The organism is Aeromonas sp. QDB63 (assembly GCF_027707425.1).
Lineage (GTDB): Bacteria > Pseudomonadota > Gammaproteobacteria > Enterobacterales > Aeromonadaceae > Aeromonas > Aeromonas caviae.
The window spans coordinates 55,362-170,704 of record NZ_JAPCIS010000006.1 but is presented as its reverse complement, the minus strand read 5'-3'; the positions used below and the strand labels follow the sequence as shown (position 1 = coordinate 170,704).

General features: G+C 61.5%; 99 protein-coding genes and 1 pseudogene (2 of these 100 cut by a window edge). 50 read left to right on the top strand and 50 right to left on the bottom strand.

Features of this window, described 5'->3' with window-relative positions:
• A protein-coding gene (locus PG879_RS06775; RefSeq protein ID WP_210601676.1) for an alpha-amylase crosses the window boundary here: on the top strand, positions 1-2,091 show its 3' portion. Its footprint begins 33 nt before the window's first position; 2,091 of the gene's 2,124 nt are visible here — the last part of the coding sequence; its start codon lies beyond the left edge, outside the window; the stop codon is at positions 2,089-2,091.
• 63 nt (positions 2,092-2,154) lie between these two features.
• On the opposite strand, the gene PG879_RS06770 is transcribed toward PG879_RS06775, so the two are convergent.
• The gene (locus tag PG879_RS06770) at positions 2,155-2,781 is read right to left on the bottom strand and encodes a glutathione S-transferase (protein WP_010673436.1); all 627 of its coding nucleotides are present in this window, start codon (positions 2,779-2,781) and stop codon (positions 2,155-2,157) included.
• A gap of 158 nt (positions 2,782-2,939) precedes the next feature.
• Here PG879_RS06770 and PG879_RS06765 point away from each other — a divergent pair, with 158 nt between their 5' ends.
• The 5 genes and pseudogenes from PG879_RS06765 to PG879_RS06750 all read left to right on the top strand — a co-directional run bounded on the left by PG879_RS06765 (position 2,940) and on the right by PG879_RS06750 (position 6,754).
• Positions 2,940-3,584: a response regulator transcription factor gene (locus PG879_RS06765; RefSeq protein ID WP_124813397.1), complete on the top strand. Its 645-nt coding sequence runs from the start codon at positions 2,940-2,942 to the stop codon at positions 3,582-3,584.
• 7 nt (positions 3,585-3,591) lie between these two features.
• Positions 3,592-3,695: pseudogene (locus PG879_RS20520) on the top strand (DNA-binding response regulator); the annotation flags it as partial.
• 269 nt (positions 3,696-3,964) lie between these two features.
• The gene (locus PG879_RS06760; RefSeq protein ID WP_039039448.1) at positions 3,965-4,546 is read left to right on the top strand and encodes a TetR/AcrR family transcriptional regulator; all 582 of its coding nucleotides are present in this window, start codon (positions 3,965-3,967) and stop codon (positions 4,544-4,546) included.
• A gap of 72 nt (positions 4,547-4,618) precedes the next feature.
• Positions 4,619-5,476 carry an alpha/beta hydrolase gene (locus tag PG879_RS06755; RefSeq protein WP_210601677.1) on the top strand — a complete coding sequence of 286 codons (858 nt, stop codon included), beginning with the start codon at positions 4,619-4,621 and terminating at the stop codon, positions 5,474-5,476.
• Positions 5,477-5,593: 117 nt separating this feature from the next.
• Complete coding sequence (locus PG879_RS06750; protein ID WP_010673432.1) at positions 5,594-6,754, top strand: patatin-like phospholipase family protein; 1,161 nt, start codon at positions 5,594-5,596, stop codon at positions 6,752-6,754.
• 27 nt (positions 6,755-6,781) lie between these two features.
• On the opposite strand, the gene PG879_RS06745 is transcribed toward PG879_RS06750, so the two are convergent.
• Positions 6,782-8,734, bottom strand: a complete 1,953-nt coding sequence (locus PG879_RS06745) for a monovalent cation:proton antiporter family protein (protein WP_270829929.1) — start codon at positions 8,732-8,734, stop codon at positions 6,782-6,784.
• 193 nt (positions 8,735-8,927) lie between these two features.
• Here PG879_RS06745 and PG879_RS06740 point away from each other — a divergent pair, with 193 nt between their 5' ends.
• Positions 8,928-9,854 carry a GGDEF domain-containing protein gene (locus tag PG879_RS06740; RefSeq protein ID WP_041214696.1) on the top strand — a complete coding sequence of 309 codons (927 nt, stop codon included), beginning with the start codon at positions 8,928-8,930 and terminating at the stop codon, positions 9,852-9,854.
• A 42-nt stretch (positions 9,855-9,896) separates the two neighbouring features.
• Here PG879_RS06740 and tilS read toward each other — a convergent pair whose 3' ends face one another.
• Positions 9,897-11,231, bottom strand: coding sequence for a tRNA lysidine(34) synthetase TilS (tilS, locus tag PG879_RS06735; RefSeq protein ID WP_210601678.1), 1,335 nt, complete (start codon positions 11,229-11,231; stop codon positions 9,897-9,899).
• Positions 11,232-11,360: 129 nt separating this feature from the next.
• Between tilS and PG879_RS06730 the strand changes: the two genes are divergently transcribed.
• The 4 genes from PG879_RS06730 to PG879_RS06715 all read left to right on the top strand — a co-directional run bounded on the left by PG879_RS06730 (position 11,361) and on the right by PG879_RS06715 (position 16,628).
• Entirely contained in the window at positions 11,361-13,391 is a 2,031-nt protein-coding gene (locus PG879_RS06730; RefSeq protein WP_113069827.1) for a M13 family metallopeptidase, read from the top strand.
• A gap of 112 nt (positions 13,392-13,503) precedes the next feature.
• The gene (locus PG879_RS06725; protein WP_010673427.1) at positions 13,504-13,941 is read left to right on the top strand and encodes a PliI family lysozyme inhibitor of I-type lysozyme; all 438 of its coding nucleotides are present in this window, start codon (positions 13,504-13,506) and stop codon (positions 13,939-13,941) included.
• A 350-nt stretch (positions 13,942-14,291) separates the two neighbouring features.
• Positions 14,292-16,019: an ABC-F family ATP-binding cassette domain-containing protein gene (locus tag PG879_RS06720; RefSeq protein ID WP_270829927.1), complete on the top strand. Its 1,728-nt coding sequence runs from the start codon at positions 14,292-14,294 to the stop codon at positions 16,017-16,019.
• 72 nt (positions 16,020-16,091) lie between these two features.
• Complete coding sequence (locus PG879_RS06715) at positions 16,092-16,628, top strand: GNAT family N-acetyltransferase (RefSeq protein ID WP_143237913.1); 537 nt, start codon at positions 16,092-16,094, stop codon at positions 16,626-16,628.
• A gap of 43 nt (positions 16,629-16,671) precedes the next feature.
• Here PG879_RS06715 and yjeH read toward each other — a convergent pair whose 3' ends face one another.
• Together yjeH and PG879_RS06705 are read right to left on the bottom strand one after the other, a co-directional pair.
• Entirely contained in the window at positions 16,672-17,952 is a 1,281-nt protein-coding gene (gene yjeH / locus PG879_RS06710; protein ID WP_143237914.1) for an L-methionine/branched-chain amino acid transporter, read from the bottom strand.
• A 125-nt stretch (positions 17,953-18,077) separates the two neighbouring features.
• Positions 18,078-19,370 carry an HAAAP family serine/threonine permease gene (locus PG879_RS06705; RefSeq protein WP_039039437.1) on the bottom strand — a complete coding sequence of 431 codons (1,293 nt, stop codon included), beginning with the start codon at positions 19,368-19,370 and terminating at the stop codon, positions 18,078-18,080.
• A 496-nt stretch (positions 19,371-19,866) separates the two neighbouring features.
• On the opposite strand from PG879_RS06705, the gene PG879_RS06700 reads away from it, so the two are divergent.
• Both PG879_RS06700 and PG879_RS06695 read left to right on the top strand, forming a co-directional pair.
• Positions 19,867-20,772, top strand: coding sequence for a LysR family transcriptional regulator (locus PG879_RS06700; protein WP_210601716.1), 906 nt, complete (start codon positions 19,867-19,869; stop codon positions 20,770-20,772).
• Positions 20,773-20,878: 106 nt separating this feature from the next.
• The gene (locus PG879_RS06695; protein ID WP_010673420.1) at positions 20,879-22,270 is read left to right on the top strand and encodes an MATE family efflux transporter; all 1,392 of its coding nucleotides are present in this window, start codon (positions 20,879-20,881) and stop codon (positions 22,268-22,270) included.
• A gap of 82 nt (positions 22,271-22,352) precedes the next feature.
• On the opposite strand, the gene accA is transcribed toward PG879_RS06695, so the two are convergent.
• From accA to rpsB, 17 genes are all read right to left on the bottom strand, one after another.
• On the bottom strand, positions 22,353-23,303 hold the full coding sequence (gene accA / locus PG879_RS06690; protein ID WP_134997588.1) for an acetyl-CoA carboxylase carboxyl transferase subunit alpha: 951 nt from the start codon (positions 23,301-23,303) through the stop codon (positions 22,353-22,355).
• A gap of 16 nt (positions 23,304-23,319) precedes the next feature.
• Positions 23,320-26,799, bottom strand: a complete 3,480-nt coding sequence (dnaE, locus tag PG879_RS06685; RefSeq protein WP_042015569.1) for a DNA polymerase III subunit alpha — start codon at positions 26,797-26,799, stop codon at positions 23,320-23,322.
• 53 nt (positions 26,800-26,852) lie between these two features.
• A complete protein-coding gene (gene rnhB, locus PG879_RS06680) occupies positions 26,853-27,443 on the bottom strand; it encodes a ribonuclease HII (protein ID WP_210601680.1) in 591 nt (196 codons plus the stop codon).
• A gap of 78 nt (positions 27,444-27,521) precedes the next feature.
• Positions 27,522-28,661 (bottom strand): lipid-A-disaccharide synthase, encoded by a 1,140-nt coding sequence (gene lpxB, locus PG879_RS06675; protein ID WP_010673416.1) that lies wholly within the window; start codon positions 28,659-28,661, stop codon positions 27,522-27,524.
• Positions 28,654-29,445 carry an acyl-ACP--UDP-N-acetylglucosamine O-acyltransferase gene (gene lpxA, locus PG879_RS06670; RefSeq protein WP_010673415.1) on the bottom strand — a complete coding sequence of 264 codons (792 nt, stop codon included), beginning with the start codon at positions 29,443-29,445 and terminating at the stop codon, positions 28,654-28,656. Before lpxA ends, lpxB begins: the two co-directional genes overlap by 8 nt.
• Before the next feature lie 2 nt (positions 29,446-29,447).
• On the bottom strand, positions 29,448-29,909 hold the full coding sequence (fabZ, locus tag PG879_RS06665; protein ID WP_010673414.1) for a 3-hydroxyacyl-ACP dehydratase FabZ: 462 nt from the start codon (positions 29,907-29,909) through the stop codon (positions 29,448-29,450).
• A gap of 24 nt (positions 29,910-29,933) precedes the next feature.
• A complete protein-coding gene (lpxD, locus tag PG879_RS06660; protein WP_039039449.1) occupies positions 29,934-30,953 on the bottom strand; it encodes a UDP-3-O-(3-hydroxymyristoyl)glucosamine N-acyltransferase in 1,020 nt (339 codons plus the stop codon).
• Positions 30,954-30,956: 3 nt separating this feature from the next.
• On the bottom strand, positions 30,957-31,469 hold the full coding sequence (locus PG879_RS06655; RefSeq protein WP_029313943.1) for an OmpH family outer membrane protein: 513 nt from the start codon (positions 31,467-31,469) through the stop codon (positions 30,957-30,959).
• Between the two features lie 147 nt (positions 31,470-31,616).
• A complete protein-coding gene (bamA, locus tag PG879_RS06650) occupies positions 31,617-34,040 on the bottom strand; it encodes an outer membrane protein assembly factor BamA (protein ID WP_041211294.1) in 2,424 nt (807 codons plus the stop codon).
• Between the two features lie 34 nt (positions 34,041-34,074).
• Positions 34,075-35,427, bottom strand: a complete 1,353-nt coding sequence (rseP, locus tag PG879_RS06645) for a sigma E protease regulator RseP (RefSeq protein ID WP_039039430.1) — start codon at positions 35,425-35,427, stop codon at positions 34,075-34,077.
• A gap of 76 nt (positions 35,428-35,503) precedes the next feature.
• Positions 35,504-36,700, bottom strand: a complete 1,197-nt coding sequence (ispC, locus tag PG879_RS06640) for a 1-deoxy-D-xylulose-5-phosphate reductoisomerase (RefSeq protein WP_182957482.1) — start codon at positions 36,698-36,700, stop codon at positions 35,504-35,506.
• Between the two features lie 67 nt (positions 36,701-36,767).
• A complete protein-coding gene (locus PG879_RS06635) occupies positions 36,768-37,625 on the bottom strand; it encodes a phosphatidate cytidylyltransferase (protein WP_039039428.1) in 858 nt (285 codons plus the stop codon).
• Between the two features lie 27 nt (positions 37,626-37,652).
• A complete protein-coding gene (gene uppS / locus PG879_RS06630) occupies positions 37,653-38,429 on the bottom strand; it encodes a polyprenyl diphosphate synthase (protein ID WP_039039427.1) in 777 nt (258 codons plus the stop codon).
• 72 nt (positions 38,430-38,501) lie between these two features.
• Positions 38,502-39,059, bottom strand: a complete 558-nt coding sequence (gene frr / locus PG879_RS06625) for a ribosome recycling factor (RefSeq protein WP_010673406.1) — start codon at positions 39,057-39,059, stop codon at positions 38,502-38,504.
• Positions 39,060-39,154: 95 nt separating this feature from the next.
• A complete protein-coding gene (gene pyrH, locus PG879_RS06620) occupies positions 39,155-39,889 on the bottom strand; it encodes a UMP kinase (protein ID WP_010673405.1) in 735 nt (244 codons plus the stop codon).
• A gap of 71 nt (positions 39,890-39,960) precedes the next feature.
• A complete protein-coding gene (tsf, locus tag PG879_RS06615; RefSeq protein ID WP_010673404.1) occupies positions 39,961-40,842 on the bottom strand; it encodes a translation elongation factor Ts in 882 nt (293 codons plus the stop codon).
• A 104-nt stretch (positions 40,843-40,946) separates the two neighbouring features.
• Positions 40,947-41,675, bottom strand: a complete 729-nt coding sequence (rpsB, locus tag PG879_RS06610; RefSeq protein ID WP_010673403.1) for a 30S ribosomal protein S2 — start codon at positions 41,673-41,675, stop codon at positions 40,947-40,949.
• 358 nt (positions 41,676-42,033) lie between these two features.
• Here rpsB and map point away from each other — a divergent pair, with 358 nt between their 5' ends.
• From map to PG879_RS06590, 4 genes are all read left to right on the top strand, one after another.
• Entirely contained in the window at positions 42,034-42,822 is a 789-nt protein-coding gene (gene map, locus PG879_RS06605; RefSeq protein ID WP_010673402.1) for a type I methionyl aminopeptidase, read from the top strand.
• A 64-nt stretch (positions 42,823-42,886) separates the two neighbouring features.
• Positions 42,887-45,529, top strand: coding sequence for a bifunctional uridylyltransferase/uridylyl-removing protein GlnD (gene glnD / locus PG879_RS06600; RefSeq protein WP_210601681.1), 2,643 nt, complete (start codon positions 42,887-42,889; stop codon positions 45,527-45,529).
• Positions 45,530-45,707: 178 nt separating this feature from the next.
• Positions 45,708-46,535, top strand: a complete 828-nt coding sequence (dapD, locus tag PG879_RS06595; protein ID WP_010673400.1) for a 2,3,4,5-tetrahydropyridine-2,6-dicarboxylate N-succinyltransferase — start codon at positions 45,708-45,710, stop codon at positions 46,533-46,535.
• Between the two features lie 275 nt (positions 46,536-46,810).
• Entirely contained in the window at positions 46,811-47,194 is a 384-nt protein-coding gene (locus tag PG879_RS06590) for a DUF3461 family protein (RefSeq protein WP_039039426.1), read from the top strand.
• Between the two features lie 163 nt (positions 47,195-47,357).
• Here PG879_RS06590 and ptsG read toward each other — a convergent pair whose 3' ends face one another.
• The 3 genes from ptsG to PG879_RS06575 form a co-directional block, all read right to left on the bottom strand.
• On the bottom strand, positions 47,358-48,791 hold the full coding sequence (ptsG, locus tag PG879_RS06585; RefSeq protein ID WP_010673398.1) for a PTS glucose transporter subunit IIBC: 1,434 nt from the start codon (positions 48,789-48,791) through the stop codon (positions 47,358-47,360).
• Between the two features lie 542 nt (positions 48,792-49,333).
• Positions 49,334-50,308 (bottom strand): MalM family protein, encoded by a 975-nt coding sequence (locus tag PG879_RS06580; protein ID WP_042015533.1) that lies wholly within the window; start codon positions 50,306-50,308, stop codon positions 49,334-49,336.
• Positions 50,309-50,398: 90 nt separating this feature from the next.
• On the bottom strand, positions 50,399-51,721 hold the full coding sequence (locus PG879_RS06575; RefSeq protein WP_119197404.1) for a maltoporin: 1,323 nt from the start codon (positions 51,719-51,721) through the stop codon (positions 50,399-50,401).
• A gap of 315 nt (positions 51,722-52,036) precedes the next feature.
• On the opposite strand from PG879_RS06575, the gene PG879_RS06570 reads away from it, so the two are divergent.
• Positions 52,037-52,177, top strand: coding sequence for a hypothetical protein (locus tag PG879_RS06570; RefSeq protein WP_155488369.1), 141 nt, complete (start codon positions 52,037-52,039; stop codon positions 52,175-52,177).
• 71 nt (positions 52,178-52,248) lie between these two features.
• Here the strand turns inward: PG879_RS06570 and PG879_RS06565 are convergent, their stop codons facing one another.
• From PG879_RS06565 to PG879_RS06555, 3 genes are all read right to left on the bottom strand, one after another.
• Positions 52,249-52,689: a flavodoxin gene (locus tag PG879_RS06565; RefSeq protein WP_041211289.1), complete on the bottom strand. Its 441-nt coding sequence runs from the start codon at positions 52,687-52,689 to the stop codon at positions 52,249-52,251.
• Positions 52,690-52,873: 184 nt separating this feature from the next.
• Complete coding sequence (gene truC, locus PG879_RS06560) at positions 52,874-53,650, bottom strand: tRNA pseudouridine(65) synthase TruC (protein ID WP_324046314.1); 777 nt, start codon at positions 53,648-53,650, stop codon at positions 52,874-52,876.
• Positions 53,650-53,985: a YqcC family protein gene (locus PG879_RS06555; RefSeq protein WP_041211288.1), complete on the bottom strand. Its 336-nt coding sequence runs from the start codon at positions 53,983-53,985 to the stop codon at positions 53,650-53,652. The genes truC and PG879_RS06555 overlap by 1 nt, the downstream gene beginning before the upstream one ends.
• Positions 53,986-54,182: 197 nt before the next feature.
• Between PG879_RS06555 and PG879_RS06550 the strand changes: the two genes are divergently transcribed.
• From PG879_RS06550 to PG879_RS06530, 5 genes are all read left to right on the top strand, one after another.
• Positions 54,183-55,211, top strand: a complete 1,029-nt coding sequence (locus tag PG879_RS06550) for a DUF3549 family protein (RefSeq protein WP_049636270.1) — start codon at positions 54,183-54,185, stop codon at positions 55,209-55,211.
• Positions 55,212-55,279: 68 nt separating this feature from the next.
• Positions 55,280-55,576, top strand: coding sequence for a DUF3301 domain-containing protein (locus PG879_RS06545; RefSeq protein ID WP_039039421.1), 297 nt, complete (start codon positions 55,280-55,282; stop codon positions 55,574-55,576).
• Between the two features lie 59 nt (positions 55,577-55,635).
• Positions 55,636-55,872, top strand: coding sequence for a DUF2789 domain-containing protein (locus tag PG879_RS06540; protein WP_010673389.1), 237 nt, complete (start codon positions 55,636-55,638; stop codon positions 55,870-55,872).
• A 158-nt stretch (positions 55,873-56,030) separates the two neighbouring features.
• Positions 56,031-56,336 carry a DNA-binding protein gene (locus PG879_RS06535; RefSeq protein ID WP_048208177.1) on the top strand — a complete coding sequence of 102 codons (306 nt, stop codon included), beginning with the start codon at positions 56,031-56,033 and terminating at the stop codon, positions 56,334-56,336.
• A 9-nt stretch (positions 56,337-56,345) separates the two neighbouring features.
• Positions 56,346-57,131 carry a Zn-ribbon-containing protein gene (locus PG879_RS06530; protein ID WP_270829924.1) on the top strand — a complete coding sequence of 262 codons (786 nt, stop codon included), beginning with the start codon at positions 56,346-56,348 and terminating at the stop codon, positions 57,129-57,131.
• A gap of 73 nt (positions 57,132-57,204) precedes the next feature.
• Here PG879_RS06530 and syd read toward each other — a convergent pair whose 3' ends face one another.
• Complete coding sequence (gene syd, locus PG879_RS06525; RefSeq protein WP_109113045.1) at positions 57,205-57,753, bottom strand: SecY-interacting protein; 549 nt, start codon at positions 57,751-57,753, stop codon at positions 57,205-57,207.
• 105 nt (positions 57,754-57,858) lie between these two features.
• Here syd and queF point away from each other — a divergent pair, with 105 nt between their 5' ends.
• From queF to PG879_RS06490, 7 genes are all read left to right on the top strand, one after another.
• Complete coding sequence (gene queF, locus PG879_RS06520) at positions 57,859-58,707, top strand: NADPH-dependent 7-cyano-7-deazaguanine reductase QueF (protein ID WP_048208179.1); 849 nt, start codon at positions 57,859-57,861, stop codon at positions 58,705-58,707.
• A gap of 116 nt (positions 58,708-58,823) precedes the next feature.
• Positions 58,824-61,094: a hypothetical protein gene (locus tag PG879_RS06515; RefSeq protein WP_210601683.1), complete on the top strand. Its 2,271-nt coding sequence runs from the start codon at positions 58,824-58,826 to the stop codon at positions 61,092-61,094.
• An 85-nt stretch (positions 61,095-61,179) separates the two neighbouring features.
• Positions 61,180-62,781 carry a GGDEF domain-containing protein gene (locus PG879_RS06510; RefSeq protein ID WP_210601684.1) on the top strand — a complete coding sequence of 534 codons (1,602 nt, stop codon included), beginning with the start codon at positions 61,180-61,182 and terminating at the stop codon, positions 62,779-62,781.
• A gap of 158 nt (positions 62,782-62,939) precedes the next feature.
• Entirely contained in the window at positions 62,940-64,295 is a 1,356-nt protein-coding gene (gene ppnN / locus PG879_RS06505) for a nucleotide 5'-monophosphate nucleosidase PpnN (protein ID WP_010673382.1), read from the top strand.
• Positions 64,296-64,417: 122 nt separating this feature from the next.
• The gene (xni, locus tag PG879_RS06500; RefSeq protein ID WP_042015872.1) at positions 64,418-65,215 is read left to right on the top strand and encodes a flap endonuclease Xni; all 798 of its coding nucleotides are present in this window, start codon (positions 64,418-64,420) and stop codon (positions 65,213-65,215) included.
• Between the two features lie 142 nt (positions 65,216-65,357).
• Complete coding sequence (locus PG879_RS06495) at positions 65,358-66,365, top strand: isocitrate dehydrogenase (protein WP_210601685.1); 1,008 nt, start codon at positions 65,358-65,360, stop codon at positions 66,363-66,365.
• Between the two features lie 120 nt (positions 66,366-66,485).
• Entirely contained in the window at positions 66,486-66,929 is a 444-nt protein-coding gene (locus PG879_RS06490; RefSeq protein ID WP_010673379.1) for a hypothetical protein, read from the top strand.
• 66 nt (positions 66,930-66,995) lie between these two features.
• Here the strand turns inward: PG879_RS06490 and rlmM are convergent, their stop codons facing one another.
• The 6 genes from rlmM to dinB all read right to left on the bottom strand — a co-directional run bounded on the left by rlmM (position 66,996) and on the right by dinB (position 73,623).
• On the bottom strand, positions 66,996-68,090 hold the full coding sequence (rlmM, locus tag PG879_RS06485) for a 23S rRNA (cytidine(2498)-2'-O)-methyltransferase RlmM (RefSeq protein WP_041211280.1): 1,095 nt from the start codon (positions 68,088-68,090) through the stop codon (positions 66,996-66,998).
• Positions 68,083-68,469, bottom strand: coding sequence for a DUF423 domain-containing protein (locus PG879_RS06480; RefSeq protein ID WP_010673377.1), 387 nt, complete (start codon positions 68,467-68,469; stop codon positions 68,083-68,085). Before PG879_RS06480 ends, rlmM begins: the two co-directional genes overlap by 8 nt.
• A gap of 43 nt (positions 68,470-68,512) precedes the next feature.
• Positions 68,513-69,148, bottom strand: a complete 636-nt coding sequence (locus PG879_RS06475; RefSeq protein ID WP_042015876.1) for an alpha/beta fold hydrolase — start codon at positions 69,146-69,148, stop codon at positions 68,513-68,515.
• Positions 69,149-69,160: 12 nt separating this feature from the next.
• The gene (locus PG879_RS06470) at positions 69,161-70,081 is read right to left on the bottom strand and encodes a transcriptional regulator GcvA (protein ID WP_052816326.1); all 921 of its coding nucleotides are present in this window, start codon (positions 70,079-70,081) and stop codon (positions 69,161-69,163) included.
• Positions 70,082-70,367: 286 nt separating this feature from the next.
• Complete coding sequence (locus PG879_RS06465; protein WP_270829923.1) at positions 70,368-72,503, bottom strand: methyl-accepting chemotaxis protein; 2,136 nt, start codon at positions 72,501-72,503, stop codon at positions 70,368-70,370.
• A gap of 67 nt (positions 72,504-72,570) precedes the next feature.
• A complete protein-coding gene (dinB, locus tag PG879_RS06460; protein WP_119197399.1) occupies positions 72,571-73,623 on the bottom strand; it encodes a DNA polymerase IV in 1,053 nt (350 codons plus the stop codon).
• Between the two features lie 218 nt (positions 73,624-73,841).
• Between dinB and PG879_RS06455 the strand changes: the two genes are divergently transcribed.
• Positions 73,842-74,054, top strand: a complete 213-nt coding sequence (locus tag PG879_RS06455) for a hypothetical protein (RefSeq protein ID WP_039040708.1) — start codon at positions 73,842-73,844, stop codon at positions 74,052-74,054.
• An 81-nt stretch (positions 74,055-74,135) separates the two neighbouring features.
• Here PG879_RS06455 and nqrM read toward each other — a convergent pair whose 3' ends face one another.
• From nqrM to PG879_RS06410, 9 genes are all read right to left on the bottom strand, one after another.
• Entirely contained in the window at positions 74,136-74,360 is a 225-nt protein-coding gene (gene nqrM / locus PG879_RS06450; protein WP_010673371.1) for a (Na+)-NQR maturation NqrM, read from the bottom strand.
• 11 nt (positions 74,361-74,371) lie between these two features.
• Positions 74,372-75,409 carry an FAD:protein FMN transferase gene (locus tag PG879_RS06445; protein ID WP_029313924.1) on the bottom strand — a complete coding sequence of 346 codons (1,038 nt, stop codon included), beginning with the start codon at positions 75,407-75,409 and terminating at the stop codon, positions 74,372-74,374.
• A gap of 3 nt (positions 75,410-75,412) precedes the next feature.
• Entirely contained in the window at positions 75,413-76,636 is a 1,224-nt protein-coding gene (gene nqrF, locus PG879_RS06440) for an NADH:ubiquinone reductase (Na(+)-transporting) subunit F (RefSeq protein ID WP_010673369.1), read from the bottom strand.
• A 17-nt stretch (positions 76,637-76,653) separates the two neighbouring features.
• On the bottom strand, positions 76,654-77,250 hold the full coding sequence (gene nqrE, locus PG879_RS06435) for an NADH:ubiquinone reductase (Na(+)-transporting) subunit E (RefSeq protein WP_005303538.1): 597 nt from the start codon (positions 77,248-77,250) through the stop codon (positions 76,654-76,656).
• Positions 77,251-77,253: 3 nt separating this feature from the next.
• Entirely contained in the window at positions 77,254-77,886 is a 633-nt protein-coding gene (locus PG879_RS06430) for an NADH:ubiquinone reductase (Na(+)-transporting) subunit D (RefSeq protein WP_005303545.1), read from the bottom strand.
• Positions 77,879-78,667 carry a Na(+)-translocating NADH-quinone reductase subunit C gene (locus PG879_RS06425; RefSeq protein WP_052816328.1) on the bottom strand — a complete coding sequence of 263 codons (789 nt, stop codon included), beginning with the start codon at positions 78,665-78,667 and terminating at the stop codon, positions 77,879-77,881. Before PG879_RS06425 ends, PG879_RS06430 begins: the two co-directional genes overlap by 8 nt.
• Positions 78,657-79,886, bottom strand: a complete 1,230-nt coding sequence (locus tag PG879_RS06420; protein WP_010673367.1) for an NADH:ubiquinone reductase (Na(+)-transporting) subunit B — start codon at positions 79,884-79,886, stop codon at positions 78,657-78,659. Before PG879_RS06420 ends, PG879_RS06425 begins: the two co-directional genes overlap by 11 nt.
• Before the next feature lie 3 nt (positions 79,887-79,889).
• A complete protein-coding gene (locus PG879_RS06415; RefSeq protein WP_029313920.1) occupies positions 79,890-81,233 on the bottom strand; it encodes a Na(+)-translocating NADH-quinone reductase subunit A in 1,344 nt (447 codons plus the stop codon).
• A 419-nt stretch (positions 81,234-81,652) separates the two neighbouring features.
• Entirely contained in the window at positions 81,653-81,961 is a 309-nt protein-coding gene (locus PG879_RS06410) for a BolA family protein (RefSeq protein ID WP_010673364.1), read from the bottom strand.
• 207 nt (positions 81,962-82,168) lie between these two features.
• Here PG879_RS06410 and PG879_RS06405 point away from each other — a divergent pair, with 207 nt between their 5' ends.
• The 6 genes from PG879_RS06405 (at position 82,169) to PG879_RS06380 (ending at position 87,361) form a co-directional block, all read left to right on the top strand.
• A complete protein-coding gene (locus PG879_RS06405; protein WP_052816330.1) occupies positions 82,169-83,302 on the top strand; it encodes a methyltransferase in 1,134 nt (377 codons plus the stop codon).
• Between the two features lie 24 nt (positions 83,303-83,326).
• Complete coding sequence (locus PG879_RS06400; RefSeq protein WP_010673362.1) at positions 83,327-83,899, top strand: YajG family lipoprotein; 573 nt, start codon at positions 83,327-83,329, stop codon at positions 83,897-83,899.
• A gap of 14 nt (positions 83,900-83,913) precedes the next feature.
• On the top strand, positions 83,914-84,465 hold the full coding sequence (locus tag PG879_RS06395) for a peptidylprolyl isomerase (RefSeq protein ID WP_010673361.1): 552 nt from the start codon (positions 83,914-83,916) through the stop codon (positions 84,463-84,465).
• A 114-nt stretch (positions 84,466-84,579) separates the two neighbouring features.
• On the top strand, positions 84,580-84,909 hold the full coding sequence (locus PG879_RS06390; RefSeq protein WP_119197398.1) for a hypothetical protein: 330 nt from the start codon (positions 84,580-84,582) through the stop codon (positions 84,907-84,909).
• Between the two features lie 85 nt (positions 84,910-84,994).
• The gene (locus PG879_RS06385) at positions 84,995-86,398 is read left to right on the top strand and encodes an AmpG family muropeptide MFS transporter (RefSeq protein ID WP_210601686.1); all 1,404 of its coding nucleotides are present in this window, start codon (positions 84,995-84,997) and stop codon (positions 86,396-86,398) included.
• Between the two features lie 156 nt (positions 86,399-86,554).
• Complete coding sequence (locus tag PG879_RS06380; RefSeq protein ID WP_039040713.1) at positions 86,555-87,361, top strand: nucleoside-specific channel-forming Tsx family protein; 807 nt, start codon at positions 86,555-86,557, stop codon at positions 87,359-87,361.
• 101 nt (positions 87,362-87,462) lie between these two features.
• Here the strand turns inward: PG879_RS06380 and PG879_RS06375 are convergent, their stop codons facing one another.
• A complete protein-coding gene (locus tag PG879_RS06375) occupies positions 87,463-87,945 on the bottom strand; it encodes a YajQ family cyclic di-GMP-binding protein (RefSeq protein ID WP_010673357.1) in 483 nt (160 codons plus the stop codon).
• 358 nt (positions 87,946-88,303) lie between these two features.
• Here PG879_RS06375 and PG879_RS06370 point away from each other — a divergent pair, with 358 nt between their 5' ends.
• The 3 genes from PG879_RS06370 (at position 88,304) to PG879_RS06360 (ending at position 91,667) form a co-directional block, all read left to right on the top strand.
• Positions 88,304-89,251: a ketopantoate reductase family protein gene (locus tag PG879_RS06370; RefSeq protein ID WP_210601687.1), complete on the top strand. Its 948-nt coding sequence runs from the start codon at positions 88,304-88,306 to the stop codon at positions 89,249-89,251.
• A gap of 30 nt (positions 89,252-89,281) precedes the next feature.
• The gene (locus PG879_RS06365; protein WP_128296725.1) at positions 89,282-89,857 is read left to right on the top strand and encodes a DJ-1 family glyoxalase III; all 576 of its coding nucleotides are present in this window, start codon (positions 89,282-89,284) and stop codon (positions 89,855-89,857) included.
• A gap of 319 nt (positions 89,858-90,176) precedes the next feature.
• Positions 90,177-91,667: a SulP family inorganic anion transporter gene (locus PG879_RS06360; RefSeq protein ID WP_134997567.1), complete on the top strand. Its 1,491-nt coding sequence runs from the start codon at positions 90,177-90,179 to the stop codon at positions 91,665-91,667.
• A 145-nt stretch (positions 91,668-91,812) separates the two neighbouring features.
• On the opposite strand, the gene PG879_RS06355 is transcribed toward PG879_RS06360, so the two are convergent.
• Positions 91,813-92,892: an ATP-binding protein gene (locus PG879_RS06355; protein WP_270829922.1), complete on the bottom strand. Its 1,080-nt coding sequence runs from the start codon at positions 92,890-92,892 to the stop codon at positions 91,813-91,815.
• Positions 92,889-93,617 carry a response regulator gene (locus PG879_RS06350; RefSeq protein ID WP_201892295.1) on the bottom strand — a complete coding sequence of 243 codons (729 nt, stop codon included), beginning with the start codon at positions 93,615-93,617 and terminating at the stop codon, positions 92,889-92,891. Before PG879_RS06350 ends, PG879_RS06355 begins: the two co-directional genes overlap by 4 nt.
• A 155-nt stretch (positions 93,618-93,772) precedes the next feature.
• On the opposite strand from PG879_RS06350, the gene PG879_RS06345 reads away from it, so the two are divergent.
• The 7 genes from PG879_RS06345 (at position 93,773) to PG879_RS06315 (ending at position 103,686) form a co-directional block, all read left to right on the top strand.
• Positions 93,773-94,930, top strand: coding sequence for an efflux RND transporter periplasmic adaptor subunit (locus PG879_RS06345; protein ID WP_210601689.1), 1,158 nt, complete (start codon positions 93,773-93,775; stop codon positions 94,928-94,930).
• Positions 94,931-94,944: 14 nt separating this feature from the next.
• On the top strand, positions 94,945-98,070 hold the full coding sequence (locus tag PG879_RS06340) for a multidrug efflux RND transporter permease subunit (RefSeq protein WP_270829919.1): 3,126 nt from the start codon (positions 94,945-94,947) through the stop codon (positions 98,068-98,070).
• A 39-nt stretch (positions 98,071-98,109) separates the two neighbouring features.
• Positions 98,110-98,238, top strand: coding sequence for a hypothetical protein (locus tag PG879_RS06335; protein WP_270829918.1), 129 nt, complete (start codon positions 98,110-98,112; stop codon positions 98,236-98,238).
• A 641-nt stretch (positions 98,239-98,879) separates the two neighbouring features.
• A complete protein-coding gene (locus tag PG879_RS06330; RefSeq protein WP_139739425.1) occupies positions 98,880-100,229 on the top strand; it encodes a putative glycoside hydrolase in 1,350 nt (449 codons plus the stop codon).
• 61 nt (positions 100,230-100,290) lie between these two features.
• Positions 100,291-101,580 carry a carbohydrate porin gene (locus PG879_RS06325; protein ID WP_246875621.1) on the top strand — a complete coding sequence of 430 codons (1,290 nt, stop codon included), beginning with the start codon at positions 100,291-100,293 and terminating at the stop codon, positions 101,578-101,580.
• A gap of 74 nt (positions 101,581-101,654) precedes the next feature.
• The gene (locus PG879_RS06320) at positions 101,655-102,524 is read left to right on the top strand and encodes a MalM family protein (RefSeq protein ID WP_039041337.1); all 870 of its coding nucleotides are present in this window, start codon (positions 101,655-101,657) and stop codon (positions 102,522-102,524) included.
• 139 nt (positions 102,525-102,663) lie between these two features.
• The gene (locus tag PG879_RS06315; RefSeq protein ID WP_041201452.1) at positions 102,664-103,686 is read left to right on the top strand and encodes a LacI family DNA-binding transcriptional regulator; all 1,023 of its coding nucleotides are present in this window, start codon (positions 102,664-102,666) and stop codon (positions 103,684-103,686) included.
• Between the two features lie 345 nt (positions 103,687-104,031).
• On the opposite strand, the gene PG879_RS06310 is transcribed toward PG879_RS06315, so the two are convergent.
• The 3 genes from PG879_RS06310 to PG879_RS06300 form a co-directional block, all read right to left on the bottom strand.
• Positions 104,032-105,363, bottom strand: coding sequence for an ABC transporter substrate-binding protein (locus PG879_RS06310; protein ID WP_210601691.1), 1,332 nt, complete (start codon positions 105,361-105,363; stop codon positions 104,032-104,034).
• A gap of 10 nt (positions 105,364-105,373) precedes the next feature.
• Positions 105,374-107,347: a methyl-accepting chemotaxis protein gene (locus PG879_RS06305; RefSeq protein ID WP_210601692.1), complete on the bottom strand. Its 1,974-nt coding sequence runs from the start codon at positions 107,345-107,347 to the stop codon at positions 105,374-105,376.
• A 93-nt stretch (positions 107,348-107,440) separates the two neighbouring features.
• Positions 107,441-110,161, bottom strand: coding sequence for a glycoside hydrolase family 3 protein (locus tag PG879_RS06300; RefSeq protein WP_246880330.1), 2,721 nt, complete (start codon positions 110,159-110,161; stop codon positions 107,441-107,443).
• 676 nt (positions 110,162-110,837) lie between these two features.
• On the opposite strand from PG879_RS06300, the gene PG879_RS06295 reads away from it, so the two are divergent.
• From PG879_RS06295 to PG879_RS06285, 3 genes are all read left to right on the top strand, one after another.
• Positions 110,838-113,189, top strand: a complete 2,352-nt coding sequence (locus PG879_RS06295; RefSeq protein ID WP_333563500.1) for a glycoside hydrolase family 9 protein — start codon at positions 110,838-110,840, stop codon at positions 113,187-113,189.
• 839 nt (positions 113,190-114,028) lie between these two features.
• Positions 114,029-114,334, top strand: a complete 306-nt coding sequence (locus PG879_RS06290; RefSeq protein WP_210601693.1) for a PTS sugar transporter subunit IIB — start codon at positions 114,029-114,031, stop codon at positions 114,332-114,334.
• Between the two features lie 27 nt (positions 114,335-114,361).
• Positions 114,362-115,343: the 5' portion of a PTS cellobiose transporter subunit IIC gene (locus PG879_RS06285; RefSeq protein WP_010673338.1), read on the top strand. 371 nt of this gene lie beyond the right edge of the window; only the first 982 of its 1,353 coding nucleotides appear in the window; the start codon lies at positions 114,362-114,364; its stop codon lies off the right edge, out of view.

Here is a 115,343-nt window from a genome sequence, read left to right as displayed (position 1 = left end):
TCACCCCTGTGGCTGGCCGTGCTCGCCACACCGCTGTTCATCGGTCAGGCGATGGCGGCCCCCGAGGTCTATCTCCATGTGGATGGCAAACCGGTGGCCGAGGCGCTGACGCTGGACAAGGGCACCGTCACCCTGACCCACAGACTGGACAAGGGGAGCCACCAGATCCGCATCAGCGATGCGGGCAACAGCTGCGGCACCAGCTTCGGGCCAACCGAGGCCAGGCCCCTTCCCTTCGGCACCGCCCAGCCCATGGACAAGTGCAGCAAGGGGACAGACTTCAATCTGAGGGTGATGCTGGCGGGGGACTACGAGTTCACCTTCAACCCCGATACCCCCAGCCTCAAGGTGTTGCGGGCAACCAAAAAGAGCGAGTTCAAACGCCAGCCTCCGGAAGAGCCCTGCATCAGCTGGGATGGCGGCCCGGTCACGACATCACTCAAGGGAGTCTGGCCCGACGGCACCCGGTTGCGGGATGCCTACTCGGGACAGGAAGCCGTGGTCAAAGGCGGCAAAATCATCCTGACACCGAGCAAGGAGAGCGGCGGCCTGCTGCTGCTCGAACCGGTCAAGGCCGCCAAGCCTGCTCCCTTCAGCTGGGATCAGGCGAGCGTCTATTTTCTGCTGACCGACCGCTTCCACAACGGCGATCCCGCCAATGATCACAGCTTCGGTCGTCAGAAGGATGGTCAGGACGAAGTGGCCACCTGGCATGGCGGTGACTTCAAGGGGCTGACCGAGAAGCTCGACTACATCAAGCAACTCGGCATCAACGCCATCTGGATCACCCCCATGGTGGAACAGGTCCACGGCTTCATCGGCGGTGGCGAACAGGGGAACTTCCCCTTCTACGCCTACCACGGCTACTGGGCGCTCGACTTCACCAAAATCGACCCCAACTACGGCGACGAAGAGAGCCTGAAAACTCTGGTGGACGAGGCCCACAAGCGCGGCATGCGGATCATCCTCGACGTGGTGATGAACCACGCAGGCTACGCCACCCTCGCCGACTTGCAGGATCTGGGGCTCACCGATCTCACCCAGAACACCGGCAAGCTGCCGAGTCGCTGGAACGAATGGCGCCCGAGCGGCGGCCTCAACTGGCATGGCTACAACCAGTTCATCGACTACCAGTCATCCCACTGGGACAAGTGGTGGGGCCCTGACTGGGTGCGCGCAGGTCTGCCCGGCTACCCACAACCCGGCACCGACGACGTCACCGGCTCGGTGGCCGGATTGCCGGACTTCCTGACCGAATCCACCAGATCGGTGGGGCTGCCACCGCTGCTCGCTGCCAAAAAAGACACCAGGGCCAAGGCCCTGCCCAACGCCACCGTGACCGATTACCTCATTGCCTGGCACACCGACTGGGTGCGCCGCTTCGGCATCGACGGCTTCCGTGCCGACACCGTCAAGCACCTGGAGCCCGCGGTCTGGGCCAGGCTCAAGCAGGCGGGCACCGACGCGCTCAAGGAGTGGAAGGCCGCCAACCCGGGCAAGGCCCTCGATGACCTTCCCTTCTACATGGTGGGCGAGGTGTGGGATCACGGGGTCGCCAAGGACTTCTGGTACCAGCACGGCTTCGATTCCCTGATCAACTTCGACTACCAGCGTGAATTCGCCCTGCCCCAGGCCCAGTGCATGGCGGGGGCAGAGCCCACCTATGCGAGCTACGCCAGCCGCATCAACCAGGATCCCGAGTTCAACGTGCTGAGCTACATCAGCTCCCACGACACCAAGCTCTTCTTCGGCGACTATCAGGACGTGGCGCTGCAACGGCGGGTGGCCAACAGCTTCATGCTGCTGCCGGGGGGCATCCAGATCTACTATGGCGATGAGTCCGGCCGGGGACTGGCCAAGGATGGCGGCGTGTTCGATCAGAGCGTGCGCTCGGACATGAACTGGCAGGAGCTGGCGAGTGGCGAGAAGGCGGAGCTGGTCAAGCACTGGCAACGGCTCGGCCAGTTCCGTGCCGCCCACCCTGCCATCGCGGCGGGCAGCCACAAGAAGATTTCCGATGTCCCCTATGGCTTCGTGCGGGAGAAAGGAGAAGACAAAGTGGTCGTGGTCTTCGCGGGTCGGCAGAAATAGCGACCTGGCCTGAATAAAAAGGGGAGCCGATGGCTCCCCTTTTTTGTCTTGCAGACGCCCGCATCAATCAGACTGGCGGGCCGCCTTTGGCCACTGCAACCTCGCCCTGAGCAGGGTTTCCTGCCACAGGGGCCAGGCCAGCAAGGCCTGCTGATAGGCGCCAGCCTGACCGGGCAGCGAAATGCCATAGCTTGCCAGTCGATAGGCCATCACCGCATAGAAGGCATCCAGAATGCTCGCCTCGTCGAAATAGAAGGGCCCCCGCGCCTGGGACCAGAGAGTCTGCAACCGGGCCAGCTCGTCGATGACCTCCACCGGCGGTTCACTCTGGGTGGGCGCCCCCAGGAAGAAGGGCAGCAGGGTGCGGATCTGACGAAAACCGGCGTGCAGCTCGGCGCACAGGCTGCGGGCCAGGGCCCGTTCGGCCTTGTCCACCGGATAAAGGTGGCGCTCCGGGCAACACTCGTGGAGATATTCGGCGATGGCCAGAGAGTCGTGAATACGCAGCTCACCGTCGTCGAGCCAGGGCACCAGGCCGGCGGGGGCCGTGCGCTTGAGCCGTTGCAGCTCCTTGGCATCTTCCAGATCGAAGACCTGCTCCTGCCACTTGAGCCCGCTCATGGCCAGCACCAGCGCCGTTCTCATTGCCCAGGTGGAGCCCGTGCCCACCGTCAAAACCAGGGATCCCATCGATTGCCTCCTGCATGGGTTGTTTACTGGCCATCCCGCCGGCCCCGTGGCACGACATCCGATGACCACCTCACATTTGCGTACTGGCGGGTTTGACCCACTTGGGTAGCAGTGCTAGTTTGATTTTTCAAAACAATCAGTTAGCAACAATGTGAGCTATGGACAGCCAATTTACCATCGTCATCGCAGATGACCACCCCCTGTTTCGGGGCGCCCTCTATCAAGCGGTGCACATGGCCATCGACGACGCCAGATTGCTGGAGGCTGACTCCATCGACAGCCTGAGCCACCTGCTCGATGAACATCCCGACGTCGACCTGCTGCTGCTGGATCTCAAGATGCCGGGGGCCAACGGCTTCGAAGGGCTGGCCTATCTGCGCGGACATCACCCGGATCTCCCCATCGTCGTGGTCTCGGCCTCCGAGGATCCCGCCATCATCCAGCAGGTGCTGCGCCTGGGCGCGCTCGGCTTCATTCCCAAGTCCGCCCCCATGAAAGAGCTGGTCAGCGCCCTCAATACGGTGATCGGGGGGGACAACTGGGTGCCCGAGGGGATCTCCCTCCATCCCGAGCCCGGCGAAGGGCCCGATTTCGCCACCAAGCTGGCCAGCCTCACCCCCCAGCAATACAAGGTGCTCATCATGTTGCGGGATGGCAGCCTCAACAAACAGATCGCCTGGGAGCTCAACGTTTCCGAGGCGACCATCAAGGCCCATATCACCGCGATTTTCCGCAAACTCGGGGTCAAGAACCGCACCCAGGCGGTCATCGCCCTCCAGCAGATGGATATCAAGGACAGTTGAGCCCCTTGCCACCATCAGAGCCCATATCACTCCGCCTTCCGCAAACTTGGGGTCAAAAACCCCACCCAGGCGGTCATCGCCCTCCAGCAGATGGATATCAAGGACAGTTGAGCCCCTTGCCACCATCAGAGCCCATGTCACTCCGCCTTCCGCAAACTCGGGGTCAAGCACCGCACCCAGGCAGTCATCGCCCTGCAGCAAATGGGCATCAAGGACGACTGAGCTCGTCCCCGGCTGGCTTGTATCGAGCCAGCCACAACCGCCCCCAGCAGACTCTCTGGCCCCCCGCGGCAGCCGGAAACGGCCTCCCTGCACCATTTGCGGCTCGACAATTAGCACGGTCGTACTTTATGCTGCCAGCCCAGAGAGAGGAGAGCCGGATGAGCAAGGGACGTCTGACCCGCGACACCATTTTGCAGACTGCATTCGAGCAGGCGAGCCAGCAGGGGCTTGAGAGCCTCACCATAGGTTCCCTCGCAACGGCCTGCGAGATGTCAAAAAGCGGTCTGTTCGCCCACTTCCAGTCCCGTGACAACCTGCAGATCGCCGTACTCACCCATTCCGCCGAGGTATTTCGGGAGCGGGTGATCCAACCGGTGCGCCAACAGGGGTACGCCACCCAGCAGGAGAAACTGCTCGCCCTGTTGCAGGCCTGGCTGGCCTGGAACCAGAGTTTTGCCGGCCGCTGCATGTTCCTCGATGCCTGGACCTCCGCCCAGGAGGGTGAGGTCCAGCAGGCGGCACGCGAGCTGGTCCGTTTCTGGCTCGACTACCTGGCACGCCAGGTAGTGCAGGGGCAGGCCAGAGGGGAGTGGCGCAGCGATCTCGACCCCTGGCGCGCCGTCTATCGCCTTTATGGCCTCTATCTCGGGGATCAGGTGTTCCATGCCCTGGGGCTCAGCGAGGATCCGGCCCGCCACTTCTGGCCGGAGGTCACCGCTCTGCTGGCCAGCTGGCGCTGACCCGACGGGCTCTTCTTTTTAAAAAGTCGCAAAAAAGCACGACCGTTCGCACATAAAAGACACAGGATGACCATGAGCAGCAAGATCTACTTCAACACACGCCGCTTCAGCCCGAGCAAGTTGCTGCTGGGCCTCGGCACCCGCCTGCATCACGTGCTCGCGCCCACCCACGCCAAGCGCACCGCCAGCAAGCTGCTGCTCACCCCGCAGCGGGCGACCCGGGACGTCGCAGCCCCGGCTGGCCTGGTCGAGCAGGCCATCCACACCAGTGAAGGGACCCTGATGAGCTACCGGCTCGGGCAGGGGCCGGTCTGGCTGCTGATGCACGGCTGGTCAGGCAGTGCCAGCCAGTTCTATCCGCTGATGAGCCACATCGCCGCCCAGGGCTATACGGCCCTCGCCTACGATCACCCCGCCCACGGCCGGAGCGAAGGGAACAGGGGTCACCTGCCCCGCTTCGTGCGCGCTTTCGACGAGATCCTCGAGCGGGTCGGCCCCGTCCAGGGCGTCATCACCCACAGCATGGGGGGCGCCGTCACCCTCAGCAGCCGTCACCCGGCAATCGATACGCTGCCGCTGCTGCTCATCTCCCCGGTGCTCGACTACGTGCCCCAGCTCTACGGCATGGTGGCGCGCTCCGGCTACTCCATCCGGCTGTTCGATGCGGTGGTCAAGGAGATAGAACACGAATACCAGCACCCGCTCAGCACGGTTGACCCCCTTGGCCGGCTCGCCCGGCGCAGCGGCGCCGCCCTCATCGTTCACGATGAGGAAGACCGCTTCGCTCCCCATGGCGACTCCCTGCGCGCGGCCCAGGATGGCAGAACCCGACTGGTGAGCACCCGGGGGCTCGGCCATGGCCGTATTCTGGCAAGCCCTCCAGCCTTCGCCGCCTTCGATCAACTGAGCCAGACGCCCTTGGCAAACTGAAAATGAAACGGGCCGCAAAAATTGAGCGTGCGGCCCATTTTTATCCGGTATACAACGTCTTATAGTTGAATTGCGCGGTGGCAACCCGCCCTGGCGATCACGATAAGGCGCACCCTCATGGCCAGACCCAATACTGCTCTTCTGCTGACTGGTGGTGGTGCCCGCGCCGCCTATCAGGTCGGCGCACTCAAGGCGGTGGCCGAACTCTACCCCCGCAACATCGGCATCCCCTTCCCCATTTTGTGCGGCACCTCGGCGGGGGCTCTCAACATCACGGCGCTGGCGTGCTACGCCTCCTGTTTCCATCTGGGGGTGCGCAAGCTGGAGTGGGTCTGGCGACGATTCGAGACCCACCACATCTTCGACTTCCACCCCTGCCAACTGCTGTGGCGCACCCTCTATCAGGGCTCGGCCGGCCTCATCACCCCCCAGAGCAACCGAGCCTTTCACCTGTTTGACAACGCCCCCCTGCGCCGTCTGCTGGATCAGCTCATCGACTATCACCGCATCGATGACAACATTCTCTACGGCAGCCTGGAGGCCATCGCCATCACGGCCTCTGACTATGATGACGGCCTCTCCACCACCTTCTTCCAGGGGCGGGCCGAACATCAGCCCTGGGAGCGCGCCAGACGACGTGGCCTGCGTACCCTGCTCACCTCGGATCATCTGCTGGCCTCGTCGGCGCTGCCCTTTGTCTTTCCCGCCACCCCCATCGGCGATCGCGTCTACGGGGATGGCTCCATCCACCAGCTGAGCCCGCTCAGCCCCGCCATCCATCTGGGGGCGGAGCGGATCCTGCTGGTGACCCTGGACTCCCCTCACAGGGAGAACCCGACTCCCCGCCAGGGGCACCTGACCAGCTCCAACATCGCGAGCCATCTGCTCAACACCGTCTTCTCCGACACCCTCAATTCGGATCTGGAGCGGCTCGGGCGCATCAACCAGACCCTTTCCCTTATTCCGGCACGGGAGCGCAGTCGACTGAAACTGCGCCAGGTGGAGACCTGCGTGATCCGCCCCAGCCAGGATCTCGACCTCATCGCCCTCGAATACCTCCCACGGTTGCCGACCCAGCTGCGCCGTCTGCTGCGAGTGCTCGGGGTCAACGGCGAAGAGAGCAGCAGCCTGGCCAGCTTCCTGATGTTTGACCCCGGCTATTGCCAGCGGCTCATCAAGCTGGGATACCAGGACGCGCTGGATCACCGCCAGCGCATCGAGGCCTTCCTCGACCTGCCGGGCAGCGGGAGGCAGCAGCAGTTTCGCGAAGAGGCCTGAGGGGCCTTATCCCATGGCAAGGAGATCCTAGCGTCCCTCCAGCAGGCGCTGCTCGGCCTGTTCCATGGCCACGGCCGTGCCGAAAAGCACCAGGGTATCTCCCGCCGCCAGCACCAGCTCGCGCCTGGGATCCAGGCTGCGCTCCCCGCGATGAATCGCCTTGATGCGCACCTCTCCCAGGGCGAGATCCCGTACCCTGTGTCCCACCGCCCAGGCCTGGTCGTGCAGCAGCACGGGATGCAGCCGCTCGAGCAGTTGATCCGTCTCCAGATTGCCCGCACTCTTGCCGCCCCAGTAGAAACCGTGCAGAAAGCGATACTGGCTGCTGCGCTCGTGCTCCATGCGCCGGATCACCCGGCCGATGGGAATGTCGCAGTTGAGCAGCAGGTGGGAGACCAGCATCAGGGCTCCCTCCTGGGATTCGGGGATCACCTCGAAGGCGCCGGCCTGCTTGTAGTGTTCAAGGAAACTGTCATCCCGGGTACGCACCAGCACCTTGATCTCCCCCGCCAGCTCCCGGATCAGCGTCAGCATGGCATCGACCCGCTTTTGATCGTCGAAGGTGATGATCACCAGCCGCGCCCGCAACAGACCGGCCGCCAGCAGGATGTCGCGCCGGCTGGCATCGCCGAACGCCACCTGCTCCCCCGCGAGCTTCGCCTCACTCACCCGCTCGGGATCGAGATCCAGGGCCAGGAAAGGTATCTCTTCGAGCTTGAGAAAGCGGGCACAGGTTTGGCCGGTGCGTCCGAACCCGGCGATGATGACGTGCTGGTGTTTGCTCAGGCCCGACTGGGCCACCTCGGCGCGAGAGAGCAGGGCACTGTCGGTGAGGGAGTGGGCAAGCCCCAGCGCCCGCAACACCAGCCAGGGGGTGAGGGCGATGGAGATGACACCGATGCCGATGAGCAGAGAGACCAGCTGGTGATCCAGCAAGCCGTGATGACTCGCCAGCGCCAGCAGCACAAAACCGAACTCCCCGACCTGGCTCAACATGATGCCAGCGGCCATGGCGTCGCGCTTGCGCTCCCCCATCAGGCGGCCCGCCAGCAATATGAGCAGCGACTTGCACAGGATTAGCCCCGTCACACAGGCCAGCACCTGCCACCAGGCGCCCGCCACCAGCGCCCAGTCCATGGTCATGCCGATGGTAATGAAGAAGAGCCCCATCAACACGTCGCGAAACGGCTTGATGTCCACTTCGAGCTGATGACGATAGTGGGACTCCCCCAGCATCATGCCCGCCAGAAAGGCACCGAGCGCCATGGAGAGCCCCATCCACTGGGTCAGGGAGGCCGCCAGCAATGCCACCAGCAGGGCACTCAGTACGAAGAGTTCGTCTGAACGTGCGCGCGCCACCTCGAAAAACAGCATGGGCAGCAGCCACTTCCCCACCGCCAGCAGCACGGATAGCGCAAACAACCCCTTGAGGGAGGCCCAGGCGACCTCCGCCAGCAGGGCGCTGCCCTGCACCTCGGGCTGGGCCAGGATGGGGATCATCACCAGCAGGGGCACCACGGCGAGATCCTGGAACAGCAGCACGCTCACCCCGAGCTGGGCTCGCCGGGTATGGAGCTGCTTGAGCTCGCCGAGCTGCTTGATCACCACGGCGGTGGAGGAGAGCGCCAGGGTGCCTGATACCACCAGCGCCTGGGCCAGGCTCAGCCCCCACCACCAGCCGAGCCCGAAAAACAGCAGTGAGGTAAGCAGCACCTGCAGGCTGCCGACCCCCAGCACCAGCTTGCACATGGCGAGCAGACGCGGCAGGGAGAACTCGAGCCCGAGGGAGAACATCAGGAACACGATGCCAAGCTCCCCTATGGTCTGCATCATGGCCTGACCCGTGACGATGGCCACGCCGTGGGGGCCGAGCAGCATGCCGGCAAACAGATAGGCAAGGATCACCGGCTGGCCGAGGCGCCGGAAAATGGCCACCAGCACAACGGCGAAGATCAGCAGGATCAACACATCGGCGTACACCCATCCCTCTCCTTCATCTGCCCGGCGCCCTCTTCCCTGACACAGCAAGCACAGCGCCCGCTCCCCATATGGCACGGCACTCGCTCAGCGGCAGGGATTTCCCCTCCCGTTTCATCCCGTTAAGCCTAGCCAGCCCCCTTGTTTTTCATCGGACATATTTTAGGCACAGGGCTTGCAAGAGCCTGCGCAATGAATGGAGAGGTGTAAGGGCTGTAACGTGGAAAACACATCATCATTGAACGGCTTCGGACATGGCATAGAGCAGTGGGTACAGCAGATGGAGCGGCTTGCGCCGTTGACCGGGCAGGACCGCTATCAGCAGATAGAGCAGTTGCTGGGGCAACGGGATCTTGACGCCCTGCTGGCAATCTTTGCCGAGCGGGTGGCAAACATTGTCCGGATCCACTCGCTCCAGTTCGACTGTGGCCAGCCCCATCCCCTCATCTCGCACCCGCCCCAGGCCAGGCTGACCCTGCATGCCTATCGCTTCGAGCTGCGGGGACGACACGAGCAGTTGCTCGGCCAGTTGCACTACGAGCTGGAGCACCCCCTGAGCGACGGCCAGAGGCGGTTGCTTGAGCAATATCATCAGCTGTTCAGTCTCACCCTGCCCCTCTATCTGCGGCTGGATCGGCTGGAGCAGCAGGTGCGGCTCGACCACCTGACCGGGCTTGGCAATCGCGCCTACTTCGACGAGGCCATCGGCCGGGCGGTGGAGCAACACAGCCGGGAACCCCACGGCCTGGTGCTGGTGCTGCTGGATCTCGACAGATTCAAGCAGGTCAATGACACCTGGGGCCACCCGGTGGGCGACCTGGTGCTAAGCCGCTTCGCCCAGTTGCTGCAGGGGTGCATTCGCGGGACGGATCAGGCGTTTCGCCTCGGCGGGGACGAGTTTGCCCTGCTGCTGCAACCAGCGGACCCCGAGGCCTGGCGCCCGGTCTGGCTGCGGTTGCAACATGTGCTCCACAGCCACAAGGAGCTCAGCGCCTTCTCGGTGGGGTGCAGCCTGGGAGCCGCCAGCTGGCAGTCTGGCATGGATGTGCAGCGCCTCTACGAGACGGCCGATACCCATCTCTACGCCCGCAAGAAAGCCGGGGGCTCCGGCCTGCCCGAATAGGGCATCCCCCTTCCCCTCCCGGCCCCCTGTCACTCTGCGATGTCAATCCGCATCCTGGGGGACGGGGGGCCGCCACTCCCACGCCACCCCCTCTTCTGGCGCCAGAAATCCGTCGCAGACAAAGAGCCCGGCCACCAGTGCCACCTGTTCACCGTAGTAGAGGATGGGAATGCGCCCCCGCTGCCAGGAGGGCACTCCGTACTCTTGCAGCAGCTTCTTGAGCCGCCGGCTGCCCACCCGCCCCACCGGTTTCAGCATGACGCCGGGGGCGACCTGAAAACGCACCGAGAGCGGCTCGTCCCCCCTCGGTGTCCGCAACCCTTCGCCATCCGTTCTCCAGAGCCTGAACTGCCCGAGCCCGTCCGGCAGGGTGAGCGTCTCTTCCATCCCGATGGGCAGCACCTCCTCACGGGGGGCGAGATCCGGCGCCACCAGGTAGAGGCGCCCCTGATAGCGGCGACACGCCAACCCTTGCAGGCTCAGCCTGGGGTTGGCGTCATCGCGCGCCAGCGCCACCTCCTGCCACAGCAGGCCCAGCAGCTCGCGGGAGGGCATCTCTCCCCCCTGACGGCGGATCCAGTGGCGCAGCAGGTTGTTGCGCCGCACGGGGGAGAGGGAGAGGAGTCCGTCAATGCGCAGCCCTTCTCCCTCACCCACCGCCTGCCAGTCCGCCTCGGCCAGCTCGCCGATGAGCGCCTCCTGCTCGGCGCACAAGGCCATGGTGCGCGCCGTCGTCCGGGCCATGGCGGGCCAGCGGTCCTTGAGCAGGGGGATGATCTGCTGGCGCAGGAAGTTGCGGTCATAGCTCGGGTCCTCGTTGCTCTCATCCTCAACCCAGCCATAAGGAAGTGACTGCGCGGCTTGCGCCAGCTCGGCCCGGCTCATGTCGAGCAAGGGGCGCAACAGATGGCCTGCGGCAAAAGGCTGGCTCGCCACCATGCCCGCCAGCCCGCGCAGACCGGCACCCCGCTTGAGCGCCAGCAGCAGGGTCTCCAGCTGATCGTCCTGATGGTGAGCGGTGAGCAGCCACTCCCCTTCCCCCAGGTGGGCGGCGAGTCGCTCATAACGCGCCGCCCGCGCCTGGGCCTCCAGGCTCTCCCCGTTGCCCCGGCAGAGCTGCACCCGCTCCACGATGAGGGGCACCGCCAGTTGCCGGCACACCCCTTCGCAGTGAGCCACCCAGTAGTCGGCATGTGGGCTCAGGCCGTGATGAACGTGCAGGGCGTTCAGGGCGAGGCCGTGGGCGCGTGCAAAACGGGCAGCCAGCACCAGCAAGACGGTGGAGTCGAGCCCGCCGCTGAAAGCCACCAGCAGACCGCGGGAACCTTCCGGCGCGGGCAGGGTCTGACAAAAACGAGAATAAATACGAGAAATCATAGGCTTCCCCAATACGACCAGGCCGATCTTAGCAGAGTCGGGCTTATCAAGCGCTAACCCGGCTGCTAGAGTGAATCGCTCCCTGCGTGGGCAAGGAAGCCATATAACCCGAATTGGAATAAAACCATAATGAACAACAAGAAACACATCCTGGCCACCCTCGTCGGGCTGGCCCTGCTGGCCAGTTGCAGTCAGGCTCCGAGCCAACCGGACAAACACTCCGGCCTTGCGCTGGCCAACATGGACACCAGCGTCAAGCCTGGTGACGACTTCTTCCGCTACGTGAACGGCCACTGGCTCGCCACGGCCAAGATCCCCGATGACAGGCCCGCCGACGGCGCCTTCTACCTGCTGCGGGACAAATCCCTGGCGGACGTGCGGGTGCTGGTGGAGGGGCTGGATGGCAAAGCCGCCGCCGGTACCCCGGCCCAGCAGATCCACGACCTCTACCAGAGCTATCTGGATCAGGCCGCCCGCAACGCCAAGGGCACCACGCCCCTGCTGCCAATGCTGAGCGAGATAGAGCAGATCAGCACGCCGCAGGATCTCGCCCGGGCCTTCGCCCAGAGCGCCCGCACCGGTGGCGGCTCCCCCTTCGGTTTCTGGATTGACGCCGACGCCAAGGCCCCTGACAGCTATGCCGTCTACCTCTACCAGGCCGGCCTCGGCCTGCCGGATCGGGACTACTACCTCAAGCGCGACCCCAACAGCCAGGCGCTGCTGCACAAGTACGAGCAACACATCGCCGCCATGCTGACCCGCTTCGGTGAGACGGATGCCCAGGGCAAGGCGAAACGCATCCTGGCCCTCGAGACCAGGCTCGCCCAGATCCAGTGGGACAACGTGGCCCTGCGAGACAGAGAGAAGAACTACAACAAGGGACCGGTGAGCGAGCTGGGGCGCCTCGCCCCCGCCATCGACTGGGACGCCTACCTGGCCCAGGCCGGCCTTGCGGGGCAGCAGAGCCTGGTCATCGGCCAGCCGAGCTACCTCTCGGCCCTGAACGAGGTGATGCAGCAGACCCCGATCGGCGACTGGCAGGCCTACCTCAAGTGGCAGCTCATCACCGATTACGCCCCCTACCTCGACAGCCAGACCGATGCCCAGAATTTTGCCTTCTTCGGCACCGCTCTTAGCGGCACGCCCAAGCAGCGCGCCCCCTGGGAGCGGGCCCTTGGGGTGCTGGACAGCAATCTTGGGGAGGCGGTGGGCAAGCTCTATGTCGAGCGCTACTTCCCGCCAGCGGCCAAGGCCCGTATGGAGCAGCTGGTGGAGAACCTGCGCACCGCCTACGGCCAGAGCATCCAGGAGCTGGACTGGATGTCCCCGGCCACCAAGACACAGGCCCTCGAGAAGCTCGCCAAGTTCAGACCCAAGATAGGCTACCCGGACAAGTGGAAGGACTACAGCGCCATCACCATTAGCCCCGACGATCTGGTGGGCAACCTGCAGCGGGCCCGCGCCTTCGAATACGCCGACAACCTGGCGCGCCTCGGCAAGCCGGTCGATCGGGACGAGTGGCACATGTCACCCCAGACGGTGAACGCCTACTACAACCCGAGCAACAACGAGATCGTCTTCCCGGCCGCCATTTTGCAGCCCCCCTTCTTCGACATGACGGCGGACGATGCGGTCAACTACGGCGCCATCGGCGGGGTGATCGGCCACGAGATGGGCCACGGTTTTGATGATCAGGGGGCCAAATCCGACGGTGACGGCGTGATGCGCGACTGGTGGACGCCGGCGGATCTCAAGGAGTTTCGCTTCCGCACCAGCCGGCTGGTGGCCCAGTACAACCGCTTCGAGCCCATCAAGGGCCAGTACGTCAACGGCCAGTTTACCCTGGGGGAGAACATCGGCGATCTCGGCGGCCTCACCATCGCCCACAAGGCCTACCTGCTCTCCCTGGATGGCAAGGAGGCCCCGGTGCTGGACGGTTTTACCGGCGAGCAGCGCTTCTTCCTCGGCTGGGCCCAGGTGTGGAAGGGCATGTATCGCCCCGAACTGATGCAGATGCTGCTCGCCTCGGATCCCCACTCGCCGCCGGAATACCGGGTCAACGGCGTGGTACCGAACATCCCCGCCTTCTACGAGGCATTCAAGATCCAGCCCGGCGACAAGCTCTATCTGGACCCGGCCAAACGGGTCAAGATATGGTGATGACAACCCGGGCAGGGGGCGGCCGACCAGCGGCCCCCTGCCCGCTTCCGACGTGGCAGGGAAGCGTCCCCTGCCCGTCACAGACACACAAGCAGCAACAAGGGTCCTCTCCATGAAAGCCTTATTCCTTACTCTCGGCCTGCTCACCCTGCCCCTCGCCAGCCAGGCGGCGGACGGCTTCTTCAAGCAGCTGACGCTCCCCTCCGGCCAGGTGGTGACCGTCAGCGAAGGGCGCGGCGAGCCCGCCTCCACCGGCAGCTACGACGTGCGCCTCTACTCCGGTGCCAACCCGCAGTTTCCGCTGGATCAGTTCATCGACGGCAAGGTGCTGCCGCGCGATGGCAGTATCAAGGAGATTAAGCTGCTGGATCTCAACGGCGACAAGCAGCCTGAAGTCATCGTCGTGGTGGAGAGCGCCGGCAGCGGCAGCTACCTGAGCGCCGACGCCCTCACCATCAATCCCCAGGAGGGGCTGGAGAGCTTCAACCACGTGGAGGGGCTGGCCCCCAGTGACGATGTGATTGAGGCCCTCAAGACCCCCCGCGACTGACCCCCCACGCCCCGTATCACGGGGCGTTTTTTTACCCCGCGCCTCCCGATGCGGTGCCCACGGCCCCCCACAGGGCGGATGGACGACTGTTTTTTTCTGTGCCTATAATCGCCGCACCGTGCCATAACGAAACACAAGGAGGTAAAAAATGGTTATCCAAGCGTGTCCGATGTTCTCGGCTCGCCTGTTCGGCACATTCAAGTGCTCTTGCCTGCATACCATCGCGCTGCGATAGCGGGTTCGAGCAAAGCCGACTCCCTTCCATACCGAGACCTTTCTCGACTCTGCCGTTGTCGCCAGCGCTCCTGATGACAGGGATATCCTATCCCGCGATTTAAGAGAGCAAGAGCATGACAACCCTGATGAGTACCCATTCCCTGCAGATGAGTGCGGGGCACCTTCCCTTATTTGACCATCTCGAACTCGGCATTCGCGCAGGCGACCGACTCGGCCTGATTGGCGCCAACGGCTGCGGCAAGAGCACATTGCTCGCGCTGCTGGCGGGCGAGCGCACGCCCCAGGCCGGCCGGATCGTGCAGGCCGCCGCCTGCCGCTGCGAGTTCGTGGCCCAGCAACTGCCCGCCGGGCTTTCCACCCTCAGCACCCGCGCCGTGCTGCTGGATGCCCTGGGCAACGACCCCGCCGCCGAATGGCAGGTGGACAAGCTGCTGGCCGAACTGCAGCTGGAGGCCCAGGCCACGTTGCCGGTCAGTGCACTGAGCGGTGGCCAGCACAGCCGGCTGCAGATAGGGCGCGCCCTGCTGCGCCAACCCAACCTGCTGCTGCTCGATGAGCCCAGCAACCACCTGGACTTGCCCGCCCTGCTCTGGCTCGAGCAGTTTCTGCTGGGCTGGCGCGGCGCCTTCGTGCTGGTCTCCCACGACGCTCGCCTGCTGGACCGCGTCACGGATCAGACCCTGATCCTGCGAGATGGCCAGTTGCACCGCTTCGCCCTGCCCTGCAGCCAGGCCAGGGCGGCGCTGGCTGCCGAGGATGAGCAGGCCCGCCTGCGCCGGGCGGATGAGCAAAAGGAGATAGACCGCCTGAGCGCCAGCAGCAAGCGCCTCGCCATCTGGGGGCGGGAGCATGACAACGAGAAGCTGGTGCGCCAGGCCAAGTCCATGGAAAAGCGCATCGCCCGCCTGCAGGAGGAGCAGAGCCAGGTGGCGGCGCTGGCCCCCTGGCGGCTCGAGCTGCGCGGAGTGAGCCTGCCTGCCGACACCCTGCTGCGACTGGAGGCCCTCGACGTATCGCCGGCATCGGCACTGCCGCCGCTGCTGCGTGCCGAGGGGCTCTGGCTGCGAGCGGGGGACAGGGTTGCCCTGCTCGGTGCCAACGGCACCGGCAAGTCCTCCCTGCTGCGCCAGTGCTGGCGCGAACTGACTGACCTGAGTCCGCAGGCGGGCTGGTACTGCCACCCCGGCGCCAGCATCGCCTATTACGATCAGTCCCTGCAGCAGCTGGCTGACGACGCCACCCTGAGCGACGCGCTGTACCCCCTGGCCCCTCTGCCTGAGGTGACGCGGCGACAGGCGCTGATCCGGGCGGGCTTCCCCTATGCCCGCCACGGCCAGCAGGTGCACACCCTGAGCGGGGGCGAGCGGGCACGGCTGCTGTTTCTCGCCCTGTCCCTCGGCAGCCACCACATGCTCTGGCTCGACGAACCCACCAACCACCTGGATCTGGCGGGCAAGGAGGAGCTGGCCGAGGCGATTGCCGCCTTCCCGGGGGGCGTGCTGCTGGTCTCCCACGACCGGGAGCTGATCGAGCGCAGTTGCAACCGCTTCTGGCTGATACAGGACGGGCGCATCCAGGAGGCTCACAGTGCCGAGCGGGCCTATGCCGAGCTGCTGGGCGATGCCCCCTTGCCGCAGGCGGGCAGCCCGGCTCGATCAGGTGACCCGCAGACCGCGGCCGCCACGGGGGATGACGAAGAGGCGCTGCTGGCGCGCTGGTATGAGCTCGATGCCCTGCTCGCCGCCGATCTGGCCCGCAAGCCCAGGCACCAGACCCCGCGCCTGCAGCAGCAGTGGCGTGACGAGCTGGCGCGCCTTGCCGAGCGCCTCGGCTTTGCCTGACGCCAGCCCGGATCATCCATCTCTTGTTACGCAACACACGCGGCCAGCCACGGCTGGCCGCAAGGAGTCATCATGACATCAGCACCACCCCACATCAGGCTGGATCCCGTCACCGACACCGACCTGCCTCACATCTATCGCGGCCTCTCCGATCCCCGGGTCGTCGCCTACTACGGCGTCAGCTACGACAGCCTGGCGGCATGCCGGGCACAGATGGATTGGTATGCCGAGCTGACCCGCACCGGCCGTGGCGCCTGGCACCTCATTCGCGACCGGCACACGGGCGAACCGCTGGGGGCCATCGGCTACAACGATGCCGACCCGACTCACCAGCGGGCCGAGCTGGGCTACTGGCTCTATCCCGAACACTGGGGCAAGGGGGTGATGAGCGCGGCGCTGCAACTCTGGCTCCCGCTCACTTACCGCACCACCGACCTGCACCGGCTGCTGGCAGTGGTGGAGGAGCCCAACCGCCCCTCCGCCCGCCTGCTGGAGCGGGCCGGTTTTCACTACGAGGGCACGGCGCGGGAGTGCGAGCGCAAGGGGGATGGCTTCATCTCCCTGCGCCACTACGCCATCTTGCGCAGCGACCTGCCCGCCAGCCTGTGACCCGCAACAACAAGCCCCGCACTGCGGGGCTTTTTTTCGGGAGTTACTTGATGGCGCAGACACCCTCATCGGACGCCGAGCGGCGGCGTCTGCGCCGCCACAGGGAGAAGCCGCCATACCCCAGGCTCAGCACGACGGCATAGAGCACCTGGGTAGCGAGGGCCAGCAGCACCAGGGTGCAGAGCAGCACGCTGAGGCCCGCCAGCCCCTTGCCGGTCCCCGACAACAAGCGCCAGCCCGCCGCCATGCAGAGCAGATAGACCAGCACGAAGTTGCCATTGGCGTAGCGGATCAGCGCATCGAGGGGCAGGCGCAGCCAGAGAATCAGGGTGATGGAGACGAAACAGATGGCGAGCACCCAGGCAAGGGCATGCAGGGGAGCGCCCCGGGCCGAGAGGCGAGAGAGGGAGACCGGCAGTTTGCCCTCCCGCGCCATGCTCCAGATAAGGCGCGCAAAACCTTGCAGGTAGATGTTGATGCTGGCGAAGCAGGAGAGATAGCCCAGCACCGCCACCAGCCACTTGGCGGTGGGGCCGAACAGCAGGGAGAGCAGGGCCGGAATGGCGGTGGCATTGGTCGCCTCGTCCCCGTAGAGGTCATATTTGAGCACCACCAGGGAGTGCACCCAGTAGATGAGCCCCGCCAGAAGCACGCCCCCCAACAGGGCAAGGGGGTAGTCCCGCTCTGGCCGCTTGAACTCCTCCCCCATGTGGGCGAAGGCCTCGAGCCCCACGAAACACCAGAACATCACCGCCAGCGCCGAGCCCATGGCGGGCCACTCGCTCGCCGTTGGCAGAGGCTGGGCGGCATCGCGCCAGCTGAGATCCCCCTTGAACCAGATGAGCAGGGTGAGCCCCAGGATAGCCAGGGCAATGAGCAGTTGCAGATTGCCGGAGGAGCGCGCCCCCCGCAGCCCCAGCAGAAAGACCCCGAGCAGGGTGAGCAGCTGGATGCCCCAGAGGGTCCACTCCCCCATGTCGAACAGGGCGTGCCAGAAACCGGCGGCGATGGTGAGGGCGGCAGGCAGGCCCACCGGCAGCACCGCCAGAAACAGGAAAGCGGAGAAGCGCTCAGCGCCGTTGCCAAAGGCGAGGCCAATCAGATGGGGCGCGCCACCCGCGTGGGGATAACGCCGCCCGAGGCGGGCGAAGGTAAAGGCGATGGGCAGCACCAGGGCAATCAGCAGCAACCAGGCCCACAGCGACGCCCCTCCCGCCAGCGAGGCGGCGGTGGCCGGTACCACGAAGATCCCGGTACCGAGCAGGGAGGTGGCGAGCAGCCCCATCCCCTGCCAGAGCCCGAGATCCTTTTTCAACCCAGACATATCCTGTTGTCCCGTCTAGAAAAACATCCCGCCATGTTAGGCCGCCACCACCGCTTTGTTAAGCATTTGTGCCCATAAAAAAACCGCCCCGGGGGGCGGCTTTCTCACAGGGATGAACGCTGTCATCAGGCAATCAGCTTGTAGATGATGCCGGACATGGCGATGAGGCCGATGAGGGTGACGAAGCCGTTGCTGAGGTTGCCGGCATATTTGCGCATGGCCGGCACCTTGGCGATGGCGTACATCGGCATCAGGAAGAGCAGCATGGCGATGATGGGGCCGCCCAGATCTTCAATCATGCCGAGGATGCTCGGGTTGATGGTGGCCACGGCCCAGGTGGTCAGGATCATGAAGACCGCGGTCACCTTGTTCAGCTGCTTGACGTCGACGTTCTTGCCCTTCTCGCGCAGGGACTTGGCCATCAGGCCGTTCATGCCCTCTTGCGCACCCAGGTAGTGACCCAGGAAGGACTTGCTGATGGCAACCATGGCGATGAGCGGTGCCACGGTGGCGATCACCGGGTTGTCGAAGTGGTTGGCCAGGTAGGAGAGGATGGAGATGTTCTGCTCCTTGGCCGCCGCCAGGTCAGCCGGGGAGAGGCTCAGCACGCAGCTGAACACGAAGAACATCACTGTCATCACCATCATGACGTGGGCGCCCAGCAGGATGTTGCTGCACTTCTTCTCGGCGTTGGCGCCGTAGCGGCCTTTGTTGTCCACCGCGAAGGAGGAGATGATCGGGGAGTGGTTGAAGGAGAACACCATCACCGGGATGGCCAGCCACAGGGTCTTGATGAAGTCACCATTGAAGGCCTCACCCAGCGCCGGGGCTTCGGTGATGATGGCACCGTTCCAGTGCGGGATCAGGTAGACCGCCAGGCCCATCAGGGTGACCACGAACGGGAAGACCAGCACGCTCATCGCCTTGACGATGACCTGGCCGCCCAGGCGAACGATCGCCATCAGACCCAGGATCAGCACCAGGGAGAGGATGGCACGGGGAGGTGCCGTCATGCCCAGCTGGTGCACCATCAGGCTCTCGACGGTGTTGGTGATGGCCACGGAGTACATCAGCAGGATGGGGTAGATGGCGAAGAAGTAGAGCAGGGTGATGAACTTGCCTGCGGTCTTGCCGAAGTGCTCTTCCACCACCTCGGTGATGTCGCCGTCACGGGTGGAGCCGGACAGCACGAAGCGGGTCAGGCCACGGTGGGCGAAGAAGGTCAGCGGCAGGGCCAGGATCAGCATGGCGACCAGCGGCCACAGGCCCCCGACACCGGCATTGATCGGCAGGAAGAGGACACCGGCGCCGATGGCGGTACCGTACAGACCCAGCATCCAGACCACGTCGGCCTTGTTGATGCCACGGGAGGAGGCTTTGCTCAAGCTGCCTTCAACTGCAATGTTCATGTCAGACATAGGGGTGTTCCTGTCATCAAGGAAAGTGGGATCTTAACTTGTCAGTGGGCCTGGGCCCGGTTCCTTTCCCTGGAACTCCAGCTATTCGTCCTGTTTGTTCCTCCGCCCCGGCCATCCGGCCGCCACTCCCTGTGGCAACCTGATTGCAACAAACACGGGCGGGGAGTCGTAATACAGAGGGGATCGTGCTCGCTCGTTAACAACGGGATAACGCTCACCTCATCCGATGAGATGACTCTAGTTAAAAGGCCCTATTAATCACAGCGTTTTTTTGAATTAATCAACCAAAGTTTGACTGGAATCGCCTTTCCGTCGCTTCAGATCACACTTGAATCGCCATGTTGCGATTTTTTTTTAACATATAAACTTTTTGGTGTGATCCACCTCACCCTTGAAACGCGCAACAATTTTATCACAACCCCCTCATTGCCCCCCGATTGTCTCCCGTCGCCCCATGGCGTACCCTTTGTGTCCGCCCCTTTTCTGCGTACCGACCATGATCCTCTCCCGCACCGATCTCGCCGAGCTGGCCGTGTTTGCCGCCGTCGCCCGTCACCGCAGTTTCAGCAAGGCCGCCCTCGAGCTCGGGGTCTCCGCCTCGGCCCTGAGTCATGCCCTCAAAGGGCTGGAGAGTCGCCTGGCCGTCAGGCTGCTCAATCGCAGCACCCGGGCCGTGGTGCCGACCGAAGCGGGCGAACGGCTGCTGGCCCAGGTGCTGCCAACCCTGGGGCAGCTGGAGGCGGCGCTGGCGGAACTGACGCGCCACGCGGGCGAACCCGTGGGCAGGCTCAGGCTCTGTGCCCCCCGAGCAGCCATCCAGGAGGTGCTGGCCCCGGTACTCATCGACTATCTGGTGCGCTACCCGCGCATGCAGGTGGAGGTGGAGGAACTGGAGCTGATGCCCCGCCTCATCGAGGATGGCTACGACGCCGCCCTCTTTTACGGCGACCTGCTGCCCCAGGAGATGATCTCGGTTCCCCTGGGCCCGCAGCAGCGCTATCTGGTGGTGGGCTCCCCCGACTATCTGGCACGGCGTGGCACCCCTCGCCACCCCTCGGATCTGCGCCAGCACGACTGCATCGGTTATCGGCTCACGCCCCATCACCACTATCGCTGGGCCTTTGCCGCCGAGGGGGAACTGCTTGAGATCGAAGTGACGGGCCCGCTCACCACCAGCACGCCCGCGCTCTACCTGGGGGCGGCCGAGGCGGGGCTCGGGCTCGCCTACTGCCATGAAGGGGAGGTGTTCGACGCCCTGGCATCGGGGCGGCTGGTAAGCGTGCTGGATGACTGGAGCCCCAGCTTTGCCGGGTTCAACCTCTTCTATCCGGGCCGGCACCAGCTGGGGCAAGGGCTGCGAGCCCTGATCGACATGCTGAAGGAGTATCACAGGATCCGTTGATTGATGAGCTGCATTCAGCAATGCATCAAATGAAAGCCTGATTATAAATTAAACCATAAGAAACTAGACTGTCTGCTCGATTCCGGCCCTTTTCCCGAGTACAGATATGTCCGCCTACTTCCGTCTGCGTCAACGGGCCATGGCCCGCCGTTTCTGGGGTTATGCCCTCCCCTCCGTCATGGCCATGCTGGTCTCCGGCGCCTACTACCTGGTGGACGGCATCTTCGTCGGCCACTACGTGGGGGCCGCCGGCCTTGCCGGCATCAACCTGGTCTATCCGGTCATCATGGTGCTCATCGGCCTCGCCGCCATGATCGCCATGGGGGCCGCCACCGCCATCTCCTTCCAGCAGGGCGCCAGGAACCTCGCTCTGGCCCGCCAGGCTCTGGTCAGCGCCCTCTGGCTGCTGCTGATCCTGGGCACGGTAGCGCCGCTGCTGCTGCACCACTGGCACACCGATATCCTGCAGGCCCTGGGAATGGCCCCCGGCACCGACACCTGGCAGCAGGCCAGCGACTACCTCACCTGGATTGGCGGTGGCACCCTGCTGCTCGCCAGCAACCTGGCGGTGCCCTACCTGCTTCGCAACGACGGCCGCCCTCGCCTCGCCATGGTACTGGTGAGCGGCGGCGCCCTCCTCAACATCCTGCTCAACTACATCATGGTGGGCCGGCTCGGGCTCGGCCTCACCGGCACGGCCCAGGCCACCCTCCTCTCGGAGGCCATGGTCAGCCTGCTCGGCCTGGGGTACTTCTTCACCCGCCACGCCCGGTTGCGGCTGACCTGGCGCCAGCTGGTGCCCCGCTTCCCGGCCATGCCCGGCCTGCTCTTCACCGGGCTGCCGAGCCTCATCGCCCAGTTCAATCTGGGGCTGCTGTTGCTGCTGCACAACAGCCAGCTGATGGTGCACGGCACGGTCAAGGATCTGGCGGGCTTCACCGTGGCGGGGTACACGGAGGCGGTCTTCATCGTCATCCTGCAGGGACTGGCGTTTGGCATCCAGCCCCTGGTGAGCCAGGCAGCCGGGGCCGGGCGCCATCGCGACCTCCAGTTCCTGATGGCGATGGGGCTCAAGATCACCCTGGTCTATGGCCTGGGGGTCTGGCTGATTGTCCAGCTGCTGCCGCAGCCGGTCGCCATGCTCTACACCGGGGATCAGGACGCAGAGCTGCTCGCCGCCGCCATCAGCAGCCTGACCCTCAACCTCGCTGCCCTGCCCCTGGAGGGGATCGTCATGTTCGGCATCGTGCTGTTGCAGGCCATGGCCCGCACCCGCCAGGCCCTCGTCATCTCCGTGGCCAAGACGGTGCTGCTGCTGCCCCTCATCTTCCTGCTGCCCCTCTGGTGGGGGCGCGACGGGGTCTTGATGGCCCAGCCCGCCACCGTGCTGCTGCTGACGCCCCCCCTGTGCTGGCTGCTGTGGCGGGAGTGGCGGGCCCTGAGCCCTGCCGGAGGGCGTGCTTCCATCCCCATGCAACGGGCGCTGACCGCCCCCTGAGGCCCGCCCCGGCGTCCCCCCACAAACGTCGCCCATAAAAAAAGTCCCCGCATGCGGGGACTTTTTTATTGGAAGCGGCAGATCAGCAGTAGCCGTAACCCAGCAGGCGCTGGTAGCGCTGCTCCAGCAGTTGCTCGCTGTCGAGGGGGCGCAGGGCATCCAGATCCTGCTTGATGCGCGCTTTCAGGAGCTTGGCCATCTTCTCCACGTCGCGGTGGGCACCGCCGAGGGGCTCCTCGACGATGTTGTCGATGAGCTTCAGCTCCTTCAGGCGCTGGGCGGTGATGCCCATGGCATCCGCCGCCACCGAGGCCTTCTCGGCGCTCTTCCAGAGGATGGAGGCGCACCCTTCCGGGGAGATGACGGAGTAGGTGGAGTACTGCAGCATGTTGACCCGATCGCCTACACCGATGGCGAGAGCGCCGCCGGAGCCACCTTCACCGATCACGGTGCAGACCACCGGCACGGTCAGGCCGGCCATGACTTTCAGGTTGCGGGCGATGGCTTCGGACTGGCCACGCTCCTCGGCACCCACGCCGGGGTAGGCACCCGGGGTGTCGATGAAGGTGATGATCGGCATCTTGAAGCGCTCGGCCATCTCCATCAGGCGCAGGGCCTTGCGGTACCCTTCCGGGCGCGGCATGCCGAAGTTGCGCTTGATCTTCTCCTTGGTCTCGCGACCCTTCTGGTGACCGATGATCATCACGGGCTCGCCGTCGAGACGGGCGATGCCGCCGACGATGGCCTTGTCATCGGCATAGGCGCGATCCCCGGCCAGCTCGTCGAAATCGGTGAAGATCTGCTCGATGTAGTCGAGGGTGTAGGGGCGCTGGGGATGACGTGCCATCTGGGATACCTGCCAGGCACCCAGATCGCCGAAGATCTTCTTGGTCAGCTCTTCGTTTTTCTTCTCCAGCCGGCGAATGTCTTCGCTGAGATCCACGGCACTGTTGTGCTCGCTCACATGGCGCAGTTCATCGATCTGTGCCTGCAACTCGGCGATCGGCTGTTCAAAATCCAGAAAAAGACTCATAGGGACAATAGATCCTCTAATCAAAAACCAATTCAACCCGCTCTCGTCCAAGCAGGACTCGCAAGTCATCTATCAGTTGATCGGTGGGCGTCACCCGCCACTCGGTACCGAGCGTCAATCGCACCCGGGAACCGGGGCGACGATAGTTTACCTGAACCGGACAGACTCCGGCACGGGCGGGCTCCAAAATCTCGCACAAACGCGGGAAAAAGCGCTCGTCAATGCGTTGTTCATCGAGGGAGATGCGGATTGCCCTGGCAAAACGCTCCCTCGCATCGTTGATATCCAGCAACTCGCGGGCCGACATTTTAAGGCCACCGGAGAAGTCATCAAAGCTGACCTGTCCAGAAACCACTAAAATACGGTCTTTTTGCATCAATTCTTCGTATTTTTCCAGCGCTTCACTGAAAAGGGTCACATCCAGACGGCCGGATCTGTCGTCCAGGGTGAAGATCCCCATCTTGTTGCCACGCTTGGTCACCATGCTGCGCGCCGCGATCACCAACCCCGCCGCCGTGGTCACCGTATCCCGGGAGGTGGGATGCAGATCGCACAGTCGGCCCGAGGTGTAGCGCCGCAACTCGCTGCTGTACTGGTTGATGGGGTGACCGGTGAGGTAGAGCCCGAGGGTCTCGCGCTCCCCTTCCAGCCACACCTTGTCGGGCCAGTGCGGCACGTTGGCGAACGCCTTCTTGACGTCGTCGATCTCCTCCGTGAGCACGCCGAACATGTCGACCTGCCCCACCGCCTGGGCCTTGGCGTGCTGCTCGGCGGCGCGCATCGCCTCCTCCAGGGTCGCCATCAGGGCGGCGCGGTGGGGGCCGAGCCTGTCCATGGCGCCGGAGAGGATGAGCTTCTCCATCACCCGCTTGTTGAGCTTCTTGATGTCCACCCGGTTGCAGAAATCGAACAGGTCGCGGAACGGACCGTCCCGATCCCGCGCGTCCAGGATCGCCTCGATGGGCCCTTCCCCTACCCCCTTCACCGCGCCGATGCCGTAGACGATGTGGCCGTCCTCGTTGACGCTGAAGCGGTAGCGACCGGTGTTGACGTCCGGCGGGATCACGGTCAGCCCCATGCGCTGACACTCGTCCACCAGGGTCACTATCTTGTCGGTGTTGTCCATGTCCGCGGTCATCACCGCCGCCATGAACTCCGCCGGGAAATGGGTCTTGAGCCAGAGGGTCTGGTAAGAGACCAGCGCATAGGCAGCGGAGTGGGACTTGTTGAAGCCGTAGCCCGCAAACTTCTCCACCAGATCGAAGATCTTCATCGCCAGTTCGCCGTCGACGCCGTTCTTGACCGCCCCCTCCTCGAAGCCCGCCCGCTGCTTGGCCATCTCTTCGGGTTTTTTCTTGCCCATGGCCCGGCGCAGCATGTCCGCGCCACCCAGGGTATACCCCGCCAGGGTCTGGGCGATCTGCATCACCTGCTCCTGATAGAGGATGATGCCGTAGGTGGGCTCGAGTATGGGTTTGAGGCTCTCGTGCTGCCACTTCTCGTCCGGGTAGGAGATGGCCTCCTTGCCGTGCTTGCGCTCGATGAAGTTGTCCACCATGCCCGACTGGAGCGGGCCCGGGCGGAACAGGGCCACCAGCGCGATCATGTCTTCGAAGCAGTCGGGCTGCAGCCGCTTGATGAGGTCCTTCATGCCGCGGGATTCGAGCTGGAACACCGCCGTGGTCTCGAAGCGCTGCAAGAGGGCGAACGACTTCTTGTCATCGATGGGGATGGCGGCGATGTCCACCGGCGGCTTGCCCTCTTTGGCAAGACGGGGGTTTATCATGCCAAGGGCCCAATCGATGATGGTGAGCGTTCGCAGCCCCAGGAAGTCGAACTTCACCAGCCCGGCGTACTCCACGTCGTTCTTGTCGAACTGGGTGACCGGGTGATGCCCCTCGTCGTCGCAATAGAGCGGCGCGAAGTCGGTGATCTTGGTAGGCGCGATCACCACGCCACCGGCGTGCTTGCCGGCGTTGCGCACCACCCCTTCCAGGCGGCGGGCCATGTCGATGAGGTCCTTGACCTCCTCGTCCTGCTCGTAGAGCTCGGGCAGCTTGGGTTCGGCCTCGAACGCCTTGGCGAGGGTCATGCCGGGGTCGGGCGGGATCAGCTTGGAGATGCGATCGACAAAGCCGTAGGCATGGCCCAGTACCCGGCCGACGTCCCGCACCACCGCCTTGGCCGCCATGCTGCCGAAGGTGATGATCTGGGATACCGCCTCCCGGCCGTACATCTCGGAGACGTGATCGATCACCTCGTCGCGCCTGTCCATGCAGAAGTCGACGTCGAAGTCGGGCATGGAGACCCGCTCGGGGTTCAGGAAACGTTCGAACAGCAGGTCAAATTCCAGCGGATCCAGGTCGGTGATCTTGAGGGCGTAGGCCACCAGCGACCCCGCCCCCGAGCCCCGGCCCGGACCGACCGGGATGCCGTTGTCCTTGGACCACTGGATAAACTCCATCACGATGAGGAAGTAACCCGGGAAGCCCATCTGGTTGATCACTTTGAGCTCGATGTCGAGACGCTCGTCATACTCGGGACGACGCTCGGCCCGCACCGCCGGATCCGGGAACAGGAAGGCCAGCCGCTCCTCCAGCCCTTCCTTCGACTTCATGACCAGGAAGTCCTCGGTGGTCATGTCGCCGGTGGGGAAGTTGGGCAGGAAATACTCGCCAAGGCGCACCGTCACGTTGCAGCGCTTGGCGATCTCCACCGTGTTTTCCAGGGCTTCCGGGATGTCGGCAAACAGCTCCGCCATCTCCTCCTGACTGCGCAGGTACTGCTGGGGGCTGTAGCGGCGCGGTCGGCGCTTGTCCATCAGGGTGTAGCCGTCGTGGATGGCGACCCGGATCTCGTGGGCATCGAAGTCATCGGCTGTGAGGAACACCACCTCGTTGGTGGCCACCACCGGCAGTTCGAACTCGGTGGCAATGGCCACCGCCATGTGCAGGTAGACCTCCTCGTCCGGGCGGCCGGTACGCAGCAGCTCCAGGTAGTAGGCATCCGGGAAGTGGGTCTGGTAGAAGGCGAGGCAATGCTCCACCATCTGGCGGTTGCCCTTGAGCAGGAACTTGCCCACATCCCCCTCGCGCCCGCCGGAGAGGACGATCACCCCCTTGGCATGTTCGCCAAGCCAGGCCTTGTCGATGACGGGGCGCCCCTGCACATGACCGCGCTGATAGCCGCGGGAGATGAGCAGGGTGATGTTCTGGTAGCCGTCGTTGTCCATGGCGAGCAGGGTGAGGCGAAACTGCTCGTCCCCAAGCTCGTCGCTCTGCACCCAGAAATCCGCCCCGACCAGGGGCTTGATCCCCTTGCCGTGGGCAGAGCCGTAGAAGCGCACCAGGCCGCACATGTTCATCTGGTCGGTCAGGGCCAGGGCCGGCATGTTGTTGGCGGCGGCAGCGGAGACGATGGGACCGATCTTCTGCAGGCCGTCGACCATGGAGAAGTCGGAGTGCACCCTCAGGTGGATGAAACGGGGATCAGCCATGGTCACGCCCTCTCATTGCGCAAGCAGAAATCGTTCAGACAGATCGGCATCGGTTATTCGATCCCCAGGGCGCGGCGCACCGGCTTGAAGCTCTGACGGTATTCGGGCAGCGGACCCCGTTCGGCCAGAATGGCGAGGTGCTCCGCCGTCGGGTAGCCCTTGTGGCGGGCGAAACCGTACTCGGGATGGCGGCTGTCCAGCTCGGTCATCTCGGCGTCCCGGGTCACCTTGGCGAGGATGGAGGCGGCGCTGATGGCGGCCACCAGGCTGTCACCCTTGACCACGGCGCGGGCCTCCATCGGCAATCTGGGGCAGCGGTTGCCGTCGATGAAGACCAGCTCGGGCGTCACCTTGAGCCCCGCCACGGCGCGCTGCATCGCCAGCATGGTGGCGTGCAGGATGTTGAGCTCGTCGATTTCCGCCGGGCTGGCGCGGCCGATGGCATAGGCCAGCGCCTTCTCCCGGATCTCGCCAAACAGGGCGAGCCGCTTCTTCTCGGAGAGCTTCTTGGAATCGGCGAGGCCAAGGATGGGATTGGCAGGATCCAGGATCACCGCGGCGGTGACCACGTCACCCACCAGGGGGCCGCGACCCACCTCGTCCACCCCGGCAATCAGCTTGTCTTCGGGAATATCGATCGTCATCTCATAGCCTTGAATCAAAACCGGCCCCGCAGGGCCAGTATCAGCACAACATCACGCCTGACACACAGGCAGAGCCCACTAGCGTTCCAGCAGCGCGGCAACCGCTTCCGCTGCCTGCACATCCGCATTGCAGCGGATCTTCTCGTGCAACCGGGTGAAGGTGGTGATGAGCTCGCTGTTGTCATGGTCCAGCAGCTTGCTCACCTCTTCCACCAGGTTGGCCGGGGTGCACTCGTGCTGGATGAGCTCGGGCACAAGCATCTTGTCCGCCAGCAGGTTCGGCAGGGAGACATAATCCGTCTTCACCAGCCACTGGGCCAGCAAATAGCTGAAGGGTTTGAGCTTGTAACCGACCACCATGGGCTTTTTCACCAGCATGGCCTCGAGGGCTGCGGTGCCGGAGGCGAGCATCACCACGTCGGCGGCAATCATGGCCTCGCGGCCCTGGCCGTCCAGCAGCACCATGTCGAGCTCCGGGGCCACCTCGGCCTTGATGGCGAGGAACTGCTCGCGCCGTTTCTGGTTGACCAGAGGCACGATGAAACCGAGATCCGGGTTGTGCACCGTCAGGTGCTTGCACGCCTCGAGGAAGACCGGCGCCATGAAGCCCACTTCCGCCGTGCGACTCCCCGGCAGTACCGCCAGCCAGCGACGGGCGGGATCGATGCCGAGGGCCTCGCGCACCGCCCCTTGATCCGGCACCAGCGGAATGTCGTCCGCCATGGTATGGCCGACGAAACGACAGGGGGCATCGAAACGGTCGTAGAAGGCTTTCTCGAACGGCAGGAAGGCGAGCACCATGTCGGTGGCCGCCTTGATCTTGTGAATGCGGCCCTGACGCCAGGCCCAGACGGAGGGACTGACATAGTGGACCGTCTTGATACCGGCGCGGCGCAGTTTCAGCTCCACCCCGATATTGAAATCCGGTGCATCCACACCGACGAAGATGTCGGGGGGATTGGCGATGAAGTGGCGCAGCAGTTCGCGGCGCACCTGGAGGATGCGGGGCAGACGGCCCAGCACCTCGGTGATGCCCATGACGGAGAGCTCCTCCATCTCGAACAGCGCCTTCACGCCGAGAGCCTGCATCCGCGGCCCGGCGATCCCTTCGAACTGCGCATCCGGGTAGCGGGCTTGCAGTTCGCGCACCAGCCCTGCGGCCAGGATGTCGCCGGAGGTCTCTCCGGCGACGATGCCGATGCGAATGGGATCAGGCACGGATGATCCCGCGCTCGTTGTCCTTGAGGAAATCCACATAGAGCTGGATGGCAGGTTCGCTCTGGGCCATCTCGCTCAGCACGGGCAACACCTCTTCAATGGTCTTGCCGGAGCGGAAGATCTCCTTGTAGGCGCGCTTGACGGCAGAGATCGCCTCGGCGCTGAAGCCACGACGACGCAGGCCTTCGGAGTTGACCCCGAACGGCTTGGCGTAGTTGCCGGCAGCCATCACGTAGGGCGGCACGTCCTTGTTCAGGGCAGCGCAGCCGCCGACGAAGGCGTGGGAGCCGACGCGGCCGAACTGGTGAATGGCAGACAGACCGCCGAAGATCACGAAGTCACCGATGTGCACATGGCCCGCCAGGGTGGCGTTGTTGGCGAAGATGCAGTTGTCACCGATGATGCAGTCGTGGGCCACGTGAACGTTGACCATGAACAGGTTGCCGCTACCCACCTTGGTCAGGCTCTGGTCCTGGGTGGTACCGCGGTGCACGGTGCAGTTCTCGCGAAACACGTTGTTGTCGCCGATCTCGAGGAAGGTGCGCTCGCCGGCGTACTTCTTGTCTTGGCAATCCTCACCGATGGAGGTGTGCTGGAAGATCTTGTTGCCGCGACCGATCTTGGTCGGGCCCTTGATCACCACGTGGGAGCTCACCCAGGTGTTGTCACCGATTTCCACCTCGGCGCCGATGACGGTGAAGGGGCCGATTTCAACCCCTTTGCCGATGACGGCAGACTCATGGACGATGGCGGTGTCGTGGATGATGGCAGTCTGATCGATCACGGTTATACCTCGCGCTTGGCGCACATCAGTTCGGCAGTACAGACCACTTCACCGTCGACGGTGGCGACACCGGTGAACTTGGCGATGCCGCGACGCTCCTTCAGGAACTCCACATCCAACACCAGCTGATCGCCGGGGCCCACCGGGCGCTTGAAGCGGGCATTGTCGATGGAGGCAAAGTAGTAGAGCTCGTTGGGTGACGGCTTGCCCACCATGGTGAAGGCCAGGATACCGGTGGCCTGGGCCATGGCTTCCAGGATCAGCACGCCGGGGAAGACCGGCTTGGCCGGGAAGTGGCCCTGGAAGATCGGCTCGTTGAACGAAACGTTCTTGATGGCGCGCAGGGTCTTGCGCTCATCGCTGATCTCGTAGTTTTCCACCTTGTCCACCATCAGGAACGGATAACGGTGGGGCAGCAGATCCATGATTTCCTGGATGCCCAGGCTCTTCTTTTCAGTAGTCAAAACAGTACCCTATACCAATCGTGATTATTCTTGATCCAGCTTTTTCTCAAGCTTGCTCAACCGCTTGTGCATCTCTTCGATACGCATCACCCGGGCGGCGGTCTTGCGCCACTCTTTATTGGTTTGCAGGGGGATGCCGGAAGAGTAGATACCGGGCTCGGTGATGGGACGCATCACCATGGCCATGCCGGTGACGGTGGCCTGGTCGCAGATCTCCATGTGCCCGTTAAAGACGGAGGCACCACCAATGATACAGTATTTGCCGACCTTGAGACTACCGGCCATCACGGTGGAGCCCGCCACGGCAGTGCCGTAGCCGATCTCGACGTTGTGGGCGATCTGGCACTGGTTGTCGATGATGACGTTGTCAGCGATGCGGGTATCTTCCAGCGCACCGCGGTCGATGGTGGTGCAGGCACCGATCTCGACCCGGTTGCCGATGGTCACGCCGCCGAGCTGGGGGATCTTGATCCACTCGCCGCGCTCGTTGGCATAACCGAAACCATCTGCCCCGATCACGGTGCCGGCCTGTACCAGACAGTCCGTGCCCAGGGTCACGTTATGATAGAGGGTGACGTTGGCCCACAACCGGGAGCGCGCTCCCAGTCGGGTATCCTTGCCAACGAAACAGCCCGGGCCGATACGCACATCGTCACCCAGCACGACGCCGGATTCGATCACCGCATTGGCCCCGATGGCCACTCTCTCGCCCAGTTGCACGTCCGCCGCGATGACGGCGCTCGGATGGATATCCATGGCCGGCTGCGGGGTGGTGTCCAGCAGTTGGGCAACCCGTGCAAAGCCCACGTAGGGGTCCTTGAGCACCAGGGCGTTGGTGGGGCAAAACGGCAGGTCTGCCTCGGTAATGAGCACGGCAGTGGCCTTGCTCTGCTCCAGAAAATGCCGGTATTTCTTGTTGGACAGGAAGGCTATCTCCCCCTCCCCGGCTTTTTCCAGTGTCGCGACCTTGCGAATTTCCCGGGTCCCATCCCCATGGACCTCGGCCCCCAGTTGCTGGGCCAGCTGTGCGAGAGTGAATGCCATCAATTAGTTGCTCTTGCTAACCTGAGAAATAACCTGGCCGGAGATGTCCAGCTTGCTGGCTGCATAAGGGGCGGCGTTGCGCTCCAGCACCAGATCGTAGCCATTGCTCTTGGCGATGGCGTCGATGGCAGCCTGCACCTTGGTCAGGATCTTGTTGCGCTCTTCGGACTGACGGCGACCGTTGTCCTGTTCAAACGCCTGACGCTTCTGGTTGAATTCCATCTGCAGCTTGGCCAGCTTCTCCTGGCTCTGCTTCTTCTGCTCGGCGCTCATGAAGGCTTCGTCCTTCTTGAACTTCTCGACCAGTGCCTGACCGTCGGACTCCAGCTTCTGCAGTTCACGCATGCGCGGCTCGAACTCGCCCTTCAGCTTCTTGGCAACGGCTTCACGCTGGGGCAGCTTTTGGAAGACTTCGCCCATGTCGACCACGGCGATCTTGGTCTCAGCGAAGGCAGAACCCATGCCGGCAGCCATCAGTGCAAAGCTCAAACCAGCTACTTTCAACGCTTTATTCACACTTACTCCTTGGTCCCTCGGTCGAGGGCTACCTGATTTACCTGATTGTGCAAGCGATCCACGAGATCGTCTTGTTACCTGGTGAGGCACGCAAACGCGCGACCCATCATGCTTCCCCCCGCCATGGCGGGGGGGCGTCCGCTCCCCTTAGAAGGTACGGCCGATGTTGAAGGAGAAGACTTCGGTGTCGTCCCCTTCGTATTTCTTGATTGGTCTTGCCAGCACGAACACCAGCGGGCCCATGGGAGAGAGCCACTGCAGCGACAGGCCGGTCGACATCCGGATGTTGCTCGGATCGGAGTAGTCCATCAGATAGTTGCAACCACTGAAGCAACGGTTCTGATACTGGCTGTAGTCGAAGTGGGTATCCCACACGGAACCGGCATCGATGAAGAAGCTGGTCCGCAGCTGGGGCTGATAGGTCTCGGAGGCAAAGGGCGTCGGCACGATCATTTCCAGCGAGGCCACCGCCAGGGCGTTGCCCCCGACCGAGCTGTCGGTGCCCTGGATGACGTCGTTGCCGCCCAGGTTATAGTAGTAGAGCGCCTTCGGACCCACGGTGTTGCTCTTGAAGCCACGCAGGGTGTCGAAGCCGCCGGCGTAGTAGTTCTCGAAGAACGGCAGGACGTGCTCGTAGTCGCCATTGCTGCCGTAGCCGTCGCCGTAGGAGGCGCGGGCCTTGGCCAGCATGACCCACTTGTGGTCGGCATCAAACGGGAAGTAGTGAGCATCTTCGGCGTTGAGCTTGAAGTACTGCAGATCCATGCCGGGCACCGTCACCTTGGCGTTCACCCGCTGGCGATCACCGGAGGTCGGGAACTGACCCTTGTTGAGGGTGGAGCGGGTCCAGCCGGCGGTGACGTCCACGGTGTTGAACACCATGCGGTTGTCGCCATCCAGATTGCCGTTGTAGACCTTCCAGAACTCGTCCACCTGTACATAGGGGTTGGGCTGGGAGAGCTTGTTGTTCTCGTAGCCCAGGCTGAAGTCGAGACGGTTGTTCTCGTTGACCGGGAAGCCGCTGGAGAGACGGAAACCGACGGTGGTGTTCTCGTAGTCCACGATGTTGGCGTCGGCCGCACTGAACTTGTTGTAGTAGAGACGGCCGCCCAGGCTCACCCCGTCCACGGTGAAGTAGGGGTCGTTATAGCTCAGGTCGACGCTCTTGGAGTAGTCGTTGGTGCTGGCGTTGATGCCAATCTTCTTGCCGGTCCCCATGAAGTTGTCCTGCTGCAGACCTGCCTGCAGGCTCAGACCCGACTCGGTGCCGTAGCCGATACCGGCGTTGATGGACCCCGCCGGCTGCTCCTTGACCTTGAAGTCCAGATCGACCTGGTCATCGCTGCCCGGCACCCGCTTGGTGTCCACTTCCGCGGTCTCGAAGAAGCCGAGGCGGTTGAGACGGGTCTTGGACTGCTCGACGTTGTCGGAGGAGAGCCAGGTGCCCTCCATCTGGCGCATCTCGCGACGCAGCACTTCGTCCTTGGTGGTGACGTTGCCGCTGAAGTTGATGTTGCGCACATAGACCCGGGGACCCGGCTCCACGTTGACGATGAGCTCCACTTCCTTGGTCTGGTCGTTGATCTGGGGGAAGGTGACCACTTTCGGATAGGCGTAGCCGTAACGGCCGAGGAACTTGGAGAGCACCTCTTCGGTATGGGTTACCTGGCTGGCGGAGTAGACGCTGCCCGCCTCGATGGGGATGAGGCCCTTCATCTCGCCGCCGCGGTCGATGAGGTCGCCCTTGAGCTGGATGCCGGAAACCTTGTACTGCTCCCCTTCCTTGACGTTGAGGGTGACATAGACCCCCTTCTTGTCCGGGGTCATGGAGACCTGGGTGGACTCCTGGGTGAAGCGGATGTAGCCGCGGTCCATGTAGTAGGAGCGCAGTACTTCGATGTCACCGGCCAGCTTCTGCTTCTGGTAGCGCTGATCGCCGGTGAAGTTCCACCAGGGCACGTCGTCCTTGAGGGAGAGCTGGGCCAGCAGCTTCTCTTCCGGGAAGACGTTGTTGCCGACGATGTTGATCTGCTGGATCTTGGCCGCTTCCCCTTCCACGAAGGTGAACTTGAGGTCGACCCGGTTGCGCGGCAGCGGGGTGACGATGGCCTTGACCTTGGCGGAGTACTTGCCCACACCGTAGTAGAAATCTTCCAGCCCTTTCTCGAGGGAGCTCAGCACGGTGCGATCAAGCGGATCACCCACGCGGATCCCGGAGGATTCCAGGCTCTGGGTCAGTTGCTCTTCCTTGATGTCCTTGTTGCCGGAGAACTCGATGCTGGAGATGGTCGGGCGCTCCTTGACCACCACTTGCAGCACCTGACCGTCGCGATAGACCTTGACGTCCTCGAAGTTGCCGGAGGCATAGAGCTTCTTGATAGCGTTCGCCAGGGATACGGAGTCGACGGAATCACCGACCCGCACCGGCAGATTCAACAGGGCGGCACCCAGGGTCACCCGCTGCAGGCCCTCGACCTGAATGTCTTGCACCACAAAAGAGGCCGGGGCAGCCTGAGCCAGGAAGCTGGCCCCCAGCAGGCAACTCAACACCAATGCTTTTTTAACAGCCATTTTGTTCTTATGTGTCCTTGTTGATGCTCTGGCCTCAGAGGCGAGCGAAATCATTAAACAGCGCAATGCCCATCAGTAACATCAGAATGGCGGCGCCTATCCTGAACCCAACTTCCTGAATTTTTTCCGATACCGGCTTGCCGGTGATCGCCTCGATGAGGAAATAGACCAGATGGCCACCATCGAGCACCGGCAGGGGGAACAGGTTGATGATCCCCAGGTTGACGCTGATGAGCGCCAGGAATCCGAGGAAATAGACCAACCCGTAATCGGCGCTGCTGCCGGCCCCCTTGGCGATGGAGATGGGGCCGCTCAGGTTGTCCAAAGAGACGATGCCACCGATCAGCTTGCCTATCATGTCGAAGGTCAGGGTGATCAGGCTCCAGGTCTTCTGGACCCCATGCCACAGGGCTTGCAAAGGCCCATACTGTAACAGAGTTCGATACTCATCCGGTAATGGAACCAGTTGCGGCGACAAGCCCACAAAACCGACCAGCTGGCCCTTCACTTTCTTCCCGTCCGGGGTCAGGGTCAGGGTCATCTCGCTGCCCCCGCGCTCCACCGTCACCTGCAGCGGCTGCGCCGGTGACTGCTGGACACGCTCGACAAACTGGGCCCATTCGGTGATGGCCTCTCCATCGACCCCCTTGATGCGATCCCCTATCTGAAGGCCGGCCTTCTCACTGGCGCTCGACGGCACCACGGCCTCCACCACGGGCAGCACCTTGCCACCGAGGGGCACTATCCCGAGGCTCCCGATGGGAGACTCCTTGTCGGGGTCAAACTTCCAGCCTGCCAGCTGCAGGGTCTTGTCCACTGCATAGCTGGTGTTGGCCGCCTTGAGCTTGAGCTGGACCGAGTCATCACCAAGGTGGCTGATGAGGGCGTAGGTGACGCTCTCCCAGTCACCGGTCTCCTCGCCGCCGACGCCGACGATCTCCATGCCGGGCAGGATGCCGGCCTCTGCCACGATGGAGGCGGGACGCACCTCGCCCACCACGGGTTTGACGCTCGGCACCCCTATCATGAACATCAGCCAGAAGGCGAACAGGGCGAACACGAAGTTCGCCATGGGGCCGGCCGCGACGATGGCCATCCGGGCCCAGACGCTCTTGTGGTTGAAGGCCTGCGCCTCCTCCCCCGGCTTGAGTTCGTCGACCCGGCCATCCAGCATCTTGACGTAACCGCCAAGGGGGATCAGGGCCAGCACGTATTCGGTGCCATCCTTGCCAAGGCGACGCCAGATGGCCTTGCCAAAGCCGATGGAGAAGCGCTCCACCTTGACGCCGCAACGACGAGCCACCCAGAAGTGGCCAAATTCATGCACCGCCACCAGCAGCCCGAGGGCCACGATGAAGGCGCCGATATTCCACAGAAGCCCGCCCATCAGCCGCGTACCTCGCGGTCATGTCCAGTCCTGCGCTCGAGAGCATGGAGAGGGGCTGGCTGCCACCACAGTCCGTTCATACGGCAAGCTCCTTTATCAGTTGCTGGGCACGGGCTCGGGCCGTACCGTCCAGGGCGATGAGATCCGCCAGAGAGCCGGCGGCACTGCTGCCCAGCTCGGCCATGACGGATTCGTTGACTCTGGCAATATCCATAAATCCGATCCGCTCTGCAAGAAAAGCCGCGACGGCCTCCTCGTTGGCGGCATTGAGGGAGGTGGTCGCCCCCTGCCCCTGCTGGCACGCGCTCATGGCCAGCGCCAGACAGGGATAGCGCTCATAGTCGGGCCGGATAAAGCTGAACTCTCCGACACTGAAGAAATCCAAAGGTTCCACACCGGACTCGATCCGTTCCGGATAAGCCAGAGCGTGGGCAATGGGGGTGCACATGTCCGGGTTGCCGAGCTGGGCCAGTACGGAGCCATCCTTGTACTGCACCATGGAGTGAATGACGGACTGGGGGTGGATCACCACCTGGATCTGCTCGGGGGCCGCATTGAACAGCCAGCGCGCCTCGATGTACTCCAGCCCCTTGTTCATCATGGTGGCGGAGTCCACCGAGATCTTGGCCCCCATGGACCAGTTGGGATGGGCAATGGCTTGCGCCGGGGTGACATGGTGCAGTTCACCCACATCGGCATAGCGGAAAGGTCCACCGGAGCCGGTCAGCAGGATCTTGCTGATCCCCGCCCCGGCCAGATCGCAGAAACCGGGCTGGCGCTGCACGTCGACCGGCAGGCACTGGAAGATGGCGTTGTGTTCGCTGTCGATGGGTAGCAGCTCGGCGCCGTGCTCGCGCACCGCCTCCATGAAGAAGGCGCCTGACATCACCAGCGCCTCCTTGTTGGCCAGCAGAATGCGCTTGCCGGCGCGCACGGCAGCCATGGTGGGTGCCAGACCCGCCGCACCGACAATGGCCGCCATCACGCTGTGGGCATCGGGGTGAGCAGCCACGTCGCACAGGGCTGCCTGACCGGACAACACCCGGGTGGTGCTGCCGTGAGCCTTGAGCCGACCCGCCAGATCGCTGGCGGCGCCTTCGTCCATCATGACGGCGAACCGGGGGGAGAATTCGAGACAGTCGCGCAGCATGGCATCCACGCTGCGGGCAGCGGTCAGCGCCAGCACCTGCCAGCGCCCGGGGTTGTGGCGCAGTACCTTGAGGGTGCTCTGACCGATGGAGCCTGACGCTCCCAGGATCACCAGGTTTTGCATCAAGACTCCTGATTGGGTAACAGACTGATGGAGCGGGACGCTCCCGGGATCATCAGTGCGCGAAACATCAAAACTCCGGACCGAGCAACAGGTAGCTGAGCAGGAAGACGGGCAGCGCCGCCGTCAGGCTGTCGATGCGATCGAGAATGCCCCCATGGCCCGGCAACAGGGTGCCGGAATCCTTGATGCCGGCTTCCCGCTTGAACATGCTCTCGGCCAGATCGCCGAGCACGGAGGCCAGCACCGCCAGCAGGGAACAGAGCAGCACGGTGCCCATCTTGGCAGGCACGAAGCCCATGAACCAGGTCACGCCGATGGCCAGCAGGCTGGCGGTAAACAGCCCACCCAGCATGCCTTCGATGGTTTTACCCGGGCTCACGGCCGGTGCCAGCTTGTGTTTGCCGAACGCCTTGCCGAAAAAATACGCGCCTGAATCTGCCGCCCAGACCAGTCCCATCACGAACAGCAGGATCCAGGCCCCCATCATGGGGTCGTGGTAGAAGTTGTAACCGCGAATGGCCACCAGGGACCAGAAGAAGGGAACCAGGGTCACCAGACCGAACAGGGACTTGAGCCAGATGGATTCACGCCACAGCCTGGCGCTTTGCGGGTAGCGCAGCACCAGCAGCAGCCCCAGCAGCCACCAGCTGACGGCGGTCCAGAGCACGCCCATCACCAGCGGATGCAGTTGGGGGATCCAGAGTTGCTCCACGGGCACCCAGAACAGGCTGGCCCCCAGCAGCAGACAGAACACCAGCGGCAACCACTGTTGCGGCTGGGCAGTGACGAAGGCACTCCACTCACGGCTGGCCAGCAGAAAGACCAGGGCGGCGAGCAGGGCAAAGAATTTCAACGGCAGAAAAAACAGCGCCCCCAACACCAGGGGTACTAACAGTAATGCGGTAATAATTCGTTGTTTTAGCAAAAGAAACCTCTCTCTTGGGAGCGGGGTTTAGCCGGTCTGTTGCGCGGCGATCAATTCCCGGATCTGTTCACCCGTACACCCGAAGCGACGCTCGCGAGCAACGAAGGAGGCAACTGCCCCACTGAACTCGGCCTCGTCAAAATCGGGCCACAGGACCGGGGTAAAATAGAGTTCGGCATAGGCGAGCTGCCAAAGGACAAAGTTGCTGATGCGATGATCCCCGCCGGTGCGGATCAGCAGATCCACGGGGGGCAGATCAGCCATGCAGACATGACGACCCAATGCCGCCTCGTCGACCGCCTCGGCATCCAGTTCACCCGCCGCCACGGCGCGTGCCAGGGTCCGGGCCGCCTGGGCGATGTCCCACTGACCGCCATAGTTGGCGGCGATATTGAGGGTCAATCCCTGATTGTTGGCGGTCAGGGCCTCGGCCTTGGCGATCTTGGCCTGCAGCCGCTCGCTGAAGCGGGCAGTGTCGCCAATCACCCGAAGGCGAATGCCGTTGCTGTGCAACTTGCTCACCTCGCGACCCAGCACCGTCATGAACAACTCCATCAGGGCGTTGACTTCCCCTTCCGGACGGCGCCAGTTCTCGCTGGAAAACGCAAACAGGGTCAGCGCCTCCATCTTGGCACGGGCGGCAAAGGCCACGGCCTCACGCACGGATTTCACGCCCGCCTTGTGCCCGGAAACCCGCATCTTGCCGCGGTTCTGGGCCCAGCGACCATTGCCATCCATGATGATGGCGACGTGACGGGGCAAGGACGAGCTGGCGCTATCGCCTAGCGCTGCCAAAAGCGACATTCATTTCTCCCACAAAGACAAAAGCGCCGTGCAGGGGCACTACACGGCGCTCGTAATATACCTGTCGGAGGCTTAGATTTCCATTAGCTCCTTTTCCTTCACAACCAGGGCGTCATCCACCAGCTTGATGAAGGTATCGGTCAGCTTCTGGATCTCTTCCTGGGCGCGACGGTCGTCGTCTTCGGAGATCTCTTTCTCTTTCAGCAGGGCTTTCAGGTCGGCGTTGGCATCGCGACGGATGTTGCGAATGGCAACCCGGGCACCTTCGGCTTCGGCACGGACGATCTTGGTCAGATCACGGCGACGCTCTTCGGTCAGCGGCGGCAGCGGCACGCGCAGAGTCTGGCCGTTGCTGGACGGGTTCAGGCCCAGATCGGAGGTCAGGATGGCTTTTTCCACCGCCTGGATCATGGAGCGATCGAAGATGGATATGGAGAGAGTACGGGCATCTTCTGCCACCACGTTGGCCAACTGCTTCAGAGGAGTGGCAGCACCGTAATACTCCACCTGGATGCCGTCGAGCAGGCTCGGGTGAGCACGGCCGGTACGGATCTTGGACATCTGGGTCTTGAGCGACTCGACACTCTTGCCCATGCGGTCCTTGGCGTCGTTTTTAATCTCGTTGATCACAGTGGTTTTCCTTTTGGCGAACGAGCCGACAGGCGGCTCGTATCTATCTTGTTGACTGGCGTAATGGACAAGCGAGCCTGGGGCTCACACTTGCCTTACTTGCTGGCCTGGTGGATCAGGGTACCTTCCGGCTCACCCATGATCACGCGGCGCAGCGCGCCCGGTTTGTTCATGTTGAACACCCGGATCGGCAGATCGTGGTCGCGGGCCAGGGTAAAAGCAGCAAGATCCATCACTTTGAGTTCTTTTTCAAGAACTTCATCATAACTCAGTTCCTGATAGAGCACGGCATCCGGGTTCTTGACCGGGTCATCGGTGAACACGCCATCGACCTTGGTGGCTTTCAGCACGACGTCGGCTTCGATCTCGATACCGCGCAGGCAGGCTGCCGAGTCGGTGGTAAAGAAGGGGTTGCCGGTACCGGCAGAGAAGATCACCACCTTGCCGGCGCGCAGCTGGCTGATGGCTTCGGCCCAGCTGTAGGAGTCGCAGACCCCTTGCAGGGAGATGGCCGACATCAGGCGGGCATTCACATAAGCACGATGCAGGGCATCACGCATGGCCAGGCCGTTCATGACGGTCGCCAGCATGCCCATGTGGTCACCCACCACGCGATTCATGCCTGCCTTGGCAAGGCCGGCACCACGGAACAGGTTGCCGCCACCGATGACCAGACCGACCTGAACACCCAGCTCAACCAGCTCTTTGATCTCTTGGGCCATCCGTTCCAGCACCGCCGGATCAATGCCGAAACCCTCGGATCCTTGCAGGGCTTCACCACTCAACTTCAGAAGAACACGTCTGTATGCAGGCTTGGGATTGGTACTCATGTCACTGATTCCTGGTCATATAAAGACCGCGACATAAGTCGCGGTCTGGGGAAACGGAAAAACCGGTTCGATTAGGCCTTCTGAGCGGCCGCGATCTGGGCTGCTACTTCAGCAGCGAAGTCGGTCTCTTGCTTCTCGATGCCTTCGCCCACTTCGAAACGGGTGAAGGAAACAACGTCAGCGCCTTCTTTCTTCAGCAGCTCGGCAACGGTCATGGAAGGATCTTTCACGAACGGTTGACCAGTCAGGGAAACCTCACCGGTGAACTTCTTCATGCGGCCTTCAACCATCTTCTCGGCGATCTCTTTCGGCTTGCCGGAGTTGATGGCGATGTCGATCTGGATTTCGCGCTCTTTGGCAACGACTTCAGCAGACACGTCTTCCGGTTTGACGAATTGCGGGCTGTTGGCAGCAACGTGCATGGCCAGATCTTTGGCCAGCTCGTCGGTACCGCCAACCAGCTTGGTGATAACACCGATGCGGGAGCCGTGAACGTAGGTGCCCAGGTTGTCACCTTCAACCAGCATCACGCGACGCAGGTTCATGTTCTCACCGATCTTGGCGATCAGGTTGGTGATGGTCAGCTCGACGGACTCGCCGTTGCCGAAGTCGGCGGCTTTCAGCGCGTCAACGTCAGCGATTTTCTGGGTAGCAGCGATCTCGACGATCTTCTGACCCATGGCCAGGAAACCGGCATCCTTGGAAACGAAATCAGTCTCGCAGTTCAGCTCGATCATGACGGCAACGTTGCCTTCGGTACGGGCGAAGATCACACCTTCAGCGGCGATACGGCCAGCTTTCTTGGCGGCCTTGGCCTGACCGGATTTACGCATGTTCTCGATAGCCAGCTCGATATCACCGTTGGCTTCTTCCAGCGCTTTTTTGCAATCCATCATGCCAGCGGCGGTGCGCTCGCGCAGTTCTTTTACCAGGGCGGCAGAAATGTTTGCCATGTCCAGTATCCTCGGTCTTGAATTGACAAGAAACAGGGGCCACAAGGGCCCCTGCTAACCAATTACATCAGCTTGGTTAATAAGGGCTTTTCAGTCCTTATCAATTACTCAGCTTCAACGAAGCCATCTTGTTCGGCTTGAACAACGATGTCCTGCTCGCGGGCTTCCAGAACGGTGTCAGCAGCAGCGTTCAGGTACAGCTGTACGGCACGGATAGCGTCGTCGTTACCCGGGATGACATAGTCAACGCCGTCCGGGTTGGAGTTGGTATCAACGATGGAAACTACCGGGATACCCAGGTTGTTGGCTTCTTTGATAGCGATGTGCTCGTGGTCGGCATCGACAACGAACAGAACGTCAGGCAGGCCGCCCATGTTCTTGATACCACCCAGGCTCTTCTCCAGCTTTTCCATTTCGCGAGTACGCATCAGCGCCTCTTTCTTGGTCAGCTTGTCGAAGGTACCGTCTTCGCTCTGGGTTTCCAGATCTTTCAGGCGCTTGATGGACTGACGAACGGTTTTCCAGTTGGTCAGCATGCCGCCCAGCCAGCGGTGGTTAACATAGAACTGGTCGCAACGCTCAGCGGCTTCTTTGACGGCTTCAGACGCGGCACGCTTGGTACCTACGAACAGTACCTTGCCTTTCTTGGCAGCTACGGAGCTGATGAAGTTCATGGCATCGTCAAACATCGGAACGGTTTTTTCCAGGTTGATGATGTGAACTTTGCTGCGGGCGCCGAAGATGTAGGACTTCATTTTCGGGTTCCAGTAACGAGTCTGGTGACCGAAGTGAACGCCGGCTTGCAGCATGTCGCGCATAGAAACTTTAGCCATTTTATACCTCTGTATTGGGGTTAGGCCTCCACACATCCCATATAACCGACCCGTTAAGGCACCCCGGCATATGTGTCGATGTGTGTGTGTTGTTGAGTAAGGGTGATGGCATGAGGACACGAGTTCCCCATTCCGGCGCGCTTTATACCATAACTTTGGTCATGACACCACCAGCCCGGGTGCTAAAAATGAATCCCGGATCATGGTGCGACCGCCTGATGACGTTGCGATGACGATCACACTGGAAGTAAACGGGGGTTGGGGATAAAATTTCGCCCTGATTGCAAACGCATCTATTTTTCATTACCTGGTTGTTGGGCATCGGCAGGATGCGCAATCAGGCCCCAAGAGAGATCCCATGTCCATTAAAATCAAGACACCGGAAGAGATTGAAAAAATGCGTGTCGCCGGCCAGCTGGCCGCCGACGTGCTGGTCATGATCGCCCCCCACGTCAAGGCGGGCGTCACCACAGACGAACTGAATACCCTCTGCCACGACTACATCGTCGACGTGCAGCAGGCCATCCCCGCGCCGCTCAATTACCACGGCTTCCCCAAGTCCATCTGCACCTCAGTGAACGATGTCATCTGCCATGGCATCCCGAACCACAAAAAGCTGCGGGAAGGGGACATCATCAATCTGGATATCACCGTCATCAAGGATGGCTATCACGGCGATACCTCCGCCATGTTCATCGTGGGCCAGACCACCCCCCTGCGCCGCCAGCTCTGCAAGGTGGCCCAGGATAGCCTCTATGCAGCCATCAAGCGGGTGCGCCCGGGCATGTGCATCACCGAGATCGGCGCCGTCATCCAGCCCATCGTCGAGCAGGCCGGCTTCTCCGTGGTACGCGACTACTGCGGCCATGGCATCGGTGCCGAGTTCCACGAAGAGCCGCAGATCCTCCACTACCGCAACGGCGGCAAGCTGGAGCTGAAAGCAGGCATGTGCTTCACCATCGAGCCCATGGTCAACAGCAAGAAGTACCACTGCAAGGTCAATCCGAAGGATGGCTGGACCGTCACCACCAAGGACGGCGGCGACTCCGCCCAGTGGGAGCACACCCTGCTGGTGACCGAGGATGGCTGCGAGGTCCTGACCCTGCGCCCCGACGACACTATCGAGCGTTTTATCCGCCACGTTTGACATTCAACCCCGGCCGCGCGCCGGGGTTGCTCTTTACCCGGCCCGACCGAGAGTGTGACATGCCATGGATGCCAGCCTGCTTTCTCCCCATCTGCTCCCAGACGATCAGCTCACCCGTGACAACTGCAAGGAGTACCTGAGCCGCTTTCTCGCCTGGCTGCACGAGCGCTTCGACGCCGGTGACAACATCATCGAACTAGTGGCCACCCGCTCCGAATACATGGACGCGCTGCTGACCAGGCTCTGGCACAAGTTCGGCTTCGACAGGACCGAGCTCACCCTGATCGCGGTAGGCGGCTATGGCCGCGGCGAACTCCATCCCCACTCCGATATCGACCTGCTGATCCTCTACGAAGGAGATGAACTGGACGAGGTGCTGGGGCTTCGCATCGGCGAGTTCATCACCCTCTTGTGGGATCTCAAGCTGGAAGTAGGGCAGTCGGTGCGCAACGTGGCCGAGTGCATCGAGCAGGGCCGCAACGACATCACGGTTGCCACCAACCTCATCGAGGCCCGTTACATCACGGGTCGCCTGGCGGGATTCGAGCAGTTGCAGGCGGCCACCCAGCCCCAGCACTTCTGGCCGAGCGAAGCCTTCTTTCGTGCCAAACGCGAAGAGCAGGCCCTGCGCCACCAGCAGTTTCTCGGCACCGCCTACAAGCTGGAGCCGGATCTCAAGAACAATCCCGGGGGGCTTCGCGACATCCAGACCCTGGCCTGGGTCGCCCGCCGCCACTTCGGCGCCACCACCCTGTTCGAGATGACCAGCCACGGTTTTCTCAACCGGGCCGAGTACCGGGAATTGCTCGACTGCCAGAACTTCCTGTGGAAGGTGCGCTTCGCCCTGCACATGGCCATCAACAAGGGGGATAACCGCCTCTTGTTCGACCGCCAGCGTACCGTGGCCCAGATGCTGGGGTTCGAGGGGGAAGGAAACGGCCCGGTCGAGCAGATGATGAAGCGCTTCTACCAGACGGTGCGGCGGGTGGCCGAGCTCAACGAGATGCTGCTGCAACTGTTTGACGAGGCCATTCTCGGCAACACCGCCATGGACGTGCGCCGCATCAGCGACGAATTCCAGCTGCGCGGCCACCTCATCGATGCGGTGGACTCCGAGCTGTTCGGCCGGGATCCTGCCGCCATCCTGCGACTCTTCTACCAGATAGCCCAGCACCCGGAGATCGCCGGCATCCACTCCGCCACCTTGCGCCAGTTGCGCGAGGCCAGACGCACCCTCAACTGCTGGCTGCAAGATCTACCCGAGTGCCGCCGTCTCTTCATGGCGCTCCTGCGCCACCCCAACGGCATCGGCCAGCCGCTCACCCTGATGCACAAGTACGGGATCCTCGCGGCCTACCTGCCCCAGTGGAACCTCATCGTCGGCCAGATGCAGTTCGACATGTTCCACGCCTACACGGTGGACGAGCACACCCATCGGCTGCTGCAGAACATCCATCGCTTCCCGAATCCAGCCAGCCGCCAGACTCACCCGCTCTGCCACGAGGTGTTCACCCAGTTGCGCAAGCCCGAGCTGCTCAGCATCGCCGCCCTCTTCCACGACATCGCCAAGGGCAGGCGTGGCGATCATTCCGAACTCGGGGCCGTGGATGCGCTGGAATTTTGCCAGTTGCACGGGCTGGATCGCTACGAGAGCCGACTGGTCGCCTGGCTGGTGCGCCACCATCTGCTGATGTCGGTCACCGCCCAGCGCCGCGACATCTACGACCCGGACGTGGTCACCGACTTCGCCCAGAAGGTGCGGGATGAATTGCACCTCGACCTGCTCTATTGCCTGACCGTGGCCGACATCTGTGCCACCAACGACAGTCTGTGGAACGACTGGAAGGGCACCCTGCTGCGCGAACTCTACTTCGCCACCCAAAAGGCCCTGCGCCAGGGGTTGGAAAACCCGCCGGACATGCGCCTCAAGATCCGTGAAAACCAGCGCCAGGCCAGGCAGATCCTGACCCAGCGCGAGGTGCCACAGGAGGCGGTCACCGCCCTCTGGAACGACTTCAAGGCCGATTACTTCCTGCGCCACAGCCCGGAGCAGATCGCCTGGCACTGCCGCAAGATCATCGCCCACGGTGACAACCCGGCCCCCCTGGTGCTCATCGGCAAGCATCCCATACGGGGCGGTAGCGAGGTGTTCATCTATTGCCGCGATACCCCCAACCTCTTTGCCACCGTGGCTTCGGCACTGGATCAGAAGAACCTCAGCATCCACGACGCCCAGATCATGAATTCGCGCAACGACTATGTGCTCGACACCTTCATCGTGCTGGAACCGAACGGCGAGCCCATCAGCCCCAACCGTACCGCCACCATCAAGAAGGCGCTGGAGAAAGCCCTTCAGGAGCCGGGCAAGCTGGTCCTGCGCAGCAAGCCCCTGTCTAGACGCCACCGCCAGTTCAGCGTGCCGACCAGGGTGGTCTTCCTGCCCCACAAGGGGGAAAACCGCCACACCCTGCTGGAGCTGACGGCCCTAGACACTCCGGGCCTATTGGCCCGTATCGGTGCCGTGTTCCAGCAGTGCGGCCTCTCCCTCCATGCCGCCAAGATCACCACCATCGGTGAGCGGGTGGAGGACTTCTTCAGCCTCACCACCCTGACCGGAGAGCCGCTGAACCCGGAGGAGCAACAGGCCCTCGAGGAGAGGCTGGTCAATCAGCTCAACCCCCAGGAACCGGTTGGCGAGAGTGCCTGACACGCTCGGATGAAGCCTCGAAAGAGGCTTTTTGACGTATTGATTCCTCAATCAGAACAAATGGTTGGACCACTCAAGTACAATAAATCGCCCTGATTCTGAAGAAATCGGCGAGAGCCCTTAAAAACGATTGGAAAAGTGTGATACAACAAACAGAATTTTATAAAGGAAACCTGTCATGACCCAGTTGCAACAGACCATCGAAGCGGCCTTCGAGCGCCGTGACTCCATCACCCCCGGCTCCGTCGATGCCGCCACCAAGGCCGCCATTCTGGAAGCCATCGACCTGCTGGACTCCGGCAAAGCACGGGTTGCCGAGAAGATTGCCGGCGAGTGGGTCGTCCACCAGTGGCTGAAGAAGGCCGTGCTGCTCTCCTTCCGCATCAACGACAACGGCATCATCAAGGGCGACGATGCCCAGTACTACGACAAGGTTCCCCTGAAGTTCTCCAACTACACCGAAGAGCAGTTCAAGGCTGCCGGTGTACGCGTCGTGCCGCCCGCGACCGCGCGCAAAGGCTCCTTCATCGCCCCGAACACCGTGCTGATGCCCTCCTACGTCAACATCGGCGCCTTCGTCGATGAAGGCACCATGGTCGACACCTGGGCCACCGTGGGCTCCTGCGCCCAGATCGGCAAGAACGTGCACCTCTCCGGCGGCGTCGGCATCGGCGGCGTACTGGAGCCACTGCAGGCCAACCCGACCATCATCGAAGACAACTGCTTCATCGGTGCCCGTTCCGAAGTGGTGGAAGGGGTGATCGTCGAGGAAGGCTCCGTCATCTCCATGGGGGTCTTCATCGGCCAGTCCACCCGCATCTATGACCGCGAAACCGGCGAAATCCACTACGGCCGAGTCCCGGCCGGCTCCGTGGTCGTTTCCGGCTCCCTGCCCTCCAAGTGCGGCAAGTACAGCCTCTACGCCGCCGTCATCGTCAAGAAGGTGGATGCCAAGACCCGCGCCAAGGTCGGCATCAACGCCCTGCTGCGCTCCATCGACGAGTAATCCACGCCGATGTCATCAAGGGCACCTCTGGTGCCCTTTTTCATGCCCGCTCTCATGGGTGGACGCCAACTCTCCTGCCCCACCAGCACTGCACACCCCCATGAGACGATACCGCTTATGGCAGTGCTGACAAGGCGTTCACCCCTCCCCCTTGGCTCGCTGATTAAAAAAGACCTTTTTGACACCAATTTGAATTTGGCGCGCCTGTCACAGGCAAGGCGTCCGGACTCGGGTAAGATAGAGGGGTCAGGATCGTTTCAAACCAAGGAAGCCCGATGTACGAGAATCTCAAGAGCCTGGGGATCCAGGAACCCACCTCGGTGGACAGCTACACCCTGCGCCAGGAAGCCAACCACGACATCCTCAAGATCTATTTCAAGAAGCAGAAGGGTGAATTCTTCGCCAAGAGCGTCAAATTCAAATACCCTCGCCAGCGCAAGACCATGCTGGTCGACTCGGGGACCCATGAGTACAAAGATGTCACCGAGATCAACGCCAACCTCAAATACGTGGTGGATGAGCTGGACAATCTGACCCAGGGCGGCCAGCCTTCCGCCGATCCGGACATCAAGCAGAAAATACTGCGCGACTTGCGTCATCTGGAAAAGGTGGTGCAGAACAAGATCAGCGAGATAGAACGGGATCTCGAAAAGCTTTAAGCCGGTCTGATGCAGCAAAGGCGCCCAGGGGCGCCTTTTTCATTGGGTCACACCATGCTGGCGCCGTCAGGAAAGCCCCCGCACATGTCCCGCCACCAAACGCAACCCAGCAAAAAGGGAGGCTTGCGCCTCCCTTTTCGGAACTCGGATATCGGAGCGACAATCAGTTGCTCTTCATCCAGATGTCCATTTCAGTTTTCAGGTTGTCGGACTTGGTGCCGAAGATGGCTTGTACACCGGAACCAGCCACCACCACACCGGCGGCGCCCAGCTTCTTCAGACCAGCCTGGTCAACCTTGGCCACATCCTTCACACCGACACGCAGACGGGTGATGCAGGCGTCCAGAGAGGCGATGTTCTCTTTGCCACCGAAGGCGGAGACCAGTGCAGCAGACATCTCGTCCTTGCTTTGACCGGCAGAGGACTCTTGGGCAGCTTCGTCTTCACGACCCGGGGTTTTCAGGTTCATGGCACGGATGACCACGGTGAAGACCACGTAGTAGATGACTGCGTAGACCAGACCCAGACCCACCAGCAGCAGCATGTTGTCGGCACGCGGAGATTGCACCACGAAGTCGATGAAGCCGTTGGAGAAGGTGTGACCGTGAACGACACCCAGCATGTTGGTCAGCACGTATGCCAGACCGGCCAGCAGAGCGTGGATGGCGTACAGTACCGGGGCCACGAACAGGAAGGAGAATTCGATAGGCTCGGTGATACCGGTCAGGAAGGAGGTCAGGGCAGCAGAAGCCATGATACCTACGATCTTGGCGCGGTTTTCCGGCTTGGCGGAGTGCGCAATGGCAAACGCGGCAGCAGGCAGACCGAACATCTTGAACAGGTAGCCACCCGCCAGCTGACCGAAGCCGTTGCCGGCAGCACGGGAAGCGTCATCAGCAGTCAGGAAGCAGGTCATGATGCCGTGTACGGTTTCACCGGCGGCGTTGACGCAAGTACCAGCCTGATAGAAGAACGGCACGTTCCAGATGTGGTGCAGACCGAACGGGATCAGGGAGCGCTCAACCACGCCGTAGATGCCGAATGCCAGGACCGGGTTCTGGTTGGCAGCCCAGTCGGAGAAGGCACCGATGGCACCACCAATCGGCGGCCAGATGAAGGAGAGCACGACACCCAGACCGATGGAAACGAAACCGGTGATGATGGGCACGGCGCGCTTGCCGGCGAAGAAGCCAAGGTACTCTGGCAGCTGGATCTTGTAGAAGCGGTTGAACGCCCAGGCAGCCACGCCACCGGCGAGGATACCACCCAGCACACCGGTATCGATCTTCTCGACACCCATCACAGGCGCCATCACAGTCAGGGTGGCGGTCATGATGCCGTAGCCGACGATGGCGGACAGGCCGGACACACCGTCGTTATTGGTGAAGCCAAGGGCGACGCCCACGGCGAACAGCAGAGCCATCTGGCCGAATACGGAACCACCGGCCTGCTCCATCAGTTGGGAGACGATTTCCGGCAACCAGCTGAAGTGGGCAGCCCCCACCCCCAGCAGAATACCTGCAACGGGCAAGACCGATACGGGCAGCATCAGCGCCTTACCGACCTTTTGCAGATTAGAGAAAGCATTTTTTAACATGTGTGCGCTCCTGAATGGATTTTTTTCCGACAACGACTCAGGGCAGTTTATTGATGACGATGTTCTTCATCCGTCACTGCGCCAAGTGAGTTTCCCGGGTTGCTTATTTTGACCAGCAGAATATAACCCAGCGGGGGTGGAAATGCCTCTGTCGGAAACAAGGGAATAATAAATTTGGAGGAGAGATCACAAGATAATAAATAAGCAGAGAGGGGACTATCTTGAATATTATTTCGCATTGTTATAGCTTCGCCGCAAAAAGAAATAAACCACTTCAAAATAAATCACAAAGAAACCAAATAATACTGAACAATACCCACCGTAACAAAATGTAACTTATTGCGGATTTATATTATCCAGTCTACCGATTAAAAAGGCCTCCAACAAGGGAGGCCTCCAATAAATATCGATTTTAATAAACCGAGATATTTAGGGAAAGTGCGAACAAGTATCCCAAGAACAAAAAATGAAAATTTTAGTCATTTAATATCAATGGGTTACCAGTAAATGCTCTCGTGCCATATGACTTATTCGCACCTTCCTTAGTTCTTCTGTGAACGTTTCACTGCATCAATAAAGACCGATTTCGCCTTGGTTGAACCTGCACGCTCGGCTTCATTCACGAGTTGCATCGCCTTGTCGATGTCACCGGCCTTCACCGCTTTCTCGATCTGGGCGTTGTAGAAGCTCTCGGTCTCGCTCAGCATGGCGGGAGCCGGTTTGCTCGGCGCTGCGGCAACGGCTGCCGTGGTGGCCGCCGTCGCAGCCACGGCAGTGGTAGCAGGCTTGGCCTGGCTCATCGCCACCTTGTCGGCGTATTCAGGCTTGAACACGGCTTCCAGGCCTTGTCCCTTGGCCATGTCCGTGACCTTGATCTGTACCAGACCCCAGGGCGAATGGGGGATCACGGGGTCCTTGATATCCGGCTCGACCGTGCCGTTGGCACGGGCAAAGGCTTTGGCGGGGTGCAAGATGGTGGTGCTGCCCGCCGTCTCGTTGGCTGGCGCATAGACCACCATATAGGTTTCAGTGGCGGGATTGCCCGGCATGCTGCGGTCCACAAACACACGCCCCTCAATCCTGTCGTTGTCGAGCAAGTGGGCTGGTTGATAGGCAAAGACCGACTCACCCAGCACGCGAGTCACCTTGAACTGGGCATCCAGCATGATCACCTTGGGAACCAGGACCGTCTTGCTGACCTGGGAGGCCAGGGTGATGGCCAGATTGCCGGTATTGGCCGGCAGACGATAGGCGGCAAAATAGCTCATGCCCTCGTCAAACTGATAACTGGGCTGCTTGCCGTCGATGGCCAGCAGCGTCTCGCCTTCCGGCAGGGAGACATAATTGAATTCGTTGAACCCTGTGCAACAACTGGTTGCCTGGGAGAGCGCCTGCTTGGCCTGATCGGCATTACTCAGAATGGAGGCGTGCTCCTGCACGGGCACCACCATGCTACCGGAACAACCGGCCAGCAGCGCGGTAACCATGGCCGCGATAGACATCTTTACCAGTTTCATTCTTCTTATCTCCATAACCCGGTTGCCACATCATGCGAAACAAAACTGCCCCCATAAGGGGGCAGTGACTAACTTAACTGAAGATATTGCTTACCACCAGGCTTCTGCTTGTACGCCAACCTGATAGGTGTCTTTGGAGGTGTTGCCTTCAAAGGCGTTCTGGTCTTCGGTGTTCTTCAGGTAGGTGGCGAACACGCGGATTTCCGGACGGGCCCAGAAGCTGGAGCCGGCAGACCAGGCCTGAGCCAGGGTCAGCTTGTAAGCGCCATCTTTGTCGGTGGTACCGGAAGTGGACTTGCTCTTGTCCTGGAAGTAGCCGCCTTCGAAGATGGTCTTGTTGAAGTCATCCCACTTGTACATCGGGCGAGCGACGACAGACATGGTTTCGTACTTGTCGTTGCCGTTCCACATCTCGTTGCCTACCCCGTAGACCAGCTGGTGACCCATCTCCCAGGAGTTGCCCATCGGGATGACGCCCCAGTTGATGATACGGTAGCCATCGGCACCGGCTTTGGCTTCGGCACCATACCAGGAACCGTCACCGTAGAAGGCCATGGTCTTGGAGTAGCCTTCGGTACCGTACTGCAGCACGGTCTTGTTGAAGCCACCGAAGATGCCTTGAGTCAGTTCGGCAGTCAGCATGACGCCGTTCTTCATGTTGTCGTTCTTCAGATCTTTCTGGGCGTCGGTCTCATTGACCAGGGCATACATGGCGCCCACTTCCAGAGAGCCGTCCTGCCACAGCGGGATGCCGGCATAACGCACGTCCAGGGTGTTGACGTTCAGATCTTCGTTCTTCTGGTAAACCGGATCACCGTTGCCATCTACACCAGTCTGGGTGTACTGACCGAAGACATCACCCGCGCTGCGGTCGTTTCGGACCCAGGCCAGGGAGAGCTTGCCAGGACCAGCCTGGATGCCTTCGATACCGGCGCCGGCACCGGAGATGTTCCAGTAGTAGAAGTCAGAGATGTGGATGTCGTGACGTTGGTAGAAACGCTTACCGGCCCACAGGGTGGCTTCCGGCGCGAAGCCCAGCAGCCCCTTGGCTTGCACGTTGAACTGACGCAGGGCGAAGTCGGAGTCGCCGTTGCACTGCTTGGCATCGAAGTTACAGACGGTGCCGGTACCTTCCCAGTCGTTGGAGCCGTTGGACGCCATGGCGAACATGGAGTCTACGTAGAAAGTCTTGCCATCTTTGTTGAAGACTTCCTGACCCAGCTGGACTTCGCCGTAGGTATCATTTTCGTTACCCAGACGACCAACCTTGTTGACGTTGTATTTGACCATGTCCCCGTCACCGGAAACACCGACACCGGAACGGAAGTAGCCGTGGAAATCAACGGCGAAGGCGGCTTGGGAAGCCAGGGCTGCGGTTACTGCTGCAGCGATCGGGAGCCACTTTGCTTTCATTTTCATTTTCCTTATTCCCGCTGAGAGGAGTGTGATCCTGATATTCAAGTTCTTATCACCGGAAAAACGTTTTGGTGATAACCGAGGTCGATTATAGGTACCCAAATTCCCTGCAAACATGAGCTGATTCACAAAACGATGACAAATCGCACGCCACCGACAGCCAAAGCCACAAAATGTCAATGAATTTTCATTTTTTGGCACCAACCACCCAAGATAAGCACAAAAAATAAAAACAATAACTAAAGAAAGCGCTTTCAAATATTAATTTGCAACGAGAGTTAAGTGATAAATCCATGTCGCAGTAGCAAAAACATGACTGAAATCGCTTTCAATGCGGAACTTTTAATTTTTCAATTTGTCGTGGTTGATGATGAATATGGCCAATCGCTTATCATCATTGGCGAGAAAAATAACCGGACGAAAGAGAGGATATATTTGGGGGCTGAGGCGTGACGCCCCAAAAATAAAACACCCCCGATAGCACACTCACGGAGGTGAATTTATTCTCGGGGAGAAGGGTCTGGCTACAGTCTATTTTCCCAGGTTTTCAACCAGGCCAGCGCCGCCACTTCAGGCTCATCTTCTACCGTCGCATCGATTTCCAGGTGCACAACCAGTGGCTCGGCAGCCAGCTCCTGCAACAGGGCATCCAGCGATCGCCCCGCTCCGCAGAAGTGTTCATAGCTGCTGTCTCCCATGGCGATGAGGGCATAGCGCCATCCCTTCATATAAGGAGCACGATCGGCCAGAGCACTGGCAAAGGACTGCAAATTGGGCGGTATATCCCCCTGCCCCGTGGTGGCGGTCACGATGAGCAGAAAGCGGGAGGCATCGATGTCGGTCAGCGCCGCGTCATCGAAGATCTGGCAGACATGGCCATCGGCTTGCAGGTGGTCACAGAGGGTCTCGGCCACCAGCATGGCAGAGCCGTAGACGGTGCCGACCAGGATGTCGATCTCGGCCATCAGCGACTCCTCAGGGACAGACATTGGGCCCGGCAAGACCGGGATGGGTAGGAAGAGCCCCCCTGAACAGGCGGGGGGTACGCGATTGCGCAGGCGATATCTCGTTGAGCCATAAGTCATTCCTCTGACGTACCTAGGTTACAGCATGCCACAGCCCGGTCAGAGGCAACAGATGGAAAGAGGCTCAGGCGCCGTAGTCTTGCTCGCTGGCAGGCCAGCCCAGACGGGCGAACAGACCCAGCACCTCGGGGCCCAGGGGCGCCTGGATCCGCATCGGCACCTTGAGCACCGGATGCTCGAAGCTCAGACGGTGCGCGATCAGCAGCAGGCGGTCGCACCCGTAGTGCTCGCGAAAGAAGCGGTTGTGTCGGCCATCCCCGTGGGTGGTATCACCGACGATGGGGTGGAACAGGTGATCCAGATGGCGGCGCAGCTGGTGCTTGCGCCCCGTCTTGGGAAAGAGGCGGACCAGGCTGTAGCGACTGGTGGGATGCTTCTTGGAGACGGCGAAGGGCAGCTCGACCTGATGCAGACGACGAAACGCGGTCACCGCCTCCTGGGCGGGGCGATCCGGGTCGCTGAAGGCATCGGCAATCTTGTCCAGCTGCTCCTTGAGCGGATAGTCGATGAGCCCCTCTTCGGGGGCCCATCCCCGCACCAGTGCCAGGTACTCCTTGTGGACCTGACGGGCAGCAAAGGCCTCGGTCAGGGTACGGGCCACGGCAGGATCGAGAGCAAACAGCAGCACACCCGAAGTGGGCCTGTCCAGTCGGTGCACGGGGTAGACATGACGACCCCCGATCAGATCCCGGGTCATCTGCATGGCGAAACGGGTCTCGGCCTTGTCGAGCCAACTGCGGTGCACCAGGAGACCGGACGGTTTGTTCACCGCCACCAGCCAGTCATCCTGATAGAGCAGAGTCGGCTGCAAGGCATCCGCTGTCCGGGTCTGCTCGTCCATCATTGTTCGACCACTTTGCCGGAGAGCAGCAGATCGAAACGGGCGATCAGACGAAGCAGGGCCTCGACCTCCGCCAGCTCCTCTTTATAGACCTCACTCGCCATGGGATAAAGGGAGACGCTGGTCGGCAGCGGAGCCTGCTGCACCACTAGCTGCTCCATGCGCGGGATCAGCACGAACTGCAGCCATTGATCGAAACTCAGGGTATCGACACAAAACGGCAGCTCGCTTGCCAGCGCCTCGCTCCCCGGATGGTCGGCTTGCCAGCGTTCCAGACGTTGCAACTCGGCAGTCAGCTCTCCCAGCAGACCGGCAACCAGCAGATATTGATTCATCTCGCTCACTTCCTCATCGCGGGCCCGGTCTGCGACGGGGCCCCACTCAATACGGCCATCAAAAAGGGGCGCTACTATACACCGACCCCGCAATGGCTGCCATGTTACCGTCACCTTCATCCCCTGCATCACCGCCTCTGGCTATCTGGTGCAGCCCCCTTATAATCGCCCGCATTATCTTCAAGCGGGATCTCTTCATGTCTTCCATCAACACCCTGACCGAGTTTCTGACCCAGGCCGATACCCAGTTCCAGCTGTTCGATCTGGGCCGCCAGGTGCGCCCGCTCCCCAGCGACCTCTTCGTGCGCATCGAGCAGCAGCAGGAGCCCTACCCCTGGCCGTTGCAGCAGCACGCCTGGCTCGGCGTGCACTTCTTCCAGCCGACCGAATCCAGGCACTACCTCTGGTTCCTCAAGTTCGCCCTTGATGAACGCGGCCTGCTCATCTCCAGCGGCCCCAAGCATTTCATGGATCAGGTGGTAGAGACTCTGGGCTACAAGCTCACCGGTGAACTGGACGAAGAGAAGGCCCAGCGTCTGGCGGACAACCCCTACACCTTCCGTCCGGCCGAGGCCAAGATGGCCAGTGTGCACGCCAAGCTGGCCCGCCAGCTGGAACAAGCCCCTTCCGCTTACTACGAGGCCCTCTGCCACTATCTGGCGGCGCCGGGGGAAGAGGGGTGGCAGGCCCTGGGACTGCAAGGGTTTGCAGATCTCGCGGAGCAGCTGCAGGTTGAACGCAACCTGGCACTGGTCTGCAAGGCCTTGCCCGTACTGCCGCAGGCCCCCCTCTACGCACTGTGCCAGAGCCTGGAGAACGCCCCCCTGCCTCCTGCCCTGCAAGGCGCATTGCTGGAGCGCATCGGCAAGGAGCAGGAGTGCGCCGAGCCTGACCCCGAAACCCTGGCCTATCTGTGCCGGGCACTGGCCTCCTGCCCGGGCAACGGACTGCGCACCAACAAGCTGCTGACCCTGCTGCAAACCCGGCCAAGCCCCTCCCTGCTCCTCGCCATCGCTGGCCGCCTCTGGCCCGATCTGAAACACCCCGAACTGCTCGGCCTGTTTCTGGAGCAGCTCGCCCTGCAACCCACCCAGTTCTTCAACCAGGTATTTGCCGAGCTCGTCACGCTACCGGCATTGCGCAATGATATGCTGGCAAAACTGCGTGACCCCGAACGCAGCGAGGCCCTGGGTCTGGCCATCGGTCGCCTGTTCGCTGCCACCTAGGCCCGACACAACGGCCCTGTTGCCTGAGGTGAACAGGGCCCCACACACATCACAGAAGGAACCCGCTGATGGGAGAAATGCTTGGGATCTTGCTGCTCGGCCTCGTTGGCTGGGCCTTCTGGCAACAGCGCCGCCAGGCGGAGTTGGCTTGGCAATACATGCGCCGCTACTGCCAGCACCACGACCTGCAACTGCTGTCGCTGGCGCGGACACACCGTGCCCTGGGGCACAAGCCCCTGCGCCTGCTCACCTACTACCAGTTCGAGTTCTCCAGCGACGGAGAGAGCCATTATCAGGGGCAGCTCTGCATGCAGGGGCTGCATGTCGCCGGTGTCGAACTGCCACCCCATCGTCTCCCCTCCTAGATTTGAGAGCACGGGGGCTGGCTATACTCTTCCACAGCCCCCTTCCAAGGAGTACCGACATGGAATTGCTCACCCATGACATGGCCGCCCTGTTTGCCCAGCTGGGGCTGGCCAGTGACGACATCAGCCAGCAGCGTTTTATCCGCGACCATCCCATCGATCGCCATACCCAGTTGCCCGACGCGCCGTTCTGGACGCCTTCCCAGGCAGACTTTCTGCGCGATGCCCTCAGCCACGACGCCGACTGGGCGGAAGCCATCGACCAGCTGGATGTGATGCTGCGCCAGGGGACCTGATCCCCCCACTCCCGGCGGCCAGCGTTGGGTCGACGCGGAGCCGCCAATCCCCTCCCTCTCGCCACCCACGCCCTTCGCTCCGCTTTCCTGATGGACAGGCTTTGATTAAGCTCTGTGCCACTATCCACCCGCAGCAAGACGGCCGTGCAGGAGCCAAGATGTCAGCCCAAGAGATCATCCAGATAGCCAACGAACTCAGTGCCAGGGGAATCACCCCCTCTACCGCCATGGTCAAGGCCCGCCTCAGCCATCCCGTGCCCATGGCCGAGCTGCTCAAGGTGTTGAGCCAGTGGAAACAACAACCCCAGCCCGCGTCGACAGCGCCCGCCCCCGCCAGTGCCCCCGAGGCATCCCCCTTGGCCACGGAACGCGTCACTCTTCAGCAACTGAGCGAACAGCTCGCCCGGCTGGAGCAGAAGGTCGATCGCCTCACCGACCTGCTGCTCAACCAGAAGCCGGATTGACCCATCGCCATGTATATCCTCGAACTCACCTTTGAGTGCTACCGCGATACCTCCCTCGGGGAGGCAGAGCGGGCCATTGTCCACTACCTCGACATGTTGCGCTATCAGGGGCAGATCCTGGGGCGGGAGTTTCCCACCAGCATGCACGAAGGCTATTTCGTCAGTCGGGTGGTCTGCCCGGAGCAGGACAGCCTGCACCCTGACAACCAGAGCGAGCTGGTCGCCCTTGCCGAGCAAGGTCTGCACCAGGCGGGCCTGCTCGCCCCCAAACTCCACCTGCAAGGGGCGGATCTGCTCTCGGACAGCACGGACCCGTGCGCAGAGCAGGGGGAGCGTCCCAGCTGGATGCTGCTCTACACCAGCTTCCTGCACAGTTGCTCTCCCCTGCGCTGTGGCGATCACTTCGCCCCCATCCCGCTCTATCGGCTGCCCGCCGTCGCCAACGGTGACCACAAGCAGATCATCAAGTGGCAGGAAGATTGGGAGGCCTGCGATCAGTTGCAGATGAACGGCTCCATCGCCGAGCACGCCGCCCTGCACGAAATCGGCGAGGTGGGCAGCCGCCTTCATCGCCGGGGCAGCGATCACGCCAGACGGCTGGAGCTCCTGAGCGGCATCCCCACCTATTACTATCTCTACCGGGTAGGTGGCCTGAGCACTACCGAAGAGCGGGCTCGCCCCTGCCCTGGCTGTGGTGGCCCATGGGCGCTGGCCGCCCCCCTGCACGAGATCTTCGACTTCAGGTGCGAGCCTTGCAGGCTGGTCTCCAACCTCTCCTGGGACTTCAAGGAGTAGGTGCCCACCGCGCACAATGGCGCATTAAAAAGAGAGGGCCTTGCCAGGTGGCAAGGCCCTCTCTTTTGGGGCATCACTGGGGCAAGGTTTCCAGTCGCGCCAGAAAGGCCGGCAACGAGGAGGCCAGCGTCAGGCGCCGCCCGGAGTCCAGCCACTCCAGCCACACCTGGCCGCTCTCGTTATCGAGGGAGACCAGCGTCATCTCGTTGCGGGTCGTGGCAATGAAGAGTGAAGGGGATCGCTTCAACTTGCGCAGCATCAGCAGGTGGCCGATGAGGTTCTCCTTGAGCAGATCCAGATCGGCATCGTTCCACGGCAGGATGAGTTCGATGCGCAACCCCTTGAAAGAGCAGGACAGAGGGCGGCTGAACCAGTGGCCAAACAGGGCGATGGCGCTGGGATGCAGGGTCAGCTCCAGGGCGTTCGCCATGGCCGTGAAGTCGGCTGCCTGCTCCCGCTGGAACGGACGCCAGGCGACCCGCCCCTCCCTGGGTTCATCCAGCTCGCAAGGAGAGCGCCAATCGGCCTCCCAGTCGCACAGGGGCAGCCCCCGCCTTCCTTCGCCATCGCGCTGCCAGCGTAAAAAGAACTGCTCCAGGGCAGACAGGACTTGATCCGACATCGATATTCCCCACAATAGCGGCCTCTGATGGCCGCAAGTACCTGATCGAAAAATCGGGCCATTGCACCATCAAACCCCTTATCAGACAAGCGTGAGCAAACCAGCATGAGCAAACAAGAGAGATACGCCGGCGCCAGTGCGCTGCAAGGCCTGAGCCTGGGGCAGCAGTCCGCCTACATCAGCCAGTACACCCCGAGTCTGCTGCAGCCCGTGCCACGCAGCCTGAACCGCGACGATCTTGGCCTGAGAGGTGAACTGCCGTTCCAGGGGTGCGACGTCTGGACCCTGTATGAACTCTCCTGGCTCAATGCCAAAGGCAAGCCCGTGGTTGCCATCGGGGAGGTCTTTGTGCCGGCCACCAGCCCGAATCTCATCGAGTCCAAGTCGTTCAAGCTTTACCTGAACTCCTTCAACCAGACCCGCTGCGACTCCCTGGAGGCAGTGCAAGCGCTGCTGGTTCAGGATCTGAGTGGCTGCGCTGGTGCCCCGGTGAGCGTCACCCTCTTCACCCTCGACCAGGCCCCCCACCAGATAGCCCAGCTGCCCGGTGAGTGCATCGACAACCTGGATATCGAGGTGGATGGCTACGAGTTTGACGAGACCCTGCTGCAAGGAGCCGCCGGTCGCGAGATCGTGGAGGAGACCCTGCACAGCCACCTGCTCAAGTCCAACTGCCTTGTGACCAGCCAGCCGGACTGGGGATCCGTGGTGATCCACTATCGCGGCCCGCGCCTCGACCGGGAGAAGCTGTTGCGCTACCTCATCTCGTTCCGCCAGCACAACGAGTTCCACGAGCAGTGCATCGAGCGCATCTTTACCGATCTCAAACACTTCTGCGCCCCGGAACAACTGACCGTCCATGCCCGTTACACCCGCCGCGGCGGCCTGGACATCAACCCTTTCCGCAGCGACTGGGAGCCGGTTCCGGCGAACCTGCGCCTCATTCGCCAGTAATCACCGGCGCCGCCATCCTGCGGGCTGCGGCCCGCTGCGCATCACCTCAGTAAACTCTGGACGGGCGGGGGTGGGCTTGGATAACATGCCTGCACCTCCGTGCCGTTCTTAATCCAATGAATCAACTGTTTTTTCTGGCAATGATGATGTCCTCCCTGTCGGCTCCTGATCTGGATCTGGCCAAGGAGCAGTTGTCCATCGACCTGCAGCAGGCCCAGACCCTGGTGCTGACCGATCCCGCCAGATGTGCCCAGATTGCCACCTCCTTCCTCGAACGCACGGCCAACAATCCCAAGCAGATCATCAGCAACCGTCAGGAGTACGGCTATCGCGAGCCGATGCTGAACTACGGTACCGCCACCCAGACCACGGGCGCCTATCTGCTCAAGGGGGAGTGTCTGCAGCAGCTAGGGCAGTTCGCCCAGGCACAGGAGTCCTTCGAGCAGGGCATCGCCATGGCCGAGAAAGAGCAGCAGTTCGAGCTGCAGGCCCATGGGCTCTATCTGCTGGTTAGAAGCCGCAACCTGCAACAGCATACCCATGGCGCCGCGGCCCCCCTGCTCGACAAACTCGACAAACTGCTGGCCAATCCCGACCTCAAGGAGAGCCAGTTGCAGGTCTACAGCCGCCTGCTGCGCGTCAACGCCAGCATAGAGGAGCGGCAATTCGATCTCGCCAAGCAGCAGCTGGCCGAGACCCGCAAATGGGCGGATCACGCCAAACACCCTCTGGCCAGGGCCTGGACCAGCGCAGTGGGCGGGGATCTCTATCAGGCTCTGGGTCAGCCCCAGCTTGCACTGGGGGAGTACATCGAAGCACAACAGCAAGCCAAGCCCCTGCAGGATCCCCTCTTCCTCGGCCTGCTTTCGAACCAGATGGTCAGCCTCTATCAGGAAGAGCAGGAGCCACAAAAAGCGCTGCAATACGCCAGCGAGGCGGCCAACTATTTTCATGCCCTCGGCAATTCCTCCATGCTGAGCGACGCCCTGATCGTGCTCGCCCGTCTCAACCGGGATCAGGGCGAGATGAACATGGCGCTGGTCTATTTCTTCAATGCCCTCGACCTGCTGGACGAGAGCAGCAACCGTACCCGCATCGCCCATCTCAAGTTCGAGATAGGCAAGACCTACCTGCAGACCGGCAACCTCAACCTGGCGCGAAACTACCTGAACGCCGCACGCCAGTCCCATGAGCTGGGGGATGACAAGGAGTCGCTCATCGACACCCTGCTGTTGCTGGGAGAGCTGCACCTCAAGCAGCAGGAGGCGGGCATCGCCATCCTGCAGTTGGAGAACGCCCTCACCCTGGCCAACCGGATTGGGGACATCCGGCGCCAGTTCGAGATCTTCCGCCTGCTCTCCGTCGCCTATGAGCAGAAGGGTTACCTCCAGCAGGCCCTGGAGAGCTACAAGAATTACCACCAGCGCAGCGAACTGGTTCGCCAGCAACAGCTGGCGCTGGAGCAGGAGGCGGTGCGCGACAACTACGCCCAGGTGGAGCGGGTGCAACAGGTCAAGGAGCTGGAACAGCAACTCGACGTCAGCCAGCACCAGCAGGAGCGATACCTCTGGACCAGCGTCAGCACCGGGCTGCTGCTGGCACTCTTCATCTATCTGTTCTTCACCCTCTGGCTGAAACTGCGGGTCGCGCGCCTTCATGCCAAACAGCTGGGAGAGGCCCTGCTGGTAGAGCCGCGCAGCGGCCTGGCCAACTGGCAGCGACTGATGAGCCGCTGGCCGCGGGAGATGGCAAAGCGCCAGCAAAAATCCGAGCGCTGGTACCTGAGCGAACGCCCCACCAGCGAATTTGACGACAAGCTGCACTACCTGCTGTTCCGGGTTCCCTTCCTGATCAACAGCCTGGAGCAGCACGGCTATCAGGTCAGCCGCGAGATAGAGCAGGCCTTCGGCCGTTACGTCAACGAACTGACCCCGCAGGATGGCCGCATCTACGACCTGCGCGAAGGTCACCTGCTCTATGTGGTGCCCCAGCGCCACGTGGCCCAGTTGCATCAGCTGGCCCAGACCCTGCTCGACACCCTGGCAGCCTTCCCCTGCGAGCACCCGCTGGACAGGCGCATCAGCCTCGGCATCGTCAGTCATCCCTTCCTGCCCAAGGCGGCCATGGCCCTCGATCACCACGGCCTGTTCGATCTCTGCTACCTGGCCCTCTCGGGAGCCATTCAGCTCAGCGAAAAATACCAGCAGAGCGTCTGGCTTGAGCTGGCCGCCATCGATTGCCAGCAGGCCGCATTTTTTAACGGAGATGTGTGGCAATGCTGCTTGATGGCAATTGACAAGGGACTGGTAAAAGTAAATTCTTCTCATGAAAAGCAATGGGTTAACTGGCTTGCGCTTTCACGGATGAAGGTTGCGGACAATCCTTGACAAAAAGGTACTCAACGGGGTCTTTGATTGGCTTTCTGTTGCTGGACGAAACAAAAACGATAATGACAACAGGGCGACCTGAAGAATGAATGATATGGCTGCCGTAACAGGACAACTGGCAAGACTCAGGGAATCCCTCCAGCAGAAACAGCAGGAGCTTGACGGCATGGCGAGCTTCTCCGATGCCGAACGCACCCGCAGTATCCAGTTCATCGGCAAGTTGATGCAAGCCTGTCGCGGCCACGATCGCGAGCTCGACAACCGGCTCGCCAAGCTCAAGCAGAAACTTGAAGGCAACCCTCCGCTCACCTCCATCGATGCCGATCTGATCGCCATCGAGAAGCTGTTGCAGCAGCACAGCCACACCATGGAAGAGTCCATCAGCCTGACCCGGGCAGCCATCGATCTCGGCAGCAAACAGCTCAAAACCATCAAGGGGTTTCCGGAAGATACCCGCCGCGCCCTCAAGGAGTTTCTCGCCAGCCCGGAGAGTTACGGCATCGGCGATCACCAGAAGAAGGTGATCCGGCTGCTGGAGTTCTACCAGCAGGCGATCAAGATCCAGCTGCTGCCGCGCAAGCCGCTGATCCCCCCTTCGGCGGAGATCCCCACCGAGCTCTCCAGCCCGGCCCCTACCGACTCCTTTGACATCAAGGCACATGCCCAGATTTCAGACGAGTTGCAGCGTCTCATCACCGAGCTCGACTTTGCCGGCGCCGTGGGCGAGAGCCTCGCAGACATCCGCCGCCAGTTGCTCGGGGGCATCACCCCTGCCCTGCTGGCCGAAGTCTGCCTGCAGATCATCGAACTCATCATCGAGGGTACCCGGGAAGAGCGCAAAGCCTCCCAGGCGTTTCTCAGCACCCTGAACGAGAGTCTCTCCTCGGTCCATTACAGCTTTACCGAATCCCTGGATGAAGGGCGGGCGCTGCAAAATGCCGCCCATCTCAGCGGACAGGCGCTGGAGCGGGAACTCGCCGCCATCGATCGCGCCATGGCAGCCCATGACTCGCCACAGATACTCAGGGGCGCCATTTCTGGGCATCTGGACACCATCCGCCGGCTGCAGCAGGAGCGGGAGGAGATGGCCAACCGCGAGCGCCACCTGCTCACCCACCTCTCCAACATGGAAGCCAAGCTCAGGTTGATGAAGGACGAGACCGCCGAGTACAAGAAGCGGCTCAGCATCCAGAAACACAAGCTCTTCCTCGACAGCCTGACCCAGGTACACAACCGGGCGGCCCTGGACGAGCGGCTCGAGCTCGAATACAAACGCTGGCTACGCTATGGCACCCCCCTGTGCCTGGCCATCATCGACATCGACCACTTCAAGCACATCAATGACAATTACGGCCACATGGCCGGCGACAAGGCATTGAAGGTGGTTGCCAAGGCCCTGCAGAACGCCTTGCGCGACACCGACTTCATCGCCCGCTTTGGCGGTGAGGAGTTCGTGGTCCTGCTGCCGAACATCAATCCGGACAAGTACCAGAAGCCGCTGGAGAAGCTGCGTCAGACCATCAAGAGCATCCCGTTCCGCTTTCGCGATGCCAGGGTCGAGATCACCATCTCCATCGGTGCCACCCTGTTTCGGACCGGCGACCATACCACGGATGCGTTCGAGCGCGCCGACAAGGCGCTTTACAGTTCCAAGCACTCCGGCCGGGATCAGGTCAATCTCGCCTGAATCCGCTTTGAGGGGCGGCTAAAAAAGCGGCAAACGCACAGTCCCCCTATTCCCCTGCCCACCCCCTTGCCTCTACTATCGAACCCGAGGGATGCCAAAGCATCCCGTTTTCTCCCCAGGGAAAGCACAACGATAACAAGCGAGTGAAAGGGGAAATTATGATTACACACATCAATCCCGTGGGCAGCATGGACCTGCTGTCCCAGCTCGAGGTGGATCGCCTCAAGCAGACGGCCTCCAGCGATATCTATCAACTGTTTCGCAACTGCTCGCTGGCGGTCCTCAACTCCGGCAGCCATACCGACAGTTCCAAAGAGATACTGGAACGTTTCAAATCCTTCGATATTCACGTGATCCGGCGCGAGCGCGGGGTCAAGCTCGAGCTGTTCAACGCCCCCGAGCACGCCTTCGTCGACGGCGAGATCATCCGCGGCATCCAGGAGCACCTGTTCTCCGTGCTGCGGGACATTCTCTATGTGTCGACCCAGCTCGAGTCCAATCGTCTGGTCAACCTGACCAGCTCCACCCATATCTCCAACGTGGTGTTCGCCATCCTGCGCAACGCCAAGGCGATTCTGCCCGGCGCCGATCCCAACCTGGTGGTCTGCTGGGGCGGCCACTCCATCAACGAGGTGGAATACCAGTACACCCGGGCAGTGGGTAGCGAGCTGGGTCTGCGCGAGCTCAACATCTGTACCGGCTGCGGTCCGGGTGCCATGGAGGGCCCCATGAAGGGGGCCGCCGTCGGCCACGCCAAGCAGCGGGTGCGCAACGGCCGTTACATCGGTCTCACCGAGCCTTCCATCATCGCCGCCGAACCGCCGAACCCCATCGTCAACGAGCTGGTGATCCTGCCGGACATCGAGAAGCGGCTGGAAGCCTTCGTGCGTCTGGGTCACGGCATCATCATCTTCCCGGGCGGGGTCGGCACTGCCGAGGAGCTGCTCTACCTGCTCGGCATCATGATGCACCCGGCCAACGATCGCCAACCCATCCCCATCGTGCTGACCGGCCCGAAAGAGAGCGCCGACTACTTCCGCGCCATCGACGACTTCGTCAAGGCGACCCTGGGGGAAGCCGCCACCAGTCTCTACCGGATCATCATCGGCGATGCGCCCGAGGTGGCCCGCGTGATGAAGGAGGCGATGCCGAAGATCCGCGAATACCGCAAGTCGGTGGGAGATGCCTACTCCTTCAACTGGTCCCTGCGGATCGAGCCCGAGTTCCAGCTGCCGTTCGAGCCGGATCACGCCAGCATGGCCAGCCTGGATCTGCATCGCAACCAGCCACCCCAGCTGCTGGCAGCCAACCTGCGCCGCGCCTTCTCAGGCATCGTCGCAGGCAACGTCAAGGAAGGGGGCATCAGGGCCATCGAGAAGAAGGGTCCCTTCAAGCTGCACGGCGACAAGGAGCTGATGCACCTGATGGACAGGTTGCTGGAAAGCTTCGTCAAGCAGCAGCGCATGAAGCTGCCGGGCAGCCAGTACGTTCCCTGCTACGAGATAGTCAAATAGCCGGGACACCACAATGCACCGGAGGGGCCCATGGGCCCCTCTTTCATTGACTGGTCTTCTACGGGGTTAGCAGGAGACGCCACCATTGTTACAATGGCACTCCCCGACGCCCGGAGTGCCCCATGCCACACCTGCTCATCATCGATGCCCTCAACCTCATCCGCCGACTGCACGCGGTGCAGAGCCAGCAGGGACTGACCCCGGCCCAGGCCCTGCTCGCCACCCGAGCCAACCTCATCAACACCTGCAAGAAGCTCCTGGCAGCCAGCGAGCCGACCCACGCCATCGCGGTCTTTGACGGTGAGGTCCACAGCTGGCGCAAGACGCTCTATCCCCCCTACAAGGAGGGCCGCACCCCCATGCCGGATGAGCTGAGGGAAGGGCTTGCCGACCTGCAGGACGCCTTCTGGGAGTGCGGTGTGGATGCCCTGCTCTCCCAGACCGACGAGGCGGACGATCTCATCGCCACCCTGGCAAGCGGCATTGCCCAGCACGGCGCCAGCGCCACCATCATCTCCACCGACAAGGGGTTCTGCCAGCTCATCTGCCCGCAGATCCGGGTGCGGGATTACTTCAACAAACGCTGGCTGGATGCCGCCTTCGTCCAGCAGCAGTACGGCGTTACACCGACCCAGCTTGTGGACTTCTGGGCCCTGACCGGTATCGGCGGCTCCAACATCAAGGGGGTGCCCGGCATCGGCCCCAAGACCGCCACCCAGTTGCTGCAGCAATACGGGGACCTGGCTGCCATGCTGGAGGCCTGCGAGCGGGAGGAGGCCACCAGACCCCTGCTCAAGCTGCGCCAGCACCGGGAAGAGGCCCTGCTGGCCCAACGCCTGGTCCGGCTGCAGCACGATATCCCGCTCGGGTTCAACCTGCGGGAGATCCGCTACCCTCCCGTCCCTGATGCCGGGGCGTGATCCCCAGCACACCATTTCCCAAGACAGGCCGTACCTGTTGACATAAATGGGTAAAATGTAAAGAAACATGGAGGATGTGGTGCAAAAATGGTATAAAGCCGACGAATCCTCCCCCTCTGTTCCCTAGAAGTGGATACGCCTCATGTCAAAAAGAAAGATTACCGTCATCCCGGGCGACGGCATCGGCCCCAGCATCATCGAATCCGCCATCCAGATCCTGACCCACGCGGGTTGTGACTTCGACTACGAATACGCAGACGCCGGTCTGGTAGCCCTGGAAAAACATGGCGAGCTGCTGCCCCAGGCCACCCTCGACCTGATCGAGAAGAACAAAGTCAGTCTGAAAGGCCCGCTCACCACTCCGGTCGGCGGCGGCTTCACCTCCATCAACGTCTCCCTGCGCAAGAAGTTCAATCTCTACGCCAACGTGCGCCCCGTCCTCTCCTTCAAGGGCACCAAGAGCCGTTACGACAACATCGACATCATCACGGTGCGCGAGAACACCGAAGGCATGTACTCCGGTGCCGGCCAGAAGCGCAGCGATGACAACCAGAGCGCCGAGGCGATGAGCATCATCACCCGGGAAGGGGCCGAGCGCATCGTCACCTTCGCCTTCGAGCTGGCGCGCCAGGAAGGACGCAAGAAGGTCACCATCATCCACAAGGCCAACATCCTCAAGTCCACCTCCGGCCTGTTCCTGGAAGTGGCCCGTCAGGTCGCGACCCGCTACCCGGACATCCAGAACGAGGAGATGATCGTCGACGCCGCCTGCATGAACCTGGTGATGTACCCGGAGCGCTTCGATGTGATGGTCACCACCAACCTGTTCGGCGACATTCTCTCGGATCTCTGTGCCGGTCTGGTGGGGGGGCTGGGCATGGCGCCGGGCGCCAACATCGGTGAAGGGGCCGCCATCTTCGAAGCGGTACACGGCTCTGCGCCGGACATCGCCGGCAAGAACATCGCCAACCCCACCTCGGTGATCCTCGCCTCCATCCAGATGCTGGAATATCTCGGCATGCAGGACAAGGCGGAGCGCATTCGCGAGGCCGTGCGGGCGACCATCGAGTCCGGTGATCGGGTGACCCGTGACCTGGGGGGCACTGCGTCCACCAGCGAATTCACCCAGGCCATCATCGACCGTCTATAAATAGAGTCCAACCATATGATTTTAAAAGGGAGCTTCGGCTCCCTTTGTTTTATGCCAACGCCTCCCTACCTCCCTCGCCAGATGAATACTATGTTGATATGAGGGATAAGGAGATCCACCATGCGTGCTACTTTCATCTTGCTGATCGTCAGCAGCAGTGCCACGGCATTAGACAGGCCAGTCGACAATGCCTGGTTGACGCCGCCTCCCCAGCACGAGGCGCCAGCCAAGCAGACCTGGCAATCCACCCTGGATACCAACGATCTGCTCAAACAGCCCAAGCCGCTCTCTCTGGGGGTGGATATCACCACCGACAGCAACGGCAATCGGCAGATCACCCCCTATCAGAAGCTGAACCTCACGGCAGAGAAGAGCGTCAGCCTCTCCTTCGAAAAGCAAAAGCCCAGGATCAAGTTCAACGCTGGCGGCATCAACACCTCGGTCAAGCTTCGCGGGGATGGCGTCAAGATGCAGTTCAACCCCAGTGACAAGACCATTCCCCTGCAAATTGAGCTGAAGATCACCGACGACGAGTCCATGATGCGTCTGGACTACCGATTCTGATGACCCAGACACAACAAAACCGGACGTCGCCGTCCGGTTTTTTCATGCCCTGTTCCCGATGCTGCTTCAGGACTTGGGTGCCAGCTTGGAGACCCAGAACTTGTTGTAGACGTGCACCGTGATCTCTTCGCGATCGTGATAGAGCTGCTTGGCCTGAATGATGAAGCCGCTGTCGATCTCCGCCAGCAGTCCGCGCAGCACCTCGATGTTGTGCACCGCCTCGGCATAGCGCTTCTTCATCGGCAGCTTGAGGTTGAACATGGCTTCCTGACAGTCGTTCTCCCTGAACCAGTCGGCCACCATGTGGGTCACTCGCGCAGGCTTGTCCACCATGTCGCACACCAGCCAGTAGGTATTCTTCTTGCTCGGCCGCCACACGAAACCATCGTCACGGATGTGCTTCACCTGACCTGTGTCCATCAGGGATTGGGCCATCATGCCGTTGTCCACCGCCGTCACCATCATGCCGCGACGCACCAGCTGATAGGTCCAGCCACCCGGGCAGGCGCCGAGATCCACAGCCTTCAGGCCGGAGCACAGGCGCAAGTCCCACTCTTCCTTCGGCACGAAGACGTAGAACGCCTCTTCCAGCTTGAGGCTGGAGCGGCTCGGGGCATCGGCCGGGAAGCGCAGGCGCGGGATCCCCATGTGGAAGGCAGAGTTGTTGAAGGAGTAGGAGTACCCCAGCATCAGGTGGTCATTGGCCAGGAAGAAGGCGTGGAACACGGGACGGTTCGGGGTCTCCTTCTTGGTCAGGATCTCGTTGCTGCGCAGCGCCTGGCGAAGCGGCACGGTGAACTTGCGGCAAAAGGCGGAGAGCTCCTTCGCCTCGTTGGTATCGGCCGTCTCCACCCGCAGATCACCGCAAATGGCGTAACCGCTCGCCGCCTCCAAGATGGGAGAGACCCGATCGCTTATCTCCAGATCTTTCAGCTCGTGGGTCACCACCAGCATCTGGCGAATGAAGATGAGCTCGCGGAACGGCAGCTTGCGCGCCAGCAGATCGGCCTGCTCCTCGTCATACAACTCGAAGATCACATAGCCGCTGTCGTCCTTGACCCGGGCAAAGCCGTAGCACTGCATGTTGCCGGCACGCTCGGTGATCTCTGCCGCCGCCTCTTTCTCAAAACCCGGGCGGCAATAAAGCAGCAGATTATTCATTCTTTCCTCCAAGACGACAGCCGGCCCACATCAGAGCCGCCCATCCCAACATAAAACAGAGGCCACCGGCCGGGGTGATGAGCCCCAACCCCTTGCTGCCAAGCAGCACCATGGCGTAAATACTGCCGGAGAATCCCAGGATCCCCAGCACAAAGACGGCGCCCGCGAAGGTGATCACCTTGCCGCGCACGCCGCACAACCCCAGCACCAGCAGGGCCAGGGCGTGGAAAAACTGGTATTGCACGGCGGTGTTGAACGCCGCCAGCAACGAAGGAGCAATGCCGGTCGCCGCCAGCCCATGAGCGCCGTAGGCCCCGAGCATGGTGGCCGTCAGGCCGAAGAAGCCCGCCAGCACCAGCCAATGTCGTTGGATCTGCATCTTCTCTCCTTGCACGCTTCTTCTCTCGACCCGCTCGAGATGGTCAGGAGCGGCCCACCGCCGCGATAAAACCCTTGATCCGCTCCGCGGCCAGGCGCAGGTTCTCCTGCTCGCTCATGCCGCTCGCCTTTCTCGGTTTGAAACCATGATCCCCGTCGGTCAGCCAGTGGACCGATACGGCGGGTGAGAAGGGGAAATCGGCCAGCTCGGCGCGGGAACCGAAGGTATCGCGCTCCCCCTGCAGCAGCAGCGTGGGCGTCGTGATCTGCTTGAGCACCTCGCCCCGCCATGCGTCGGGCTTGGCCGGGGGGTGGAAAGGATACCCGAGAACGATCAATCCTGCAGCATCCATCTCGTCGCCCCCCTCGCAAAACAGCTCGGCCGCCATCCTTCCCCCCATGGACTTGCCCGCCAGAAACAGCCGGGGATGGGCAAACTGGCGCACCATCTCGCGCCAGTGAGCCAGCAGCACGGGTTGTCTGTCCGGCGGCCTGCGTTTGCCGTCCTGAGCCCGTTTGGTCATGTAGGGGAAGTTGAAGCGCACCACCTCGATCTCCGGCCCCGCCAGCAGTCGCGACAACTCGGCCAGGAAGCTGTGCTCCATGCCCGCCCCCGCGCCGTGGGCCAGCAGAATGCGAACGGGGGCGTCACTCGCCCCCTCTCTTGTCAGGTCAGTCACCAGGTCAACTCCTCAGGCATCGGCAAGGCGGGCACGCCTGCGGGCCTCTTCCTGCTCCACCAGTTCCAGCATCCAGTCACGGAAGGCCACTATCTTGCCCTGATCGGACTGCTGCTCCTGACACACCAGATAGAAAGCGTTCTTGCTCACCAGCACCTGCTCGAACGGGCAGATGAGACGACCCGCCTCGATCTCCGGCTGGGCCAGCACGCTGTGGCCGAGCGCCACCCCCTGACCGTGGATCGCCGCCTGGATCACCATGGTGGAGTGGCTGAAGATGGGCCCCTGATTGACATTGGGGGCATCGATGTCGAGCTGGCGGAACCAGGCCTTCCAGTCGCGCCGGGAGGTGTCGTGCAGCAGGGTGTGACGGATCAGATCGTCCGGGGTGCGCAGGGGCTTGGGGCCGGTCAGCAACAGGGGCGAGCAGACCGGGATCAGGTACTCGGTGTGCAGCTTGTCCGAACGAAGACCCGGCCAGTTGCCGCGGCCGTAGTAGATGGCCACGTCCACGTCGTCGGTCAGCGACCCCTCGTCCATGTCCACCGCCTTGATCCGCACATCGATGTCCGGGTGGCGTTCGCTGAACTTGACCAGGCGGGGCACCAGCCACTGGATGGCGAAGCTCGGCTGCAGGGAGACGGTGAGCGCCCCCTTGGCGCTGCGGGCCAGCAGCTTGTCGGTCGCCTCGGAGATGGAGGCGAAGATGTCCTTGATGTCGAGGAAGTAGCTCTGCCCCTCCTCGGTCAGTAGCAGGGAGCGATTCTTGCGGCGAAACAGCTTGATGCCGAGATACTCCTCCAGCGCCTTGATCTGGTGGCTGATGGCTGCCTGGGTCACGAACAGCTCTTCTGCTGCGCGGGTAAAGCTCAAGTGACGAGCCGCTGCTTCAAACGCTTTCAGTGCATTGAGCGGAGGTAAACGACGAGACATGGAATCGGCCGACGATGAATTTTTCTAATGGGGCGCATTATAAATTGTCGGTTGCGGGTCGACCAGTGAATAAACATAATTCGCCACGCAATTCGTTGTCATATGGCTCACACCTTCTCTTCCATGTTGGTTTACATGTGGTTTTTGTGAGTGAGTCGACAGTGATTGTGGTGTTGTGTTTCTTCCTCTGCGGGAAGAAGGGCTAAATCAGGTCGATTTAACCCAGTCTGTCATCTGAATGTGTTTGGCGCCTCCGGTTGGATGGCGCCTTTTTTCTTATCCTCCCCTACACCCGGAACTGGCCCACCAGTTGCTGCTGCTTGTCCGCCAGTTGCGACAGCTCGCGCCCGTTGTCAGCGGAGGTCGCCGCTTCCACCCGAATGGTATGGCTCACATCGCGAATGTTGCTGACGTTGCGATTGATCTCGTCCGCCACTCCGCTCTGCTCCTGCGCGGCCCTCGCGATCTGCTCGTTCATCTGGTGGATGGTGCCGACAGCCTGGATGATCTGCTCCAGCACGCTGACCGACTGCTCCACCTTGGTGAGGGTCAGATCCGCCTGGTGATGACCGGTCAGGATCGCCTTCACCACCGCCTCCGTCCCCGACTGCAACTGGCCGATGAGGTTCTGGATCTCGACGATGGCGTTCTGGGTTCGGCCCGCCAGGTTGCGCACCTCGTCGGCGACCACCGCAAAACCGCGCCCCTGCTCACCGGCTCGGGCCGCCTCGATGGCCGCGTTCAGGGCAAGCAGGTTGGTCTGCTCGGCAATCCCCTGGATCACCACCAGGATGTCGTTGATGTTGTCGCTGTTGGCGGAGAGGTGTTCCACCACTGGTTTGGCGTCGCTTATCACCGTCATCAGTCTGGACATGGCCTCCTGGGTCTGCGCCACCACGGACTTGCCCTCCTGAGCCGCCGTGTCGGCCTCATCGGCCGCCGCCACCGCCGCATTGGCATTGCCGGCGACCTGCAGGGCGGTAGCGCTCAACTCTTCAAACGCGGTCGCCACCAGATCCACCTCCTGATACTGGGACTGCATGCCGGCGCTGGTACGGGCTGCCCCTTGCGCCGCCAGGGCCGCACTGGCCCGAGTGCCCGCAACGGTGTCGATCACCTGGCTGATGGTGGATTGCAGTTTGTCCAGGAAGTTGTTGAACCACTTGGCCAGCTCGCCTATCTCGTCATCCCTGCGCAGATCGATGCGCTGGGTGAGATCCCCCTCCCCGCTGGCGATGTCCTTGAGGCGTGCCACCACGGCACGGATGGGCGCCACGATGCGCTGGGCCATCAGCCAGATGCAGAGCAGGGCGAGCGCCGAAATCCCGCCACCTATCGTGAGCTGGGTGGCCACGATGCGCTGGGCCTGATCCTCAAGCTCCCCTTGCAGTTGCAGGGCCGAGGCGAGCACCACGGCGCGGGGCAGCTCGATATAGGTGCCCCACTTGCGATCCGTACCGCGCATGCTGACCGGCACGAAGGTCTGCAACAGTGCGCCATCCGGGCTCCAGCGCGTCACCACATCTCCCTTGGTCAGCCACCCCTTGAGATCCTGCGCCAGCCCTTGCTGCTCCAGCAGATTGCCAAGGGCGACGGGGAACCCTTCCACGCCGGCCACCCGCCCTTCACTGCTGAGCAGAAGCACCTTGCCCTGCCCCTTGTAGAGGGTCCGGCCCATCTCTTCCACCAGGCTCTGCAGGGTCCCCAGGGAGATGTCGACCCCCACCATGCCAAGCAGGGAGCCCTGGTCCAGCAGCGGCACGGTTACCGAGGTCATCAACACCTGCTGGGTCCCCACCTCGTCCACATAGGGTTCGAGCAGACAGAGCGCCTTGCTGCGGATGCTGCAACTGTACCAGTCGTTCTCAAGGCCGCCGTGTCCGGAGGGCTTGTCGTTGGCCAGTATCGCCTCGTCCATCACCTCCAGGGTCACCTTGCCATCGACCCTGGCCCAATAGCTGGAGAAACGCCCCTTGTCGTTGGCCCCGAGCGCCGTCGACCCCTGATAGTTGTCATCCTCCCCGTCGAGCTGGTTGGGTTCGAATACCGCATAGACACCGAGCAGGTTCGCTGACGACTCCGCCGCATCCTGCAACTGCTGGTTGACGGCATTGCGCAGCGCCTCGGAGTGAACGAAGTTGTCGGCCGCGTTCTTGCGCTGGAACAAGATACCCTCGGCAAGCAGGGTCGCCCTGAAGTAAGCCTCATCGAGGTAGCTGGTCACCCGGGCTGCCTGGGTCGCTCCCATGGCCTGCATCCAGTTTTCTGCCGCGTGCTGCCCCTCCAGGGTGGTGGAGGTGAGCACCTGCTCCTGCATGCGGGCCGCGTTGAAAAGAGAAGAAGCCACCAGCGCGACGGCACTGGCCAGCAGACAGCAACCGGCGATCAGGGTGATCCGTCCCTGAACAGAAAGAGAACTCATGCCACTATTTCCTAACGTCTACAGATGTGAACACTGTATCGGTTTTGGATACAAAAACTTAACTAAATCAGCAGAAATCCAGGCTTAATTGATTGATTTCACCCGCTCCGGGCAAACCAACGACCAGACCGAGCAGGCGAATGGGCTTTCCTTGAGCCCGTTGCAGTCCCTCGTGCAGCAGATCGTGGAAGCGGGCCGCCTGATAACTCCCCTTGCGATAAACGGTGGTCTGGTGAAAATCGGCAAACTTCAGCTTGATCCCCTGCCCCATCAGCATCTCCGCAGGGCAGGCCTTGGCAAAACGCTGCTCCAGCTCGGGAATGAGCCGGCTAAGCACCTGCCAGCAGGCGTCCTCGTCCAGCACGTCGCTGGCGAGCGTCGTCTCCACACCGATGCTCTTGCGCACCCGCCTGGCCTGCACCGGCTGATCGTCATGCCCCCAGATGCGGCCGGCCAGCATCTCCCCGAGCTTGCCGAAACGGGCGATCAGCTCCTCGTTGCCGAGCTGGCGGGCATCTTCGCACGAATACAGCCCGAGGGACTCCAGCCGCTCTGCCGTCTTGCGGCCGATGCCGGGCAACTTGCCAAGAGGGAGCTGACGCACGAACTCGTCCACCTCCTGGGGGCGGATGACGAACAGGCCGTCAGGCTTGCGCTGCTCCGAGGCGAGCTTGGCCAGAAACTTGTTCGGCGCCACACCGGCCGAGGCAGTCAACCCAAGCTCGGCGCTGATGGCGGCGCGGATCTCCGCCGCCATCATGGTGGCGCTGCCACCGCAGCGGGGACTCTGGGTCACGTCGAGATAGGCTTCATCGAGGGAGAGCGGCTCCACCTGCTCGGTGTAGCGCAGGAAGATGGCGCGCAACTGGCGCGAAGTTTCTTTGTAGACGGCCATCCGCCCGGGGATCAGCACCAATGGCGGACAAAGCTTTCTGGCCAGGGCGCTCGGCATGGCGGAGCGCACCCCGAAGCGGCGCGCCACGTAGTTGCAGGTGGAGATGACCCCGCGTCGGTCGGCGGCGCCACCAATGGCGAGCGGCACCTCCCTGAGGGCCGGGTTGTCCCGCATCTCCACCGCGGCGAAGAAGCAGTCCATGTCGATGTGAATGATCTTGCGCATGGCCGTGTCTGTTGCTGTGTCGACAGCCTCCCGAACAGATCATAGGGATAGACCCTGGGCATCCGGCGAGGAGGCGTGTCGAACGACAAAAATACTGTATGAATAACCAGTTGAACGTTCCATGCTACCCCAAGCCTGTCATTTCTGCCAGTCTGCGCGCGGGCGCGGCGGCATAGACTCTCAAGGCCACATCCACACGAGACTCAAGGAGGAGAAGCATGAGCATCATCCGGGCGGGGCTCTGCCTGCTGCTGTTGCCGCTAGCGACCATGGCCAAGGATCACCCGACAGCCGAATGCAGCTGGCTGTACAAGCGCATCGAGATACTGGAAACCGCCATCAGGCAGGGGGATGAACTGGGCACTAGGGAAGAGCTGGCAAAGCGAAAGAAAGAGTTCAAGGCAAAGGCATGCAGCCAATATGACTACTGACCCCATGCCACATATAAAAACGAGCCGACCCAGGGGTCGGCTCGTTTCGTTGCAAGGCTGCCTTCAGAGCGATATCCGCCGTTAGATGATGCGGTTGTCCACCAGCATCTTGCGACGGGCCTCTTCCTTGGCCATCTTCTTCTTGCGGTTGTCACAAGGCTCGGGGCAGTCGCACTCCTTCTCGATCCCGATGGAACCCAGGCCGCCACAGGAGCCGGAGATGGACTTGCGCTGGAAAATGTAGCCGATGGCCATGGCCACCACGACCATCAGAAACACCCCGAAGGTGATCAGAAAGATCTGCATGTAGTTACCCCTTACTTCTTGACCAGATATGGTTTGAAGGCATCCGAATAGGCCTCTTCGAACCCGTCATCCGTCTTGGTGATGGTGAAGATGGCCAGCCCCCGTTCCTTGGCATAGGCCAGGCTCTTCTCCGGCCCCATGACCATGAACACGGTCGCCAACCCGTCTGCAGTCATGCAGGAGGGGTGGATGACGGTCACCGACACCAGGCGGTGCTGGATGGGCTTGCCCGTCAGCGGATCCATGGTGTGGGAGAAGCGCTTGCCGTCCAGCTCGTAATAGTTGCGGTACTCGCCCGAGGTGGCCACCCCGTTGTCACCGGGAAGGATCACCTCCTGTACGGAACCGGCATTGACGGTCGGCTTCTCGATGGCGACACGCCAGGGATGCCCCTTGCCGTTGACGCCGTTGATGCGCAGCTCGCCGCCGATCTCCACCAGATAGTTGCGCGCCCCCTGGGACTCCAGGTACTCGGCCACCTTGTCCACGCCAAACCCCTTGGCAATGGCGGAGAGATCCACGTAGAGGTCCGGGATGTCCTTTTGCAGAGTATCGGCATCGGCAGAGGTTATCACATGCAGATTGCCAAGGCCCGTCTTCTGCCGGGTCTGGGCGATCAGCTCGTCGGACGGCACCTTGGTCGGTCTGGCATCCGGCCCAAAGCCCCACAGATTGACCAGCGGACCGACGGTGACATCCAGCGCCCCACGGCTCTCGCGGCCAATGTGAATGGCCTCGGTCACCACCCGCGCGGTATCGCGGGAAACCACCACAGGAGTATTGCTCTTGTGCTGGTTGAAGCGTGACAGCTCGGAATCCGGGCGATAGGTCGACATCTGATCGTTGACCCGCTCCAGCAAGACGTCGACCTCGGCTTGCAGCCTGGCGGCATCCTGAACGGCGCTATCTGCCACCTTAATGGAGTAGTAGGTACCCATGGTGCTGCCGGTGATGTGGATCTCCGGCTTCGATTGGACCGTTTCCTGACCGCACCCAGTCAAGAAAAAGGCTAGCCCGAAGGCTAGCCAGGTCTTTACAACGCTGTGCATGGATTAACCACCGAAGTCATCCAGCAGGATGTTCTCGTCTTCAACACCGAGGTTCTTCAGCATGTTGATGACGGCGGCGTTCATCACGGGAGGCCCGCACATGTAGAACTCGCAATCCTCAGGCGCCTCGTGGTTCTTGAGGTAGTTCTCGAACAACACGTTGTGGATGAAGCCGGTGTAGCCATCCCAGTTGTCTTCCGGTTGCGGATCGGACAGGGCGACGTGCCACTGGAAGTTGTCGTTCTCGGCCTGCAGCATGTCGAAGTCTTCGACATAGAACATCTCGCGCTTGGAACGGGCACCGTACCAGAAGCTCATCTTGCGCTTGGTCTTCAGACGGCGCAGCTGGTCGAAGATGTGGGAGCGCATCGGCGCCATACCCGCACCACCACCGACGAACACCATTTCGGCGTCGGTGTCCTTGGCAAAGAACTCGCCGAACGGACCGGAGATGGTCACCTTGTCACCAGCCTTCAGGCTGAAGATGTAGGAAGACATCTGGCCGGGAGGGGCAGTCCAGTTGCTGGGCGGCGGAGTCGCGATCCGCACGTTCAGCATGATGATGCCGAACTCTTCCGGATAGTTCGCCATGGAGTAGGCACGGATGATCGGCTCGTTGACCTTGGACTCCAGCTCGAAGATCTTGAAGCGATCCCAGTCGCCACGATACTCCTCGGGAATATCAAAGTTCTTGTACTGCACGTGGTGGGCAGGCGCTTCGATCTGGATATAACCACCGGCACGGAACGGCACGCTCTCGCCATCGGGGATCTGCAGCTTGAGCTCCTTGATGAAGGTGGCCTTGTTGTCATTGGAGATGACGGTACAGTCCCACTTCTTCACGCCGAAGATCTCTTCCGGCAGCTCGATGTCCATGTCGGAACGCACGGTGACCTGGCAGGCCAGACGCTCCCCATGACGGGCTTCGCCCTTGCTGATGTGATCCAGCTCGGTCGGCAGGATGTCGCCGCCGCCGGATTTCACACGCACCTTGCACTGACCACAGGAGCCGCCGCCGCCACAGGCGGAGGAGACGAAGATACCACTGCCGGCGAGCACGCCAAGCAGCTTGCCACCCGCCGGGCTGGTCACAGCCTTGGCCGGGTCGCCGTTGATGCTGATTGTCACGTCACCGGCGGTCACCAGCTTGGACTTGGCGAACAGAATGACTGCCACCAAGGCCAGCAGGATCACGGTGAACATGACCACACCCAGAATAATTTCCATCTATATTTCCTTTCCGATTACAGGGAAATACCAGAGAAGGACATGAAGCCCAGCGCCATCAGACCCGCGGTGATGAAGGTGATGCCGAGGCCGCGCAGGCCTTCCGGAACATCGGAATATTTCATCTTCTCGCGGATCCCTGCCATCGCGACGATAGCCAGCATCCAGCCTGCACCCGAACCCACGCCATAGACCACGGACTCAACGAAGTTGTAGTCACGCTGCACCATGAAGGAGACGCCGCCGAAGATGGCGCAGTTCACGGTGATGAGCGGCAGGAAGATACCGAGGGCGTTGTAGAGGGCCGGGAAGTACTTGTCCAGCGCCATCTCCAGGATCTGCACCAGGGCCGCGATCACCCCGATGAAGGTGATGAAGCTCAGGAAGCTCAGATCCAGACCGGATACCAGGGCACCGTCTTTGAGCACGTAGTTGTAGATCAGGTTGTTGGCCGGGACGGCAACGGTCTGAACCACGATAACGGCAATCCCCAGACCCATGGCGGTCTTGACCTTCTTGGACACCGCCAGGAAGGTACACATCCCCAGGAAGAAGGAGAGCGCCAGGTTCTCGATGAAGATCGAGCGAATCAACAGACTGATATAGTGTTCCATACCTTAATCCTTCGCCTCCACCTGCTTGGGATCCTTGGTGCGCACGCCCCAGATGATCAGACCAATGATGAAGAAAGCACTCGGCGGCAGCAGCAGCAGGCCGTTGGGCACATACCAGCCACCATTGTTCACCAGCGGCAGCAGCTCGATGCCGAACCAGGTGCCGGAACCCAGGATCTCGCGCACGGTGGCCACGGTCAGCAGCACGGCGCCATAACCCAGACCGTTGCCGATACCGTCCAGGAAGGAGGGCAGCGGGGCACTCTTCATGGCGTAGGCTTCGGCACGACCCATCACGATACAGTTGGTGATGATGAGGCCGACGAACACCGACAGTTGCTTGGAGATGTCATAGGCATACGCCTTGAGCACCTGGTCAACCACGATAACCAGCGAGGCAATCACCGCCATCTGGGCGATGATCCGCACGCTGTTCGGGATCTGGTTGCGGATCAGGGAGATGAACAGGTTGGAGAAGGCGGTGACCGCAGTAACGGCCAGCGTCATCACGAACGCCGTCTTCATCTGGCTGGTAACGGCCAGCGCGGAACAGACACCCAGCACCTGCAGTGCGATGGGGTTGTTGCCGAGCACAGGCGTCAACAGCAACTTTTTCATTTCGCTCTTGTCAGCCATTGTTGATTTCTCCTGCACGTACTTTGGCCAGGAAGGGACCGAAGCCCTTGGGGCCCATCCAGAAGTCGAAGGTGTGCTGTACACCATTACCGGTCAGGGTTGCACCAGACAGGCCGTCGACTTCATGCTCGGAACCAGCCGGAGCATGGCCCTTGATCACCCGCAGCGCAGGCTGGCCGTTCTGGTCGAACAGCTTCTTGCCGACGAACAGCTCGCGCCAGGCCGGATTCTCGATCTCGCCACCCAGACCCGGGGTTTCACCGTGGTCATAGTAGGTGATGCCCTTGATGGTCTGGCCATCGGCCGCGACTGCTACGAAGGCGTACATGGTGGACCACAGACCCTGGCCGTAGATCGGCAGGATGATGTTGTCGACCTTGCCTTCGGCATCTTTGGCGAAGAACACCGGGATCAGTTTGGAGATTTGACGCAGGCCGGCCTTGTCGTCGGCCGGGGCCAGACGGATGCTCTTGGCCGGGTCCTTGGCGGCAACCTTGGTGTCGAAGTTGTCGGCATCGCCGTCAACGAACTCACCAGTGGTCAGATCCACCAGACGCGCTTCAATCTTGTCGCCATAGAGCTGGGCCAGGTCACGCTTGGCCACAGCGCTGATGTCGACGCCGGCGACGGACAGGATGTTGCTTTGCTTGTCCAGCGCCTTGTTTTCCAGCTGGGCCGGACGCAGACCCACGGCGGCCACGGAGACCACGATGGAGCAGACCAGACACAGACCGGTCACTACGGCGAGAGTGCCGGTAGTAGAGTCTTTATTAAACGCCACGTGCGATCCTCCGCTTGATGTTCGCCTGTGCCACGAAATGGTCAAACAAGGGGGCAAACAGGTTGGCGAACAGAATGGCCAGCATCATGCCTTCCGGGAATGCAGGGTTCACTACCCGGATCAGCACCACCATCACGCCGATCAGGGCGCCATACCACCACTTGCCCTTGTTGGTGAAGGCAGCGGAAACGGGGTCGGTCGCCATGAAGGCCATGCCGAACGCGAAGCCACCTAACACCAGGTGCCAGTGCCACGGCATGCTGAACATGGGGTTGGTATCGGAACCGATGACGTTGAACAGCAGGGAGGTCGCGACCATGCCGACCATGACGCCGGCGATGATGCGCCAGGAGGCGATGCGCATGTAGACGATCATGGCTGCGCCGATGAGGATCATCAGGGTGGAAACTTCACCGATGGAACCGGGCAGGTTGCCAAGGAAGGCATCCATCCAGCTGATGGCTTCACCGGTGGCACCGTTGATCAGCGCCATCTGGCCGCCCTGGGCCCACTGGCTCAGTGCGGTTGCGCCGGAGAAGCCGTCAACGGCAACCCAGACCGCATCACCGGAGATTTGACCCGGGTAGGCGAAGAACAGGAAGGCACGACCCGCCAACGCCGGGTTCAGGAAGTTTTTGCCGGTACCACCGAACACTTCCTTGGCCAGCACCACACCGAAGGTGATACCCAGGGCAGCTTGCCACAGGGGCAGCTCGGGCGGCACGATCAGGGCGAACAGGATGGAGGTCACGAAGAAGCCTTCGTTGATCTCGTGCTTGCGCACCATGGCGAACAACACTTCCCAGAAACCACCGACGATGAAGACGGTGATGTAGATCGGGAAGAAGTGCGCCGCACCGATCAGCATCTTGCTGCCGATGCCGGCGACGGCCGGATCCAGCGAGGCACCGAACAGGGTGGCCAGGGCGTATTGCCAGGAATCGGCACCGGCCGCGCTGCCCATGTGGGCGATAGCGGCGATAGACTGGTTGCCGACGTTGTACATGCCCCAGAACATGGCCGGGAACACAGCCAGCCACACCATGATCATCATGCGCTTCAGATCGATCGCATCACGGACATGGGCGGCATTGCGGGTCACGGAACCCGGGGTATAAAACAGGGTGTACGCCGCTTCGAACAAGGCATAGTACTTTGCGTACTTGCCACCCGGCTCGAAGTGATGTTCCATATTTTCAAGAAGTTGCTTGAAACTCATCGCTTAACCTTCCAGTTCGATCTTGGTCAGGCACTCACGCAAGACGGGGCCGTACTCTGTCTTGCCGGGGCAGACGAAGGTACAGAGCGCCAAATCTTCCTCATCCAGCTCCAGGCAGCCGAGCGCCTGCGCGCTGTCGGTATCACCGGAGATCAGATCCCGCAGCAGCAGGGTCGGCAGGATGTCGAGCGGCATCACACGCTCATAGTTGCCGATAGGCACCATGGAGCGATCACTACCGTTGGTGGTGGTAGTGAAGTTGATGAGTTTGCCCTTCATCAGGTGAGAGAGGGTGGTACGGGTGATGGAGAACTTGTTGGCACTGGGTTTGACCCAGCCCATGAACTCTTTCTCACGGCCTTCGCCCAGCACGCTCACCTGGTTGTGGAAGCGACCCAGGTAGTCATGGACCCCTTCGGCCTTGGCACCGCTCAGCAGGGAACCGGAGATGATGCGGTTTTCGTCCGCACGCAGCTCGTTGTTGGTCAGCTGGCTGAGGCTGGCACCCAGACGGGTACGCAGCAGACGCGGCTTGATGACGTTCGGGCCAGCCAGGGAGATCACCTTGTCGGTAAAGATCTGGCCGGTGGTGAACAGCTTGCCGTAAGCGATCACGTCCTGATAGTTGATGTGCCACTGCACCTTGTTGGCACCGACCGGATCCAGGAAGTGGATGTGGGTGCCCGGCAGACCGGCGGGATGCGGACCGACGAACACGGCTTCCTTGACCTGGGCCAGGGAGGAGTGCGGCAGGCTGGCTTCGCCCTTGCAGACGTGGACGGTACCATCGGTCAGGCGGGTCAGCACGGCCAGACCGTCGAGGAAGGCCTGGGCCTGTTCCTTGATGATCAGCTCCGCACTGGCGGCCAGCGGGTTGGTGTCCATGGCGGTGACGAAGATGGCGCGCGGGGTGGAGCCCACGGCCGGCACCTTGCTGAACGGGCGGGTACGCAGCGCGGTCCATTGGCCTGATGCGACCAGGATCTCCTGCACCTTGCTGCGCTCGAGCTGTGCCAGCTCGGCGGAGGCAAAATGCTCAAAGGTCACCTGCTCGTCGGACCCATCGATGTCGATGACGACGGACTGGAGAACACGCTTGGCACCACGGTTGATCTCAGAAACCACACCGGTGGCAGGGGCCGTGAATTTAACGCCGGGATTCTTCTTATCTTCGAAGAGCTCCTGACCTTTAATGACGCGATCACCTACTTTGACAAACATAGTAGGACGCATCCCCACGAACTCTTCGCCGAGTGTAGCAACACGGGTGATGGCCGGGCCATCGTAGATTACTTGCTCCGGAGCACCCAGCACGGGGATGTCCAGTCCTCTTTTAATTGTAATCATACTCACTTGCACTACCGTTAAGGGAAGACAGGTTGGTTAGCGCCGAGAAATACATCACGACGAGTTGTTGAATGAGCCCGTCAACATCGCGGAAAGCTGTCGAAGAAATAAACAAATCAGCAACATACAGGATCATTCAAAAGCGCCTGAGTTTACCACCTTAGGCGAGTTAGCCGCCACGCCAAATGGGGAAAATCCCCGCCCTATCACAAAATTAACCTTCACTGAATATTTCGCGCACGTCCTTGCAAACCGTGGTTTTAAAGGACTTTTCGCAAAACCAACCATATAGAGGTATTTTTCAGGCGTAAGGAAAAGGATTAGAAAAAATAATGCTACACCCCTCATCCCTGGCGGCACACCATTCGTGATAGCGCTGTTAATGGCCCGAGGAAGGCGCCATCAGAAGGTCCAACGGCTCACGCAAAGGGGGATTTGCTGACGCAACCCGGCGTCTTTGGCGCCTGCTCCCTGGCCTGCCACTCGGATTCGGTATAGGTATGCAGCGCCAATGCATGAATGGCTCCCGCCAGCTCGTCGGCCAGCACCCCGTTCACCTGACGATGGCGACCCAGCAAACGCTGTCCCTCAAACGCCTGGCTCACCACGACTACCTTGAAGTGGCTTTCGGAGCCCGGTGCCACCCTGTGCATGTAGCTCTCATTGATCACTTCCAGGTGGCTCGGGGAGAGCGCGGCGGCCAGCTTGGCCTCTATCTGTTGTTGCATGCTCACGGTAAGGACTCCTCGTTGAATATCCGGCCATTGTAGCCAGGGTTGTGCGCCCGATGCATCAGGTACGAAGGATCCGCTCGCTCTCGCCGCACCGGACTGGTGAATTTCTCCGCCGCCGCTAGAATAGCGCCACTTTCACCGCTGCCGGGCAACACGGGGCAGACGGTCGCCATTCATCAATCACACGTTGGACTCTTGCCTATGCAAACCCTGCTCGACACGGCCCACTGCCGCCTGACCCTGTATCGTTACCCACGGCAGAGCCAGGACCCCCTGCAGGCCTGGGATGCGGCGGACGAGTACCTGATAAGCCACCTTGCCGAATCGCAGCAGGCACCTGACGGCCCCGTCATCATCATGAACGACGGCTTCGGTGCCCTGGCAGGCTACCTGCATGCCCACGCCCCCGTCTGCGTGACCGACTCCCACATCAGCGAGCGGGCCACCCTGGCCAACCTGGCGGAAAACGGGCTGGATCCCCACTCCATCACCCTGCAGGATGCCCTGGCCCCCCTGCCCGATGCCCCCGCCCTGGTGGTGATCAAGGTCTCCAAGTATCAGGCGCTGCTGGAGCAGCAACTGCTTGCCCTGCGCGGGGTCGTGACCCCTGCGACCCGCATCATTGCTGCCGGCAAGGCCAAGGACATCCACACCTCCACCCTCAAGCTGTTCGAAAAGTATCTGGGGGAGACCCGCACCTCGCTCGCCTGGAAGAAGGCGCGCCTCATTCATTGCACCCCGGCCGCCGAGCGCCCGTCCCTGACCAGTCCCTTCCCGACCGTCTGGCCGCTGGAAGGCACCGACATGCTCATCCACAACCATGCCAACGTGTTCTCGCGCACCAGCCTGGATATCGGCGCCCGCTTCATGCTGGACAACCTGCCCATCCACAGTGCCCGCAGGGTGATCGATCTGGGCTGTGGCAACGGCGTGCTCGGGCTCTCCCTGCTCGCGCGGGACAGCGAGGTGGAGGTGACCTTCATCGACGAATCCCGGATGGCGGTGGCGTCCGCACGGCTCAACGTCGAGCACAACCTGCCCGATGCCCTGCCCCGTGCCCACTTCATGGTCAACAACTGTCTCGATGACGTTCCCGTCGGGGCAGCGGACAGGATCCTCTGCAATCCCCCCTTCCATCAGTTGCAGGCGATCACCGATCACATCGCCTGGCAGATGTTCAGCGACGCCCACCGGGTGTTGCCTCAGGGGGGCGAACTCTGGATAGTAGGCAACCGTCATCTGGACTATCACAACAAACTCAAGCGCCTGTTTGGCAACGCACAAGTCGTTGCGTCGAACAGCAAATTCGTTATTTTGAAAGCCATCAAACGCTAAAGATAAAGCTAAAGGAAACCCATGATGAAAAAGTCACTCTTGCTGCTGGCCGCTCTGGTATTGGGCGGTTGTGCTACTCACTGGCCCGAGAGCGCCCTGCTCAACCCGCAAGTCATCCCCTCCAACCAGCAGTACTACTCCGGCAACCGCATCACCATGGAAGGGGTGGACAAGCGTGAAGCCGCCTATGTCTTCTCCATCAAGAAGAAAGAGAAGGCCCCTGTGCTGGTGAACAGCAGTCAGCCTCTCAACAGCCTGCTGGCTGAAAAACTCGCGGAAGGGCTGCGCAGCCAGGGCCTGGAAGTGGGCAACAGCGGCACCACCAACCTGACGCTGGCCATCTCCACTGCCGCCGTCACCGTGGAAGAGAAGACCTTCACCTATGTCACCAAGTCCCGCGTCAGCCTGCAGGTGATTGCCGACTTCCAGGGCAGCAAGCTGACCAAGCAGTTCAACATGTCCTCCAGCAAAGAGAGCCCGGGCGAGCCGAGCATGGCCGATCTGGAATCCACTCTGAACCAGCAGCTGGGCAGCGTGCTGCAGCAGATCATGGCCGACGAGGCACTGCGCGGTTATCTCAAGGGCCAGCCGAGCTGAGCGAGGACATATAAATGAAGAAACTCTGGTTACTGGTCACCCTGATCGCCCCCCTGGCTTTTGCCGGTCAAAAAGTCCAGATGGAGACCAACCATGGCACCATCGTCGTGGAGCTGGCCCCCAAACAGGCGCCCCAGACCGTGAAGAACTTCCTGCGCTACGTGGCAGACGGCAGCTATGACGGTAGCCTGTTCCACCGGGTGATCCAGAACTTCGTGGTGCAGGGTGGGGGCTACAACCAGCAGTTCCAGCCCCTGCCGACCTTCGATCCCGTGGTCAACGAGTCCAGAGGCGGCCTGCCCAACAAGCGCGGCACCATCGCCATGGCCCGCACCCAGGCGGTCGACAGCGCCACTCGCCAGTTCTATTTCAATCTGGTGGACAACGACAACCTCAACGCCAATGCCGGCGCCGGTTACACCGTGTTCGGCCAGGTCGTGAAGGGGATGGAGGTGCTGGACAAACTGGCCCAGGTCCAGACCGGCTACAGCTCCATCCTGCGTGCCAACGACGTCCCCACCAGCCCCATCATCCTGAAGAAAGTGGTGCTGCTCGCGGACAAATAACGCGGCCCGGATCACATTCCACCGCGTCCCTGAACGGGTCACCAATCTCTTTTTCTATACTCTGCTCCCCGATGTGTGCCACGCATCGGGGAGCAGAACCAGAAGGAGGAACCGGTGACCTGTCATGATTACATAGCCCAACACGCCGGCCCGCTAGCCCAGGCGGTTCGCCATTTTCTGGCACGCAAGATTCCCTACCAGCAGCTGGAGGACTTGAGCTGGCAGCTCCTCTCCCATTGGCAGGCGCTCTGCGTGATCCCCATGGACAAGGCTCCCGCCAACGCACAGGAAGGGGTGTTCTGGCATCTGCTTCACAGCCTGCACCTGTGGGATGAGCAGCGCCTCCTTTGTGATGACGCGCTGCGCCTGCAACTCATGGCCTGCGCCAATTTTCTCGCCGACGAGGGCCCCTGCCCGCACCACTGCATCGGCTCGCGCCCCTGAAACCTGCCGCCCGCCACTCGGCTTGCCTTGGCTACGCCTGCCGAACCTGACAAAATGACCCCCTTTTCCCCGAGGAGTCAGGCAGTTGAACAATCTCCGCCCGCCCAGCCACACACCGGGCCGCGCCACCCGCTGGCGAGATGCCCTCGCCGTCTATCTGGAAGCGCGGGTACTCATCCTGTTTGCCATGGGATTCTCCTCCGGCCTGCCCTTGCTGCTGGTCTTTGGCACCCTCTCGTTCTGGCTGCGCGAAGCGGATGTCAGCCTGACCGACATTGGCTACATGAGCTGGGTAGCCCTGGCCTACGGTTTCAAGTGGCTGTGGTCGCCCCTGGTGGATCGGCTGCCCCTGCCCCTGCTGTCACGGCTGCTTGGGCGGCGACGCAGCTGGATGCTGTTCTCCCAGGTGCTGATCGCCCTCTCCCTGGTGGGGATGGCCTATTGCGATCCCAAGACCCAGCTCGCCCAGCTGGCCCTCTTCGCCCTGCTGGTGGCCTTCTCCTCTGCCACCCAGGACATCGTCATCGACGCCTATCGCATCGAATCCGCTCCCGAGCGGCTGCAGGCGGCCATGGCCGCGTCCTATATGACGGGGTATCGACTCGCCATGATCATGGCGGGAGCGGGGGCGCTTGCGCTGGCGGCCTGGCTCGGCAGCAACAGCGGCTATGACTATCGCGGCTGGCAGCTCACCTATCTGCTGATGGGAGGGCTGATGTCTCTTGGCATCCTCACCACCCTGATGAGTCACGAGCCGCAGATCGATCTCAAGAGTCAGGACGAGCAGCAGATGGCGCGCAAGGCCACCCTGCTGGCACGGGGTTGGTCACCCATGCTGGCCGGGCTGGGGGCCTGGACCTACGAGGCCATCTGGTGTCCCTTCGCCGACTTCTTCCGTCGCTACGGCTCCTCGGCCCTGCTGATCCTCGGGCTTATCGCCTGCTATCGCATCTCGGACGTGGTGATGGGGGTGATGTCCAACAGTTTCTATGTGGATCTGCAGTTCAGCAAGACGGAAGTGGCCACCATCACCAAGGTCTATGGCGTCATCATGACGCTGGTGGGGGCCGCGCTCGGGGGCGTGCTGGTGATGCGCTTTGGCACCCTGCGCATCCTGTTCCTCGGCGCCGTGCTGACCGCCAGCACCAACCTGCTGTTCGCTCTCCTCAACGAAGTGGGCCACAACCTGGAGCTGCTGACTCTGATCATCTCGCTGGACAACCTCAGCGCCGGCATAGCGACGGCTGCGTTTGTAACCTATCTATCGAGCCTCACCAACGTCGCCTTCTCCGCCACCCAGTACGCCCTGTTCAGCTCCATCATGCTGTTGCTGCCCAAGTTGCTGGCGGGGTTTTCTGGTCGCGTGGTGGAGCAGATCGGCTACAGCCACTTCTTCATCGGCACCAGTCTGCTCGGCATTCCGGTGATGATCCTGATCATCATGGTTGCCAAACGAGGCAGCACCTTGTCACTACAAACGCACAAATAGCAAGCGTTTGCGCATTTTAGGGGGTGATTAGATTCACAAATCCTGACAAAGTTCCCTGGTGCTTGTTTATCCGTTGAATTTATTTGGCTAGAATCCCTCCCGCTCCTTGTGGGCAGGCTACGGAAAACCTCAACTAACGCACAAGAGACCAATAAAATGGCCAAATTTACCAAGACTCTGATCGCTGCCGGTCTGCTGGCTGCCTCCGCCACTCCGGCCTTCGCTGCCGACTACAGCGGCGACATCCACAAGAACGACTACAAGTGGTTCCAGTTCAACGTGATGCACACCATCGACCAGCTGCCCTACGCTGAGTCCGAAGGTGGTTACAACGATACCTACTTCGAAATGGAGTTTGGTGGCCGTTCCGGTATCTTCGATCTGTACGGTTACGTCGACGTATTCGACATCTTCCAGAACCGTCACGACGACAAGCACAACCAGGACAACCTGTTCATCAAATTTGCACCGCGCATCTCCATCGATGCCATGACCGGCAAAGATCTCTCCTTCGGCCCGGTGCAGGAAGTCTACATCGCCAACCTGATCAACGTAGGTGGTCCGGATGGTCTGTTTGAAGCCATGACCGGTTTGGGTGCAGACGTCATGGTGCCTTGGTTCGGCAAAATGGGCATGAACCTGTATGCCCGTCACGTCAATGAAGGCGGTGGCGAGCAGGGCTGGAACGGCTATCAGTTCTCCATGAACTGGTTCAAGCCTTTCTACACCTTCTCCAACGGCAGCTTCGTAGCCTATCAGGGTTACCTGGATCACCTGTTTGATGCCAAGGACACTTCCACCGACGGTACCGCCATGTTCAACGGCCTGTACTGGCACTCCGACCGCTACGCCGTCGGTTACGGTCTGAAGTACTTCAACGACATCTACGGCATCCAGAACGGTTCCTACGGTCTGAAGACCACTGGTTTCGGCCACTACTTCTCCGTGACCTACAAGTTCTAATCGAACTCATCACACGGACACAAAAAACCGGAGCAGCTGCTCCGGTTTTTTTATGCCCTCATGCTGGCAGTGGGGGAGAGCCGCGCCCTCCCCGTTCGCCATCAATCGCGGAAGTTCTGGAACTGCATCGGCTGGCCCAGTTCGGCGCCACGCACCAGAGCCATGGTCTCTTGCAGATCGTCGCGCTTCTTGCCGGTGACCCGCACCTCGTCGCCCTGGATGGCGGCCTGCACCTTGATCTTGGAATCCTTGATGAGCTTCACCAGCTTCTTGGCCACTTCCTTGTCGATCCCCTGCTTGAACTTCACGGTCAGGTGGAAACGCTTGCCGGAGTGGACGCTGTCACCCACGTCCATGGAACTGTTCTCGATCTGGCGCTTGAGCAGAGCACCGCGCAGGATCTCGACCATCTGCTTGAGCTGGAAATCGGCATCGGCTTCCAGCTTCACTTCTTCCTTGTTCAATTCGAAGCTGGCTTCCACACCACGAAAATCGAAACGGGTCGCCAGTTCACGGTTGGCGTTATCAACGGCGTTCAACACCTCGTTCATTTTGACTTCAGAGACAATATCGAATGACGGCATAGCCGGGCTCCTCATGCTGTACTTCAGGTTGTGCTGACAGGTGGGCAAATCTACCAGAAAACGGGCAAATTTGCTGATTTCGATGGGATTGCTCTGCTAGAATCCCCTGCGCACAGGAATGGTGAGACCCGTTAGAACCCGTTCAGGAGCAGTCGCGAGAGGTCCGACACTCGGTGAAGTGCAGCCCAGGCACCCGTATGGTCATGCATACATGAGGCTCCCTGGCTGCGCATGAGCCTTGAGCACGACCCGGCAGTCAGCTCATGCATCGGTTCCAGGTATTCACCAAGCGACATCTTCCCTTATCCCGGGTTGGCGGTTGACAGGATGGCAGCCCTTCCCATGATCGAGCCTCTTCATGCCAAGCGGATTACGCGACAACAACCTGAAAACACGCCGTCACCCTGTCTCTCCCGAGTGGACCTTGCTGGGCTGCGGCGCCCTGGGCGGCGTCTTCGCCTCCCTGTTGACCCAAAGCGGCCAAGCAACCCGCCTCCTGCTGCGCGAGCACCATCGTGCCACCTTGCACCCCGGCGTCGACTTTACCTCCCTTGAGGGGCATACCCAGCTCCTGGCCATCAAACGCGCCTTCATCGACAAGCCGGGCAGCATCAAACGCCTGCTGGTCATGACCAAGGCGGGGCAGGTGATATCGGCCCTCACTCCCCTGGTCGGGCAACTGGCGGCAGGGGTGCCCATCGTGCTGCTGCACAACGGCATGGGGATCGCCGATCAGGTGGTCGCACTCTTCCCAGACAACCCGGTGATCGCCGGCGTCACCAGCCATGGCGCCATGCAGAGCGGCCACTTCGTGTTCCGCCACACCGGCAAGGGGGAGACCTGGCTGGGCCCTGTCAACGAAGCGGCCCGTGCCCATGCCCACCTCGCCGACGAGCTGGCCAGCGCTCTGGGTCAGGCCGGCTGGGATGAGCAGATCCTGACACGCCAGTGGCAGAAACTCGCCGTCAACTGCGCCATCAATCCCCTCACCGCGCTCTACAAGCTCAAGAACGGCGAATTGGCCGGCCTGCGTTTTGCCGATGTCCTGCAGCAAATCTGCGTGGAAGTGGCTGACGTCATGCGGGCCGAAGGTCAGCCTACCGGCAGCGAAGAGCTGCTACGCCGTGTCATGATGGTGGTGGAGCTCACCGCCGACAATTACTCTTCCATGTATCAGGACATGGAACAGGGCCGCGAGACCGAGATCGAAGCCATCACCGGCTTCCTGTTGAACAAGGCCGCCCTTCACGGTATCGCGGTGCCGGTCAATCAGGGCCTCTATCAGGCCGTCAAAGAGAAGCGCTGAGCAGAGCAGCTGGCAAGCAAGGAGTGCAAGATGAACGTACTGGTACTGGTGGCCCCCGGGTCGGAAGAGATAGAGACGGTTGCCATCGTCGATACCCTGGTTCGGGGTGGCATCGATGTGGTGCTGGCCTCCTGCTGCCCCACTGGAGCGCGCCAGATCCGAGCCTCTCGCGGGGTGCAACTGGTGGCGGATTGCCATCTCGACGAGCTGACCACCCGTGACTTCGATGCCATGGTCGTGCCGGGCGGTCTGCCCGGCAGCGAAGTGATCCGCGACACCCCCCTCGCCATCGACCTGCTACGGGAGCAGGCAGACCTCGGCCGCTGGCGCGCCGCCATCTGCGCCGCACCCGCCGTGGTACTGCACCATCACGGCTTGCTGGGGGATGCGAGCATCACCTGCCACCCGGGCTTTCAGGCCCGTCTGCCCGCGACACAATTGAGCACGGCAAGGGTAGTGACCGATGAAGCCCATCGCCTGATCACCAGCCAGGGCCCGGGTACCGCTATCGAGTTCGCCCTCGAGATAGTACGGGTACTGCGCGGTGACGAGGCCGCCCGTACGGTGGCCGGTCCCATGGTGTTGCCCCCCTCGCTATCGCCATAACCACATCGGGCACTCCGATGAAAGCGACAGAGCCCCCTTGCTTGGTCTATGTTGGCTGCTCTTGTGCTAGATAAAACAATCCGGGCTTCCCCGGCCTGGCACCGACTGTTAACATGCGCCCCTTATGCCTGTTATGTGCTCTGGGGTGGCCGTCACGCCGCCCTGACCCTGCCCTGTGCGGCCTCTGCCGCCTGACTCCGGTTATGCCGACCGGCCGGTTTACCCGACCATCAACAGCCAATCCAACCCTGTGATCCCCGCCATTCCCCCTGATTTGCGGGCCTGTGGCCATGGATCCTCAACGAGCGAGAAAATCCCCATGCTGGAACGTGCAAGACAAGAGTGGTTCTCCAACATACGGGGCGATCTGCTGTCGGGCATCGTCGTCGCCCTGGCGCTGATCCCGGAGGCCATCGCCTTCTCCATCATTGCGGGCGTCGACCCCAAGGTCGGCCTCTATGCCTCCTTCTGCATCGCCGTGGTCATCGCCTTCGTCGGCGGTCGTCCCGGCATGATTTCTGCCGCCACCGGCGCCATGGCGCTCCTGATGGTGACCCTGGTCAGGGAACATGGCCTGCAGTATCTGCTGGCAGCCACCCTGCTCACCGGCCTCTTCCAGATAGCGGCGGGCTACCTCAGGCTCGGCAGCCTGATGCGATTCGTCTCCCGCTCCGTGGTGACCGGCTTCGTCAACGCCCTGGCCATCCTTATCTTCATGGCCCAGCTGCCCGAGCTCACCAACGTCACCTGGCAGGTCTACGCCATGACCGCAGCCGGGCTTGGCATCATCTATCTGTTCCCGCTCGTTCCCGTGGTGGGCAAACTGCTCCCCTCCCCCCTGCTGTGCATCGTCATCCTGACGGCGGTGGCCATCACCCTGGGCATCGACATCCGTACCGTGGGCGACATGGGCGAGCTGCCCGATACCCTGCCGGTCTTCCTCTGGCCCGACGTCCCCCTCAATCTGGAGACCCTGGCCATCATCTTCCCCTATTCAGCGGGGCTGGCGGTGGTGGGACTGCTCGAGTCCATGATGACGGCAGCCATCGTCGACGAGATGACCGACACCCCAAGCGATCGCAACCGCGAGTGCAAGGGTCAGGGGATCGCCAACATCGGCGCCGGTCTGCTGGGAGGCATGGCGGGGTGCGCCATGATTGGCCAGTCCGTCATCAACATCAAATCCGGTGGCCGCGGCCGCCTCTCCACCTTCGTGGCGGGGACCCTGCTCATCCTGATGGTGGTCTTCATGGATGAGTGGATCCGTCAGATCCCCATGGCAGCCCTGGTGGCCGTGATGATCATGGTCTCCATCGGCACGTTTTCCTGGGAGTCGGTACGCAACCTGAAGAGCCACCCCCTCTCCACCAACCTGGTGATGGTAACCACCGTCGCCGTGGTGGTCGCGACCCACAACCTGGCACTCGGGGTCTTCGTGGGGGTGCTGCTCGCCTCCCTCTTCTTCGCCCACAAGGTTGCCCGCGTCATGCTGGTCAAGAGCGACAGCGAGCGCAGCGGCGCCGTGCGTACCTATCTGGTGCGGGGCCAGGTCTTCTTTGCCAGCGCCGAGCAGTTCCTGGCCAGTTTCGATTTCAGGGAGGAAGTGGAGAAGGTGGTCATCGACCTGACGCACGCCCACTTCTGGGACATCACCGCCATCACGGCCCTCGACAAGGTGGTCATCAAGTTCCGCCGCGAGGGGAAAGAGGTGGCGGTCATCGGCCTGAACGACGCCAGTGCCACCCTGGTCGATCGCTTTGCCATCCACGACAAACGCCAGGAGGGAGAGCCCCTGCTGGCCGAGCATTGATCCCGGCGCCCCCATGAGGGCGCTGCCTGCAAGCCATAAAAAAAGCCCGTCTCTCACCATGAGATGGGCTTTTTTTGGGCTGTTGGATCACAGTCAACACACGCGCCTCGGCGCGCCCATCCCGAGCCGATGCGGCAACGCGGGGTCATGACCTGCCGTCAGGGTGCAAGAGGGGCCATGAAAGCAGGAACAGGGTGCCGCCCCGCCCGCCGGGTTGGCAAACCGCGCTGCCGCCGTGGGCCTCGGCAATCGCCTTGACCACCGCCAGCCCGAGCCCGCTGCCGCCACTCTTGCGCGAGCGTGACGGATCCCCTCGGCGAAACGCCTCGAAGATATGGGCGGCGACCTCCTCGCTGATACCAGGCCCCTCATCCTCCACGCTCAGGATGCACTGGGGGCCCGAACGATGCAGGCGCACGGTCAGCATGCCCGGCACCGCGTGCTTCTGGGCATTTTCCAGCAGCGCCATCAGGGCCTGACGGATGCGAAGAGCATCACAACAGACCCAGAGCTCGGCATCGAGCTCCCGCTTGAGGGTGAAACCGCTCGCGGCCAGAGGGGTGGCAAACGCCTCAAGCACCACGGCAAGCTCGTCGACCAGCCTGATCTCCTCTCGTTGCAGCTCCAGGTGGCCGCTGTCGTTGAGACTGAGTACCCGCAAGTCTTCGATCAGGTGGGTCAATCCCTCCACCTGGCGCAACAAGCCTTCAAAGAGCGCACGCTCTGGCGGAAATACCCCTTCGGCCAGCCCCTGCAAGCGGCCACGCAAGATGGTCACCGGGGTGCGCAATTCGTGGGCGATGGCGGCATTCCAGAACTCCCGCTCGCGGGTCATGCTTTGCAGTCGCTCGGCCATGGTGTTGAAGTCCCGCACCAGTTGCGCCGTCTCCCCGATCGCCTGTTCATCCAGCGGCACGCGCGCATCGAGTTTGCCCTCTGCCACCTCGCGCAGGCTGTTCGCCACCGAATTGAGCGGGGTCAGGATGCGCCGAGAGAGGCGCACCGCCACGTACAGCGCCATCCCCAATGCAATGAGAATGGTCGAGCCGATCCAGATCATCTCGACCCTGGAGGGCATCCAGCTCTCGGAAATGCTGCCAGGCACATAGGTCACGGCAATGGCGTAGAACACATAGGTGCCGATCACCGCGAGGCAGATGATGCCGAGCGCCATCAGCCCCAGGGAGCGGATGATCTGCCTGCGCAGGCCGGGTGCCGATGTCACGCATCGCCCCCGAAGCGATAGCCGACGCCCCAGACACTGGCGGGCACCCCCTGGATGCCCTGTGCCTCCAGCTTCTTGCGCAGCTTGCTGATGTGGCTGTCCACCGTGCGCTCCTGGGTATCCCCCTCCGGCAGGCAGTGGGTCAGCAGTTCGGCGCGGCTGAACACCCGCTTGGGTGCCCGCATCAGAGAGGCGAGTAACTTGAACTCGGTCAGGGTCAGATCCAGCATCTGCTGCCCCTCATCGCGGCAAAGGCTGGCCTCGTGGCTCTCCAGATCGATCTGGAAGGGGCCGACCCGCAGCACCCGGGCCGTGGTCTGTTTCGCAGCCTGGCTGCGTCTGAGCACCGCCTGTACCCGAGCCACCACTTCGGCCGGGTTGAAGGGTTTGACCACATAGTCATCCGCCCCCATGCGCAGCCCCATCAGCTTGTCGAGGTCCTGATCCAGGGCGGTCAGCATGATCACCGGCGTGTCGCCACGGGCCCGGATCTCGCTGAGCACCTGCCAGCCATCGAGCTGCGGCATCTGCACATCCAGCAACAGGAGATCGGGTTTGCATGTCTGGTGCATGGCCAGGGCTTCGCGGCCATCGGCGGCATGCAGGGTGCGCAATCCGTGGCGTTGCAGGTAAGCGGCGAGGATGTCGGCTATCTCGGCTTCATCCTCTGCAATCAGTACCAGTGACTGGGCCGCCGGGTTGGCGGAAGCAGGAAGATACGACATGGTCGGACTCGAAAATGGTGGGCTTGAACTTTATCACCGCCTCCATGGATTCTCCACAAAGCCTCGAATCATTCGCAATAGCCCCTCTCCATAATGCCCGCTCGATGTGCTCTCGCGGCAGCACCATGCCCGGGAGGCGGTTTAACGAGGTGAGTATGATGTTTGTCAAACAGCGGTATGCGGGCACCCTGCTCGCCGTCATTGCCGTATTCGGATTGGCAGGTTGCGATGGGGCGTCGCAAGCGCAAGATGCGCCGACCCTTCCTCAGGTGTCGGTGATGACGCTGGCAGGTCAGGACCTGGTCATCAGCGAGGATCTGCCCGCCCGGGTGGCCGCGCTGCGCAGCGCCGAAATTCGGGCCCAAATCAGCGGCATCGTGCAGCGCCGCCTGTTCGAGCAGGGCGCCGAAATCGGCGCAGGCACCGTTCTGTTCCAGATAAATCCGGCCCCCTTCAAGGCGGATGTAGACAGCGCCGCCGCCGCATTGCAGCGCGCGGAGGCCGTGCTGGCCCGCGCCCGTATCCAGATTGACCGTCTGGTGCCGCTGCTGCGCACCGAGGCCATCAGCCGCCAGACCTATGACGATGCCGTCTCCCAGCGGGATCAGGCGGCCGCCGACGTGGCTCAGGCCAGGGCGACCCTGGCCCGGCACCAGCTGAACCTGCAATTTGCCAGCGTGGAAGCCCCCATCGCCGGGCGCATCGATCAGGCGCTGGTGAGTGAAGGGGCCCTGGTGTCCCCCACCGACGCCACCCCCATGGCCAGGATCCAGCAGATCGATCAGGTTTACGTCGATGTCCGTCAACCGGCCTCGGTACTGGACACCCTGCGCCAGCAGGCTGGCTCGACGGCACCGGAACTGGCGGTGGACATCCTCGGCAGCGACGGCAAGCCGCTCGGCATGCAGGGGCACATCCTCTTCTCCGGCATCGAGGTGGATGCCGGTACCGGTGACGTACTGCTGCGGGTACTGGTGGACAACCCGGAGCGGCGGCTGTTGCCCGGTCTCTACGTACAGGCGCGCATTCCCCGGGCTCACTATGCCCACGCCCTGAGCGTGCCTCAGCAGGCGGTGGTGCGTACATCGGGCCAGACCAGCGTGTGGGTGCTGGATGACCAGGGGCAGGCACAACTGGTTCCGGTCAACACCGCTGAGCTGATGAATAGCCATTACCGCATCACGTCCGGACTCAGCGCCGGACAGCGGGTGGTGATCGAGGGGATCGACCGCCTGACCCCGGGGACGCAAGTCATTGCCCATCCCTGGCAATCCCCCGCAGTCAGCCAGCAGGCTGACGCCGGTAACCGTTGAATCGGAGACATTTCATGCCGCAGTTTTTCATTCATCGCCCGGTGTTTGCCTGGGTGCTCGCCCTCTTCATCATGCTGGCGGGGGTCATCGCCATCCCCAAGCTGCCCATCTCCCGCTACCCCTCGGTGGCGCCGGTGTCGGTGACCCTCTATGCCACCTATCCGGGCGCCACGCCGCAGACCCTGAATGATGCGGTGGTGAGCCTGATCGAGCGCGAGCTGTCGGGGGTCAAGAACCTGCTCTACTTCGAGTCATCGGTAGATGCCTCCGGCAGCGCGCAGATCACCGCCACCTTCAAGCCGGGCACCGATCCGGAGCTGGCCCAGATGGACGTGCAAAACCGCATCAAGGCGGTCGAGCCTCGCTTGCCACTGGCGGTGCGGCAAACCGGCCTGCAGGTGGAATCCGCCTCGTCCGGCTTTCTGATGATGGCCGGCATGACTTCACCGGATGGCCGCTTCGATGAGGTCGCGCTGAACGACTACATGGCGCGCAATATCGTGCCGGAGCTGCGCCGCATAGACGGCGTGGGGCGAGTGCAGCTGTTCGGCGCCGAGCAGGCCATGCGCATCTGGGTGGATCCGGGCAAGCTCGCCGCCTACGGGTTGACCATCAGCGAGGTGGCGCAGGCCATCGAGCAGCAGAACGTGCAGATTGCACCGGGGCGCCTCGGCGACGAACCCGCCCTGCCTGGTCAGCGACTGACGGTTCCCCTCACGGTACAGGGGCAGCTGACCACTCCCGAGGCGTTCGCCGCCATCGTGCTGCGGGCCGGTAGTGATGGCGCCAAGCTGGTGCTGGGTGACGTGGCCCGGGTCGAGCTGGGGGCGCAATCCTACGCCTTTTCCAACCGCGAGAACGGGGTGGCTGCCACCAGCGCCGCCATCCAGCTCTCCCCCGGCGCCAACGCCGTGCGCACCGCCGATGCGGTACGCACTCGCCTTACCCAGCTCTCGCCAACCCTGCCGGCGGGCATGGCCTATTCGATCCCCTTTGACTCGGCCCCCTTCGTCAAGGTCTCCATCGACAAGGTGATCCACACCCTGCTGGAAGCCATGGTGCTAGTGTTCCTGGTGATGTTTCTCTTCCTGCAGAACCTGCGCTACACCCTGATCCCGGCTATCGTCGCCCCCATCGCCCTGCTTGGCACCTTCGCGGTGATGCTGCTGGCCGGTTTTTCGATCAACTCCCTGACCATGTTCGGCATGGTGCTGGCCATCGGCATCATCGTCGACGACGCCATCGTGGTGGTGGAAAACGTCGAGCGCCTGATGGCCACCCGGGGGCTCTCGCCCAGGGAGGCAACATCGCGGGCCATGAAGGAGATCACCGGGGCGGTGATCGGCATCACCCTGGTGCTCACGGCGGTGTTCATTCCCATGGCATTCGGCAGCGGCTCCGTGGGGGTCATCTACCAGCAGTTCACCCTGTCGATGGCGGTGTCGATCCTGATTTCCGCCTTCCTCGCCCTGACCCTGACGCCCGCACTCTGCGCCACCTTGCTGCGCCCGGTCAGCCCGAGTCATCATGAGAAGCGCGGCTTCTTCGGTGCCTTCAACCGGGGCGTCGAGCGCCTCACCACAGGCTACGGCGTTCGGGTCACCCGGCTGGTCGGGCGCAGCGGACGCGTGATGGCTACCTTCGCCGCCCTCTGCGCCGTGCTGGCCATTGCGGCCACCCAGCTGCCCTCCTCTTTCCTGCCGGACGAGGATCAGGGCTACTTCATGACCTCCATCCAGTTGCCGACCGGCGCCACCAGCGAGCGCACCCTGGCCGTCATCAAGGAGTTCGAGGCCCATGTGGCCTCTCGCGAGGCGCTCGACACCAACCTGGTGGTGCAGGGCTTCAGCTTCTCCGGCGCCGGCCCCAATGCGGCCATGGCCTTCACCATGCTCAAAGAGTGGGATCAGCGCCATGGTGCCACGGCTGCCGAAGAGGCGGAGCTGGCACAGGCCGCCATGGCCAACAGCAAGGAAGGCACTGTGATGAGCCTGTTGCCGCCCGCCATCGACGAACTGGGCACCTCTTCCGGTTTCACGCTCTTCCTGCAAGACAGGGCCAACCAGGGAGAGGCCGCGCTGCAGGCCGCCCAGGCGCAACTGCTGGCACTGGCGGCCCAAAGCGAGGTGGTGAGCGATGTCTATCCCGACAGCCTGCCCCCCGGCGAGAGCATTCACCTCGAGATCAACCGGCAGAAGGCCGAGGCCATGGGACTCTCGTTCACCAGCGTGAGCAGCACCCTGTCGGCGGCGATGGGGTCGCTCTACATCAACGACTTTCCCAACGGCGGGCACATGCAGCAGGTCATCCTGCAGGCCGACGCGTCGGCGCGCATGCAGCTCGATGACGTACTCGGCCTGCGGGTGCGCAATGCCAGCGGCGGCATGGTGCCCCTGAGGGAGGTGGTGACGCCGACCTGGCGCCAGTCGCCGCAACAGATGATGCGCTTCGAGGGCTTCCCCGCCGTGCGTCTCTCCGGGAGTGCCGCCCCCGGGGTTTCCAGTGGCGCCGCGATGGCGGAAATGGATCGCCTGGTGGCGCAATTGCCGCCAGGCTTCGCCCTGGCCTGGACGGGACAGTCGCTGCAGGAGCGCCGGTCGGCGGCCGAGGCCCCCCTGCTGATGCTGCTGTCGGCGCTGGTGGTCTTCCTGGTGCTGGCCGCGCTCTACGAGAGCTGGTCCATTCCGCTCTCCGTGATGCTGGTGGTCCCCCTGGGCCTGCTCGGCGCCGTGGCGGCGGTGATGCTGCGCGGCATGCCCAACGACGTCTTCTTCAAGGTGGGCATGATCACCATCATCGGTCTGTCGACCAAGAACGCCATCCTCATCGTGGAGTTTGCCCGCCAGTTGCACGGCGAAGGACGCTCGCTGCTTGACGCTGCGGTGACCGCCGCCCGCCTGCGCCTGCGCCCCATCCTGATGACGTCGCTCGCCTTCACCCTCGGCGTGGTGCCGCTGATGCTTGCCAGCGGTGCCAGCGCCGAGACCCAGCATGCCATCGGCACCGGCGTGTTCGGCGGCATGATCAGCGGCACCCTGCTGGCCATCTTCTTCGTGCCGGTCTTTTTTGTCTTCGTCATCGGCACCCAGACGCGCATTCAGGCCTGGCGGGCACAGCGAGCACAGCACCGATCATGCTGACCGCTGCGCGGGTTTGCCGGCCCTGGGGAGGCGATGATCATGCAATGCATGCCTGGCACCATTTTGCGTTCCTTCGAAGAGGATGAGCGCGCCATGGTGCCGGGCCTGTGGTTCATGGCCGATGCTGCGGGGCGACCCTATCGCGGGTTGCCTCTCCAGGATTTGTGACCAACCCTCCGTCGCCAGCGCATCCTTGGTCTTCTCCAAGATGGCGATCTGCTATCTGGCACAGGGGGCTTGCACCATCCCGGGTCGGTGCCGACCCAGCAGGAACCCGGCCTCAGCATCGCTCTGAAGACCGACGCCATTGGCCTCATCGACTGCATGCTGTCTGCCATCACCAGTCAAGGCTGGACACTCCTGGTGCCTGAACCGCTGGAGAGGCCCCGCAAGGTTGATGACACCCTGGTTCTCAAGCAATACACCATGAAATCGAAGTCAATTTAAGTGTTGCTCAGAAATCGACACATCGCAATCACCTCAGATACATTGCAGATCTACTCCGATACTTTCCCTCTGATCGTCAGCCTCAAGAGAAAAAGAAAATAAGCCATTAAAAACAACACTATGAACTCTTTTCATTTAAAGATAACTCTTTCTTGCACATCCCATCAGCTGGTCATCAGGACACGCTTTCTGTGATTTGAAACACAAACTTTGATCATCACAGGGGATAAGCATTGCATTGGAAATCGATTTCAAGAAAATAAAGCCAGCATGATTTGTCTTGGCATCGATTGCATAGCGTCTGTTTGAGTCTTGACGGTTCATCGCGGTGGATATTTTTCCCATTGATTGGAGTGGTCAGTATGAATGCATCAAAAAAAGGACTTTTGGCGTCGTTGATCGCCGCTGCCCTGCTTGGCGGGTGTGGTGGGGCCGATAATATCGACTCGAATAGTGGCAACACCGGTGGTAATAACGGTGGCGACAACGGTGGCACCACGCCCCCTGGCGACAGCACCCTGATCCTGTTCGGGGTCGGTGCCAATGGGGGTACAACCCCCAGCATCCAGTCAGAGAAGGACAACTGGAGCTTGCAACCGGTCACCGCTTCTCCCGTCGCCATGACCAGCATCAGCGCCGTGCTCATCAACAATGCCGGTACCGATGACACCGCCGATGTGCAGGTAGCCGGTGACGGAGATGGCACCTTCATGCTCAAATCCGCCACCCCTCTGAACCTGAGCAAATACGCCTCCGGTTTCATCGAGTTCCAGTTGCGGACCAAGAGCAAGGTGCCGGAAGTGCTCAATGCCTCCATCGACAACGAATATCCCAACCGCAGCAGCCTGCCCATTGCCAGCGCCCTGACCGGTTCGGGCGACTGGGAAACGCTCACGCTGCCCATCAACTGCATGAAGCCCTTCCCCGGTGCCACGGCCATCAACCTCGCCACTGTGGGCACACCGTTCCACCTGGCCACCAAAGAAGCCTTCAACTACGAAATCACCAACATCAAGTACCTGCTCACCACCTCGGCCAAGCCCGTTGTCGACCCGGTCACCTGTGAAGCGCCTGGCGGCGCTACCGACCCGGGCACAGACCCAGGCACCGATCCGGGAACCGATCCCGGTACCGATCCAGGTACCAATCCGGACACAGGCTCCGGCGTCAACAATGCCCCCGCGCTGGTGGCCACCGATGCCGCACTCTACTACTCCGGTGACAAGAGCCAGGCCTTGGACCGCAGCGCCGATTACCCGGCAGCCAGCTTCGGCGGCACCCTGACCGATGAAAACCAGGTCATCACCATGGACCTGCCAGGCAATGGCGCCGCCTTCCTCGGGACCGACAGCGCCAATGGGGATCTCTCCGCCTATCAGGACGGCGCCATGCTGCTCGACCTGAAAGTCTCCAGCTACGGTGACTCCCCCAACATCCAGATCCGCATGGACGGTACCGCCGGCCCGGACTTTGGCACCTTCTTCACCATGGACAGCAACATCGTGCCCGATGACGACACCTGGTACCGCTGCATCCTGCCGGTCGCCTCTCTCATTCCTGCGGCCAACACAGGCTCGGTGCAAAAGGCGCTCTACCTGAGCGGGGCCTGGGACTCCATGGCCGGTCTGCGCTTCGCCTTCACCAACGTGGCCCTGAAAACAGCCATCCCGGCAGACTTTGACAGCAATCAGCCCTGCCAGCAGATCAAGTGACAAGGCATTGAATCTTCGAGAAATCGATTGAAAATAATTTTCTACGGATTGGAGCAATAAGATGAAATTGAAGTCACTCGCCTTGTTTGTCGGGGCATGTTGCGGGCTGGTAGCGCCCGCAGTATCGAATGCCGCCGAGAGTTTTGGCTTCCACGGTTATATTCGTGCCGGCTCGATGTTTGACGCCAAGGACAACTTCGCCAAGGCGGGGTACGAATATGAGATGGACAAGACCATGGGGCGCCTGGGCTCCGAGCTGGACAACAGCTGGGAAGCGGGCCTGAACAAGTTGTGGGATCTGGGCAGCAACAAGTCGGTCAACATCCACTTCAAGGTGGAGTCCGATGCCGACGGCCTGCAAACCCGTGCCGCGCCTCGCGAAAGCGGTGTGTCAGAAACCTATGTGGAGCTGGGTGGCATCACCCCGACCGGGACCATGTGGGGTGGCCTGCGCTATTACGACCGCGAGAACTACATCTGGACCACCGACTATTTCTACACGGACTACTCGGGAACCGGCGTCGGCATCAAAGCCATGGAGATGGCGGGTGGCAAGTGGGACTTTGCCTATATCAACAGCAACGACACCAGCCACTCCGACCGCGCCAATGGCACTGAAGCCACCATGCACACCCTCCACACCAGCGCCCTCTATGGTGCCTGGGACATGGAGATCGCACTCAAGCAGATGCCCAGCAACGAGTTCACCGGCGATAACAAGCAATATGCGACCAAGGGGGCAGAAGGAACCGTCATCTATTCCCGCGACGACTTCTTCTTCATGCCGGGGGGCTTCTCTAAGTTCATCGCCCAGGCAGGACGTGGGCTGGGTTCAGGAGACTTGCTGGGTGCCAACCTGACCAATACCGCCATGTATCGCAAGGGCTCCCTGTATCAGAAGACACTGCAGGACAAGGCGGATGGCTATAAACCCTACCAGTCCAAGGTGATGGAAGGCGATCAATCCTACCGCCTCTTCCTCTGGGGTGGCTGGTATGGCGCCAATATTCATCTGCTGCCGACCCTCTCCTATCAATACAACGACTACGAGCTGGGTGGCCATGATTCCTGGTATGCCGCATCTCTGCGCCCGGTATTCCCGATCAATGAGTTCTTCTCCATCCAGACGGAAGTCGGATATGTGAAAAACAACCTGATCATCGACAACGTCGAACGGGGTGGCACCTCTCACAAGGTCAGCATAGTGCCGACCTTCACCGTCAATACCGGCATGGGGCCCTCACCGGAGATCCGCATTCTGACGACCTATGTCGATCACAACAACGAGACCCCCTGGCAGGAAGACCGGGAAGATTTCCTGGTCGGTGTACAGGCGGACATGTGGTGGTAGGTTAGGTCGCGATACTTATCTGCACTATAATCTCGGGTCCCTTGGAGGACCCGCATTGCATACGAGGAAACACGATGAAGGGAACGAAGCAGTGTCTGCCTTTCCTGGTCAGTCTGCTGATGGCCGGATGCGCCGGCATGGGCCCGGAGCATTCGCCAGGATCGGCAGTCTCCGCCCTGCAGCAACAGGTTGAACAAGGTCGGGAACAATTGTCGAACAAGGTGGCGGTCGAGTCGTTCAAGGAACTTCGCTTCCAGTCCCTCGGGCAGGAGAGCCGCTGGGTCGATGTGAGCACCGACAGCCAGGTCTATGCATTTGATTCAGGCAAAAGCTATGTAATGGCCTTCTCGCTGCCCGAAGTCAGCCAGGCGACTCGCGTCAAAATAACCATTCCGGTCGACTATACCGTCTTCCTGCCCAGCATCCTGTTGCTGGACGAGCAATACAACGCCGTTCAAACCATTCCCGGTTCCACATTCAGTTATGACGGTCGTTCGTTAATTTCAGGGCAGAACATTCAGGGGGAATTCACCATTCCAGCCCCCATCGGCAGCGCTCGGGCCGCCTATATGGTGATCTATTCCACGGCGAAGGACATGCAGGGCAGTACCCGGCTCAACCCGGACGATCTCCAGCGCGCCATGCAATATGATCGCACCACGGATGTCGCCCGCCTCATCAATGTGGAAGTGCCTCACTCTGCTACCGGACGCCTATATTTGACGCTGGACGCAGAGCCCGCTGCAAATGCGACGCAGATCGCAAAAACCATATCGCCCGTGATGGTCTCACCCGATAAATCGTTGGGTGAGCTGGATTATTATCAGCATATTCGCACTGCCGTTCAGAGCAAAAACTATGAGCAGGCGCTCGCCTGGGTCAAAGCCGCCGAGCAAGCCGGTTTTACCAAGGCAAAAGAGGTCTTTTTTGCCGCCCAGCAGTAGCATTCCCTCCCCTGGCAAGGCGCATCATCGCTTGTCACCACCAGGGGAAACGGGTATCCTAACTTGCTGATTTATTAAGAAGATATTCATATAACACTGGCCATGACCAGGGGTTTTCACAGTCGAGTACGGAGGGGGGATGTCGAAGTCAGCTCAGGAGAAAAAAGCCACTGTCTATGATATCGCCCGCCGAGCCGGTGTCTCGGCAAGCACTGTATCCCGGATATTGAACGGCTCGGCCAAAGTGGCCGCAGATAAACGTCAGGCGGTGGAAGATGCCATTCAGGAATTGAATTTTCGTCCCAACCTGATGGCGCAATATTTGAAAACGGGTCAGTCCATGACCCTGGGTGTTTTGACCCAACATGTGGAGAGTCCATTTTCCAACGAAATGTTGCGGGGTGTTGAACACACTCTTCAGGGCATGGAGTATGTGCCGCTGATTGTCAGCGGTCACTGGAATGCGGAAGAAGAAGTTGAGCGGTTGCGTCTGCTGGTGGCCCGGCGGGTTGATGGCCTTATTATTTTGACCGGCCACGTCAATCAGCAAACACTGCTCGAGTTTTCCCAGCAAATACCGATTGTGGCCACAGGTCACAATATCATGACCGAGCGGGTACACTCCTTCAGCATCAATAACCGGCTGGGTGGCTACATGGCGACTCGCTATTTATTGGATCTGGGTCATCGTGACATCGCCCATATCGTCGGTTTACCGGATCATAACGATGCCATCGAGCGTCATCATGGCTATCGCCAGGCCCTGGTGAGCGCAGGTATCGAATATGACCCCTCCCTGGTCATCCAGGGGGATTTCGCCGAGGTCGGCGGGCTCAATGCCGTCAAGAAGCTGGTGGAGAGCGGCCGGAAATTCTCCGCCATCTTCTGCGCCAACGATCAGACCTGTTACGGGGCCATTCTGGGGCTCAAGCAGTGCGGCTTGCGGGTGCCTGAGGATGTCTCTCTCATCGGTTTTGACGACCTGCCCTTCTCTACTTATTCCAACCCGCCATTGACCACGGTACGCCAGCCCATCTACGAGATGGGGGTCAAGATGGTCAAGACTCTGTTGGGTTTGATCGAGAACACGGAGCTGAACTCGGACGAACTGCCCGAATTGAGCATTGTGGTGCGTGATACCACACTGCCCTACAAGGGGTGAACACAGACCGGGGCAGTTCCCTGCGCAGCATCAGATCCCTGCACAGCATCAGCGCAAAGCGGCCTTCGGGCCGTTTTTCTTTTGTCAGCCACCTGTCCAGCGAGCGACGAGCCCCTGCCGCGACTTCCACCTTGACTCTCTGACATAGCACAGAGACTACACACAACCTGGCGTCCCTCTTCTGCCGACCCCTCAATCCGGCCTGGCCCCATGACACCAGCCAAAGCCTAGCAATGGCAATGGCAATGGCAATGGCAACCCGATGAACCCGGTCGACCTGAATGAAACAAGGCGCCTGAAGGCGCCTTGGGGAGTGTGCAGATCCCTGCGGGAGCGTGGCCACCGTCAAGGCGCTGCAAAGGGGGATTCCGTCCCGGTGGCCGCGCTGGTTGCCAGCGTGGGGAGAGGCTCGTCCGCTTCACACAGACTGGCTCTTCTCGTGGCCGCCTTCTGGGGGGGATACCAGCTTGCCAACCCCTGCTGGATGCGCGCGGCAGCCGCTTCCGGCGTCATGGTGCCGAGCACCACGGATTGCGATACCTCCGCAAGCTCTGTGGTAAGCAATGGCTCACCCCGGGTGAGGAACTGCGCCCCCAGACGCAAGGTGGAATCGCAGGTATCCCGCCAGCCCATCATGGTGCTCGCCACCGGATCCTTGAGCTCGAAGAAGTGATTGGAGAGGGAGAAAAAGCCGGGCACCGAATTGGAGAAACGCTCGGCAAAGTCGGCGCTAGCCATCCACTCCACCAGTTTCAGGGCGGCCTCCTTGTTCGGGCTGGCGGCATTGATGCCGATCCCCATGTCGGTGTGATCGGTGAAATAGCAGGTGTCCCCCTCCCGTGCAACGGGGGGCGGGAAGGCACCAAAATTGACCTTGCCGGTGAACTGGGCCAGCGACCAGGAGCCCGCCACTATCATGGCGGCCTTGCCCGCAGCAAAGGCATCCACCGCCTGTGCTTCGGTGGCATCGGCAGGATGGTCCCCTATGTAGGGCCGCCAGCTCGCCAGCTCACGAAACGCTGCCACATAAGGGGCATCGGTCACTCGCGCCTGACCGTTGATCAGCGCCAGGCGGCCATCTTCCCCATGCCAGTAATTGGGACCGATATTCTGATAACCAAGCTCGGAGACCACCCAGCTGTCGTGAGCCGCCAGTGCCAGCGGCAGATAGCGGCCATCCTGCTTCATCTTCTCCAGCACGGCGAAGAAGTCGGCACGGGTTCGCGGCGGTGTCAGCCCAAGGGCGTTGAAGATATCGACATTGAAGTAGAAACCCTGGATCACGGAGGCAATGGGCAGGCAGAAGGTCTGGGCCCCGGAGTCGGTCTGCCAGGCGGCCTTGGCAAAGCTCGGGAAGTTCTCCATCCCGGGCAGGTCCGTCAGATCCAGCAGATGCCCCTGCTGGAACAGCCGCAGGGACTGATCATAAGGACGGCAAGTGATGAGATCCCCTGCCTTCCCCGCTGCCAGCCGCTCGGCAAGCTCCCGATCATAATCCGCCGAGCGCTGCGAATGCAGCTTAAGGGTGATCTCGGGATGGATCGCCTGAAAACGGGGCAGAAACTGCTCCTTCCAGAGCGCCTCGTCATCCACGCGCCAGGTTTCCAGCACCAGCTCCTGGGATACCGCCGCCGTACTCAGCCCCCAGACCAGCAGGGCACTCACAGATTTCCACATCGCCTCTCTCCTACACCTTGAAACGGGCCACCAGACTCTGCTGCTGGCTGGCCAGCCCCGACAACACCTCACCACTGCTCGCCGATACCCGGGACGCCTGCTCGGTCTCGTGAGCCACGTCTGCGATGGCCGCCACGTGCTGGGCCACTCCCTGACTCACCGAAATCTGCTCCGCTGCGGCATAAGCCATGTGATCCGCAATATCCTTGATGGCCTCCATGCGCGAGGCGATCCCCGCCAGGGCACTCTCGACATCCCGGGTCTGCAGCACACTCTGCTGGGTCTGCTCATGGCTCTGGGCCATCACGCTCGCCACATCGCGGGCGCATCCCTGCAGGTTGTCGATCATCACCTGGATCTCCTGGGTCGCCCCTTGTGAACGGGTAGCCAGCGCCCGCACCTCCTCGGCCACCACGGCAAAGCCCCGCCCGGCCTCCCCGGCACGGGCCGCTTCGATGGCCGCATTGAGGGCCAGCAGGTTGGTCTGTTCAGCCATGCCACGGATCACCTCGAGAATGTTGCCAATGTTGCTGCTGTAGCCTTCGAGCTTGCGGGTGATCGCCATGGCCCCGGCGATGTCGGTCGCCAGTTGCTCGATGCCATCCCGATTGGCCTGCATCAGATGACGTCCGCGCCGGCTCTCGTCATTGGCCTCCCCCACCTCCCGACGAACATGATCGCTCGAGCGCGCCACTTCGGTCGCACTGGTCTCCAGCTCGAAGATGGCGGCCGCTACCTGATCGGTCTGGGCCTTCTGCGCCTGCACCTGCGACATCACCTGCTCGCCGATCTCTGCGGTCTTGCGCGTCTCGCTCACCAAGTACTCAGAGCCGGTCTGGACCTCCATCAGAAGCGTCTTGGTGTGGTGGGCCAGCTGGTCGATGGAGTTCGCAACCTCACCAAGCTCGTTCCTGGCGGGGTAGCGAACCCGCAGCGTCATGTCACCTTGTGCCATCAGACCGAGAACCCGATTGATCCGCACCAGCGGCACCTGGATGCTGCGGGCCGTACTCCAGGCAACAATGAGGGCGATGAGCACGGAACACAGGGCCACCATCACGATCCAGGTGCGGGCGCTGTCAACCGCGACGTCGGCACTCAGCCTGTCCTCCTGCATGCTCTGGTTGCTGATGGCGATAAGCCTGTCCAGGACCTCCCCCAGTTGCTGGCTCTGCGCCTCCTGCTGTTCACGCAAGCCATGGAGTTGCTGGCTGATTTGCTGACGGCGCACCAGGGTGGCAATCAGCCCCTTGTCGCCAAATACCAGCTGGGGAATGCGCGCCACATGGCGGGTGAACCTGGCCTTGACGTCATCGGGGACAACAATCCGCTCCAGACGCTGGTTCGCAATGTCGATGTCTTTGGCCAGCACCCCCTGTAGCGCCACCAGATCCGTGTTGCCGTCGGCACGCAGGATCAGCTTGAGATCCCGTGCAATACCGCTGGTGATGAGCTCCGCCTTGTTCTGCAAAGAGCGCCGCCCTGCCGTGTAACGCACCAGCAGGTCTGCCGCCGAACGGTAGTTGTCGTCCAGGTGCAGCAGCTCGCTCCGCATCCGTGCGAGCACCCGTTCCAGCTCGACCGACTCTTCGTGCAGGCTCATCAACTGCTCAGAGATGGTAAACAGCCGGGGGGCCTGGTCGGTGACCCGGGCGAGTTGCCGCTCACTCTCGGTATCGAGTGTCAGGGCCGCGAATGCCTTGATGTGCTGCTCATAGCGGACCTTGTCATGGGCAACACGCTGACGGGACTCGGGGAACGCCGACGTCTCCCGGATGGCGAGATGCGCCAGGCTGTCCCTGTCAGCCATCAGCAATGCGGCGCGCAGCCGGCTGGCGGTCAGGGCCTGAGGCGTCGCCTCCTCGGTCACCTGCTGGAAACGACCGTGAATGGAGGTCGTCTTCAGGTAACTGATGGCCCCGAGCAATAGCAACAGGACCAGCAGCAGCGTAAAGCCCAATCTGATCCGCTGTACGATCGACATCCTTCTCTCCCACCTCTCCCTCCGCATCGGGGCGGAGCCGGTTATCAAGGCACCAGGAGCCCGACAGGCATCCTGGTGCATCTGGCTGACGGCTTATCGACTCAACCTGCCCTGGCAATCGAGCCTGACCACTTCCCCTGAGGCCCCCAGCAGAGAAGCCGGTACCCAGCGTACGGTCGCCATGTCGATGCGTGCCTGTCCACTGGTGCCCAGGATGAAGGGGGTATTGACCTTCGCGAAGTCCATGCCCTCTTCGAGGCAGCGCAGGGGCAGACTCAGGGTCACCCACTTCTGCGGGGGCAACTGGCGCAAGGCCGGCGCAATCTCGATGGACTTGCCGCAGGGCCAGCCACACTGCAGCCCCAGCGTCATGTCCCCCGCTGGCGCCTGCTGCACCCGCAGCGTCACCTGCAGCTCGCTCTCGCCCTTCAGGTAGGTGCGACGATCCGCCCCCTTGACCTGGGTGGTCTGCAACTGGATCGTGGCCCCGGAGTCGACACCCGGCTTGTTAGCCCCGAGGAAGGTGACCGCTCGCGCATCCTGCTGGCGCAGGTAGTCGATGGGCTGAACCTTGATGAAGGTCATCTCGGTCACGCTGTTGCCGGAGACTTCAGTCCCCGTCCAGTTGCTGGCATCCCCCATGCGCAGACGGTGTTCTTCACCCGCCTTTGGCCCGAACAGCTCGAGCACCTTGTCAGCGGCGCTCAGTTTGGCAGGGTCGCTCTCGTTGCAGCCGAAGGTACGATTATCCAGGGTCAGGGTATTGAGGTTGCTGACCCGGGCCGCCACAGGGGAAGGCTTGCCGTAGCTGAGCCCGTAGCCATAGGGGAAGAGCGGTGCGTACTCACCCGCGGGATCCTGCTCGAAGGCTGGACGCTGCCAGCCCGGGATATGGGTGGGCGTGCGATTGATGGTGGTGGCGCACTTGCTGAAGGGCCACGAGAAGGAGAGGCGTCCCTGGAAGTCATGGGCCACCTTGCCCTTGGCATCCCTGAACAGCAGATCGGTGATCCCCTCCCCCTCGGTGCCCGGTAGCCAGGCGGCGACAAAGGCGGAAGAGAGATTGAGCTCCTCATTGACGTAGAGCGGACGTCCGGAGAAAAGCACGGTCACCACGGGGATGCCGGCCGCCTTCAGCCGCTTGAGGGTCAACAGATCCTCGTGATAGCTGCTCTTGAGATCCCCATAGGCAAGGGTCTTGTTGTCAGGAATGTCGCCGAACCACTCGGCATAGGGATCCTCCCCCATGACCAGGATGGCGACATCGGGCTTGGCTCCCGCAAACTCACCGGATCCCGTGCTCACCTGCACATGATCCGCACCGACGGTGGCGGTCACCGCATCCAGCACGCTCTGGGCACCGGGGAAATCACCGCGCCCGTTTTCGCTGCCTTGCCAGGTCAGGCTCCAGCCCCCCACCTGCTTGCCCAGATCGTTGGCGGCGCTCCCAGCCACCAGCACCCGGCTCTGCCGGCTCAGGGGCAGGATCCTGCCCTCGTTCTTGAGCAGCACCAGCGACTTGCGTACCGCCTCCCGGGCAAGCGCCTTGTGCGTCACGGCACCAAGTTCACCCTGCTTGCCCGCCAGCTCACGGGCCGACGGCATGGGTTTCTCCCACAGCCCGGCCCGCATCTTGACCCGCAGGATACGCGTCACGGCATCGTCGATCCGGCTCATCGGGATCTGCCGGCTCGCCACGCCATCGAGCAGGCTCTGGCGAAACTCCATCCAGTCCTTGCGCGCCGTGACCATGAAAATGTCGACCCCGGCCAGCACCGCAGGCAGGCAGCTCCCCATGGTGCAACCGGCGATCTCGCTGTGACCGTTCCAATCAGAGACGACAAGGCCATCAAAGCCCATCTTGCCCTTGAGCACGTCGGTCAGCAGATAGCGGCTGCCGTGCAGCTTGCCGTTGTACTCAACCCCGTCCTCTGGCAGCACATCGCGGTTGAGCTCGTTGTGCCAGCTGTTGAACGAAGCCATGACCACCTGGGCACCGGCATCCAGCCCCGAGAAGTAGCCCACCGCGTGCAGGTTGCGCAGGTCCTCTTCCGAATAGAAGTTCTGACCCCGGTCGACCCCGTTCAGGGTGCCGCCGTCCCCCACGAAGTGTTTCACGTTCGAGATGACATGGCGCTGGCCGCGCAGATCCGTCGCGGAACCTTGCAGGCCACGCACCATCTCGCCAGCATAGTGATAGACGATGGCGGGATCTTCGGAATAGCCCTCATAGGTCCGGCCCCAGCGATCATCCCTCGGCACCGCCACCGTCGGGGCGAAGGTCCAATCCAGCCCGGTGGCGGCCACTTCCCGCGCCGTCACCTGGCCGATACGGTAGATAAGATCCGGATCCCGCGCCGCCCCCAGGCCGATATTGTGCGGGAACAGGGTCGCCGCGAAGACGTTGTTATGGCCGTGCACCGCATCGGTCGCCCACATGAAGGGGATGCGATACCCCCTGCCCTCAAAGCCCGCTTCCGCCGCCTGCCAATAGGTGTCGGCCTGGTGTGCCCAGTCCTGGGCCGACGCGTGTTTGTTGTTGCCGGGCCAGCCACCCCCCCCGTTGAGGACGGAGCCAATCTTGTAGCGCGTCACCTCCTCAGGTGTCACTTCACGAAAGTCGGGCTGGATCATCTGGCCAACCTTCTCCTCCAGGGTCATCCGGGAAAGCAGAGCCTGGATCTGGCGCTCCATCCCCTCGTCCCTGGCAATGGCGCTGTGGATCTGCGGCCAGGTGGAAAAATAGGGCATGGTCGACAACTCATCCGCCATCCCGGCACTCCAGATGCCGCACCCCACGAATAGGCAGGTCATAGACCTGGTGAGACCTGTAGTTTTACGCATTTTCCTTATGACTCTCCGGATGTTCTCGTTCATCGCCTGGACTCATCGTTCATGGCGAGTCGTCTTGAAAAACAGTCGAATTTGAAATCGATTGCAAGAATATTAAATGGTAAACAGAAATCTCTTCGTCATTCCAGCAGTATCTTTGTCATGCCATGACAAAGATCCCGCTGAAAGAGAAAATAGTGATGCAACTCACAAACTCGGGGGCGTGTCTCATCAGCAGAATACCCAGGAAGGAACAGAGAGAACGGGTAGACTCATTGCAGGAAGATCAACAAAATAAAATCAAAACAATAATTTAAATGCAGTCAATCACGTTAATTTGCCACATGAGCTGCCTGGAACGACACCGATATGGCCAAACGGCTGGGGAGTCAGAGGAATGTTGAAAGGATTCAATGGAGTTCAATTCAAGTGCATGAATATATCAATAAACGAAAATTTGCCGTCTCCATCACATTTCATAAAAGCAAACTTGATCTGCCAAAAAATTTACTGTTACCTGAATCATGAAATCGATTTCCACTCAAGGATTGTGTGTGAATCTTGACAGTGAAATGCGGGCCGCAGGATGACTCGGTCATTTTCTGCGTGAGTGCGAAAATCGACGCCATTATTTCCGTCTGTGATCAAAGGGGTAACAATGAAAACATCTCGGCTTAGAGCCCTGACGCTTGCCATGTCTTGCGTCATTGGCTTGCATGGCTGCTCCCTGCCCAGTGCAGGAGCATCTGGTTCAGCGACCTCCTCGGCATCTGCCGGACCTGTGGGTGAATTGCTGACCAATGGGGGCTTCCAGGGAACCGATGGATGGTGGACGGCCGGGGGGACCCTGAACGCCGAGAACCAGATGGGCTGTATCACCTTCACCGAGTCGGGCTCCAATCCCTGGGATGTCATCCTGGGTCAGTCCAATCTCGGCCTGGTGCAGGGGCAAACCTACAAACTCCATTTCACTGCCATGGCCAAGAGCGACATCAACGTCAAGGCCCTGATCCAGCATGATGGCGCCCCCTACACCAACTACATGGTGCAGGACCTCGCCCTCGGCAGCACGCCCAAACCGTTCGATATCCAGTTCACACCTTCTGCCACTGACGAGAAGACCCAGTTCCAACTTCAGATGGGCACCCAGACACCGACCACTGTCTGTATCGGTGAAGCCACGCTATCGGGCCCCTCCTTGATCAAGAAATCGGAGCTGGGCAGCGTGCGCGTCAACCAGGTCGGCTATCTGAGCAAGGCTCTGAAACGGGCGACCATCGCCACCGACAGCAAGGACGCGCTCCCCTGGACCCTGCGCAATGCCCAGGGTGAGACCATCGCGGAAGGCAAGACCACGCCCTTTGGCCTGAATGCCGCATCCGGCGAGAACGTGCAGATTGCCGACTTCAGTCAGGTCACCACCCCGGGCACCGGCCTGGTACTGGAGGTCGCCGGCCAGAAGAGTCATCCGTTCAGCATCGGCGATGACATCTATCACACCATGAAATTCGATGCCCTCTCCTTCTTCTATCAGCAGCGTAGCGGCATCGACATCGAAGCCAAATATGTCCAGCGCCCCGACCTTGCTCGCCCGGCAGGACACAAGCCCGAGAACGTAACCTGCTTCAACAAGCAGGACGCCAAGGGCAACCAGTGGCCTGGCTGTGACTTCACGCTGGATGTGACCGGCGGCTGGTACGACGCTGGCGATCAGGGCAAGTACGTGGTCAACGGGGGGATCTCGGTATGGACCTTGATGAACCTTTATGAACGGGAGCAGCTGGCGAAAGAGGGTGACAAGAGCGCCTTTGCCGACGGCAAGGTCAAGATCCCGGAACAGCACAACGGCTACAACGATCTGCTGGACGAGTCCCGCTGGATGATGGAGTTCTTCCTCGCCATGCAGGTGCCCGAAGGCAAGAAGGCCTGGGTGCCGGTAGGCGATCAGTCCAAGCAGCTCGACAGCCTGAAACTGACCGAGATCGATGCCTCCGGCATGGTCTTCCACAAGGTCGCCGACGAAGCCTGGACCGGGATGCCGCTCCCGCCCCACAAGGATCCACAACCCCGTTTCCTGAGCCACCCCAGCACGGCTGCGACTCTGAACCTGGCGGCCACTGCCGCCCAGTCTGCTCGCGTATGGAAAGATCTGGATCCGGCCTTCGCACAGCGCAGCCTGCAGGCAGCGGAACGAGCCTGGAAGGCGGCCAACCGCCATCCGGACGTCTATGCCTATGACAACTTTGTGGGATCCGGTCCCTATGATGACACCAACCTGAAGGACGAATTCTACTGGGCTGCCGCCGAGCTGTTTGCCACCACCGGCAAAGCCGAGTACAAGCAGGCCGTCCAGCAGTCCCCTCTCTATCTGGCTGCCCCCAAGGGGGATCGCAGCGCAAGCGGTGATCTCTACTGGCAGGATCTCAGCAGCGCAGGGACCATCACGCTGGCCATGGTGCCCAACAAACTGGGCAAACAGGAAGTGGAGAAGGCGCGCGCCGCTATCATCGCCGCAGCTGACGGCTACCAGAAGAGCGTGGCGACGGAGGGCTACCTTATCCCCTATCAGGCGACCGAATACCCCTGGGGCTCCAACTCCAACCTGATGAACCGCAGCATCTTCCTCGGGTTGGCCCATGACTTCACGGGAGAGCGCAAATACCTGCAGGCCATGTCCGATGCCATGGATTATGTGCTCGGCCGCAACCCCCTCGACCAGTCCTATGTGTCGGGCTACGGCAGCCGTCCGCTGAAGAATCCGCACCACAGGTTCTGGGCTCACCCCATCGACCCCGCGTCTCCCCTGGTTCCGCCAGGTGTACTCTCGGGCGGACCGAACTCCATCAACTTCAGCGATCCCGTTGCCTCCACCCTCAAGGGCAAGTGTACCGGCCAGACCTGCTGGAAAGATGAGATTGGTGCCTGGACGCTGAACGAGGTCACCGTCAACTGGAATGCCCCCTTCTTCTGGACGGTCAGCGTACTGGATGAAGGTGGATTGACCCGCTGATCACCCTTCCAATGCTCCGTCCCCATGACGGAGCATTGTTTTACTCCCCTGCCGACCTTGCCCAGGACAGCTCCCGCACCGGTCGCCACCCTCCGCTTTACGTTTCCCTTTTCCCTTTTCCCTTTTCCGTCATCATTCAGAGGCTGACGGCAGCAGAACCCTCTCTTATCGATCATTTCATTGCATCTGACCGCACCTTCGCAACCCTGCCTTTTACATGTCCGTCTCTTGGCCACCTTATTTGCGCATCCACTTGATCCCTCATTTGCCATCAGATCTGCTGACGCCATCTGGGCATCACCCGCTCCCCGCCTCTTCTACAGTGCCCCGCGCGCGAAGAAGGCGGGAAAGCAGGATACCCGGCTCCTGAATCGGGTTTCGTGACCCTCAGCGAGAACCACAAGGCAACCCCAGGCTGAGCCCGCAATCTGAGCAAGACACTGTACAGAGCCCCTGAGCCGACACCATGACCCCCTGCCACCAGGGGGTGAAGGAGCACGGCGATGGGCTCGGTTACCCGGGGTTGCTGGCATGGTCGCCGGATCGACACCATGCCGAAAGCGCCCCCTGCATCATGCAGGGGTCCAGGAGCAGCATGAAAACCACGACAGATTTGAAATCGATATTTCAAAATACCAAGTCGAATAAACATGGCGTAAATCACATCATAAAAACAATTACAACCAACTGATAGATAACGATATTTTATTTTGTATACCTTATATCAAATATCCATCAAGTGATCGCGATCACAATTACATAACCCGATTTGTGAAATCGATTTCCCACTTTGTTGCATCGATCTATAGTGAGCCCAGCTTAATAACTGAGGAATGATCATGAAAAAAATCATGTTGTGCTGCTCTGCCGGGATGTCCACCAGCCTGCTGGTGAAAAAAATGCTGGTAGAAGCCGAAAAACGGGGCCTGGCTGCCGAGATCAAGGCTTTTGGCGCATCGGAGTTCGATGACCAGATGCCCCATTACCAGGTGGTCTTGCTGGGACCGCAGATCAAGTACATGCAACCGGAGTTGCAAGCCAAGGCGGCGGCTCTCGGCATCAAGGTACAACCTATCGACATGATGGATTACGGCATGCAGCGCGGCGACAAGGTGCTGGACTACGCCCTCTCCCTGATTGGTTAAGCGTGCTCACAAGGAAGGACACACACTATGAGTTCACTCTATGGGATGCTGGTCAAGTTGATCGAACAACGGATCGGCCCATTGGCAGGAAAACTGGGCCAGCAACGCTATGTTCTGGCCATCCGTGACGGTTTTATTGCCGCGCTGCCGTTCATGATCGTCGGCAGCTTCATGCTGGTCTTCATTTTTCCACCCATCTCCAGCGAAACCACCTGGGGCTTTGCCAGAGCCTGGCTCGATTTTTCCAACACCTATCGTGCCGAACTCATGTTGCCCTTCAACATGAGCATGGGGCTGATGACGGTCTTCATTTCGGTGGGCGTCGCATCTAGCCTGGCCAAACAATACTCCCTGGACCCCATCACCACGGGCCTGCTGTCGCTGATGTCGTTCATGCTGGTGGCGGCGCAATATAAAGACGGCACCATCTCCACCCAGTATTTCTCCGGTCAGGGCATCTTTACCGCTCTCATTTGTGCCATCTATTCGACCGAGGTCTATGCCTGGCTCAAGCGCAACAACATCACCATACGTCTGCCCGAGCAGGTCCCGATGGGGGTCGCGCGCTCCTTCGAGGTGCTGATCCCGGTCCTGGCGATTATCCTGACCCTGCACCCCTTCAACATGCTGCTGCAGGAAACCACAGGCATGATCCTGCCCGAGGCGATCATGTCCATGCTCAAACCGCTGGTAGCGGCTTCCGACAGCCTGCCTGCCGTCTTGCTGGCGGTGCTGTTGTGCCAGATCCTCTGGTTTGCCGGCATCCACGGCACCATGATCGTCACCGGCATCATGAACCCCTTCTGGATGGCAAACCTGGCCAGCAACCAGGCCGCATTGGCCGCCGGCCAAGCCATTCCCCACACCTTCCTGCCCGGTTTCTGGGATCACTTCCTGTTTATCGGCGGCGTGGGCTCCACCTTGCCACTGGCATTCCTGCTGATGCGCAGCCGTGCCGTGCACCTGCGCACCATAGGGCGAATGGGCGTGGTCCCCGGGTTCTTCAACA

Bases quoted from the DNA above. Each gene is read 5' to 3' on its own strand.
- PG879_RS06770 (WP_010673436.1), bottom strand. From the start codon at position 2,781: ATGGGATCCCTGGTTTTGACGGTGGGCACGGGCTCCACCTGGGCAATG.
- PG879_RS06765 (WP_124813397.1), top strand. From the start codon at position 2,940: ATGGACAGCCAATTTACCATCGTCATCGCAGATGACCACCCCCTGTTT.
- PG879_RS06760 (WP_039039448.1), top strand. From the start codon at position 3,965: ATGAGCAAGGGACGTCTGACCCGCGACACCATTTTGCAGACTGCATTC.
- PG879_RS06755 (WP_210601677.1), top strand. From the start codon at position 4,619: ATGAGCAGCAAGATCTACTTCAACACACGCCGCTTCAGCCCGAGCAAG.
- PG879_RS06750 (WP_010673432.1), top strand. From the start codon at position 5,594: ATGGCCAGACCCAATACTGCTCTTCTGCTGACTGGTGGTGGTGCCCGC.
- PG879_RS06740 (WP_041214696.1), top strand. From the start codon at position 8,928: ATGGAGAGGTGTAAGGGCTGTAACGTGGAAAACACATCATCATTGAAC.
- tilS (WP_210601678.1), bottom strand. From the start codon at position 11,231: ATGATTTCTCGTATTTATTCTCGTTTTTGTCAGACCCTGCCCGCGCCG.
- PG879_RS06730 (WP_113069827.1), top strand. From the start codon at position 11,361: ATGAACAACAAGAAACACATCCTGGCCACCCTCGTCGGGCTGGCCCTG.
- PG879_RS06725 (WP_010673427.1), top strand. From the start codon at position 13,504: ATGAAAGCCTTATTCCTTACTCTCGGCCTGCTCACCCTGCCCCTCGCC.
- PG879_RS06720 (WP_270829927.1), top strand. From the start codon at position 14,292: ATGACAACCCTGATGAGTACCCATTCCCTGCAGATGAGTGCGGGGCAC.
- PG879_RS06715 (WP_143237913.1), top strand. From the start codon at position 16,092: ATGACATCAGCACCACCCCACATCAGGCTGGATCCCGTCACCGACACC.
- yjeH (WP_143237914.1), bottom strand. From the start codon at position 17,952: ATGTCTGGGTTGAAAAAGGATCTCGGGCTCTGGCAGGGGATGGGGCTG.
- PG879_RS06705 (WP_039039437.1), bottom strand. From the start codon at position 19,370: ATGTCTGACATGAACATTGCAGTTGAAGGCAGCTTGAGCAAAGCCTCC.
- PG879_RS06700 (WP_210601716.1), top strand. From the start codon at position 19,867: ATGATCCTCTCCCGCACCGATCTCGCCGAGCTGGCCGTGTTTGCCGCC.
- PG879_RS06695 (WP_010673420.1), top strand. From the start codon at position 20,879: ATGTCCGCCTACTTCCGTCTGCGTCAACGGGCCATGGCCCGCCGTTTC.
- accA (WP_134997588.1), bottom strand. From the start codon at position 23,303: ATGAGTCTTTTTCTGGATTTTGAACAGCCGATCGCCGAGTTGCAGGCA.
- dnaE (WP_042015569.1), bottom strand. From the start codon at position 26,799: ATGGCTGATCCCCGTTTCATCCACCTGAGGGTGCACTCCGACTTCTCC.
- rnhB (WP_210601680.1), bottom strand. From the start codon at position 27,443: ATGACGATCGATATTCCCGAAGACAAGCTGATTGCCGGGGTGGACGAG.
- lpxD (WP_039039449.1), bottom strand. From the start codon at position 30,953: ATGGCATTCACTCTCGCACAGCTGGCCCAGCAACTGGGGGCCGAGGTC.
- bamA (WP_041211294.1), bottom strand. From the start codon at position 34,040: ATGGCTGTTAAAAAAGCATTGGTGTTGAGTTGCCTGCTGGGGGCCAGC.
- rseP (WP_039039430.1), bottom strand. From the start codon at position 35,427: ATGGGCGGGCTTCTGTGGAATATCGGCGCCTTCATCGTGGCCCTCGGG.
- ispC (WP_182957482.1), bottom strand. From the start codon at position 36,700: ATGCAAAACCTGGTGATCCTGGGAGCGTCAGGCTCCATCGGTCAGAGC.
- uppS (WP_039039427.1), bottom strand. From the start codon at position 38,429: ATGTCGCTTTTGGCAGCGCTAGGCGATAGCGCCAGCTCGTCCTTGCCC.
- pyrH (WP_010673405.1), bottom strand. From the start codon at position 39,889: ATGAGTACCAATCCCAAGCCTGCATACAGACGTGTTCTTCTGAAGTTG.
- tsf (WP_010673404.1), bottom strand. From the start codon at position 40,842: ATGGCAAACATTTCTGCCGCCCTGGTAAAAGAACTGCGCGAGCGCACC.
- rpsB (WP_010673403.1), bottom strand. From the start codon at position 41,675: ATGGCTAAAGTTTCTATGCGCGACATGCTGCAAGCCGGCGTTCACTTC.
- map (WP_010673402.1), top strand. From the start codon at position 42,034: ATGTCCATTAAAATCAAGACACCGGAAGAGATTGAAAAAATGCGTGTC.
- glnD (WP_210601681.1), top strand. From the start codon at position 42,887: ATGGATGCCAGCCTGCTTTCTCCCCATCTGCTCCCAGACGATCAGCTC.
- dapD (WP_010673400.1), top strand. From the start codon at position 45,708: ATGACCCAGTTGCAACAGACCATCGAAGCGGCCTTCGAGCGCCGTGAC.
- PG879_RS06590 (WP_039039426.1), top strand. From the start codon at position 46,811: ATGTACGAGAATCTCAAGAGCCTGGGGATCCAGGAACCCACCTCGGTG.
- ptsG (WP_010673398.1), bottom strand. From the start codon at position 48,791: ATGTTAAAAAATGCTTTCTCTAATCTGCAAAAGGTCGGTAAGGCGCTG.
- PG879_RS06580 (WP_042015533.1), bottom strand. From the start codon at position 50,308: ATGAAACTGGTAAAGATGTCTATCGCGGCCATGGTTACCGCGCTGCTG.
- PG879_RS06575 (WP_119197404.1), bottom strand. From the start codon at position 51,721: ATGAAAGCAAAGTGGCTCCCGATCGCTGCAGCAGTAACCGCAGCCCTG.
- PG879_RS06570 (WP_155488369.1), top strand. From the start codon at position 52,037: ATGACTGAAATCGCTTTCAATGCGGAACTTTTAATTTTTCAATTTGTC.
- PG879_RS06565 (WP_041211289.1), bottom strand. From the start codon at position 52,689: ATGGCCGAGATCGACATCCTGGTCGGCACCGTCTACGGCTCTGCCATG.
- truC (WP_324046314.1), bottom strand. From the start codon at position 53,650: ATGGACGAGCAGACCCGGACAGCGGATGCCTTGCAGCCGACTCTGCTC.
- PG879_RS06555 (WP_041211288.1), bottom strand. From the start codon at position 53,985: ATGAATCAATATCTGCTGGTTGCCGGTCTGCTGGGAGAGCTGACTGCC.
- PG879_RS06550 (WP_049636270.1), top strand. From the start codon at position 54,183: ATGTCTTCCATCAACACCCTGACCGAGTTTCTGACCCAGGCCGATACC.
- PG879_RS06545 (WP_039039421.1), top strand. From the start codon at position 55,280: ATGGGAGAAATGCTTGGGATCTTGCTGCTCGGCCTCGTTGGCTGGGCC.
- PG879_RS06540 (WP_010673389.1), top strand. From the start codon at position 55,636: ATGGAATTGCTCACCCATGACATGGCCGCCCTGTTTGCCCAGCTGGGG.
- PG879_RS06535 (WP_048208177.1), top strand. From the start codon at position 56,031: ATGTCAGCCCAAGAGATCATCCAGATAGCCAACGAACTCAGTGCCAGG.
- PG879_RS06530 (WP_270829924.1), top strand. From the start codon at position 56,346: ATGTATATCCTCGAACTCACCTTTGAGTGCTACCGCGATACCTCCCTC.
- syd (WP_109113045.1), bottom strand. From the start codon at position 57,753: ATGTCGGATCAAGTCCTGTCTGCCCTGGAGCAGTTCTTTTTACGCTGG.
- queF (WP_048208179.1), top strand. From the start codon at position 57,859: ATGAGCAAACAAGAGAGATACGCCGGCGCCAGTGCGCTGCAAGGCCTG.
- PG879_RS06515 (WP_210601683.1), top strand. From the start codon at position 58,824: ATGAATCAACTGTTTTTTCTGGCAATGATGATGTCCTCCCTGTCGGCT.
- PG879_RS06510 (WP_210601684.1), top strand. From the start codon at position 61,180: ATGAATGATATGGCTGCCGTAACAGGACAACTGGCAAGACTCAGGGAA.
- ppnN (WP_010673382.1), top strand. From the start codon at position 62,940: ATGATTACACACATCAATCCCGTGGGCAGCATGGACCTGCTGTCCCAG.
- xni (WP_042015872.1), top strand. From the start codon at position 64,418: ATGCCACACCTGCTCATCATCGATGCCCTCAACCTCATCCGCCGACTG.
- PG879_RS06495 (WP_210601685.1), top strand. From the start codon at position 65,358: ATGTCAAAAAGAAAGATTACCGTCATCCCGGGCGACGGCATCGGCCCC.
- PG879_RS06490 (WP_010673379.1), top strand. From the start codon at position 66,486: ATGCGTGCTACTTTCATCTTGCTGATCGTCAGCAGCAGTGCCACGGCA.
- rlmM (WP_041211280.1), bottom strand. From the start codon at position 68,090: ATGAATAATCTGCTGCTTTATTGCCGCCCGGGTTTTGAGAAAGAGGCG.
- PG879_RS06480 (WP_010673377.1), bottom strand. From the start codon at position 68,469: ATGCAGATCCAACGACATTGGCTGGTGCTGGCGGGCTTCTTCGGCCTG.
- PG879_RS06470 (WP_052816326.1), bottom strand. From the start codon at position 70,081: ATGTCTCGTCGTTTACCTCCGCTCAATGCACTGAAAGCGTTTGAAGCA.
- PG879_RS06465 (WP_270829923.1), bottom strand. From the start codon at position 72,503: ATGAGTTCTCTTTCTGTTCAGGGACGGATCACCCTGATCGCCGGTTGC.
- dinB (WP_119197399.1), bottom strand. From the start codon at position 73,623: ATGCGCAAGATCATTCACATCGACATGGACTGCTTCTTCGCCGCGGTG.
- PG879_RS06455 (WP_039040708.1), top strand. From the start codon at position 73,842: ATGAGCATCATCCGGGCGGGGCTCTGCCTGCTGCTGTTGCCGCTAGCG.
- nqrM (WP_010673371.1), bottom strand. From the start codon at position 74,360: ATGCAGATCTTTCTGATCACCTTCGGGGTGTTTCTGATGGTCGTGGTG.
- PG879_RS06445 (WP_029313924.1), bottom strand. From the start codon at position 75,409: ATGCACAGCGTTGTAAAGACCTGGCTAGCCTTCGGGCTAGCCTTTTTC.
- nqrF (WP_010673369.1), bottom strand. From the start codon at position 76,636: ATGGAAATTATTCTGGGTGTGGTCATGTTCACCGTGATCCTGCTGGCC.
- nqrE (WP_005303538.1), bottom strand. From the start codon at position 77,250: ATGGAACACTATATCAGTCTGTTGATTCGCTCGATCTTCATCGAGAAC.
- PG879_RS06430 (WP_005303545.1), bottom strand. From the start codon at position 77,886: ATGGCTGACAAGAGCGAAATGAAAAAGTTGCTGTTGACGCCTGTGCTC.
- PG879_RS06420 (WP_010673367.1), bottom strand. From the start codon at position 79,886: ATGAGTTTCAAGCAACTTCTTGAAAATATGGAACATCACTTCGAGCCG.
- PG879_RS06415 (WP_029313920.1), bottom strand. From the start codon at position 81,233: ATGATTACAATTAAAAGAGGACTGGACATCCCCGTGCTGGGTGCTCCG.
- PG879_RS06410 (WP_010673364.1), bottom strand. From the start codon at position 81,961: ATGCAACAACAGATAGAGGCCAAGCTGGCCGCCGCGCTCTCCCCGAGC.
- PG879_RS06405 (WP_052816330.1), top strand. From the start codon at position 82,169: ATGCAAACCCTGCTCGACACGGCCCACTGCCGCCTGACCCTGTATCGT.
- PG879_RS06400 (WP_010673362.1), top strand. From the start codon at position 83,327: ATGAAAAAGTCACTCTTGCTGCTGGCCGCTCTGGTATTGGGCGGTTGT.
- PG879_RS06395 (WP_010673361.1), top strand. From the start codon at position 83,914: ATGAAGAAACTCTGGTTACTGGTCACCCTGATCGCCCCCCTGGCTTTT.
- PG879_RS06380 (WP_039040713.1), top strand. From the start codon at position 86,555: ATGGCCAAATTTACCAAGACTCTGATCGCTGCCGGTCTGCTGGCTGCC.
- PG879_RS06375 (WP_010673357.1), bottom strand. From the start codon at position 87,945: ATGCCGTCATTCGATATTGTCTCTGAAGTCAAAATGAACGAGGTGTTG.
- PG879_RS06370 (WP_210601687.1), top strand. From the start codon at position 88,304: ATGCCAAGCGGATTACGCGACAACAACCTGAAAACACGCCGTCACCCT.
- PG879_RS06365 (WP_128296725.1), top strand. From the start codon at position 89,282: ATGAACGTACTGGTACTGGTGGCCCCCGGGTCGGAAGAGATAGAGACG.
- PG879_RS06360 (WP_134997567.1), top strand. From the start codon at position 90,177: ATGCTGGAACGTGCAAGACAAGAGTGGTTCTCCAACATACGGGGCGAT.
- PG879_RS06350 (WP_201892295.1), bottom strand. From the start codon at position 93,617: ATGTCGTATCTTCCTGCTTCCGCCAACCCGGCGGCCCAGTCACTGGTA.
- PG879_RS06345 (WP_210601689.1), top strand. From the start codon at position 93,773: ATGATGTTTGTCAAACAGCGGTATGCGGGCACCCTGCTCGCCGTCATT.
- PG879_RS06340 (WP_270829919.1), top strand. From the start codon at position 94,945: ATGCCGCAGTTTTTCATTCATCGCCCGGTGTTTGCCTGGGTGCTCGCC.
- PG879_RS06335 (WP_270829918.1), top strand. From the start codon at position 98,110: ATGCAATGCATGCCTGGCACCATTTTGCGTTCCTTCGAAGAGGATGAG.
- PG879_RS06330 (WP_139739425.1), top strand. From the start codon at position 98,880: ATGAATGCATCAAAAAAAGGACTTTTGGCGTCGTTGATCGCCGCTGCC.
- PG879_RS06325 (WP_246875621.1), top strand. From the start codon at position 100,291: ATGAAATTGAAGTCACTCGCCTTGTTTGTCGGGGCATGTTGCGGGCTG.
- PG879_RS06320 (WP_039041337.1), top strand. From the start codon at position 101,655: ATGAAGGGAACGAAGCAGTGTCTGCCTTTCCTGGTCAGTCTGCTGATG.
- PG879_RS06315 (WP_041201452.1), top strand. From the start codon at position 102,664: ATGTCGAAGTCAGCTCAGGAGAAAAAAGCCACTGTCTATGATATCGCC.
- PG879_RS06310 (WP_210601691.1), bottom strand. From the start codon at position 105,363: ATGTGGAAATCTGTGAGTGCCCTGCTGGTCTGGGGGCTGAGTACGGCG.
- PG879_RS06305 (WP_210601692.1), bottom strand. From the start codon at position 107,347: ATGTCGATCGTACAGCGGATCAGATTGGGCTTTACGCTGCTGCTGGTC.
- PG879_RS06300 (WP_246880330.1), bottom strand. From the start codon at position 110,161: ATGACCTGCCTATTCGTGGGGTGCGGCATCTGGAGTGCCGGGATGGCG.
- PG879_RS06295 (WP_333563500.1), top strand. From the start codon at position 110,838: ATGAAAACATCTCGGCTTAGAGCCCTGACGCTTGCCATGTCTTGCGTC.
- PG879_RS06290 (WP_210601693.1), top strand. From the start codon at position 114,029: ATGAAAAAAATCATGTTGTGCTGCTCTGCCGGGATGTCCACCAGCCTG.